General features: G+C 46.4%; 100 protein-coding genes and 3 tRNA genes. 36 read left to right on the top strand and 67 right to left on the bottom strand.

The window, feature by feature from the left end:
- Window positions 1-361 precede the first annotated feature (361 nt).
- From C9J01_RS21770 to C9J01_RS21730, 9 genes are all read right to left on the bottom strand, one after another.
- A tRNA-Ser gene (locus C9J01_RS21770) sits at window positions 362-452 on the bottom strand.
- A gap of 118 nt (window positions 453-570) precedes the next feature.
- Window positions 571-1,266, bottom strand: coding sequence for a DUF4336 domain-containing protein (locus C9J01_RS21765; protein WP_107300243.1), 696 nt, complete (start codon window positions 1,264-1,266; stop codon window positions 571-573).
- A gap of 121 nt (window positions 1,267-1,387) precedes the next feature.
- Window positions 1,388-2,032: an HAD family hydrolase gene (locus C9J01_RS21760; protein ID WP_107300242.1), complete on the bottom strand. Its 645-nt coding sequence runs from the start codon at window positions 2,030-2,032 to the stop codon at window positions 1,388-1,390.
- Between the two features lie 48 nt (window positions 2,033-2,080).
- Window positions 2,081-2,470 carry a VOC family protein gene (locus C9J01_RS21755; protein ID WP_107300241.1) on the bottom strand — a complete coding sequence of 130 codons (390 nt, stop codon included), beginning with the start codon at window positions 2,468-2,470 and terminating at the stop codon, window positions 2,081-2,083.
- Window positions 2,471-2,498: 28 nt separating this feature from the next.
- On the bottom strand, window positions 2,499-3,092 hold the full coding sequence (locus tag C9J01_RS21750; protein ID WP_107300240.1) for a DUF1349 domain-containing protein: 594 nt from the start codon (window positions 3,090-3,092) through the stop codon (window positions 2,499-2,501).
- On the bottom strand, window positions 3,089-3,859 hold the full coding sequence (locus tag C9J01_RS21745) for a DeoR/GlpR family DNA-binding transcription regulator (RefSeq protein ID WP_107300239.1): 771 nt from the start codon (window positions 3,857-3,859) through the stop codon (window positions 3,089-3,091). Before C9J01_RS21745 ends, C9J01_RS21750 begins: the two co-directional genes overlap by 4 nt.
- Before the next feature lie 261 nt (window positions 3,860-4,120).
- Window positions 4,121-4,369 (bottom strand): Rho-binding antiterminator, encoded by a 249-nt coding sequence (locus C9J01_RS21740; RefSeq protein ID WP_107300238.1) that lies wholly within the window; start codon window positions 4,367-4,369, stop codon window positions 4,121-4,123.
- A 31-nt stretch (window positions 4,370-4,400) separates the two neighbouring features.
- Window positions 4,401-4,871: a DM13 domain-containing protein gene (locus C9J01_RS21735; protein WP_107300237.1), complete on the bottom strand. Its 471-nt coding sequence runs from the start codon at window positions 4,869-4,871 to the stop codon at window positions 4,401-4,403.
- Between the two features lie 93 nt (window positions 4,872-4,964).
- Window positions 4,965-5,858: a LysR family transcriptional regulator gene (locus tag C9J01_RS21730; RefSeq protein ID WP_107300236.1), complete on the bottom strand. Its 894-nt coding sequence runs from the start codon at window positions 5,856-5,858 to the stop codon at window positions 4,965-4,967.
- Between the two features lie 217 nt (window positions 5,859-6,075).
- Between C9J01_RS21730 and tyrS the strand changes: the two genes are divergently transcribed.
- On the top strand, window positions 6,076-7,266 hold the full coding sequence (gene tyrS / locus C9J01_RS21725; protein ID WP_107300235.1) for a tyrosine--tRNA ligase: 1,191 nt from the start codon (window positions 6,076-6,078) through the stop codon (window positions 7,264-7,266).
- Between the two features lie 42 nt (window positions 7,267-7,308).
- Here the strand turns inward: tyrS and C9J01_RS21720 are convergent, their stop codons facing one another.
- Window positions 7,309-8,004, bottom strand: a complete 696-nt coding sequence (locus tag C9J01_RS21720) for an aspartate/glutamate racemase family protein (protein ID WP_107300234.1) — start codon at window positions 8,002-8,004, stop codon at window positions 7,309-7,311.
- A 110-nt stretch (window positions 8,005-8,114) separates the two neighbouring features.
- Between C9J01_RS21720 and C9J01_RS21715 the strand changes: the two genes are divergently transcribed.
- The gene (locus tag C9J01_RS21715; RefSeq protein ID WP_107300233.1) at window positions 8,115-8,573 is read left to right on the top strand and encodes a GNAT family N-acetyltransferase; all 459 of its coding nucleotides are present in this window, start codon (window positions 8,115-8,117) and stop codon (window positions 8,571-8,573) included.
- Here C9J01_RS21715 and C9J01_RS21710 read toward each other — a convergent pair.
- Complete coding sequence (locus tag C9J01_RS21710; protein ID WP_237157039.1) at window positions 8,561-8,968, bottom strand: DoxX family protein; 408 nt, start codon at window positions 8,966-8,968, stop codon at window positions 8,561-8,563. The two genes, C9J01_RS21715 and C9J01_RS21710, sit on opposite strands and share 13 nt — an antisense overlap.
- A gap of 66 nt (window positions 8,969-9,034) precedes the next feature.
- Here C9J01_RS21710 and C9J01_RS21705 point away from each other — a divergent pair, with 66 nt between their 5' ends.
- Both C9J01_RS21705 and C9J01_RS21700 read left to right on the top strand, forming a co-directional pair.
- Window positions 9,035-9,931 (top strand): LysR family transcriptional regulator, encoded by an 897-nt coding sequence (locus C9J01_RS21705; RefSeq protein WP_107300232.1) that lies wholly within the window; start codon window positions 9,035-9,037, stop codon window positions 9,929-9,931.
- Between the two features lie 62 nt (window positions 9,932-9,993).
- Window positions 9,994-10,338 carry a DUF6559 family protein gene (locus tag C9J01_RS21700; protein WP_107300231.1) on the top strand — a complete coding sequence of 115 codons (345 nt, stop codon included), beginning with the start codon at window positions 9,994-9,996 and terminating at the stop codon, window positions 10,336-10,338.
- A 163-nt stretch (window positions 10,339-10,501) separates the two neighbouring features.
- On the opposite strand, the gene C9J01_RS21695 is transcribed toward C9J01_RS21700, so the two are convergent.
- On the bottom strand, window positions 10,502-11,092 hold the full coding sequence (locus C9J01_RS21695) for a porin family protein (RefSeq protein ID WP_158264585.1): 591 nt from the start codon (window positions 11,090-11,092) through the stop codon (window positions 10,502-10,504).
- Between the two features lie 291 nt (window positions 11,093-11,383).
- On the opposite strand from C9J01_RS21695, the gene C9J01_RS21690 reads away from it, so the two are divergent.
- The 4 genes from C9J01_RS21690 (at window position 11,384) to melB (ending at window position 16,003) form a co-directional block, all read left to right on the top strand.
- Window positions 11,384-12,010 (top strand): cyclase family protein, encoded by a 627-nt coding sequence (locus C9J01_RS21690; protein WP_237157038.1) that lies wholly within the window; start codon window positions 11,384-11,386, stop codon window positions 12,008-12,010.
- Window positions 12,010-12,804 (top strand): ferredoxin reductase domain-containing protein, encoded by a 795-nt coding sequence (locus C9J01_RS21685; protein WP_107300229.1) that lies wholly within the window; start codon window positions 12,010-12,012, stop codon window positions 12,802-12,804. The genes C9J01_RS21690 and C9J01_RS21685 overlap by 1 nt, the downstream gene beginning before the upstream one ends.
- Window positions 12,805-13,064: 260 nt before the next feature.
- A complete protein-coding gene (gene melA, locus C9J01_RS21680; protein ID WP_107300228.1) occupies window positions 13,065-14,411 on the top strand; it encodes an alpha-glucosidase/alpha-galactosidase in 1,347 nt (448 codons plus the stop codon).
- A 167-nt stretch (window positions 14,412-14,578) separates the two neighbouring features.
- Window positions 14,579-16,003, top strand: coding sequence for a melibiose:sodium transporter MelB (melB, locus tag C9J01_RS21675; protein ID WP_201797858.1), 1,425 nt, complete (start codon window positions 14,579-14,581; stop codon window positions 16,001-16,003).
- A gap of 68 nt (window positions 16,004-16,071) precedes the next feature.
- Here melB and C9J01_RS21670 read toward each other — a convergent pair whose 3' ends face one another.
- From C9J01_RS21670 to C9J01_RS21660, 3 genes are all read right to left on the bottom strand, one after another.
- Window positions 16,072-16,323: an HPr family phosphocarrier protein gene (locus C9J01_RS21670; protein ID WP_107300227.1), complete on the bottom strand. Its 252-nt coding sequence runs from the start codon at window positions 16,321-16,323 to the stop codon at window positions 16,072-16,074.
- A gap of 152 nt (window positions 16,324-16,475) precedes the next feature.
- Window positions 16,476-17,864: an ATP-dependent RNA helicase DbpA gene (gene dbpA, locus C9J01_RS21665; RefSeq protein ID WP_107300226.1), complete on the bottom strand. Its 1,389-nt coding sequence runs from the start codon at window positions 17,862-17,864 to the stop codon at window positions 16,476-16,478.
- A 122-nt stretch (window positions 17,865-17,986) separates the two neighbouring features.
- Window positions 17,987-18,466: a hypothetical protein gene (locus tag C9J01_RS21660; RefSeq protein ID WP_237157037.1), complete on the bottom strand. Its 480-nt coding sequence runs from the start codon at window positions 18,464-18,466 to the stop codon at window positions 17,987-17,989.
- Window positions 18,467-19,027: 561 nt separating this feature from the next.
- Between C9J01_RS21660 and C9J01_RS21655 the strand changes: the two genes are divergently transcribed.
- Window positions 19,028-19,510: a ferritin family protein gene (locus C9J01_RS21655; RefSeq protein WP_107300225.1), complete on the top strand. Its 483-nt coding sequence runs from the start codon at window positions 19,028-19,030 to the stop codon at window positions 19,508-19,510.
- A 97-nt stretch (window positions 19,511-19,607) separates the two neighbouring features.
- On the opposite strand, the gene C9J01_RS21650 is transcribed toward C9J01_RS21655, so the two are convergent.
- Window positions 19,608-20,021, bottom strand: a complete 414-nt coding sequence (locus C9J01_RS21650; protein WP_107300224.1) for an OsmC family protein — start codon at window positions 20,019-20,021, stop codon at window positions 19,608-19,610.
- 106 nt (window positions 20,022-20,127) lie between these two features.
- Between C9J01_RS21650 and C9J01_RS21645 the strand changes: the two genes are divergently transcribed.
- Window positions 20,128-21,285 carry a DUF819 family protein gene (locus tag C9J01_RS21645; RefSeq protein ID WP_107300223.1) on the top strand — a complete coding sequence of 386 codons (1,158 nt, stop codon included), beginning with the start codon at window positions 20,128-20,130 and terminating at the stop codon, window positions 21,283-21,285.
- Window positions 21,286-21,548: 263 nt separating this feature from the next.
- Entirely contained in the window at window positions 21,549-22,379 is an 831-nt protein-coding gene (locus C9J01_RS21640; protein ID WP_146157107.1) for a hypothetical protein, read from the top strand.
- 344 nt (window positions 22,380-22,723) lie between these two features.
- Here the strand turns inward: C9J01_RS21640 and C9J01_RS21635 are convergent, their stop codons facing one another.
- The 3 genes from C9J01_RS21635 to C9J01_RS30070 all read right to left on the bottom strand — a co-directional run bounded on the left by C9J01_RS21635 (window position 22,724) and on the right by C9J01_RS30070 (window position 25,405).
- Window positions 22,724-23,473: an HNH endonuclease gene (locus C9J01_RS21635; protein WP_107300221.1), complete on the bottom strand. Its 750-nt coding sequence runs from the start codon at window positions 23,471-23,473 to the stop codon at window positions 22,724-22,726.
- Between the two features lie 470 nt (window positions 23,474-23,943).
- Complete coding sequence (locus C9J01_RS21630; protein ID WP_107300220.1) at window positions 23,944-24,633, bottom strand: zinc metallopeptidase; 690 nt, start codon at window positions 24,631-24,633, stop codon at window positions 23,944-23,946.
- Window positions 24,634-24,898: 265 nt separating this feature from the next.
- Window positions 24,899-25,405 (bottom strand): pilus assembly FimT family protein, encoded by a 507-nt coding sequence (locus C9J01_RS30070; protein ID WP_107300219.1) that lies wholly within the window; start codon window positions 25,403-25,405, stop codon window positions 24,899-24,901.
- A 309-nt stretch (window positions 25,406-25,714) separates the two neighbouring features.
- Between C9J01_RS30070 and C9J01_RS21620 the strand changes: the two genes are divergently transcribed.
- Window positions 25,715-27,058, top strand: coding sequence for an amidohydrolase family protein (locus C9J01_RS21620; RefSeq protein ID WP_107300218.1), 1,344 nt, complete (start codon window positions 25,715-25,717; stop codon window positions 27,056-27,058).
- 78 nt (window positions 27,059-27,136) lie between these two features.
- Here the strand turns inward: C9J01_RS21620 and C9J01_RS21615 are convergent, their stop codons facing one another.
- The 15 genes from C9J01_RS21615 to C9J01_RS21540 all read right to left on the bottom strand — a co-directional run bounded on the left by C9J01_RS21615 (window position 27,137) and on the right by C9J01_RS21540 (window position 41,839).
- Entirely contained in the window at window positions 27,137-28,345 is a 1,209-nt protein-coding gene (locus C9J01_RS21615; RefSeq protein WP_107300217.1) for a phosphoribosyltransferase family protein, read from the bottom strand.
- A 285-nt stretch (window positions 28,346-28,630) separates the two neighbouring features.
- Window positions 28,631-29,257, bottom strand: coding sequence for an urease accessory protein UreG (gene ureG, locus C9J01_RS21605; RefSeq protein WP_107300215.1), 627 nt, complete (start codon window positions 29,255-29,257; stop codon window positions 28,631-28,633).
- A 38-nt stretch (window positions 29,258-29,295) separates the two neighbouring features.
- Entirely contained in the window at window positions 29,296-30,009 is a 714-nt protein-coding gene (locus tag C9J01_RS21600) for an urease accessory protein UreF (protein WP_237157036.1), read from the bottom strand.
- A gap of 1 nt (window position 30,010) precedes the next feature.
- Window positions 30,011-30,583, bottom strand: a complete 573-nt coding sequence (locus C9J01_RS21595) for a HupE/UreJ family protein (RefSeq protein ID WP_107300214.1) — start codon at window positions 30,581-30,583, stop codon at window positions 30,011-30,013.
- A 33-nt stretch (window positions 30,584-30,616) separates the two neighbouring features.
- Complete coding sequence (ureE, locus tag C9J01_RS21590; protein ID WP_107300213.1) at window positions 30,617-31,066, bottom strand: urease accessory protein UreE; 450 nt, start codon at window positions 31,064-31,066, stop codon at window positions 30,617-30,619.
- A gap of 63 nt (window positions 31,067-31,129) precedes the next feature.
- A complete protein-coding gene (gene ureC, locus C9J01_RS21585) occupies window positions 31,130-32,833 on the bottom strand; it encodes an urease subunit alpha (protein ID WP_107300212.1) in 1,704 nt (567 codons plus the stop codon).
- Window positions 32,834-32,873: 40 nt separating this feature from the next.
- The gene (locus tag C9J01_RS21580; RefSeq protein ID WP_107300211.1) at window positions 32,874-33,212 is read right to left on the bottom strand and encodes an urease subunit beta; all 339 of its coding nucleotides are present in this window, start codon (window positions 33,210-33,212) and stop codon (window positions 32,874-32,876) included.
- A gap of 43 nt (window positions 33,213-33,255) precedes the next feature.
- Window positions 33,256-33,558: an urease subunit gamma gene (gene ureA, locus C9J01_RS21575; RefSeq protein WP_107300210.1), complete on the bottom strand. Its 303-nt coding sequence runs from the start codon at window positions 33,556-33,558 to the stop codon at window positions 33,256-33,258.
- Window positions 33,559-33,576: 18 nt separating this feature from the next.
- Window positions 33,577-34,470, bottom strand: a complete 894-nt coding sequence (locus C9J01_RS21570; RefSeq protein WP_107300209.1) for an urease accessory protein UreD — start codon at window positions 34,468-34,470, stop codon at window positions 33,577-33,579.
- The gene (gene urtE, locus C9J01_RS21565; protein ID WP_107300208.1) at window positions 34,467-35,162 is read right to left on the bottom strand and encodes an urea ABC transporter ATP-binding subunit UrtE; all 696 of its coding nucleotides are present in this window, start codon (window positions 35,160-35,162) and stop codon (window positions 34,467-34,469) included. Before urtE ends, C9J01_RS21570 begins: the two co-directional genes overlap by 4 nt.
- A gap of 1 nt (window position 35,163) precedes the next feature.
- Window positions 35,164-36,015, bottom strand: coding sequence for an urea ABC transporter ATP-binding protein UrtD (gene urtD / locus C9J01_RS21560; protein ID WP_107300207.1), 852 nt, complete (start codon window positions 36,013-36,015; stop codon window positions 35,164-35,166).
- Window positions 36,012-37,190: an urea ABC transporter permease subunit UrtC gene (gene urtC, locus C9J01_RS21555; RefSeq protein ID WP_107300206.1), complete on the bottom strand. Its 1,179-nt coding sequence runs from the start codon at window positions 37,188-37,190 to the stop codon at window positions 36,012-36,014. Before urtC ends, urtD begins: the two co-directional genes overlap by 4 nt.
- Window positions 37,191-37,200: 10 nt before the next feature.
- Window positions 37,201-38,826, bottom strand: a complete 1,626-nt coding sequence (urtB, locus tag C9J01_RS21550; protein WP_107300205.1) for an urea ABC transporter permease subunit UrtB — start codon at window positions 38,824-38,826, stop codon at window positions 37,201-37,203.
- A gap of 129 nt (window positions 38,827-38,955) precedes the next feature.
- The gene (gene urtA / locus C9J01_RS21545; protein ID WP_107300204.1) at window positions 38,956-40,239 is read right to left on the bottom strand and encodes an urea ABC transporter substrate-binding protein; all 1,284 of its coding nucleotides are present in this window, start codon (window positions 40,237-40,239) and stop codon (window positions 38,956-38,958) included.
- 439 nt (window positions 40,240-40,678) lie between these two features.
- A complete protein-coding gene (locus C9J01_RS21540; RefSeq protein ID WP_107300203.1) occupies window positions 40,679-41,839 on the bottom strand; it encodes a trans-sulfuration enzyme family protein in 1,161 nt (386 codons plus the stop codon).
- Between the two features lie 189 nt (window positions 41,840-42,028).
- Here C9J01_RS21540 and C9J01_RS21535 point away from each other — a divergent pair, with 189 nt between their 5' ends.
- The 3 genes from C9J01_RS21535 to C9J01_RS21525 all read left to right on the top strand — a co-directional run bounded on the left by C9J01_RS21535 (window position 42,029) and on the right by C9J01_RS21525 (window position 46,253).
- Window positions 42,029-42,880, top strand: a complete 852-nt coding sequence (locus C9J01_RS21535; RefSeq protein ID WP_107300202.1) for a LysR family transcriptional regulator — start codon at window positions 42,029-42,031, stop codon at window positions 42,878-42,880.
- A 167-nt stretch (window positions 42,881-43,047) separates the two neighbouring features.
- A complete protein-coding gene (locus C9J01_RS21530; RefSeq protein WP_158264584.1) occupies window positions 43,048-44,499 on the top strand; it encodes a DUF1254 domain-containing protein in 1,452 nt (483 codons plus the stop codon).
- Between the two features lie 71 nt (window positions 44,500-44,570).
- Entirely contained in the window at window positions 44,571-46,253 is a 1,683-nt protein-coding gene (locus tag C9J01_RS21525) for an alkaline phosphatase family protein (protein ID WP_107300200.1), read from the top strand.
- A gap of 58 nt (window positions 46,254-46,311) precedes the next feature.
- Here the strand turns inward: C9J01_RS21525 and C9J01_RS21520 are convergent, their stop codons facing one another.
- The 4 genes from C9J01_RS21520 to C9J01_RS21505 all read right to left on the bottom strand — a co-directional run bounded on the left by C9J01_RS21520 (window position 46,312) and on the right by C9J01_RS21505 (window position 49,132).
- A complete protein-coding gene (locus C9J01_RS21520; protein ID WP_419687541.1) occupies window positions 46,312-46,641 on the bottom strand; it encodes a PTS sugar transporter subunit IIB in 330 nt (109 codons plus the stop codon).
- Window positions 46,642-46,702: 61 nt separating this feature from the next.
- Complete coding sequence (locus C9J01_RS21515) at window positions 46,703-47,344, bottom strand: Crp/Fnr family transcriptional regulator (RefSeq protein WP_146157106.1); 642 nt, start codon at window positions 47,342-47,344, stop codon at window positions 46,703-46,705.
- 168 nt (window positions 47,345-47,512) lie between these two features.
- The gene (locus C9J01_RS21510) at window positions 47,513-48,217 is read right to left on the bottom strand and encodes a hypothetical protein (RefSeq protein ID WP_107300198.1); all 705 of its coding nucleotides are present in this window, start codon (window positions 48,215-48,217) and stop codon (window positions 47,513-47,515) included.
- Window positions 48,218-48,277: 60 nt separating this feature from the next.
- Window positions 48,278-49,132: a LysR family transcriptional regulator gene (locus C9J01_RS21505; protein ID WP_107300197.1), complete on the bottom strand. Its 855-nt coding sequence runs from the start codon at window positions 49,130-49,132 to the stop codon at window positions 48,278-48,280.
- A gap of 372 nt (window positions 49,133-49,504) precedes the next feature.
- Between C9J01_RS21505 and C9J01_RS21500 the strand changes: the two genes are divergently transcribed.
- The 3 genes from C9J01_RS21500 (at window position 49,505) to C9J01_RS21490 (ending at window position 52,552) form a co-directional block, all read left to right on the top strand.
- Entirely contained in the window at window positions 49,505-50,260 is a 756-nt protein-coding gene (locus C9J01_RS21500; protein ID WP_107300196.1) for a hypothetical protein, read from the top strand.
- Window positions 50,261-50,365: 105 nt separating this feature from the next.
- Window positions 50,366-51,496, top strand: coding sequence for an OmpP1/FadL family transporter (locus C9J01_RS21495; protein WP_107300195.1), 1,131 nt, complete (start codon window positions 50,366-50,368; stop codon window positions 51,494-51,496).
- Between the two features lie 264 nt (window positions 51,497-51,760).
- The gene (locus C9J01_RS21490) at window positions 51,761-52,552 is read left to right on the top strand and encodes an oligogalacturonate-specific porin KdgM family protein (RefSeq protein WP_107300194.1); all 792 of its coding nucleotides are present in this window, start codon (window positions 51,761-51,763) and stop codon (window positions 52,550-52,552) included.
- Between the two features lie 80 nt (window positions 52,553-52,632).
- On the opposite strand, the gene C9J01_RS21485 is transcribed toward C9J01_RS21490, so the two are convergent.
- Window positions 52,633-53,271: a hypothetical protein gene (locus C9J01_RS21485; protein WP_107300193.1), complete on the bottom strand. Its 639-nt coding sequence runs from the start codon at window positions 53,269-53,271 to the stop codon at window positions 52,633-52,635.
- 396 nt (window positions 53,272-53,667) lie between these two features.
- Between C9J01_RS21485 and C9J01_RS21480 the strand changes: the two genes are divergently transcribed.
- A complete protein-coding gene (locus C9J01_RS21480) occupies window positions 53,668-53,955 on the top strand; it encodes a hypothetical protein (RefSeq protein ID WP_107300192.1) in 288 nt (95 codons plus the stop codon).
- A gap of 61 nt (window positions 53,956-54,016) precedes the next feature.
- Here the strand turns inward: C9J01_RS21480 and C9J01_RS21475 are convergent, their stop codons facing one another.
- The 5 genes from C9J01_RS21475 to C9J01_RS21455 all read right to left on the bottom strand — a co-directional run bounded on the left by C9J01_RS21475 (window position 54,017) and on the right by C9J01_RS21455 (window position 57,632).
- Window positions 54,017-54,436, bottom strand: a complete 420-nt coding sequence (locus tag C9J01_RS21475) for a GNAT family N-acetyltransferase (protein WP_107300191.1) — start codon at window positions 54,434-54,436, stop codon at window positions 54,017-54,019.
- A gap of 56 nt (window positions 54,437-54,492) precedes the next feature.
- Complete coding sequence (locus tag C9J01_RS21470; protein ID WP_201797857.1) at window positions 54,493-55,098, bottom strand: glutathione S-transferase family protein; 606 nt, start codon at window positions 55,096-55,098, stop codon at window positions 54,493-54,495.
- A 122-nt stretch (window positions 55,099-55,220) separates the two neighbouring features.
- The gene (locus C9J01_RS21465; RefSeq protein ID WP_107300189.1) at window positions 55,221-56,168 is read right to left on the bottom strand and encodes a VirK/YbjX family protein; all 948 of its coding nucleotides are present in this window, start codon (window positions 56,166-56,168) and stop codon (window positions 55,221-55,223) included.
- A gap of 145 nt (window positions 56,169-56,313) precedes the next feature.
- Entirely contained in the window at window positions 56,314-57,327 is a 1,014-nt protein-coding gene (locus C9J01_RS21460) for a Gfo/Idh/MocA family protein (protein ID WP_107300188.1), read from the bottom strand.
- Entirely contained in the window at window positions 57,327-57,632 is a 306-nt protein-coding gene (locus tag C9J01_RS21455) for a putative quinol monooxygenase (RefSeq protein ID WP_107300187.1), read from the bottom strand. Before C9J01_RS21455 ends, C9J01_RS21460 begins: the two co-directional genes overlap by 1 nt.
- Before the next feature lie 102 nt (window positions 57,633-57,734).
- Between C9J01_RS21455 and C9J01_RS21450 the strand changes: the two genes are divergently transcribed.
- The 4 genes from C9J01_RS21450 (at window position 57,735) to C9J01_RS21435 (ending at window position 63,179) form a co-directional block, all read left to right on the top strand.
- Window positions 57,735-58,613, top strand: coding sequence for a LysR substrate-binding domain-containing protein (locus tag C9J01_RS21450; protein ID WP_107300186.1), 879 nt, complete (start codon window positions 57,735-57,737; stop codon window positions 58,611-58,613).
- A gap of 158 nt (window positions 58,614-58,771) precedes the next feature.
- The gene (locus tag C9J01_RS21445) at window positions 58,772-59,551 is read left to right on the top strand and encodes a GGDEF domain-containing protein (protein ID WP_107300185.1); all 780 of its coding nucleotides are present in this window, start codon (window positions 58,772-58,774) and stop codon (window positions 59,549-59,551) included.
- 362 nt (window positions 59,552-59,913) lie between these two features.
- Window positions 59,914-61,866 carry a DUF1800 family protein gene (locus tag C9J01_RS21440; RefSeq protein WP_107300184.1) on the top strand — a complete coding sequence of 651 codons (1,953 nt, stop codon included), beginning with the start codon at window positions 59,914-59,916 and terminating at the stop codon, window positions 61,864-61,866.
- A 5-nt stretch (window positions 61,867-61,871) separates the two neighbouring features.
- Window positions 61,872-63,179, top strand: coding sequence for a DUF1501 domain-containing protein (locus C9J01_RS21435; RefSeq protein ID WP_158264583.1), 1,308 nt, complete (start codon window positions 61,872-61,874; stop codon window positions 63,177-63,179).
- Between the two features lie 88 nt (window positions 63,180-63,267).
- Here the strand turns inward: C9J01_RS21435 and C9J01_RS21430 are convergent, their stop codons facing one another.
- The 15 genes from C9J01_RS21430 to C9J01_RS21360 all read right to left on the bottom strand — a co-directional run bounded on the left by C9J01_RS21430 (window position 63,268) and on the right by C9J01_RS21360 (window position 82,571).
- On the bottom strand, window positions 63,268-64,425 hold the full coding sequence (locus C9J01_RS21430) for a YibE/F family protein (protein WP_107300182.1): 1,158 nt from the start codon (window positions 64,423-64,425) through the stop codon (window positions 63,268-63,270).
- 62 nt (window positions 64,426-64,487) lie between these two features.
- On the bottom strand, window positions 64,488-66,686 hold the full coding sequence (locus C9J01_RS21425) for a bifunctional metallophosphatase/5'-nucleotidase (RefSeq protein WP_107300181.1): 2,199 nt from the start codon (window positions 66,684-66,686) through the stop codon (window positions 64,488-64,490).
- Window positions 66,687-67,448: 762 nt separating this feature from the next.
- Window positions 67,449-68,204: an SDR family NAD(P)-dependent oxidoreductase gene (locus C9J01_RS21420; protein ID WP_107300180.1), complete on the bottom strand. Its 756-nt coding sequence runs from the start codon at window positions 68,202-68,204 to the stop codon at window positions 67,449-67,451.
- 214 nt (window positions 68,205-68,418) lie between these two features.
- Window positions 68,419-69,990, bottom strand: a complete 1,572-nt coding sequence (locus C9J01_RS21415) for an Lcl domain-containing protein (protein WP_237157035.1) — start codon at window positions 69,988-69,990, stop codon at window positions 68,419-68,421.
- Between the two features lie 74 nt (window positions 69,991-70,064).
- Window positions 70,065-70,754 (bottom strand): response regulator, encoded by a 690-nt coding sequence (locus tag C9J01_RS21410; protein ID WP_107300179.1) that lies wholly within the window; start codon window positions 70,752-70,754, stop codon window positions 70,065-70,067.
- A 19-nt stretch (window positions 70,755-70,773) separates the two neighbouring features.
- The gene (locus C9J01_RS21405) at window positions 70,774-72,231 is read right to left on the bottom strand and encodes an ATP-binding protein (protein WP_107300178.1); all 1,458 of its coding nucleotides are present in this window, start codon (window positions 72,229-72,231) and stop codon (window positions 70,774-70,776) included.
- 137 nt (window positions 72,232-72,368) lie between these two features.
- Window positions 72,369-74,576: a bifunctional metallophosphatase/5'-nucleotidase gene (locus C9J01_RS21400; protein ID WP_107300177.1), complete on the bottom strand. Its 2,208-nt coding sequence runs from the start codon at window positions 74,574-74,576 to the stop codon at window positions 72,369-72,371.
- A 295-nt stretch (window positions 74,577-74,871) separates the two neighbouring features.
- Window positions 74,872-75,846 carry a helix-turn-helix domain-containing protein gene (locus tag C9J01_RS21395; RefSeq protein ID WP_107300176.1) on the bottom strand — a complete coding sequence of 325 codons (975 nt, stop codon included), beginning with the start codon at window positions 75,844-75,846 and terminating at the stop codon, window positions 74,872-74,874.
- Window positions 75,847-76,024: 178 nt separating this feature from the next.
- A complete protein-coding gene (gene napC / locus C9J01_RS21390) occupies window positions 76,025-76,621 on the bottom strand; it encodes a cytochrome c-type protein NapC (RefSeq protein ID WP_107300175.1) in 597 nt (198 codons plus the stop codon).
- Window positions 76,622-76,629: 8 nt separating this feature from the next.
- A complete protein-coding gene (locus C9J01_RS21385; protein ID WP_107300174.1) occupies window positions 76,630-77,064 on the bottom strand; it encodes a nitrate reductase cytochrome c-type subunit in 435 nt (144 codons plus the stop codon).
- Window positions 77,054-77,911: a quinol dehydrogenase ferredoxin subunit NapH gene (gene napH / locus C9J01_RS21380; protein ID WP_107300173.1), complete on the bottom strand. Its 858-nt coding sequence runs from the start codon at window positions 77,909-77,911 to the stop codon at window positions 77,054-77,056. The genes C9J01_RS21385 and napH overlap by 11 nt, the downstream gene beginning before the upstream one ends.
- A complete protein-coding gene (gene napG, locus C9J01_RS21375) occupies window positions 77,911-78,678 on the bottom strand; it encodes a ferredoxin-type protein NapG (protein WP_107300172.1) in 768 nt (255 codons plus the stop codon). Before napG ends, napH begins: the two co-directional genes overlap by 1 nt.
- Window positions 78,679-78,695: 17 nt before the next feature.
- On the bottom strand, window positions 78,696-81,182 hold the full coding sequence (gene napA, locus C9J01_RS21370) for a nitrate reductase catalytic subunit NapA (RefSeq protein ID WP_107300171.1): 2,487 nt from the start codon (window positions 81,180-81,182) through the stop codon (window positions 78,696-78,698).
- Window position 81,183: 1 nt separating this feature from the next.
- Window positions 81,184-81,444, bottom strand: a complete 261-nt coding sequence (locus C9J01_RS21365) for a chaperone NapD (protein WP_107300246.1) — start codon at window positions 81,442-81,444, stop codon at window positions 81,184-81,186.
- A gap of 290 nt (window positions 81,445-81,734) precedes the next feature.
- Complete coding sequence (locus C9J01_RS21360) at window positions 81,735-82,571, bottom strand: alpha/beta hydrolase (RefSeq protein ID WP_107300170.1); 837 nt, start codon at window positions 82,569-82,571, stop codon at window positions 81,735-81,737.
- 241 nt (window positions 82,572-82,812) lie between these two features.
- Between C9J01_RS21360 and C9J01_RS29680 the strand changes: the two genes are divergently transcribed.
- The 3 genes from C9J01_RS29680 to C9J01_RS21350 all read left to right on the top strand — a co-directional run bounded on the left by C9J01_RS29680 (window position 82,813) and on the right by C9J01_RS21350 (window position 84,862).
- A complete protein-coding gene (locus C9J01_RS29680; RefSeq protein ID WP_158264582.1) occupies window positions 82,813-82,962 on the top strand; it encodes a hypothetical protein in 150 nt (49 codons plus the stop codon).
- A gap of 108 nt (window positions 82,963-83,070) precedes the next feature.
- Window positions 83,071-83,760 (top strand): VIT1/CCC1 transporter family protein, encoded by a 690-nt coding sequence (locus C9J01_RS21355; RefSeq protein WP_107300169.1) that lies wholly within the window; start codon window positions 83,071-83,073, stop codon window positions 83,758-83,760.
- A gap of 256 nt (window positions 83,761-84,016) precedes the next feature.
- Window positions 84,017-84,862 carry an endonuclease/exonuclease/phosphatase family protein gene (locus C9J01_RS21350; protein WP_158264581.1) on the top strand — a complete coding sequence of 282 codons (846 nt, stop codon included), beginning with the start codon at window positions 84,017-84,019 and terminating at the stop codon, window positions 84,860-84,862.
- A 39-nt stretch (window positions 84,863-84,901) separates the two neighbouring features.
- On the opposite strand, the gene C9J01_RS21345 is transcribed toward C9J01_RS21350, so the two are convergent.
- The gene (locus tag C9J01_RS21345) at window positions 84,902-88,222 is read right to left on the bottom strand and encodes a mechanosensitive ion channel domain-containing protein (protein ID WP_237157034.1); all 3,321 of its coding nucleotides are present in this window, start codon (window positions 88,220-88,222) and stop codon (window positions 84,902-84,904) included.
- 246 nt (window positions 88,223-88,468) lie between these two features.
- On the opposite strand from C9J01_RS21345, the gene C9J01_RS21340 reads away from it, so the two are divergent.
- Window positions 88,469-88,978, top strand: coding sequence for a hypothetical protein (locus C9J01_RS21340; RefSeq protein WP_107300167.1), 510 nt, complete (start codon window positions 88,469-88,471; stop codon window positions 88,976-88,978).
- Between the two features lie 279 nt (window positions 88,979-89,257).
- Here C9J01_RS21340 and C9J01_RS21335 read toward each other — a convergent pair whose 3' ends face one another.
- Complete coding sequence (locus tag C9J01_RS21335) at window positions 89,258-89,992, bottom strand: glutathione peroxidase (RefSeq protein ID WP_107300166.1); 735 nt, start codon at window positions 89,990-89,992, stop codon at window positions 89,258-89,260.
- Window positions 89,993-90,299: 307 nt separating this feature from the next.
- On the bottom strand, window positions 90,300-90,524 hold the full coding sequence (locus tag C9J01_RS29935) for a DUF1090 family protein (protein ID WP_107300165.1): 225 nt from the start codon (window positions 90,522-90,524) through the stop codon (window positions 90,300-90,302).
- 218 nt (window positions 90,525-90,742) lie between these two features.
- On the opposite strand from C9J01_RS29935, the gene C9J01_RS21325 reads away from it, so the two are divergent.
- Window positions 90,743-91,525, top strand: a complete 783-nt coding sequence (locus tag C9J01_RS21325) for a nitroreductase family protein (RefSeq protein ID WP_107300164.1) — start codon at window positions 90,743-90,745, stop codon at window positions 91,523-91,525.
- A gap of 85 nt (window positions 91,526-91,610) precedes the next feature.
- On the opposite strand, the gene C9J01_RS21320 is transcribed toward C9J01_RS21325, so the two are convergent.
- Entirely contained in the window at window positions 91,611-92,750 is a 1,140-nt protein-coding gene (locus C9J01_RS21320; RefSeq protein WP_237157033.1) for a conjugal transfer protein TraF, read from the bottom strand.
- Between the two features lie 586 nt (window positions 92,751-93,336).
- Here C9J01_RS21320 and C9J01_RS21315 point away from each other — a divergent pair.
- The 4 genes from C9J01_RS21315 (at window position 93,337) to C9J01_RS21300 (ending at window position 97,163) form a co-directional block, all read left to right on the top strand.
- Window positions 93,337-93,987: a Qnr family pentapeptide repeat protein gene (locus C9J01_RS21315; RefSeq protein ID WP_107300162.1), complete on the top strand. Its 651-nt coding sequence runs from the start codon at window positions 93,337-93,339 to the stop codon at window positions 93,985-93,987.
- Between the two features lie 100 nt (window positions 93,988-94,087).
- Window positions 94,088-95,164 carry an NAD(P)-dependent alcohol dehydrogenase gene (locus C9J01_RS21310; protein WP_107300161.1) on the top strand — a complete coding sequence of 359 codons (1,077 nt, stop codon included), beginning with the start codon at window positions 94,088-94,090 and terminating at the stop codon, window positions 95,162-95,164.
- 276 nt (window positions 95,165-95,440) lie between these two features.
- On the top strand, window positions 95,441-95,683 hold the full coding sequence (locus C9J01_RS21305; RefSeq protein WP_107300160.1) for an HP1242/YdcH family protein: 243 nt from the start codon (window positions 95,441-95,443) through the stop codon (window positions 95,681-95,683).
- Between the two features lie 550 nt (window positions 95,684-96,233).
- Window positions 96,234-97,163 carry a universal stress protein gene (locus C9J01_RS21300; protein ID WP_107300159.1) on the top strand — a complete coding sequence of 310 codons (930 nt, stop codon included), beginning with the start codon at window positions 96,234-96,236 and terminating at the stop codon, window positions 97,161-97,163.
- A 95-nt stretch (window positions 97,164-97,258) separates the two neighbouring features.
- Here C9J01_RS21300 and C9J01_RS21295 read toward each other — a convergent pair whose 3' ends face one another.
- Window positions 97,259-98,515 (bottom strand): adenylosuccinate synthase, encoded by a 1,257-nt coding sequence (locus C9J01_RS21295; protein ID WP_107300158.1) that lies wholly within the window; start codon window positions 98,513-98,515, stop codon window positions 97,259-97,261.
- A gap of 161 nt (window positions 98,516-98,676) precedes the next feature.
- On the opposite strand from C9J01_RS21295, the gene C9J01_RS21290 reads away from it, so the two are divergent.
- The gene (locus C9J01_RS21290) at window positions 98,677-99,585 is read left to right on the top strand and encodes a LysR family transcriptional regulator (RefSeq protein ID WP_107300157.1); all 909 of its coding nucleotides are present in this window, start codon (window positions 98,677-98,679) and stop codon (window positions 99,583-99,585) included.
- 179 nt (window positions 99,586-99,764) lie between these two features.
- On the top strand, window positions 99,765-100,019 hold the full coding sequence (locus C9J01_RS21285) for a hypothetical protein (RefSeq protein ID WP_107300156.1): 255 nt from the start codon (window positions 99,765-99,767) through the stop codon (window positions 100,017-100,019).
- A gap of 67 nt (window positions 100,020-100,086) precedes the next feature.
- On the opposite strand, the gene C9J01_RS21280 is transcribed toward C9J01_RS21285, so the two are convergent.
- The 3 genes from C9J01_RS21280 to C9J01_RS21270 form a co-directional block, all read right to left on the bottom strand.
- A tRNA-Asp gene (locus C9J01_RS21280) sits at window positions 100,087-100,163 on the bottom strand.
- 42 nt (window positions 100,164-100,205) lie between these two features.
- Window positions 100,206-100,296 (bottom strand) — tRNA-Ser (locus C9J01_RS21275).
- A gap of 103 nt (window positions 100,297-100,399) precedes the next feature.
- Complete coding sequence (locus C9J01_RS21270; RefSeq protein ID WP_107300155.1) at window positions 100,400-100,975, bottom strand: dioxygenase family protein; 576 nt, start codon at window positions 100,973-100,975, stop codon at window positions 100,400-100,402.
- Between the two features lie 119 nt (window positions 100,976-101,094).
- Here C9J01_RS21270 and C9J01_RS29540 point away from each other — a divergent pair, with 119 nt between their 5' ends.
- On the top strand, window positions 101,095-101,457 hold the full coding sequence (locus C9J01_RS29540; RefSeq protein WP_146157105.1) for a hypothetical protein: 363 nt from the start codon (window positions 101,095-101,097) through the stop codon (window positions 101,455-101,457).
- 116 nt (window positions 101,458-101,573) lie between these two features.
- On the top strand, window positions 101,574-102,743 hold the full coding sequence (locus tag C9J01_RS21265) for an iron-containing alcohol dehydrogenase (RefSeq protein ID WP_201797856.1): 1,170 nt from the start codon (window positions 101,574-101,576) through the stop codon (window positions 102,741-102,743).
- Window positions 102,744-102,882: the final 139 nt, after the last annotated feature.

Here is a 102,882-nt window from a genome sequence, read left to right as displayed (position 1 = left end):
GGGAATCGATAGATTCTTGAACTGCAGCAAGCTTAAACTCATCAGAAAAACTTCGTCGACTTACAACTTTCATATGAACACCTCTTATTCCTGATAAAGAGGTGTCTACTTTTAGGGAGTCACATCAGGTCCTGGGTCCTGGGTCCTGGGTCCTGCAAGCAGCATTCACTTATAGCTGCAATAAATCAAGCTTCTGCTTTTCGCTTTTCGCTTTTCGCTTTTCGCTTTTCCTAGAGCCTAGGGCCTGCTCTTCCGAGGACCTACTCTTCCAAGGCCCCCGTTCCCTATTTTCCTAGGGCCAAGCGTTTTGCCGAAGGCTAAAACGCGAAAAGCCGCTGATAAATCAGCGGCTTTTCTAATATGGCGGAGAGATAGGGATTTGAACCCTAGATACGCTATTAACGTATGCCGGTTTTCAAGACCGGTGCTTTCAACCACTCAGCCATCTCTCCGTAAGTGCGGTGGATAATACGGACTTCTAGGATGGCTGTAAAGAAGAAAAACTTTACTTATTGCCTAAGCGGTCACTATCACGCCATTACGGCGAAAATCGGCGCCTATGTCTTCTTTTCAACCAGAAAAGCGTGACATTAATGAAGAAAAGACTGATTTTGCGTCGTCTTCAATAATGTTACCGTGCGCTACGATGATTTTGTCGAATTGCCATTGCTCAACACTTTGGAGAAAACGGTTGAAAGCCGCTTTGTCTTTGATGGTAAAACTCATCTTGAGAAGCGGATGGATACAACGGCCTTTGAAGCCAATAGGTTCAAATACGAATTTGGACATAGCACCTGCAAAGCCTGACTTATTTGGGTTTTCAGGGTAGTTTTGCACCAAATCAGTCACAATCAGCGACGATGAGCGAGAGTGGAAGAATATGGTTTCGTTTAATGAAGGAACCGAAGGCATGGTTTGCCATTCAAGATCATCCTGCCAAACATTCTCCATACCGCGCTGAAGGATATGGTAGTTGGAAAGCGGCACTTTACGTGGAATTCCTGCACTGACGTAAACTTCCGCATCGGGATAAACATCAATCCAGTCTTGCAGCCATTTGCTATGGTGGTTATTGGGGGCAACCAAGTAACGAACAGAACCGAGAGTATTTATCTCTTGTTGTAACGAAGTAGAGATAGCCGTTGGTGAATGTACCCAAAGTTGACCGTCTTGAAGCCGAACAATGGTCATCCTCAAACCCAACTTAGTACCCAACATCTTCATTGAGTCTTCATGAACCCAGATTTCGTCGCCTATCTGTCGCATGCCTTCCCCGCTAGTTAGTTGTTTATATTCAACTTATCTATCTACTAACTATAGTGCCAGAGGGCGCAGCAAAGGCATGCTTTTGAGATCACAGAATCGCCAATCTACATTAACAAATAGATCAGATATAAGGTTTCACTTCTAATAGTGACTCAACAATCGATGTTGCACGAGGTACCACATCTTCCGCTGGGACTAACAAATCCGGAATCATAATCGCCTGGCAACCGGCATCAAGACCCGAGCGCATACCATTGTTCGAATCTTCCAACACCAAGCAATTGGCTGGCGCAATATCTAGTTGGTTGCTCGCCATCAGGTAGCAGTCCGGGGCTGGCTTTCCGTTTTCTACACCTTCGGCGGTTACCATGACATCGAACTGGGAGATGTAGTCGCTACCCGCGAAGTGATGTTCGACCTTATCTCGAGGGGAAGAAGTGACAAGCGCACATTTCAACCCTTTTTGTTTTATCTCAGCAAACAGTTCGTCAAAACCAAGCTTATAGGGAATACCTTTGTCTTGCTCGGCCTTGAACATCGCATTCCTGACTTGGCAGAAGCGCTCTAAATCAATGTCATCACCAAACATTTTTGCCACCCGGCGCTCACACTCGACATCCTGCACCCCGATAAATGACTGGTAGTCAGCATCGGTTATCACCAAGTCTTGCTCTTCGGCGGCATATTGCCAGCAGGCCTTGTACAACCCTTCGGTGTCAAAGATCAGGCCATCCATATCAAACAATACCGCTTTTACTTCTTTCATATCCTTCCTCAAAGTTGTTGTGTGCAGGGAGTTGTCAGCGCTAGGTCATCACATCGTAATTTCCAATCGGTTTCCTTCAGGGTCAAGCACTACGCTCTCGTAGTAGCCATCGCCGGTACGCCGTGGATCATCAACAACGTTATAACCATCTTTGGCTAAACGCGCGGTTAATGCATCGACCTCTTGCTCGGAGCCAACCGACATTGCTAGGTGTATCAACCCAGTAAACTGTGCCATTGGATCATCGGCTGTCATGGGAATGGCATCATTGTGCATGATTTCCAACCGCGCCCCTTTGTCAAAACTCAAGAAATAAGAAGAGAACCCTTTCTTGACATTGACGTACTTCGCATTGGATACCGCATTAAAGTAGGTTTGGTAAAAAGTGCGCATGGCTTCAAGATCACGCACCCACATAGCAACATGTTCAATTTTCATGATATTTCCTCAACGTCATTAACTGGCACTATTCACCGTTGCGAAAGTCGGCAACCGGCTGGTTTGATATACTCATTTGTTCAACTGACACCTTGCAGCCAGCCTGCCTAGGTGCCTGAGCGGCCACACCCACTTGCAACTGCGGAGACCAAGGCAAGCCAAACTTACGGACAAACCGCCACTGTTTACCATCCAGGCTGTAATGCAGTCCGATCATATTGCCCTTGCGGGTAATTCGCAGGTAAGCCTCTGGGCTTTGAAGAACTTCGTTATTGGTATCATCAGACCACCCGTCGGTGACAACCGACACAATCGATATCCCGCCATCCGCACACTTTTCTATGCAGATTTTTGCCCAGCATTCGGCGCTTTCCCGAACCATCAATGCACCAGCATCGAACAATCCAACCAATTGGCAATCCAATTTGGCCTGGAATGTGAAATCACCAGATAAGCGAGTGAAATAAAAGCTTGCAGAATCTGCAATGGTAGACTCGAAAGAACGGATACAATCCGTTTCTCCCTGAGGCTCAATCAATAACTGATCTGAGGTTTGCTCAACGCGCTTTGGCGGGTTATACCATTCAAAGCGCTCAAATAGGGCTTGTTGAGAGTGCGTCATACGTTGATTACCTCGATATCTAGCGCTGCAAAACCGATGACTTGCTCAGGCGTTGCATCAGTCACCACCACATCAAGTCGGTCAGCGGCAACGACTTTGTATGGAGAGCGCTTATTGAGCTTTTGCTGACTCGCCAATACAACAACCCGACGGGACTGGTTGGCCATGGCGAACTTGACCTCAGCTTCAGCCATGTCATCGGCGGTAAGTCCGAATTCACTGTCTAGTCCACACACGCCGAGCACAGCCATATCAGCAGAGATGTTTTCTATCGCTCGCACAGTCATAGCGCCGGTTGCGATGGCACCTGATGGATGGATACGTCCACCCAGCAAAATGGTCTCGATATTTCTCTCGAGCAAAACGGTTGCAACAACAGGTGACGGGGTTATCACTGTAATTGGGCTGTTGACCGGAATGGCATTTGCCATTTTCAATATCGAGGTCCCGCCATCTAGGAACAAGGTGTCGACACTTTCGATTAAAGACTGCAATGAAGATTGGCACCCCGCCAGCCAGGTATCGGCATCTTTTACCCTATCAATGAAAGGCCTCGCGGGAACTGATCCTGCAATGGCTCCCCCTTTTACCCTTTTAAGCGCGCCCTGCTGCTCAAGTGCAATCAAATCGCGTCTGATGGTATCAAGGGAAACCCCTAACTCTTCAGCAGCCTCTTTGGCGATAAGGGTCTTTCCTTGCTGAATTTGCTCCAAGAGCCAATTCTGCCGGGTCACCGGGTTGTTCAAATCAAGGGATGAATCTGCCATAAGCTAATCTCATAACGGTGCGATAGCCTGCATTTTAAACTGCAAAAACCTGCAGATCAATGCAATAAAACGCAAAAACACTTACGAAAAATTATCTTCACTGACCATGGACGTCTAAGTAATGCATTTTTTTGCAAAAAAAACAAACCAACAAAGATATGGAGTGAGTAGCTGATTTATGAAAGCTTGTAATTAGGAAAGGAAGCATCCCAACCGTTAAATTGTCAGGATGCGTCTGAGGAGAAAATATAAAGATTTGAATCAATCAAAAGCGATTTTTCTGAAATGAGGGTTATCGATCTGAACTTCCAGCATTGATATCTCTTCAAGCACTACCAGCTGTGTCGTAACGTCTTCTGTTTTTATCTCAATACATTCCTGTTTGTCTTCGTTCCATTTTGTATCTAATGCGGTGCCGAGCACTTCTTCTCCCGACCTCATGGTCAACTTGATGGGATAACGATACATACAAGCAAGTTCGACATAGTCGGTTTGATGGCAGGTAACCATTTGCGTTCCTTTTCTACTTTGCCTATTAGGCTCACTGGTATTGGGCAGACGTAATGAACTGACCAAATGTTTCACACCAAACAATCACGGTATTGTACTGGGCAATATCAACACTTTCGTCCAACGGCAACATGAATTGATTAAAGGTTTTGATATCACCGACTTTGACCATTGTTGATTTCAGGCGGTTGAAGTCATCTTCTGTTTCAACAAACTCGGGCGATAGATATAGCTTGTAATCTGGCCCGGGCGCTAACTCACCCATAAAGCTGATACTGTCTGTTGCCAAGGCGACCTTGCCCTCTCCCCAATGGAGAAAATCACTGTCTTGACGTTCTTTATCAAAGGTACCAGTAAATTGTGCTTTTGCCTCAACCGACTGGATAGTGGATACCGAAGGTGCCTCCGGCGCAATCAAAATGGGGAGCGCATAAATACCCAACGCAAAACCGATCCCAACCGCTATGATATGCGTTGCCAATAAACCGAAAATTCGCTTCATCCCTGCCTCCTTGCAGCAGCTAACTAAGTGTAATCACATACAATTGAACTATAGCAAAAACAGCAAGGTAGCTATGACTTTGCAAGCAACATTCTACAATCGAGTCTTCGAAGCTAGAGCCTTCTCTAAAAGGCGTAGCATTGCCTGTCGAACAGGCCCCTCGGTATGACGGCGGGTTTGGATCACATCTACGGTGGTTAACCAACCGTCCGGCTCGAAGGCCAGATCCAATACAACGAGTTTTCCCTGCTCAACGAAAGGCGCGGCCAGTCGTTCGGGGACTATCACCCAGCCCAAGCCTTGAGCAGCTAACTCCAATAGCAATTGGTGGTTACTCGCGTACCAAGCTTGAGTGCTAATAGCATAGGAGAACCACAACTCTTTACCACTGGAAGAGCGCTGTACAACCTGCCGGTAATTGCGCAGGTCGCCATCTTTGAGGGCCGTTTTATGGGCCAATGGATGGTCAGGCGATGCTAGGGTCAAAAACCGGTTATAACCAACCGTGGCAAACTCGGTATCTTCCAACATTTTTCCGTCAGAATAGACAACACCAACATGTGCCCGACCTTCACTGACCATGGTTTTGATGTCAAAAGTGGAGGCAGAGATAAGTTCAATATTGGTCATCGGAAACTGCTCACCCAATGTGACAAGTTGCGCTAGTAAAGCAGGTTCGAGAACGCTCTCTTCTATTGCCACCACGAGCTCATGCTCTTGATCAGCATCGAGCGCCATGACTTTTTGGTCCAAGCGCTGTTGCTGCAGCAATATGGCTCGGGCAATCGGCAACAATGCCTCTCCCTGTGAAGTGAGCCTCGGGATATTACTGGAGCGGTCAAACAAGGTTTGATTTAACGCGATTTCGAGGTTCGATACCGATTGGCTAACCCCAGATTGCGCCCGTTTATATTTTCTTGCTGCTGCCGAAAAAGAACCACACTCACAAACGGCGACAAACATTTTCAATTGTTCAAAGCTGTACATTAATAATTGGCCACTTCCTACGTTACCTATTCACCCAGCAAGGCTATCACTATTCGTGATAGCTGCTAACTTTCACCCAAAAAGAACTTTGCTACTCTGCTACCAAAAGAGGTACTGAATACTAGTTTATTCAGGAGTCCCTTACCAACGTAAATAGAATCAGAGTATCAGGATAAATGATAGAAAAGCTCTGAACTTAACACCTGCCGGAGCTACTATGAATATTGACCAAGCGCTTGCTCTCATCCACCGAGGAACAGAGCAAATTACCCCTGAATCAGCACTGATTGAAAAATTACAAAAGAGCCGCCCTTTAGTGGTGAAACTCGGTGCAGATCCTACGGCGCCCGATATCCACTTGGGGCATACTGTTATTTTGAACAAGCTAAGGCAGTTTCAAGACTTGGGCCACAAGGTTGTCTTCTTGATCGGCGACTTTACCGGCAAAATTGGCGATCCAAGTGGTAAGAACACCACCCGCCCACCACTGACGACAGAGCAGGTCCTTGCCAATGCTGAAACCTACCAACAGCAGGTGTTCAAAATCCTTGATCCGAACAAAACCGAGATCGTATTCAATTCACACTGGCTGTCCAAACTTGGTGCAGAAGGCATGCTCAAACTTAGCGCCAGTCAGACTGTCGCCCGAATGCTGGAACGTGAAGATTTCAAAAAGCGCTTTGCCCAGCAGCAACCCATAGGTATCCATGAGTTTATCTACCCGCTCCTTCAGGGATACGATTCAGTGGAATTGAAAGCTGACATCGAACTAGGCGGAACGGACCAGACCTTTAATCTGTTGATGGGCCGAGAACTGCAAAAGCAGTACAACATGGAGCAGCAAGTGGTCATCACCATGCCTTTGCTCGTTGGCCTAGACGGGGTAAAGAAAATGTCCAAATCGGCAGCCAACTACATCGGTATTAGCGAATCGCCGCAGGAAATGTTCGGTAAGCTGATGTCTATATCCGATGACTTGATGTGGAACTACTTTGAATTGCTCTCATTCCGCCATATGGATGAAATCAAACAATTTAAGCGAGATATCGAAACCGGACGTAACCCGAAAGAAGTCAAAGTACTGCTGGCAAAAGAGATCGTCACACGCTTCCACTCCGAGTCAACAGCAGATAAAGCTGAAACCCAGTTCAACCAACGCTTTGCCGCCAAAATATTACCTGACGACCTACAAGCGATAGAAGTTAAGCAGGGCTTGAGTATCAGCCAGTTGCTCAAACAGGCAGGGTTAACCTCGTCAACCTCAGAGGCAATGCGTTTAATCAAGCAAGGAGCTGTAAAGGTAGATGGCGTCAAAATTAAAGACCCAGCCCTAATGCCTTTGCTAGGCGAAGAGGTGTATCAGGTTGGGAAGCGTCGTGCGGCCAAAATACGAGTCATCCCGCAATAGTGCTATATTTCTATAACAAGGCCACCTTCCGGTGGCCTCGATTTATTCTGATAATGCGAGCTTTACTGCCGCTTCCGCATGGATTTTTGTAGTGTCATACAAAGGTACATCGGTATCTTGAGATGAGATTAACAAAGCAATTTCGGTGCAACCTAAAATTACCGCTTCGGCCCCTTGCTCAGACAAGGCTTCAGTGATCCGGACATATTCCGCACGGGAGTCACCTTTAATCACCCCCTTACACAGTTCATCGTAAATGACCTTGTGAATGATTTCCCTGTCTGGCAAGTCAGGGACGACCACCTCTATACCGAATTGCTCGGTTAACCGGTTGATATAAAAGTCTTGCTCCATGGTAAAACGTGTTCCCAGCAATCCGACTTTCTTAATACCATCAGCTTGTAATTCATTTGCCGTAGCATCAGCTATATGGAGCAACGGAATAGACATCACTTGCTCGATATCTTTTGCGACTTTATGCATGGTGTTTGTACAGATCAGCAAGAAATCTGCACCTGCAGCCTCGACGGATTTTGCAGCCACAGACAGAATTTCAGCTGTCGCAGCCCAGTCACCGGCATGCTGGAGCTTCTCGATTTCGTCGAAGTTTACACTGTAAAGCGCCACCTTCGCCGAATGTAAGCCCCCTCGTTCATGCTTAACCCCTTCGTTAATTGCCTTGTAATAGCTGGCTGTCGACTCCCAGCTCATTCCCCCCAGCAGCCCAATCGTTTTCATGGCGTGTCTTTCCGTAATATTTTGCCAAACATATATCCACTATTAGCATTGTTAGATAGCGAAAAACAAGCAATTATAAGACAACCAATACAGACACAAGGAAAGTGCGAGTGATACAACCAGCAAGGTTTCGGGATATCTCAGACATTATTGCCCTTACCGGGCGAGCTATCAGGTCCTGTATTGACGAGCCTGCAGATGTCCAAGATGGGCTTATCGCCAGTTGTGCCGACAGTGTGATGTGGTGGCGGCAGCATCCAGACTATTCAATACATTATGTTTACCGTGTCGATGACGCAGTAGTCGGAACCATTTTGGTCAAAGAGTACTGGAACTTATCCAATTTATTCGTTGACCCTGCATACCATCACCAGGGTATCGCCCGTAAGCTGATCTTAAAAGCCCTTGATGATTGTAAACAGCTCTCCCCCAAGCAAGCGATTCACCTTAACGCCTCAAAGTATGCTGTAAACTTCTACCAAAAAATGGGGTTTGTCCCTAATGGTGAGCCAAGGGACTTACCCGGCGGTTGTTTTCCATTTATCTACAAGTTTCCTCAAACTCCATAAAGTACTAGCGCAACCGACAATCCAAAGGTCACCATCGCAGGCACACCATCCCGCCAGGTATCAAACCATAGGTGGCAGGCAATGGCCCCCATTGAGACAGTAGTTAGCAGCGCTGCCCCAATCAGGGCTGTTGTCGTTGCTGTCGACGCTCCCACCAGCATCGGAGTAATGATCATAATCGCAGATACGAATTCCAATACACCGACTGCGAACATCCAGTGTCGGTTGAGACCATACTTCACGAAGAAAGCTAGCTGGGTAGTAAAAATCATCTTCTGCCAACCTAATATTTTGATCGAACTTGCAAACAAGAAGAAAGCGGCAAGAAGAGAAGTGATGATAGTCTGAGTAATGGTCATGATATCTGCCTCAAAATGTAAACTTGGGACAATCATAAACATTCCAATAGCACTGGATATACAGTTAAAATTGATTACCAAACATTCCAGACTGGAATAGATATGGACAAGCTAGACTGTATTCGCACCTTTACCAGAGTCGTACAACTCGGCAGCTTTACCGCTGTCGCCAATAACCACAACATCACCCAGGGCAGCGTAAGCAAAAAAGTGGCCTGGCTAGAGCAACACCTTTCGATATCACTGCTTCATCGAACCAGTCGCCAATTATCATTAACTGACGCGGGTGAGGCCTATTACCAGCATGCCCTTCGACTGTTGGAAGATCATGATAACTTCGAGGCTAAATTAAAAGGTGAACAACTAAAAGCAAAAGGAAGGCTGGCCTTATCCATGCCAACATCGCTTGGTTTGCACCTCCTTGCCAAACCCATTGCTGACTTCATGGCATTGCACCCAGACGTTGATATCGACCTATCTCTCAATGACCAGCATATTGATCTCTATCGCGACAACGTCGATATCGCTTTTCGCGCTTCTTTCCTTAAGGATTCAGGACTCAAGGCAAAACAGTTGATTGACAACACTATGGTCTACTGTGCCTCGCCAGATTACATAAATCGTAAAGGCTTGCCACGACACGCTAGTGAACTCACGAAACACCACTGCCTAACTTACTCGCTGGCCCACCCTTCAAATGTTTGGAACTTCATCAACCGAGATGGCAAGTCAGAAAAAGTGTCCTTGAGTGAGCATTTTCGCAGCGACAACCCAGAAATGCTGTTGAAAATGGCCACTTTAGGGCAGGGAATCACCTTTTTGCCTCAATGGATGGTTTCCCCTTATGAAAAGACAGGCGAGTTAGTTGAAGTGCTAACCGATTACCAACAGCAGACTATCCCTCTTTATGCCGTATATAAAGCCAGCCAGTCTCAACCTTTTCGCATCAGGGCATTCATCGACTTTATTACAGATGCAATGAAAGCAGAAGGTTGCTGAAACCAGTTGCCAAAGCTTATTGAACACTGTATTAATAGTCTTTTGCACCTCGGAGGTTAACGATGTTCACCATTTGCCAGTTTTTCAAGCGGAGAGCAATTCGACAATACATAAAGACACTCAGCCCAGCGTTGTTGACATCCTATGGTCCCAGAGAAACCTATACCGATGGGCAAATCAATGCCGTGCTCAACGCATCAGGCCTTAGCCTCCGCTATGCGCAATATGCTCACGCTCTTTTTGGCAATCAACACCCAACCCTGCACCAAGAGTTGGCCAATGGCTTATTTGAGGGCAATACCTTCAACGCACTAGATATCATTGCTATTGCCAAGCCCTCTGGTTGGAAAGGAGGGGCCAATACCGACAACCTTTCAAATCATTATGGGCAAAACAGCAGATACTAAGAAGGTAATAATTATATTAATTGGCAATGGGTTATTTTATAGCTGCAAAATACAGAAAGCCTACTGCCTGCCTTAATAGGCACCTAACATATAAAAGCCCAATAATTAATACATACCTATTATTAGATAAAATTAATTTTGGGCATTCACAATAAATAACGCTTTAATGCCACCAGTCTCTTGGCAGGTGATATACCAAATTAAGGTTTATAGTATCACCTTTAAAATTTGCCCCAGAAATCCCAAAGCTATCATCAAATGCTCTAGCCCACTCTACAGAGAGTTCCAGTGCATTACCTTTACTAATACCTATACCGACACCATAAAGAAAATCAGTTTCACTCTCTGATTCAGAGGCAAGCTTTCCTTTTGTGCGACCAACACCAGCAAGTAGATAAGGCTTAATGTACCTATCTATTGGTAGTATTGCTCTTCCCAGAATATTAAAATGATTCTCTGCTTCTATTGATACTCCCAAAATTTCATCGTCTGAGATATTGCCATAACCTCGAAACTCAACGGCAAAATTACTATTAAACTGATAGCCAATAATGACCCCTAAAAGCTCACTATCAAAGGAAGTACTACCAACACCATCGACATCGACTTCGACATCAATAAAAGAGGCGCCGATACCTAAATACATATGCGGTTCTACCTTATCAAAATGCCTAATTCCAAAATCTGCACTGGCACTGAAAGATATGAGCAATAGAACAAATAGAGCGCTGATTTTTTGATAAATCATCTTCATTTTCTTATCATCCTTGTTATTGGTATGCATATATATTTATATTGGTTAGAACCCCTTTTTGCCAATTTACGGATCAGAAAAAATCATTACTTCACATTTCTAAAGAAGGCACATTCCTGCTTTAGCATATTCACCGTTGTTATGATGACATCCTTTGATAATAGGAAGATGAACTGAGCACTCCCACCGTGTCCTTATATTGATATTTTTAGTCTTTATGTTTGTAATGGGCATCCAATCATATCCCTACAATGGCTTCCGACATTAACAACAGCTAACAGGAGCCTTGATATGCCTTTCCAAACTAAAATGACAACAGAGTCAGCGGCATCAATTACTTCGAACTCCACACGCCTGCCTATCAGCTTGGTGGTTGACGAAAATCACCCAGCCTACCAGTGGGCCAAGAAACAATCAGACTCAGTCAATGCTTTTGGCCACATAGGTACCCATATTGACTGCTACACCAAAGTACCGCAGTACAGCCATTACACCACCGGTACCATTGTGGTCGACTGCACCCAGACCATGCCCAGCATTGATACTATCGAGAAGCTTGATATTGCTGGAAAGTCTCTGGTGCTATTTACCGCAAACCTTGAGAAAAACAGCTACGGCACACCGGAGTATGGCAAAGCGGATACTACACTCGATAGCGATGTGCTCGATGCGATCCTCGACAAACGACCAGCATTCATTGTCATTGATAGCTACGGGATAGGAGCACACGGTGATGAGCACATCAGCTTCGACAAGCGTTGTGAGGATAATGACTGCTTTGTGATTGAGAACGTGGTGTTGAACCAGCAGACGGCAAGCAATCTCACCCAGCTTGATATTCAGTTTGACGTAACAGGTGCCTCAACGGGTAAACGCTGCGAAGTCACAGCCGTCCTGAGCAATATGGAGCAGCAATAATGGCAGTAACACTTAAGCAATCACTATTGGCGAAAACAACCACGCCCTTTAGGCTGGTTGGCATGGAATGGCTCAACGCCCAGACCATGAGCTTAAAGCTGCAACCCGAGCAGCCTTATCCTTATCGAGCTGGGCAATACTTAACTTTGCCGCTTCCAAGCAGCCAGAAAACGATGCCGTTTTCAATCGCCAGCCGGCCTAGCAAAGAAAGGTTGGATCAAAACAGCGATCATATCGAAATACAGGTTGGTGGTGTTATGCCCGATTCGGAACTGGCCGTTGATATCAGGCAATTTCGCACCCAGTGGCTAAACCAGCAGCCCTTGTATCTCGGCCAAGCTGCCGGAGAGGCTTATTTCCGCGATACTGGCAACTCCGTCATCATCGTTGCCGGTGGGTCGGGATTTAGCTATGCCAAAAGCATCGTCTATGAAGCCTTGTCACTGCCAATAGCGGTCGATATCACCTTGTACTGGGGTGCAAAAACCATTGCCGACTTGTATGAACACAACACAATGGTAGCGCTTGCCAACCAGCATCCGCATTTTCACTATGTGGCTGTTGTTGAGAAGCTTCCCCAAGGTAACTCATGTAGCGGTAATGCAGTCGAGTTGCACCAAGGTCAGTTGCTAGATATCTTTTTTGCCAACCAAGACTTGCAGGCCCATCAAGATATTTATATCTGTGGGCGTTACCAGATGGTCCAATCGGCTTATCGGAAAATGGTGGAAACCAATCCTGAATTAGCCAGCCGCATTTACTCAGATGCACTTCCACCCGTTCACAAAAGATAAAAACAGAACCTACTAACAAAGAGGTAAGGTATTACCTTGCCTCTTCTGTTGTCTCTAGCAACTCCCCTCATAAAACACCTTACTCTGACTTTCTTTCACCACCCTAATTCAATTTTTCGCTCATACGAACCATAAGCAGAAATGTGAGGCCAAGACAAAAATCTTAGGAAACGGGACATAATTGCCCACTATAGGGAAGATAGCAGCGGGCTTTTCGATGAATATGGACCCATCAAAACCAAGCACACAAAGGAACAGCCATGCATCACCCAAAAATTACCTTCATCGGGGCCGGTTCGACTATTTTCGTCAAGAACATCCTTGGCGATGTTTTCCATAAACCTGCACTAAAAGGGGCTGACGTTGCCTTGATGGATATCGACCCTGTCCGCCTTGAAGAGTCTCAGATTGTTGTCAGCAAATTGATGGAATCTGCTGGTGCAACGGGTAACATCCATTGCTATACCGATCAGAAAGAAGCATTGAAAGGGGCTGATTTTGTTGTCGTCGCCTTCCAGATCGGTGGCTATGAGCCTTGCACGGTTATCGACTTCGACGTGTGTAAGAAGCACGGCCTAGAGCAGACTATCGCTGATACTTTGGGCCCTGGCGGTATCATGCGCTCACTGCGTACGATTCCCCACCTGTGGCAGATCTGTGAAGACATGACAGATGTCTGCCCACAGGCCACTATGTTGAACTACGTCAACCCAATGGCAATGAACACCTGGGCGATGTACGAAAAGTATCCACACATCAAGCAAGTTGGCTTGTGCCACTCGGTGCAGGGCACTGCTGAGGAACTCGCCCGCGATTTGGACATCGATTATAGCGACCTTCGCTATACCTGTGCTGGTATCAACCACATGGCTTACTACCTGACGCTGGAGAAGAAAACCGAAAGCGGTGAGTACGCCAGCATCTACCCTGACCTGCTAGAAGCTTACGAAATGGGACAAGCACCAAAACCGAACATCCACGGTAACCCTCGCTGCGAAAATATTGTCCGTTACGAAATGTTCAAGAAACTGGGTTACTTCGTTACCGAGTCTTCTGAGCACTTCGCCGAGTACACCCCATACTTCATCAAGCCAAACCGTTCGGATTTGATTGAGCGCTACAAAGTGCCGTTGGACGAATATCCAAAACGCTGCGTTGAGCAGATTGCCAACTGGAAAAAAGACTTGGAAGCCTTCAAGCAAGCAGAGCGTATTGAACAAAAAGAGTCCCATGAGTACGCCAGTACCATCATGAACGCTATCTGGACCAATACCCCAAGCGTGATTTACGGCAACGTGAAGAACGAAGGGCTGATTGACAACCTGCCACAGGGTTGCTGTGTCGAAGTTGCTTGCCTTGTTGATGCCAATGGTATCCAACCTACTGCTGTAGGTAAATTACCTAATCACCTAGCAGCCTTAATGCAGACTAACATCAACGTCCAGACGCTACTGACAGAAGCAATCCTGACCGAGAACCGCGATCGCATTTACCATGCCGCCATGCTAGACCCTCACACTGCGGCAGTGCTTGGCATTGAGGAAATCTACGCCTTGGTTGATGAACTAATTGAAGCACAGCAAGACTGGTTACCAAACTGGATCTAATCCAAGTCTTTGCAGCCCTAACTCACAAGCCTCTAGAGGCGAGATAACAAGAAGCAAACGCATGCCAAGTGGCAATAAACCACTTGGCATAGACCCTACGTGAAACAAACAATAATTGCCTTTCCTACAAAAAGCAGTAAAACAGGGAAAAGGAAAAAGGAGCTTTTATGAGCGTCTCAATGAACACCAAGTTAAGCTACGGCTTTGGTGCGTTCGGCAAGGACTTTGCCATCACCATCGTCTATATGTACCTGATGTTTTACTACACCGATGTCGCCGGGATCTCTGCCGGTATTGTCGGTACCATCTTCCTCGTCGCCAGGATCTGGGATGCAGTGAATGACCCCATCATGGGCTGGATAGTCAACAACACCCGCAGCCGCTGGGGAAAATTCAAGCCATGGATCCTCATCGGTACTATCGCCAACTCTGTTGTGCTTTACTTGCTATTTAACGCCCACTATTTTGAAGGCCCTTGGCTTATCGCCTACGCAGCGGTCACTTACATTTTATGGGGCATGACTTATACCTTAATGGATATCCCATTCTGGTCGCTGGTACCTACCCTAACGCTGGATAAACGTGAACGCGAAGAACTGGTTCCCTACCCTCGCTTTTTTGCTAGCTTAGCCTGGGTGGTCACCGCTGCCATTGCTATGCCATTTATCAACTATGTCGGTGGCGAAGACAAAGGCTACGGCTTCCAAATCTTTACCATCTTGCTTATTGCCTGCTTTGCGGTATCAACCTATATCACGCTGCGCAATGTTAAAGAACGCTACTCTACCGCCCAGCTTGACGACCAACCGGTACAAGAGAGGATCTCCCTCAAAGAAATGGTTGGCCTTATCTACAAAAACAGCCAGCTGAGCAGTGTGTTGTGCATGGCGCTAGCCTATAACCTGGCCACCAATATCATTACAGCCTTTGCCGTCTACTACTTTACCTATGTCGTGGGTAACGAAGCACTATTCCCTTACTACATGGCCTATGCAGGTATCGCAAACCTAATCACCCTGGTGTTATTCCCGAAACTTGCCGGTATGTTCTCACGCCGCGTGCTATGGGCCTGTGCTTCCGGATTCCCAATCCTCGGTAGCCTGGTGCTGATTTATGTCGGTATGTACGACCCACAGAGCATCATTTTGATTTCAACTGCCGGTGTATTGCTACAAATCGGTACGGCACTATTCTGGGTACTTAACGTAATCATGGTTGCCGACACCGTTGACTATGGAGAATACAAACTGGGTGTTCGCTGCGAGAGTATTGCCTACTCGGTACAAACCTTGGTGGTAAAAGCAGGTTCAGCCTTTGCGGCCTTCTTCATCGGTATCGCACTGACCGCAGTCGACTATGTACCCAATGTCGAGCAGAATGCTGATACTGTGTTTGGCATGCAGTGCATCATGATCGGCTTGCCTAGCTTCTTCTTTGCCATTGCCCTGTACATCTACTTCCGTTATTACAAACTAAACGGCAAGTTGCTCAACGATGTCCAGCACAAGCTAATGCAGAAATATGGCGATGAAGAGCCAGAAGCTAGCGATACGCTGACACCGGAACCACAATTGGCACAAGAAAGTCGCTAGCTCATTCGCCTTAGCCAAAAAAACAAAGCCCGCTGTATGCGGGCTTTCGCTTCTTTGCGCCTAGCTTATTAGCCAGTCACGTTCTCGATGAAGGTTGCTAATTCATCGACAGCTTGCTGGTTCGACGATTGCACAATCACTTCTGTTCCCTGGACCAGCGCCAGAGTCTGTAGCTTGAATAGGTTTTTGGCTGTTGCCGCTTTTCCGTTGGAAACGACTTCAATGTCTTCGGCATATTTCTTCGCGGCTTTGACGAACTTGGCGGCAGGCCGAGTATGAAGGCCGTTCTCTGCGGTAATAAGCGCTTTTTTCTGGTACATAATCAAACTCCTTGGGTATCTGTTTGATTTTGTAACGCTTATAGCCTGTGATTTCTGGGATATCCGCTAAAGATAAACACAAAAAAGCCATGATGATTCCCAAAATGGGATCTAATCATGGCTCTATCATGCAATAGCGGAAAATGGATGATTTATCGTTTGATAGCACGCACGCGGAACGAGCGGCCCTTCATCTTGCCATTTTCAAGCTTCTTGAGGGCAACACGTGCCACATCGCTCTTCACAGCTACATAGGCAACCATATCGAAGACATTGATCTTACCGACCTGATCGCCTCGAATGCCTTTGTCACCCGTCAGCGCCCCCAAAATATCCCCTGGGCGAACTTTCTGTTTTTTACCACCCATGATCTGGAGCGTGGTCATTGCAGGGCGGAAGGTTGGTTGGTTTAGCAAAGACTCAGATGGCAATTCAGCACCCACGATATCTCGCTCGAGGTAATCCTCCAACAGCGCAACCTTGTAGTGCTCTTTGTCACTGAAGAACGAACAAGCAACCCCTTTGCTTCCCGCACGGCCGGTACGGCCAATTCGGTGAACGTGTACTTCTGTATCACGTGCTAGGTGGTAGTTGATAACACAATCCAACGCTTCGATATCTAGGCCACGTGCCGCGACATCGGTAGCGACCAGTACCGAAGTACTCTTGTTGGCAAAACGAACCAAAGTCTGGTCTCGTTCACGCTGCTCAAGGTCACCGTGCAGTGCCATCGCACTGAAACCATACATATCTAGGTCATCAGCAACTTCCTGGGCTTCGCGCTTGGTATTACAGAACACCACTGAAGACTCTGGCTTGTGCAGAGAAAGCAGCAGGCGAAGCGCCGTCATACGGTCTTCATTGCTCTCTACATGGTAAAAATGCTGATCGATAGTGCTTTCATCATGGGTAGACTCAACCTTTACCATTACTGGCTTGTGCATGATTTCGCGTGCGATCGATTCAATTTGCTTAGGGTAAGTCGCACTGAAAAGTAGTGTCTGGCGGTCAACTGGTGCCGCATCAACAATAGCATCAAGCGCGTCTTGGAAACCCATTTCCAGCATGCGGTCAGCTTCATCCAATACCAGCAAATTCAGTTCATCAAGAGACAGGAAGCCTTTGCGCAAATGCTCTTCTACACGACCTGGCGTACCTACGATAATATGGGCGCCATGCTCCAGGGAGCCGATCTGAGGACCAAATGGCATACCGCCGCAAAGAGTCAGGACCTTGATGTTGTGAATGGATCGCGCCAGCTTACGGATCTCTTTCGCTACCTGATCGGCCAACTCACGGGTCGGACACAAAACCAGCGACTGGATGCGGAAACACCTTACATTAAGGTGCTCGAGTAGGCCCAAACCAAACGCTGCCGTTTTACCTGAGCCTGTTTTGCCCTGGGCAATTACATCTTTACCTGCCAGAACATGCGGTAGGCTCTGACTTTGGATAGGGGTCATAGATTCATAGCCAAGGGTAGCCAAGTTGGCTTCCAGCTCAGGTTTCAGGTTCAGGGTAGAAAACGCGTTGTTGCTCACGGGCAAAGTCCTGTCATTAAAAAACACTGGCAACACTGGCGAAAATCACTGTCTGTCTCACCCCGTTACCGCAAGGGATGCGACACTAACAGCCTTGCAGTAAAAAAGATAGACTTCAGCTATTAAACTCGTTTCTTTTTCGCCATTCTGACCCCATCACGGATATTCAGACCCAGTAAGGTTGCATTCGCTGCACCGGCAATCAATTCAAGTCCCTGCAACCGCCAATACCAAACATCAAACTGACCGGCTGCCGACCATTGTGCCAGCACAACCGCAGCAGGCAGCAAAATTAGAGCTCCGTTAGCAGCCGCTAGCTTCATTCTTAGCTGCTTGGTCGCCAATGCCCCTTTCGCTTTGCCAGGATATAGTTTCGCCGCAGAGATCCCCGTAGCCATCATCGCAGGGATAAGCCCCCCCACCCCATAAAGGATGGCTTGTTTCACTGCCGCGATATGAACACTGTCGCCAATTAAATCAACGACCACACTGGTGGTAAAAAAAGTCACAATCAGCAAAAAGGCCAAACCACCAGCAAGACGGTGAACCCATGCCAGTGTCTGTCGGTTTGCAGGTTTTGTCATTTGCGCTTGGGTATTCATCTTGGCTTCCTGAGTCACTATGTGTGTTGTAGCTAACCTTACAAAACAACAATTGCAATTGCAATTGTTGTACCTGCAATTATCTTGACCTCATGCTCAAAAAGGTACTGGAGGAGCAACCCAAAGCGCGCGACATCGAACCATTCCACTTTTCGAGCAAGAAAAACAAATAGGCAAGTTCGATACAAAGCACACATATAATATTTTTATTTATCACTCAGACATATCAAAGCAACAAAAGTCATTTTAATAAAAGAAAAATCATCAAATATCTTTTCGCTTTATATTTTTACAAATAACAAACCCTGAACTTGTTATATTTACAATTCATAGGGTCAAACAGTGTCAATAAATTAAATTGTAATCATCAGAAATAAATTTGGTTTACACCTTGTTAAAAACGACAGTTTTAGTGGTTTATCGGCTATATTTATGGACAATAACTTTGAAATAATGATCACTCAAAATAGCTTTAGCCTCCTTGTTTATCCTAAACAAAGCAGCGTATTATTTTATGTAAATGAACGATGCTATATAAAAACCATGTAAAGAGGCCAAACTATGAACCAAGAATTTAATGCCAATGAAATCTTCATCATGGCAGAACAAATAGAAATCGAGGCTTACAAATTTTATCTGAAAGCTGCAGAAGAAACACCAAAAGATGAAGATAAAGCATTTTTGAAAAAACTGGCTAGCTTTGAGGTTGAACATCAAAACCTATTTTCAGAAATGCGAGAGAAACTCTCTGTTCAAGAAAAAACCGAACTGACATTCGACCCTAACAACGAAGCTGAAGACTACTGTCGTTCATTTGCCAGAATGCAAAACATCGTCAAGAAAAATGTTGATTTTACCAATATGAAAGAGATTCTTCTCAATGCCATTATGATCGAGAAGGACACCATAGTGTTTTACTCTGGCATGAAGAAATTCGTTTCAGAAGCTTTTGGCAAAGGTCGCATTGATGAGTTGATCCATGAAGAACTGCGCCACATTGATATCCTCACTAAGCAATATGACTCCATCACTGCCACTGCATAATGCTAGGTAGTTAAAGGAAATTTAAAAGCAATGGTTGCAGCTTCAACTATTGCTTTTGCTGTCGTTGAGGGGGGATGTATCTACAACCGCACCTTCCTTATAGCACCTTGTATTCCCAACTCAACTCAGCACCAGATCGGGCGATCATGATAGACACTGAACAATGCGTTTCAAACGTCATCTCGATGGCTTTCTCTATCGCTTTATCCGTTAAACCACTGCCCGACATTTCAAATTCAAAGTGCAGTTTGGTAAACACCTTCGGTGGAGTCGGCGCTTGCTCGGCACTAACAACAACACGGCAACTATCAAGCGGCTGACGCTGTTTGGCCATAATGCTGGTTACGTCAATCGATGCACAACTCGCCGCCGCACTCAACATCAACTCCATTGGTGTTTGCGCGCTATCGGTCCCACCAAATTGGGTTGGGGCATCGGTAATTACTGCATGGCCCTGCTCCACAGTGCTAACAAAACACTTTCCGTGTACCCAACGAGTTTCAATCTTCATTTGTATATTTCCCTATTGAATTAACAGTGATATAAATAAATTAAATTTTGTCTTACAAATACCAATTATCGTCAATTAATTCAACACTCTATATCAAAGGAAGATCATGATCACAGAAGGATTCGATTTTATTGCCGTGATGTTCGGCTTATGCGGTTTACTCGTCTGGTTAGAGCAGAGATACCCCAGCCAGTTGTTCAAATGGTTCCCCAGTATTGTCCTTGTTATGTTCGGCTCAATGGCCCTTTACACCTTTGGCATGTGGGAGATGACCCCCGAGGTGAAAACGGCTCGGGCAACCGTGCGAGACAATGCCATTCCGGCCATGCTATTTCTCATGTCACTCAGCTTTAACCTTAGCGTGATTCGCAAACTCGGGGCGCGTTTAATTATTCTTTTCCTCGCCTCAACCGCCAGTATCATGGCTGGCTTTATAGTAGTGCATAGCTTAATGGGCGGCTTCTTGAGTGATGAAACCCCACTTACTTTCGGTGTCATGTCAGCCGGCTGGACCGGTGGTACCCAGAACTTCGTGGCAGTTAAAGAGGCGCTATCAGTCACTGACTCAGCCATGGCCTACACCCTGCTTATGGGAGCACTATGTTATACCGTCTGGTTGATCATGATAGTGGCACTAAAGCCAATGAAGGAGCGCTTCAACGGGGTATTAAAAGCAAATGACAACGGGCTGGATGAAATCCTATCGAAGCTCGGCTCACTAGAGAAGAAAGAAAAACCCGACCTGCAGGCTATCCTGCTCATGCTCGGTGTTGCTTTGGTTATCTCTTCTATTAGCCGTCACCTCGGCCAAGCAATTGCCTCTATGGGGCTTTTGAACCCAATGATTTGGGCAATAATTATTTCCTCATTGCTGGGTATCCTTGCCGCACCGACCGCGCTCGGCAAAATGGCCGGAGCCAATGAAGTTTCCGGGGTTATGCTATATGTCGTTGTAGCTCTGATCGGGGCTGAAGTTAACTTGAGCGCCATTGGCCAAGCGCCGATGTATATCATGTCCGGCTTTATGATCCTGGCCGTACACGGTGTTTTGATGCTCATAATCGGTCGGATGATGAAGATGAACCTGCACCTGATTGGGTTGGCCTCTATTGCCAATATCGGCAGCGCTCCTTCTGCCGCCGTCGTCGCCGCCGCTTATGATAAAAACCTGGTACCTGTTGCGGTAATCATGGCACTGATTGGCTCAATGATAGGTTCATTTGTCGGCTTAACAGTTAGTGAAGTCATTGTGTTGATGAGCTAGTCACTCAACTATCCACCAGGGGCCTGAAGTATGCGTATTTCAGGCCCTTTCTTACGTCTGTAGGGCAGATGAGTACATGAAAAGGGCTAGTTACCTTAACTCAATTTTGGACAGAATCTTCTTAGAGTAAAAGTTCGAAATCAGCTAGATAGCATCCTTGAGCCAATATTACTTAGATACAGATCCATTTATCGAACAAATTATAGGCATCGCTATGCATATGTATTAATATTGTCAGAAATGTCGACTGATGGGCTAAATTTATGGAAAAAACAACACTAGCATTGATGCTAATTGCGGTCTTAACTTCATGCACTACCTCACCTCAACACAAGATTTCCGACAGTTCTACTATCGCTGAATTGGCTGAATACACATGGCATAGTACCGAAGCTGGTTTAATTTCATTATACCGCTTGAAGTCACCAATCATCGATAGTGATTATGCGCGAGAGTTCAACATGTACTGGTGTGTAAATAGTGATGAATACAACCGTGAGCATATAAGATATATTTTTTCTAAACGATGTAATCAACGTAATGGCATAGTAAAAAGATCGGACATCAATTGGTGCGTAAGTGAAAACGAAGATATACCGTTATTTGGTTACAAAGTTGGTAATGGAAGACTACACGAACCAGAAGCAAATTGTGGCCCACGATCTGGTGGTTTCACCGATATTGGATTAATAACTTATGAACCGCCATCTAAAGCAAATGCCGAAAATTGGAAAAAATTTACGAAAGCTAAAGGTTACCGCACAGACGAAGAACTTAAAACTCAAAGGGAAATTACTCAAGCAAAAAATGACGCCATGTTTAAAAAGGTAGAAAGAAATGGCCAAGTCATACTTGAGTCCTCAGGGCAACGCGTTTGCCGTGAAGATAAAGGTTATTTTTATAGTGGTATTATTCAAGACGTAAACAGACCTAAAAGTGAAATCTTAGTATATTTAGATAACGTAACTGTTGGGAAAAACACCACTATTGTACCTTCCGGTTTCACACCGCATGCCCGTTGGTCATCTGCATATGAATGGCAACTTTGTATTCTAAAATGGGACGGTTATAAAATCACGTCATCCATGAACTAATGATAAATTTCCAAATAACTAAGTGAGCATTTCTACCCACATTCAGATAAACAGCAATCTTTGTTATTGATGTAGATTGATATAACTTCTTATACGGACGCCTAGGCATTACTGGTTAGTATAATTTCTGACTTGAGATATAAAGGGGCGTCCAAGTTTGTCTCTTGGAGATACGACTGAATGACTAGGTGAGCACGTGTTCTGGCGGGACGTTTAACTAACAAAGGGGGAACTCTGTGTTACGAAGTATCAACTGTGAAGGTTCTGGACATAACGGTCTAAATTACTTGAACTAAGTCACTTCTACCCTTAAACGAAAAGACAGTTTTCCCCCTCCACCTAGCCTAAATACCACTGCTCAACTCGATGTGTTTTCTCAGTTGCGAAATAGTTAGCGGTGGTTGGGTTCTATGGATCATCGCATGACAGTTTGGGCACACTGGTACAAGGTCATTAATTGGATCGACAATATATTCTTTTTGAATATCTGCAAGAGGAACTAGATGGTGAACGTGTATAAAACCCTCCCCTATATCCCCATATATTTCCTTAAAGTCGAAGTCACATACTTTGCAGGTTGAGCCATGGTAAGCTATGCAAGCGGCTCTTGCTTTTGCATTTCGTTCAAAAGAGTTTACGAATATCGTCTTTGACACACCTTCCAAATATTCATTCGGTTCTATAACTTCTTCAGGTAAAGTATCTTTAATTACGGAGTCAGTGGCATACCAACAACCAGCAATATGTGTAAGACTTTTTTTAGTTAACGTTTTCTCAAACCCTTTAATTTTTGCTGGCCCAATACCAGCCTTATCTCGGTTTGAGTTGGAGTAGATTAACGGGAAAGTCATCAATTGATAACCTTCTTCTTCAATTAGCCTTATATGCTCTCTTGACTGATCGTATCCAAGAGCTTTTTTACCACGAGTATCAATACTCCAATCTTCACTTAAGATTAGCGTTGTATTCCCATCTGTATATCGATCCCACGCACCAAAAATGATGATTTTTTGTTCATCATTTATGAAAGACCAACTCCATGTCCAGTTTTTGCATGTCGCTCCGTGCGATAGGATAAATTTCTTTCTACTCATCGATAGTTTCCAACACCAGTAACACTTAAGCTTTGCAAACTACTCAACTCTAGCAAAGAAAACTCAACTATTCCTCACGAAATAATAGATGTCCATCAACTCCAGTGAAAACCAATTATCTAGGTTCGATGATAATTAGGAAAAATATGGCAAATTGCTATCCTTACTAATTTGATCCCAAAGTACACTGACTTGAAATTGGACAAATCTGAGTTAGATATTTTAGTAATTTAAAAGATTACGGATAATAGGAAGCATGGAAAAGTAACGCTTGAGCTCAAGGGCGGCACAAAAAGTTGTGTCGAGCGCTACGAGGCTTTTGGGTGTTCCCTAGAGCGAATGGTTAGTACGTCGCGACCTATATCAGGAAACTGTAGCTAATCCGATGGACAGGCTGACTCAGGCGCCGAGTTGATACCGCTCCAGCTCAATGACATAGCACTCGCTAAACCTCAGGCATCAAGTAGCCTTTACCGACGGAGCACCGCGATCCATCGCCCCAAATTTAACAAGCTTGTCAGCGAGGCGGCGACATAGGTCAGCGCCGCCGCCTTGAGAATTTTCTCTGCATGCTCCAGATCACCATCGTACAGGTAGCCGCCTCTCTGCAGGATCGGCAGAGCCTTGCCATAGCTAGCATCGAACTCAACCGGAAGAGTCACCAGATGCACCAGAGTACTTAGTGCCATTGAAACAATACCAATCATTATCGTTATCGCTCCCGCTTGCGGCAGGCGGGTTAGCATTAGAACTAGCGGAGCAGCCAATAGCATCATTCCGGCAATACGCTCGCCGACCATGGCAGTCTTAACGAGTTTCTGCCGCGCCAGAAACAAGGACTCTCCACGTGAATCCTGAATGGCATGCCCCACTTCATGGGCGGCCACAGTCACTGCCGTCAGCGAATAGCCTGAATAGTTTTCCGGCGTCAGACGTACAGCCTTGGCGACCGGATCATAGTGATCACCGGCAGAGGTTTCCTCTACCTCGACGTTACTCAAACCGAAGCTATCCAAAAGATGGCGAGCAAGTTCACTACCACTACCCTGCTTGAGATAGCGATCAGCCGGCTGACTGTACTTTTCCATCACATGCTTGACCCACAGGCTAGGCAGGAAGACGCATATCGCGATTATGAGTAATATGACTATCCAGAACATTTAAATCAGTATGCCATGAGCAATTGTTTAACTACTAAATATTATACGCATAGAAATGAGCAGCAGATGCTTGCCGACAATAGGCTGGACTCGAAGATGGACAAAATGAGTTAGTATACTTACCCTAACTCATCAGATCTAAGCAAAAAGGAGGCTTTCAGTTTCGATCTCGGTACTCCGACTGTGTATCAGATTCATGACACGCTGACATGTCCAGCGGTTAATCCCACCATGCTATCTAATAGCTAACTTGGGAAAAACATCATCAGCAGCCGTCATATATTTTTGTGATTTCATGATCTAGCAAGTTACCTGTAATATCCCCATCTTCATTATTATGTGGCCTTGGCAACTTAATGAACAGGTAACATCCATGCTTGGAAAGCTTACTTAAGTCTTCACTCGACTTGATGTCATCCCTAAGTGAGACAAATAGGCTGTTATCTGTAACAGAAAGCAGGCTATAACCACTAACGTCCATCGCCTTTTCCACATCTTCTTTCTTCAGGTTCATATGACCAAAAATGACATACAAGTCGGTTCCAGGGATCTGCGTTCTTTCCAAGGTATATTCCATACCATGCATTATGGCCTTGGATCTTACCATTTCATCAGCCGCCCTGAATGCGGCAACAAAGCCGTCAAGTGCCGCTATGCGGGAGTCTGACGATATATTTAAAAAGCGCGGAACTGCAGTGACTGCAATAATGCCCAGAACGACGATCACAATGATCATCTCGATTAATGTAAAACCACGCGAAAGATGCCTCATAAATAATCCCTATAAAAAAACAGTCAACGATATGCTACTATATGCATTGTTATTGCGCCGCTGAATTATATGGGTTGCTTATGATTTTGCCAGATGGCATCCACCTGTTTAATGTATGCCTTTGTAGAATATTAACATTTTGAAACAAGTGTAAGTTTAGCTAGGCATTTTGCTGCTGTTAGTGCGTTCTAAAGAGACTTATTAAATGACTTATAGCTCTGACAACTTATAGTAAAAGCACTATTTTTCATTCTCTTATGGCACAACTCTTGCTCTATTGATGTTTTCGCCCAAATTGAGAACACAATAATGAGAAAATATAAAAAAACCACAATCGCTGCGTTGCTATGTGCACCAATGATGGTAAACAGCGCACCTTTATTGATCAAAGACGCCTCTCTGATTATTTCGATGGAATCGACCGATAAAGACCTGACGGGAAGGCTCTATGAAAAAGATATTCTGGTTGAGGATGGCCAAATCAAAGCCATTGGCAAAAATTTAGTCGCTGACAATGCAACAGTTGTTAATGCCAGTGGAAAAATAGTGATGCCGGGGCTTATCGATGTTCATAACCATTTGTGGCAATCGACCATCAGAGGGTGCGGTATCGACAAAAATGTGAAAGATTGGCTACCTCCTTGTGTTTTTCCTATCTCGTTTAATTACCAACAAGCCTATGATGCCGTGACTTTGAGTACCTTAGATCTCATTAATACCGGTGTCACAACGGTTGTTGATTGGTCACATGCCTACAATGCCAAGTTTGTTGAAGGTAATGTACAGGCATTGCAGGACTCGGGGATGCGTTATGTGTATACCTACAATTTGAATCCGCTCAATAATGCCCACGCAAAAGTGACTAAAGCGCAGGTAGACAAGGATACTCTCGGTACATTCCATCTGGCTTCACACCCTGCTGGCTACATGCAAGATACTGTGCAGAATGCCGTTGATATGGCAAAGGAAATGGAAACCACACTGAACTTCCATTATGCGGAAAACAAAAAAGATCGATTAGATGAGCAGACTGCAACATTGATAAACACCAATGCAACGGATGTACGCTTGGTTCTGAACCATGTGGTTGATGTCAATGATGAAGAAATAGACATGATGGCAAAAACCGGGGCCAAGGTCAGTTACAATGCCTTGAGTAATATGCGTTTGGCCTCAGGGGTCGCCCCAGTTGAGAAAATGTACAAGGCCGGTATCGATATCGGTATGGGATTGGATGGTGGAACATCCGATAACTCAAATTACTTTGCCTTGATGAAAGCAGCCATCGGCCTACAGCGCGCATATCATCAAGACCCATCGGTGTTCCCGACAGTAGAAGATGTATTGTATCTATCAACAATGGGTGGCGCTAAAGTGATAGGAATGGAAGAGAAGATTGGCTCGCTGGCTGTAGGGAAACGGGCTGATTTAATCATCCTTAACCCTGCAACTACCAATATGGGCGTCAACCATGATGAACTGGCTCAGATTGCTTTCAATGCAGAACCGGTCAATGTCGAGTATGTAGTGGTTGAAGGCAACATACTCAAAGATAAAGGCCAATTACCAATCAGTGAGAAGGACTTCCATGCCCTATTGGAGCGTAACGAAAAAACGGTCCAGTTGCTGAAAAAAGGTAATACCAACAGTTAAATTTAGCAGTTATTGCTATCGCAAAAAGCGGCTCAGTTATTGAACCGCTTTTTGCCTTTGAGGTCAGAGATAAAACGATTACAGCTCGGACAATTGATCAGAGAACCAAATTTTACGCTGGAAGCGAGGGTTCTTCGATGACATGTCAATCTTGTAAGGGTTAGTCTCTTCAGATCGCTGTGGTAAGTTCAGGATCTTGCACAACTCTTGAGCCAAAAATTTCTCAATTTTCAGTACAACCATTTTCTTGCGCAAGCGGCCTTGCTCATCACGGTTCAGGATAGTTGGCATTGTGTTCAGCGTCAGAATCTCACCCAGAGCAGGGTCAGACATACGCTCACGGCCCTCGGTACTTGCGTAGAAGTGTGAGACGGTGAATACCATGCGCTCAGGCTTTAACTGTTGAAGGAACTGACAAGATTTAACGACTGTGGAGCCAGTACGTACCATATCGTCAAATAGCACAATACTCGGGTTGTCCAGACCTTCGAAGGTATCTTCACTTTCTGCGTGCAGAGTGATTTCTACCTTGCGTTCAGCAGTACGCTCTTTGTCCAACATGATGAACTTAGCCTTGGTCAAACCAAGTGTGTTGTACATCTCTTTTACGAAGTCGCGAGCACCTTTGTCTGGAGCACAAAGAACAAGCCCCTCACCTTCAGGTCCGTAACTCAAGATATTTGAGTTCAACAAGTAGTGTGCGTAAATCTTATAAGGAATGAGATTGAAGAAACGGCCACCGAACACTTCGCTAAACATCTTCTGTACCGAAACAGAATGGTTATGCACCGTCACGACATCATCAACACCAGCCAGCTTGAGCATCTGTGCGTAGAGCTTAGAGGTAAAAGGTTGGCCATCAAACTTCTTGATGTCGGACACATCTCGCTCTGTGCTGGTATCACCCAAGTCAGCGCGAGGGCCGCGATCCTGGGCTGAGAAAAATAGATCGGGCTCAACCAATACCACGCGACTTGCACCATTTTCTTTAGCGGCTCGTGCGATGATGAGGTTGTGCATAGCCAATTCCTGTCGGCTTGTAACCAAATTACCGGTACTTACAATAACAACAGTCTTGCCGTCTAAGCTATTGCCGATATTCTCCATATCGTTTTCATCCGAGATAAAGCGGGGGCAAAACTCGGAGTTCATGAAGTGCTTCATGCTGATTACATCGGAGATATCTTCATCCTGACCCATTGCATATGCAACATCGATCGCAAAAGGGTTGTCTGAGGAGTTACTGACAATCACTACATCATCTGATTGTACATTCTGGCTGCTCATGGCATTCCTTATCAGTAAGAAAGAGAGTTGGTTGCGTGTATTCTATTACAGAATGAACAAAACGACAGAGCTAACCGCCATTTTGAACAAAAGGCTGCAAAGATTGGCGGCCAATGCATTGAAACCAAGCGATGAATCAACAACTAAAGCAAAAAATAGTTATGACATCACGGTATAAGAGAGCAGATTAATAGATTGGGTCGAGTAAAATCAGAAGTGATTAGAAAGGATGGCAAATAGCAAAGGTGGCTAATATCTGTAAGCCACCCTTGCAAAAGGCTCAGCTTAATCCGCCTTTGGCGTCAGCATCCCCTCGGTAATAATGAAATCAATAATGGTATCCAGCCCTTTGCTCTCTTTAAGGTTGGTAAAGACATAAGGGCGGGTTGGTCGCATCCGTTTGGTATCTTGCTCCATCACCTCAAGGGAAGCGCCAACATATGGGGCAAGGTCAATCTTATTGATCACCAACAGATCCGAGCGAGTAATGCCGGGGCCACCTTTGCGCGGGATCTTTTCACCTTCGGCGACATCAATGACATAAATGGTGAGATCAGCTAATTCTGGGCTGAACGTCGCACTCAAGTTATCACCACCGCTTTCGACAAAGACCACATCCAAGTTCTGGTGGCGTTTTGCCAACTCTTCAACCGCCGCCAAGTTCATAGAGGCATCTTCACGAATTGCGGTATGCGGGCACCCGCCGGTTTCAACACCAATGATCCGGTCCGGATCAAGCGCCTCTGCACGGGTCAGGATCTTGGCATCTTCCTGGGTGTAGATATCGTTAGTTACCACTGCGATGTTCAACTTATCGCGAATCGCTTTACACAACACCTCAAGTAACGCAGTTTTACCAGACCCTACAGGGCCACCAATTCCGACTCGAAGCGGCTGCTTATATGTTTCCATAACAATCCTTATTTTCTAATACTCTCTAGCCCTTCGGCTTAAGAACGGAACAAACGGGTATATTGTGTTTCATGCAAGCTGCTGGCTAAGGACACCACAGGGGTAAAACTCCCCAACATGGCCTCATCAATCTGGGCTGAGATTGCCTCCATTTCAGGGAATAAATGAGTCAGCTCTACCAATGCCCGCTGTCCATCTGTTTGGCCCAAGGGCACAAGCTTCACTCCCGCCATCACCAAGTTTTCGGCCCAGCTCCAAAGGTAACCCTGCTTCATCGCTTGCGGGCTTATTCCCCACAGGTAGCCAGCAACACACAGTCCGACTAGCTGGTTAGGGTCAGCGTTGCTAGCTAGATACTCGTCCACGGGGATATCCAGTTGCTTGAGCAAAACATTGAGCGCTTTGCCCCGCTGGGTCTCTTCGGCCCGAAGTTCTTTGGTCTCACGGCTTGAACAAAGCAAGTTACTCAATTCTTCAATCCTAGGCAGATCGCGAGCTTCAATGGCTTGATAAAACCTATCAATCAACGGCAGCTCGAGTGTTGCCACGCTATAACGCAGCTGGTTCTCCAGCCAAAGGACCATGGTTGCCCTGTCTTTAATCCAGCCAGCCTCAACAGCCCATTCCAGCCCTTGCGAATAGGTGAAGCCACCGATAGGCAATGAGGGGCTGATTAGTTGAAACAAACGGTAGGTTGCAAACTGGCTATCACCTGAGCCTACTTCGTTGACCCCCATCGCCTCGGTCGCCATATCAAGCCACCAGCAAATAAACTAGGCTGGCAGAAGCGACACCTGCAGAGATCCAGCGGCTGGAAGCAAAAGCGGCGAGCCTATTGCCCAGCAGCATCAGTGCTGATGCTGAAATCGCCATCGCAACCGCAAACATAGAGACATTGCCTGTTGCCTCAACGCCATGTGCGTAACCATGGCAGAAGATAAGGGCAACACAGACGGCCACCGCAATGCTTTTTACCTGCTTACTGGCCGTAAACACCTGCCAAAGGGCTGCGCTGACCACCAATAACGAAGCCGCAATCGCTCCTTCAATACCGCTTAATTCGCCAAAACTTAACCCTGCCGCCACGCCACCTACCATGGCAACTAGCGCAGCAGCCAATAAGCTTAATTGGGTGGTCGTTTTCTTAACCGTGAAGAAAGCTAATGCGCCAAATGCGAGCAGCATAATCAGGTGGTCGACACCTGTGATCGGGTGGACAAGGCCGCTAAAAAATGAAGAGTGCTCATGGCCAGGGTGAGCATGTGCGAAAGTAGGAAGAGTCATCCCCACAACAGCGATAAGAGAGAAAATTTTAGATGATTTCATTGTCATATCCTTGTACAAAAAAAAGCTTTCTTTCTAGTGATGATGGTGCCCGCCAGAGCGCCCGCCGTAAGCCCCGCCTTCTGGTTCAATCGGTGCATTTTCAACAGTTACCTGAGCACCCAGCCCAACCACCATCTCGTCCAAAACATGATCGTGTTGGTAACGCACCCAGTCTGCTTCTACCTGAAGCGGGACATGGCGGTTACCCAAGTGGTAGGCAACGCGCATCAGCAAGTGGCGATCATCACAATAGACTGTCGATACCTGCTCGCTAGCGGCCTTGATCTCAACAACCTCGCCACAACGGCTTTTGAGTTGCTCGCCCCCACGAAGTATGTGGCCCCTTGGCAAAAATAAGCCCGCATCACGGCCGTCATCCAATACCACCTTCAACCGGCTTTTGATCCGGCTGTCTATTGGCAAGCTCAAATACGCATCGGGCTGCGATGTTGCCTTCTCAGTCACTTCAACCAACTCAATCATTTACATTTCCTTTGCTTTTATTAAATCGCTTTTATTAAACAGCTTTTATTTGAACCACATGAATCAAAACAAAAAGTAGCGCTGGGCCATTGGCAGTACCTCTGCCGGTTCACACACCAAAAGTTCGCCATCAGCACGAACCTGATAGGTCTGGGAATCCACTTCAATACGGGGCTGCCAATCATTGAGCTTCATATCGGCCTTGCTGATAGTTCGGCAGTCTTTGGCAACGCCAATCTGACTACCTAGCTGGAGTTGCTCAGCAACGCCTGCCTCTTTGGCAGTCGCCGAGACAAATAACATCGAGGTATTCATGGCAGCTTTTCCGTAACTGCCAAACATCGCACGATAGTGGACCGGTTGCGGGGTAGGAATAGAGGCATTTGGATCCCCCATCGGGGCCATGGCTATCATGCCGCCTTTGACAACAACACTTGGCTTCACTCCAAAGAAGGCCGGCTTCCACAACACCAAATCTGCCAGCTTACCCACTTCAATTGAGCCTATTTCATGCCCCATCCCGTGGGTGATAGCAGGATTAATGGTGTACTTGGCAACATAACGCTTTAGGCGAAAGTTATCGCTGAAGCTGGAATCTTCAGCCAAACTGCCGCGCTGGACCTTCATCTTATGGGCTGTTTGCCATGTTCGGGTTATCACTTCACCTACTCGCCCCATGGCCTGAGAGTCCGATGCGATCATCGAGAACGCGCCTAAATCGTGCAGAATATCCTCTGCGGCAATGGTTTCCCGCCGGATACGGGACTCGGCAAAAGCAACATCTTCAGCAATAGCCGGTGAAAGGTGATGGCACACCATCAACATATCTAGGTGCTCATCAACCGTATTCACCGTATAAGGGCGGGTCGGATTGGTCGATGACGGCAAGACATTTGATTCCCCGGCAGCACGGATAATATCTGGGGCGTGACCGCCACCCGCTCCCTCTGTGTGATACGTGTGGATCACCCTATCGCCAATCGCTGCCAAGGTAGACTCAACAAAGCCTGACTCATTGAGGGTGTCGGTATGAATAGCGACCTGCACATCCATCTCATCGGCAACCGACAAACAGGTATCAATCGATGCTGGCGTCGTGCCCCAGTCTTCATGAAGCTTGAGACCTACCGCTCCGGCGGCAACCTGTTCGCGCAATGCTTCAGGCTGACTGGCATTACCCTTGCCCAACAAGCCAAAGTTCATAGGGAAACCATCCAAGGCTTGAAGCATCTGCGCCATATTCCAGGGCCCCGGTGTACAGGTGGTCGCATTGGTACCAGTTGCTGGGCCTGTTCCGCCACCAATCATGGTGGTGACCCCAGAAGCCAATGCTTCTTCTATTTGCTGCGGACAAATAAAATGAATATGGGAGTCGATACCCCCTGCGGTTAAAATGGCACCTTCGCCTGCCAGCACTTCAGTGCCGGGACCAATAATGATATCTACCCCTGGCTGAATATCTGGATTCCCAGCTTTACCAATGCCAGATATCCGACCATTTTTCACCGCCACATCGGCTTTCACGATGCCCCAGTAATCAAGCACGATGGCATTAGTGATCACCAAATCGGGGGTTTCAGCACTTGGGCGCTGGCTCTGCCCCATTCCATCACGGATCACCTTGCCCCCACCGAATTTCACCTCATCCCCATAAACAGTGAAGTCTTTTTCGACCTCCAGCCACAACTCGGTATCGGCAAGACGCACCCGATCCCCCACCGTTGGGCCAAACATCTCGGCATAGGCCTGACGTGAAATGTTTGCCATAACTCTTCCTTGTATAATTCTTAGAGACAATGCCGACAGGCTAGACTTGGCCCATCACTTTTCCTTGGAACCCATAAACTTCGCGCTTGCCCGCATACTCAACCAACTCCACCGTACGTGATTGTCCAGGTTCAAAGCGCGTTGCCGTACCTGCGGGGATGTTCAGGCGAAAGCCTTTGCAGGCTTGCCGATCAAACTTAAGGGCATCGTTAACTTCAAAGAAATGATAATGTGAACCAATCTGAATCGGCCTATCACCGAGATTCTCAACCGCAACAGTAATCGTTTCCCTACCCGCATTTAGCTCAATGTCTCCGGTTGCTGTTTCTATTTGTCCGGGTACAAAAGCGGAGGTATTAAACGCGCTACTCCCTGCCATTTTTGCTCCTTGTTAATCTGGGTATTTCTAGTAAAAAGGACCGCTACACAATCGGCTCGTGTACCGTCACCAGCTTGGTGCCATCGGGAAAGGTCGCCTCAACCTGTACGTCCGGGATCATCGCTGCCACCCCTTCCATTACATCTTCAACCGACAATAGGGTACGGCCATAGTCCATCAACTCAGCCACCGTTTTTCCTTCCCGTGCCCCTTCCAAGATGGCACTACTGATAAAAGCAATGGATTCGGGGTAATTAAGTTTTAACCCTCTCTCCTTGCGCTGCTTGGCCAGCATACCGGCACAAAAAATCAGTAGCTTGTCCTTCTCTCTTGGCGTCAACTCCATGTCTTTCTCCCGCTTTTACTAAGTGGCCCAGATTCGAGGTGGGCTAGGCAGAACCCCGGTCATCTCAGACCTTGCTTGCTGCCAAACCTTGGTGAAGCAAGACAAAATATTTTCGCTCCAATGCCCCAAAGCCCTGACAACAACCAGCCCCTCGAGTTGAGTAGCCGCCACTATCAACTTATCGCGACCTAATTCGTCCTGAATATCAGATAGCAAAGCCTGTACCAACTGATAGAAGTCCTGCCCCATTTCGGTTAAGTACAGGGTCCCCATCATGGGGAAATTCTGCATCCCCATATTAATCAACACCTTATCACCACCAGACATGTTCAAACCTTCTGTTAGCACTCGGCGTTCATCAAGGTAAACCTCTGTTTTTCCGACGAGTTTTCCACTGTCGAAGCACTCATTTAGTGCAGGCCGACCAAAACAGTGCAGCTCCCAGCCCACAAATTGTGCACCGCGTTCAAGGTGAATCACGGTATTGAGTTGGGCATGGGCATCAGGAAAGAAGATATTCTCTTGAGGTAGCCATTCCAGCCTGCCACCCGCTTCAACGGTTAGGTGCTGGGCCTGCTTAGCAAAACGGCTTTCTGAGCGATAAAACTTTGTGGCTCCGGGCGTTGTTACCAATACCTTGGCTCCCGCGCCGACATTGACGCGGATATCAAGGGTATCGCCACCTGCGACGCCTCCGGGCGGATGAAGCAGATAGCTATGGCATATCTCACCTTCCGGATACAGCGCCTGCTGTACCGTAAGCGGGCCCTTCTGCTCCCGATGCTTGAGTACCGTTTTGTCGCCCCTGTCGCGGTAGCACAAGCTCAGCTCAGCCAACCACCCATGGCGGGTATGCTGGGCAATTTGGTGGGCTGTCGGTTGGGAGAAAACAGGTGAAATAATCGCCGTCATACTGTCAGGTACTCCTTGACCAAATTGTCATTGAGATCGGACATTTGTCCGCTGGCAACATGACGTCCCCGATCAAGAATGCAGAATTGATCGCCTACTCGGCGGGCAAACGGCAACTTCTGCTCGACTATCAAAACGGTGAGTCCCATTTTTTCGTTCAGCATTCGGATAATATCGCCTATCTCCTGCACGATATTTGGCTGGATCCCTTCTGTCGGCTCATCCAAGATTAATAGCTTTGGATTAACCACCAACGCACGACCGATCGCCAGTTGCTGCTGCTGCCCACCCGATAAATCGCCTCCTCGGCGGTGGAGCATCTCCTTAAGGACAGGAAACAAATCAAAAATGAAATCAGGGATTTTGCGGTCACCCCGGTCACGGATCGGCAGGCCGATTTCCAAGTTCTCCTGCACCGTCAGCATTGGGAAAATCTGCCTTCCCTGCGGTACATAGCCTATTCCCCTGCGCGGTCTGGATTCCGCCGGTTCGGCGAGTACCGATTGACCATTGAAAGTAATATCACCACTTTTAGCGCTCACTAACCCCATAATGCATTGGAGTAAGGTGGTTTTACCCACGCCGTTTCGGCCCATCAAGACAGTACATTTACCCTCGGGGATCTGCATATCTACATCCCACAATGTATGGCTCTCGCCGTAGTACTGGTTGAGTGATTTGATTTCTAACATGCTATTCCCCCAGATAAACCCGCTTCACTTCAGGATGGTTTTGTACTTGATCCATCGTACCTTCAGCCAACACATGGCCCTGGTGAAGCACTGTCACCTCACTGGCAATCGAGCGAACAAAGTCCATATCATGCTCAACCACAACTACCGAATGCTTGCCCGCCAACGAATTGAGCAACTCTGAGGTTTTATCCATTTCCTGATGGGTCATTCCCGCCACTGGTTCATCAACAAGCAGTAACTTGGGGTTTTGCATTAGCAGCATCCCAATCTCCAGCCATTGTTTTTGACCGTGGGATAAGTTGCCAGCCAGCAGCGCGGCATTGTCAGCCAAGTTGATCAGTTCCAGTACCGACTCAAGCTTGTCCTGCTGCTCGCCGGTCAATTTAGCCCTAAATGTTGCCCATACGGTCCGCACACCAGACATCGCCAGTTCAAGGTTCTGCCAAACACTCAGGCACTCAATCACAGTGGGCTTTTGAAACTTCCGCCCTACGCCGGCATTGGCGATCTGCGACTCATTCATTGTCAGCAGGTTGATGTTGGAACCCAGCCAGACCTGCCCGGAATCGGGCTTAGTCTTTCCGGTGATAATATCCATCATGGTGGTTTTACCGGCTCCGTTAGGGCCGATAATGCAGCGCAGCTCCCCCTCACGAATGTACAAGTTGAGGTCGTTAATCGCCTTGAACCCATCAAAGCTTTTATTCACCCCTTCTACATAGAGCAAGATGTTATGCTTGGTATCAATTAAGGGGTGTTCTTCGGGGATCAGGAACGAAAAGACCTCATCGCGCTTCGTCATTTCATGGGCAAAGGTCTGTAGTTTTTTTGCCGTTTCCAATACAGTCATGACGTCACCTCACTGCCATTGCACTCTTGCTCGGTTTTCGATGATTTTGCAGAATCTCCTGCCTTTTGTCTGAAACTCAACCGGCTAATGCCGTCGGAAACAAACCCAATCACCCCTTTCGGGAAATACATGGTGGAAAGTACAAACAAACCGCCGAGGGCAAACAGCCACACTTCCGGAAATTCGACCGTAAACCAACTTTTGGCATAATTGATAATCAAGGCACCAACAATGGCCCCGAACAGCGTTGCCCGTCCGCCAAGTGCCACCCAAACCACGACCTCGATAGAATTGAGCGGCGCGAACTCACCAGGGTTGATAATTCCCACTTGCGGTACATACAAAGCCCCGGCGATCCCAGCTATTACTGCAGACAACACAAAGACCCATAACTTGATGCCGTCGACGTCATAGCCCATGAAACGAGTGCGCGATTCAGTATCTCGGATAGCCATCGCGACACGCCCCAACCGGCTGCTAACCACCGTGCGGCACACGATATAGCTAACCGCCAGTGCCAAGCCGGTACAGACAAACAATGCGATTTTGGTTGTATCCTGCTGCAGGCTGTAACCGAGGATGTCCTTGAAGTCCGTCAGGCCGTTGTTACCGCCGAATCCCATTTCATTGCGGAAGAACGCCAGCATAAGGGCGTAGGTCAGAGCCTGGGTCATGATCGACAAATACACCCCAGAAACCCTTGAGCGAAAAGCCAGATAGCCAAAAATGTATGCCAATAGGCCAGGAACCAGCACCACCATCAGACAAGCAAGCCAGAATTGATCAAAGCCGTACCAGAACCACGGTAGCTCCGACCAATTGAGGAACACCATAAAGTCCGGCAAAACAGGGTCACCATACACACCACGGTCACCGATTTGGCGCATCAGGTACATCCCCATGGCGTAGCCACCCAAGGCAAAAAAGGCGCCATGCCCAAGGCTGAGGATGCCAAGATATCCCCACACCAGATCTACCGCGAGGGCGAGCATGGCGTAGCTGAGGTATTTACCCATCAGTGAAATCGTAAAGGTTTCGATATGAAGCGGGTGGCCAGACGGCAATAGTAGGTTGGCCATCGGCACCAGAATAACGGCAGCGAGCAGAAGTGTGAGGACGACTTTACCGCCCCGATCCCGCCCCAAAGCCGAGAGAATAATAGATTTAGACTGCATCAAGCGCTCCTTAGCTCTCTGCCGCACGGCCACGTTGTGGGAATAACCCGCGGGGACGCTTCTGAATAAACAGGATGATAAATACCAGCATCAAAATTTTTGCCAGCACTGCCCCGGCCCAAGGTTCCAATAGCTTGTTGAAAAGCCCCAGCCCCAAGCCGGCGACCAAGGTGCCCCAGAGGTTGCCTACCCCGCCAAACACCACCACCATAAAGGAGTCGATGATGTAGGCTTGGCCCATATTCGGCCCCACATTAGTAAGCTGTGACAATGCCACTCCGGCAACACCCGCGACGCCCGATCCTAGACCAAATGTCAGGGCATCGACGCGTTCGGAGCGGATCCCCATTGCCCTGGCCATCGCCCTATTTTGCGAGACCGCCCGGACTTGCAAGCCAAGAGGGGTTTTCTTCAACACCATCACCATGGCGATAAACACCAAGGCGCAAAAAAGAATGATGTAAAGGCGGTTATAGGTCAGAGATAGCATGGGGTTTAGCTCCCAGGCTCCTGCCATCCAGTCCGGCGTACTCACAGAGCGGTTGAGGGGAGAGAAGATAGATCGTACTGCTTGCTGAAGGATCAAACTGATCCCGAATGTCGCCAATAAGGTTTCCAGCGGTCGGCCATAGAGGTGCCTGATCACACTGCGTTCAATGGCAATACCTACCAACCCAGAGATAATGAAAGCCATTGGAATAGACAGGATTAACGCCACACCAATCTGTTGAGGGAATAGTTGCTGCATCACATAGGTGGTGTAGGCACCAATCATGATCAGCTCACCGTGGGCCATATTGATAACCCCCATCACCCCAAAGGTAATGGCAAGACCGATACCGGCAAGTACCAGCACCGACCCAAGGCTAAGGCCGAAGAAAACCGTTTCCACGCCGGAGTAAAAACGCTGGCTCTGGTGGTACTTATCCAGCCCTTTCTCGACAGCGGCCGAAAGCTCTGGATCAAGCGATTGAGGCTGCAACTTGTTCAGGGTTTGCAGCACAATAGCTTGCTTGTATTCAGACAGTGTCTCTACCGCCGCTATTCGTGACTGGGTTGACTCGCTGCTATCCATCGCCTCACTGACTGACAGCGCGAGTTGCAGCCTGTCTTGAACTTGGGGATCTTGCTCAACACTCAATTGGGCCGTGATCCTTTCAATGATCTCATCATCGGTTTGTCCAAGTAGACCGTTTGCAGCCTGCAGACGGACACTAGGATCAGCCGAGTTCAATCCAAGTGATGCCAACTGCATCCTAATCATGCTGCGCAGCCTGTTATTGACCCGCACTTTGCCAAAGTCCCGCGAGCGTGAAACCGTCAGTTGCTCGGCATCCCAAATGCTATCGGCCTGTTTGCCGTTTCTTCCGGCAATAATATAAAGCTTCTGATAAGCTTCACTTTTCTTGTCTTTGTAATAAAACAAATCCCCTTCCAACCACGCACGCAGAATAGGCTTCGCCTTTTCTGTTGGCTGATTGGCCACTAGCCACTCAATGGCTATTTCCTTGTCTTTATTATTTTTCCCAAGCAGCACCCGATCAAAATCATCCGTTGAACTGACCGAAGCAAATGCCATGGGAGTACATAACAAGAAGACCATGAGTGCTTTAACGAGCTTCATTAAAGGTGTCATTTCTTGTGTCCTTACTGGCAATTAACGACTTCCAAGGTGGGCAAAAACCCACAGAACATAGCGCTTCAGCCATAAACTGAAGCGCTATCAATAAAGGAAAGGGCAAATGCCCTTAATCTTTATGAGGGGTTAATTCGAGCCTGAACACTTTTTGGTTTCGGTGTTAAAGGCTCCACAAGAGAATGGCTTAGACCAGCTAGAATAGAGCTTGGCAGATTCCGGAAGATACTTAGACCATGCATCACCGGCCACCAGGCCTGTTGTCTCCCACACCACATCAAACTGACCATCATCTTGGATCTCACCAATCAGCACGGGTTTGGTGATATGGTGGTTTGGCAGCATGGTCGAGTAACCACCAGATAGGTTCGGAACAGCAATACCGATTAGGGCATCTTGTACCGCTTCCGAATCAGTCGTACCGGCGTTCTTGACTGCCTGTACCCACATATTGAAGCCGATATAGTGTGCTTCCATCGGGTCATTGGTCACCCGATCTTCACTTTTGATAAACGACTGCCAACCATCAATGAACTCTTCATTCTGCTCGGTATCAACACTCATGAAGTAGTTCCAGGCCGCAAGGTGGCCGACCAATGGCGAGGTATCCATACCGGATAGTTCTTCTTCGCCCACGGAGAACGCAACAACAGGGATGTCTTCAGAGGAGACGCCTTGGGCACCTAACTCTTTGTAAAATGGAACGTTAGCGTCACCGTTGATAGTTGAAACTACCGCTGTTTTCTTACCAGCAGAGCCAAACTTCTTGATATCGGAAACAATCGACTGCCAGTCAGAGTGGCCAAACGGGGTGTAACTAATCATGATGTCTTCTTCAGCGACACCTTTGGCTTTCAGATATGACTCAAGGATTTTGTTGGTGGTACGCGGGTAGACATAATCGGTGCCAGCCAGAACCCAGCGCTCGACATCCAACTCGTCCATCAGGTATTCAACGGCAGGGATAGCCTGCTGGTTAGGAGCGGCACCGGTATAGAAGACATTTTTGGATGATTCCTCACCCTCATATTGCACTGGGTAGAACAAGATACTATTGAGTTCTTCAAACACCGGCAGCATTGATTTACGGGAGACCGACGTCCAACCACCAAACACTACATCGACTTTTTCCTTTTCGATAAGTTCTCGGGCTTTTTCAGCAAAAAGTGGCCAGTTCGAGGCAGGATCCACGACCACCGCTTCCAGTTTCTTGCCTAACAGGCCCCCTTTTTTATTCTGCTCATCAACCAGCATCAAGACGGTATCTTTCAGCGTGGTCTCACTGATCGCCATTGTGCCCGACAGCGAATGAAGAACCCCAACCTTGATCGTCTCTTCAGCAGATACTGCCGCTGAGAGTAGAGATAAACTCAGACCAAGTGTTGCTAGATTCAGTTTGGACATCGTGGACATACTTAACATCTCCGTTTGTAATAAACATTCAGTTAATGTCCAATCAAAAACGATGCCAAAATAAACAGCCCTGCCCCAATGCACGTAAGATGTTGATTATATTAATTTAAACTCTCAACCAAAAATCTGATACACACTTTACTTACTATTCCTTAAGCGCATATTGGTGCAATAAAACCACACTTGCCCCAAAACAGTGATTCATCTTTTGGAACTGTTTCAAATCGGGGCAAATAAGACAATTTATTGGCCTTTTCGATGCATTTAAGAGCAAAAGACCACAATGTAATAATTACCCATCATTTTTGTATTGATTTATCGACAAAAGATAAATTGAACCGCTGCTATTTATGAACAATTAATAAAAAGCCCCACCCGTATTACTGTAAAAGCAGTTACGGTTGGGGCTTTAAAGCTGGCAGTTTTACCTTACGCTCGGTTATACCACGTGACTGTTCAACGCCTGTTCGAGATCCGCGATTAAATCATCAGCATCCTCGATGCCGACTGACAAACGTAGGGTCTGATAGTAGATACCCATTTTTTCCCGCTCGGCTTCCGGTACTCCTGCGTGAGACATCGTAGCAGCATGGTTAATCATGCTTTCTACCCCACCCAGTGATTCCGCCAACATGAAAAACTGCAGCTTGCCGACAAACTGTTTCACTGCCTCTTCATCGCCTTTCAAACGGACAGACACCACTGCCCCGCCAGTACGCATCTGTTTTAGGCATAACGCGTGCTGAGGGTGAGTTTCGAGGCCAGGGTAGTAAACCTGCTCAATCGTCGGCTGTTGCTCGAGCCACTGCGCAACCTTGAGGGCATTACTGCATTGCCTTTCCATCCGGATGTCCAAGGTTTTCAAGCCCCGCAACGCCAAGTAGGAATCAAACGGTGAGGCAATCGCTCCGACAGTGGTTTTGCAGCGATCCAGTTGCTGTGCCAGAGTGTTATCAGCAGCGATCAACGCCCCGCCAATCAGATCTGAGTGCCCGCCAATATATTTACTGGTAGAGAGCATCACGATATCTGCCCCTAGCGCGAGTGGCTGTTGGTTCCACGCGGTAGAGAAGGTATTGTCGACAATCGAAACCAGTTCACATTGCTTGGCCAATTGGCAAACCGCTTCGATATCTACCAGCTCAAGCAATGGGTTGGTTGGGGTTTCAATCCAGATAAATTGGGTATTGGATTGTATACAGGCTTCAACCGCTGCCAGATCATTAAGATCGACATAGCTAAACGACATACCAGAAGTACGGCTGCGTAGCGTCTCAAACAAACGATGGGTACCGCCGTAGACACTCGACATCACTATCGCATGGGAATCCGCAGGAAAAAGCTCAAGAGCCAGTGCTGTCGCCGCCATTCCCGATGCCGTCGCAGTGGCATAAACACCGCCTTCTAGCTCGGCCAAAGCACTTTCATAAGCACTTCGCGTTGGGTTATCGCAGCGGGAGTAGTTAAAGTCGCCGAACTCGCCAATATTAGGCTGGACAAACGTACTGGCAGTCGTAATTTGGGGGAAAATCGGGTTGGTTTGCTGGACAGTCTGGTCACCGCTGTGGATGACCTGGGTTGCAAACTTTTTGCTCTTCATCAGAATTCCTTGTCTCACCTTGAGGTAACTGGGCATAAAAGGTCAGTATAACAAGGCGTTGCTGATGTCTCGTTGAATCAACACCTTCCAGCAAGCCCTATACTCATCGCACTCTTGCATAACAACCATTCTGCAATATCCACGCTAATGTTACTATATGCTTGTTTTTCAAAAGCAAGAGTATGAGTTATGGATTTGAATCTGGTACGTACCTTTATCTCTGTCTACCAGAATAAATCATACACCCGCGCATCGGAGAGCCTGGGGGTAAGCCAGCCTGCTGTCAGCATGGCTATCCGCCGGCTTGAAGAGCAAGTGGGCGAGCCGCTGTTTGTCAAGAATGGTCGGAGTATCGCCCCTACAAGGCGTGCTGTCGCACTCGCAGAAAAGCTTCAGCAGGGTATGGAGATCATCGACAACGCGCTTTCAGTTCCCGATGAGCATATCGTCTATTGCATCGAAGCGCTTTCTCATTATTTCGAAGAAGTCAGCGACATCTCGATTAAAGTGCCTCCTTTAGATCAAACCACGCTTTTTGACCAACTCCGCTCACAGCAAGTTGACTTGGTCATTGATACCACGACTCATAGAGAAAGTGCCTTTGAAATCGAGCTGATCCACCGCGAACCAATTAAGGTCATTTGCCGATCTGACCACCCAAGAATTACCGGTGATACTTTGTCTAAGGAGCAGTTTTACCAAGAAGGGCATATCATCTACAAAGCGACCCGGGAAGGAAGGCAATTTCTCGAGCTATTTGCCCAGGAACCACTATCACCTCGGATAGAACGTAAAGATGTATCGAACCAGGCAGCGATGGCATTATCGGTCGCTGACACCTATCACTTAGGATTGGTGTTTGGTTCATTTGCCGACAAATGGGCATCTCGTCTTGGTTTAAAAGTGCTCCCTATGCCGATTGATTGTCTCGATGTGCCGATCCATATGATTTATCACCGAAGGGCTGTGAAAGATCCCAACCATATCGCTTTACGTGACAACATAAAGCATCAAATCAAAACACTTATTCACAAGCAGTAGAACCTCAAACCCCCTCATCACAGCTTATGCATTGATCATTAATGCATAAGCTTCGTTGATGTATTATATAACCCCCACCTCATGGTTCACCACGCTATTTAACGGTGTAATACAACCAACAACAAAACTGTATTTCTTCATATACCTAGACGGGTGGTGGAATGACAATGAACAAACTAATGAAAAAGACGGTTGCTATTGCTTTGGCTGCAAGCTTTACCCTAAGCGGCTGTTCTCAAGCAACTATGGCTAACTCACAAACATCTACGCCAGAACCACAAGCTGCGAGTAGCTTCACAGACCGTGAACAAGCAGAATACAACTATGCCTATGCGCTTGGCGTACAGGCTGCCGTTTACGGCTGGGCACCGGTAATGATGGATGTTGCGCTTGAGCTACAAACCTCTGTAGACGCACCGATCAGCAACGGCCAGGCACCATTGAACGAACTGGGGCCAATTACACGCCTGTGGGATTACCGTGACCGCTCTTACACGACACCAAACAACGATACGCTATACCTACAGATGTGGGGCGACCTTGAAGAGCAGCCAATTGTACTTACCGTGCCAGAAGTCACAGACAACCGTTACTGGATGGCGCAAATCATCGATATGTACACAGAAGCGGTTGTTGACTTAAGCAACGCAACGGTTGGCAACGATGGCGGCGACTTCATTCTGGCGAAAAAAGGTTATGAAGGCGAACTCCCTGAAGGCCTACCGGTTTACTACTCTGACACCCGCTATATCTGGATGGCAGGTCGCCTTGGTGTAGAAAACCTTGCTGATGAAGCAGCTGCACGCGAAGTTCAGAAGCAGTTCCGCCTAACCAAGCTTTCAGACTACCCGAACACACAACCTCAACCAGAGCCTAAAGAATCTGCAGGTGCGCCGACGGTTAACTTCCCAGCAGGTCTTGAATGGTTTGACCGCCTGGACAAAGTGCTGGCTGAAAACCCGCTAGAGAAAGACAAAGAGCTGGTTGATACTTTCGCCTACATCGGTATTGGTAACGGTGGTACTGAAAACCTAAGCGAAGCACGTAAAGCGGCACTGCAAGCAGCCTTTGCTGATGGCTTTGCCATTGTTCGTGATGCAGCTGTAAATACTGGCGTACCAGTAAATGGCTGGAACTGGGAATACGATGCAGGCCGCTACGGCACTGATTACCTGCTTCGCGCAGCGGTAAACATGAACTCGATTGGCCTTAACTCGCCAGAGCGTGCCATGTACCCGAAACGCTACGTTGATAGCAATGGTGAAATGCTAAATGGTGAAAATGGTTACACCATCACCTTCCCAGCAGACATGGCAATTAACAGCCACTTGGGCGGCTTCTGGTCTGTAACCATGTACGATGCGCAAGACCGCTTCATGGTTGAAAACAAAATCGACCGCTACAAAATTGGCACTGTAACAGAAGACCTAATTTACAACGAAGATGGTTCACTGACCGTATACATCGGCCACGACAAACCAACTGATGCGAAGCACCTGGCTAACTGGCTACCAGCACCAAACGATGACTTCATGCTTCAGATTCGCATGTATGAGCCAAAACAAGAAGTAGTAGACGGTGAGTTTGTTCTGCCTGAAATGTTCAAGGTAGAGAAATAATATTCCCCTCTCCTCGCGAATATAAAAAACCTGCCAACTGGCAGGTTTTTTTTAAGGACAATAACGAAGATATGAAAAAGACAATTACTGCACTTACTCTACTTACAGCCTTTTCCGCCTTTGCAGAAACAGCTACCCCAAACCTTGTGCTGCAAATAACCGTAGATGGCCTGCGTGGTGATCTACTTGAACGCTATGCCCACAACTTCTCCGATAACGGGTTTAACTATCTTCTCAAGCAAGGTACCGTATACAAAAACGCCCATTACCAACACGCCAATACCGAAACCATTGTTGGGCACGCGTCATTAGCAACCGGCACAACACCCGCGGTTCACGGTATGGTCGGAAACGTTTGGTTTGACAGGGCTGACGGACGCTTGGTGTACAACATCGAAGATAGCGAATACAGCATCTTGACGGAAAATGCGGATGTCGACAAAGATACCGAAGTGGACCAAACCATGGCTCTGGCGCAAAGCAGCGGCAGAACCCCGAACAACTTTCTCGTCAGTACCTTCAGCGATGAGTTAACCCTTGCTACCAACGGACTATCCAAGGTCTTCAGTGTATCTGTCAAAGACCGCGGCGCAGTCTCAATGGCGGGCAAAACTGGCAAGGCATTTTGGTTTTCTAAATCCGCAGGCACATTCGTTACCAGCGATTATTACTATGACAGTTACCCAGATTGGGTAACAAAGTGGAATGAGGGTGAACATGTCAGCGCCTTTTCAGGCAAAAGCTGGGATCGAGTGTTGCCGATCGACTCTTATACCTTGCCTGACAGCAATAGTGAGCAAAAAACTAGCCTAGCAACATTCAAACGCAGCTTCCCATACCCGTATGGCCCAGCGAGCTATCCATACTTTAATACGATGCTAACACTTGGCCCTGCAGGCGATGCATTGACGGCAAACTTTGCATCTGAGTTGCTTTCTCAAGAGCGCCTTGGCAAAGGTGATGCCACCGACTACCTGTCAATTAGCTTCTCCTCAAATGACTATGTTATCCATATCAATGGCCCATCAAGCCATGAGACGGAAGACAACCTCATTCGCCTGGATCAATTACTTGCAGACTTGTTCCAGCATGTCGATAAGCATGTTGGTCTAGACAAAACCCTTATTGTGTTATCTTCAGATCATGGCGTACCAGAGGTCTCACCCTACTCGCAGCAACTAGGGCTTAGACAAGTTGGTTATGTCAGTGCAGATGATCTGTTTGCTGAAGACTTGGATAAAAAATTGAATGACGAGTTTAACGCTTCTCGCGAGCAACTAATCAGCCAGTACTTCCACCCTTACATCTATCTTGATCACGACTTTATTAAGAAAAACAAACTTGATATCGCCAAGGTACAACGCTTCATCGCCCAGCAACTTGATAGCAATGACAAAGTTTATCGTGCTATTACTGCTGTTGATATCACCGAAAATAGCCTGGCATCAGACTATATCGCTAAGCGAGTCATTAACAACTTCAACCCAACCCGCTCCGGCGACATTCATATTACTTTTGAGCCAAGGAGCTATATTAACAGCGACGATGGCTTAGTGATTGCCTCCATGCACGGCTCACCATGGCGTTATGATACCCATGTACCGATCATTTTTGCTGGCATGAACATTAAGCCACGCAATGTATACCGTGAAGTGACGCCTTATGATGTTGCACCGACCCTTTCGGCACTGCTGTCTATTCCGTTCCCTTCAGGTTCGACAGGAAATGTGCTGGAAGAAGTATTTGTAGATTAATTTAAATGCTTACTACAGGAGAGCCATGCTCTCCTGTTTCATTCATAACGCTATTGAATTAACTAGATTTATCCAGAAGACGCGACTCGATAATCTGGGAATACATATTTGCCTTCAGGCCAAAGATAATTTGGATATGTTCGTTATCCAAAACCACCACCCCATGTGCTCCTAGGGTCGTTAACCTTTTTTTATCAACAACAGATGTCGACTTTAATCGTAACCTTAGTCGTGTCGCACAGGCTCCTGTTTCACAAATGTTCTCCATACTGCCTATAGCTTGAATAATTTCATCAACTTCATGCTCAGTATTAGGGTTAATTGAAGTCAAGGCTTTCAATAACTGTTTTAGCTTTGTTTTCACTTTTAAAATATATGCATTTTTCATGTTTTGTTTAATCCGAAAAAACCCAGCATTTGCTGGGTTACATTTGAGGTAAATAAATAGCCTACGCTACTTTCTGAACACTATTTACAAAGCGGTAGCCTTCCTGAATTTTGATAATCTCTCCATTATCAATAAACCGCTTTATCTCTCGCCCCACTGTATTTCTTGAAACGCAAAGTAGGGACGCTAAAGTGATAATGTTAACAGGAATTAACCCATCAGGTGTCGCTTCACTGATCACATGCAACGCTTTTTTGATTTTACCTTTGGCATCTTTTTCTCCCCTTAGGTTGAAAAGAGCCAACGTAGCTCGCTGCTTCTTAGCTAGAGAAATTGACAGCATTCTTAAGAAGCTTGGGGATTTCCCCATCAGTAGTTCTGCAGCAGTATAAGGCAATTGAATAACGCAACAATCAATGACAGCCTTAACTTCCGTCAAGATCCCCCCGCCGACAAGGAAAGAAACCTCATTAACGATGATACCAGGGGTAATCAAGTTGTACTGTATACTTCCGCTGTCCTCACAGGTAGGAGAAAAACTTAAAGTTCCAGAAATTGGTATGGTGATAAAGTTAGCTCGCTCATCCTGATAATAAAGAAAATCTCCTTTTTTCAATTTCTTAACCGTTCCCATTTCGAGAAGGTGTGTTGCTAACTCATCATCGATACCATATTTACTTTTCAATATTTCAATGATATTCATGATGTCGTTCGCCAATACTTGGAGCAAGATTAAAATTCCGAGAAAATTTTAATCATTAGAACGACGTAGATATATAACACTGAGGTTATACGAACTATAAGTATACCTTATGCGATAGCACACCTATAGGTAATTAAATGTCACCAGCAGGTATTCAATAACTATTCATTAGAATTGATATGTGAAAGAGCCACCAAGTTTATTATTGGTACCAAAGTCATCTTCGGACAAAATACCGAACATGTTGAATGAAGCCTTATCGTTCAACTTATAGCTCAATCCAGCACCGCCCCAATAACTGGAATAGCCGCCAGAGCCAGCGCCTACTCCCATCAAACCAATCATGCTCCATTTCGTCCCTTCAAAAGGGCGTACACCGAACATACCGATATAGCCTGCATGGTTTTGACTGCGCATCATGACATATTCATCACTGCCATCATCAGCAGGCTGAGCCAGTTCACCATCATTATAGCTATAGCCAGCCGTTGGGAATACCATCCAACCAGCAGGTTCGATACCAAAATAGCTCAAGGGAACATAGGTACCGACACTGTAATTATTCTTATGACCACCATCGTCATAATCAGTGCGACTGAAATTAAAGTTAATAATCCCGATATCAAATAGCCAAGAACCGCCTAAACGCCATTCACCTTCTTCATTCACTCGTGCATTGATCATCCGGGCTTCATCCAACCCTAATGATCCAGAAACCGAGGCAACATCTGAGTAACCAACCCCAAGTTTTGTCACAATCCTCGTCGGGTCTTCATGGTGTTTTTCATCAGCATTTACCCCTTTTACGCTTGTTAAAGACAGTGCTCCTGAGATAATCACAGGAACAATAAGGCGCTTATTAGTAAGTTGCATGGTATTGATTCTTAAATATAAATTTTCAGGTACTAATTTTCATTATCTGATAATTAGTAATTAAAGCGGCTGAACGCTACGACTGATTCGATGACGGATCTCATTGCGAATCATTTTATGATGAGGATCCAGTGCATAGCGCTGATGGTAAATCATCTGCAATGGAACAGGCTCGGCGGCAATAGGCAAAGGCAAAACCTGCAGGCGAAGTATATCCGCCCATTCTTTGGCAACGGCAGCATTCACAATACCCAAGCAATTACTGCGCGAAACACTCATTAAGAGACTAGCAACACTGCTTACTTCGAGTTTGTCTTTAAATGTACCTACAGGCTCTTTAGCGAAAGATTCCAAGATTTGACGCTTTTCGGAGCAAAGCTGTAAAACAACATGCTCCTCACTGTAGAACAGCTCCTTTGTGAGAGTATTTTCGCATACCCTCGGGTGGGCTTGGCGACATACCACAACCATTGGTTGCGATATAAGCTCTTCAACAATGAAATTGCTATCAAGATGCGCAACAGTATCTAGCAGTAATTCTATTTTGTTTGCTTGAAGGTCTTCGAGCATCTGTTTCTGAACCCGAGGCTGTTGCCGCATTATCAAATACTCAATATCACTGAATAAATGAAAATAGGCTTCGTTGACATAAGCACAAACTTCACGCTTTTGCGCCAATACGCCATCGATTGAATCTACGGCTAAACCAAGGTGCCTGATTAGCCGTGTGGCATATGGGGTTGGCGAAGGTCGGCGGCCTTCGTTTACAAACAATAAGGTATTGAGACTGCTTTCAAAACGGCGTATTGCCTGGCTGACAGCCGGTTGAGATAAATTCAACTCGCGCGCTGCAAGGGTATAGGAAGAGTGACGGTATACTGCAACAAACACCCGTACAAGATTCAAATCAATCATATCTCTTACCTAACAATATCTCTTACCTAACAACAGCTAGATCATTCAATAATGGAACTGAAAAATAAACGCCAAATAGTGCTAGCACTTAAGCTACAAATATTGCTTACATCATAATTGAAAATGACCAACACCAATGCACTGTGAGTGCACAGCAATCTTTTATTACATTAAATTTAATTATAAAACATTCATTCATCTATAAACCCAAAAACCATAATAATTTAAATAATATTTTTCCAATTATATCTATTTAAAAAATCACACATTATTACAAACCTACTAAATAGCCTGCACTTACAGTGCAACTCTATTTTTTCCTAAATGGTACTTTTACCTCACTTCATTGTTGTACCTATTTAGAAAAATATTATGAATAAAATACTTATTTCTGCAGCCGTGCTAACTGCAGTCAGCTTTACTGCACACTCCGATGACGAGATTCAAGATATGTCTGATCCACTTGCGGTATTTACCCAAGTTGGTGCAGGCTATACCGATAAAGGTTTGAACATCAAACTCGGTCAAACCTATGACACCGGCAACCCTACCACGGCTGGCATGAATGTACTCGAGTTCAAAGGTGCACTGGGCGACAGCCTTGGCTGGGATAGCGGTGCCAATGACAGTATCGATAGCATCCGTTTCCGTAATTTCGGTGTTGATTTAACCAACGGTCGCGGTAACCAGCTTGATGTTACTTACGACTTCAACACCGAATCCGGTAACATTTCCTACAGCTTTATTCAGGCGCTTCCAGCTCTTGGCCCTGTCCAGCTATTCCCGCTTGCTGGTGCAGGCGCGGCATTTGGCAACAACAGTGTCTTTACTGAAACCAGTGGCTACTCAGTACCGGGTACCTTTGCGGTTATCGGTACCTACGGTAAGTTCACTATTAACGATAAGATCTGGCTTAACTACAACCCAATGTGGATGACCACCTTATCTGGCTCTGATACCTACAAAGACAACGCATACGGTGAAGGTAACTCAAATGTTTTCGCCCATGAGTTTGCAGCTTCTTACCAGTTCAATCCGCGCTTCAACGTACGCTACTTTGCCAACTGGACAGAATACACCGACTTCAAAGATGGCGACCACCGGATAGAGTTCAACTACCAAATCTAATCAATATTCAAACGCTGCCCAAGGGTGGCGTTTTAGCTATTGGCTATCTCAATTTTCCATTTGATGCAAATAACACAAGCTATCTATATAACTTCGAGCTTTATTATGAAAAAACAGGCTTTAGCTTTAATTCTTACATCCGTATTTTCTTCCAGCGTCATGGCCGGCGGTATATTACTTCATGAAGTTGCCACCTTTGATAGTGTCTCTTCTGCAGGTGTTGCCAATTCAACAAATCGAAACGATGCTAGTGCAGCGATCACCAGCCCAGCGGGTTTGACAGCCATTGAAGATTCAAGCTTCTCTGTAGGCCTGCAATATATCGATGCCTACTCCGAGCACAATGGTACCGGCTTTATGGGGAGAGACCTCCATGCATCGGGTGAAAATAAAGCTCTAGCCCCTAGCCTAGCCTATGCCAAACGCGTTAATGATAGTTGGGTATTAGGCGCATCATTACATGCCGACGGTGGACTTGGCATGGACTATACCAACGGCTTGTCTGGCCTAAATTTATTCGACGCTATGTCGCAGGAGGCAGTTAACGTGCACCTTGCAGCGGGTTACCAGGTCAATAGCCGCTTGTCCCTTGGTGGAGCTTTGGTTGTACAGCACCTTATGACGTCACTGGACGCATCTATTGGTGACATCACCATAGAGGGCGAAGCAAACTCAACCGCTGCCAGTTTTATCCTTTCCGGTATGTTTGATATCTCAGACAGCACTTATATTGCAGCCAACTACAAGCACCGCGTGGACCACCGTGGAGATAAAATCGACGTCACGGCAGGAAGCATGAAGACAACGGTGGCCAATGACATCATTTGGCCGGCTCGATTAGATCTCGGCCTTCACCACCAAATCAATGACAAGCTCGCTATCAAAGCGATGACAGGTGTAGAGTTCTGGTCTGATTTTGACCAAGACGGCGATCTAAAAGATGTTTACAGCTTAGGTACGGCTCTGAGCTATAACCAGAACAACTGGGAATACCAAGCAGGTGTGCGTTACGACTCAACCCTGCAGAAAAGCTCGGCGGTATCACCTGAGCTTGCCGTCGGTAAAAACTGGGCAGTGGGCATTGGTGCTGAAAAGACCCGCTCCAACGGTCACCGAATCGGCCTAGCCTATCAATACCGAGATCTCGGTGAGCATGATGTTAGCTATGACAATGGCTTTACCGGAAGAGTTGACGACCAAAGGCTGCATATCCTCAGCCTAAGCTATGCATACTAAGCAGAGCTTATTCCTAAAGGCTAGTTCGCCTTAATCTCCTTGCTGCAAAAAAAAGTACTAAACCGAGGCTCCTGCCTCGGTTTTTATATTAAACCTACGTTTATTTCAATTATTTCAAACGCCATTCAATTACATTAAAAAAACCTTTTTCCCTATTCTGTCCCCGCTGATGAACACGACCGTTCACCAAGTTCATCAAACTGTTAATGGATAACAAAACCTGACGATGGATTGTATTTCTCTAATACAAAATAGGTTTTAATAATGAAAAAGTTAGTTTTAGCTGCAGTTGTTTCTTCTCTTTTCTCTGCCACTGCAATGGCAACCACCAGCTACAACATTGAGCATGGCAACGATGACGAGAGCAAATTCTCTATCTATCATGATATCGGCTTGGGTTTCAGTGGTGGTGTTGAATTCGTCACTGAAGGCAATTTAAAGCGCCACAAAGAATCCAACATGCGCATCGACTACAACTTCGATATCACTGATGCATGGTATATCCAACCACAATTTGAACTAACCGTGCCTTCAGGTTCTCGTAGCCGCTCAAATGGCCAATTCACTACCCCTGACGGTGACAAAGTTAACGCCAGCCAGCGTATTAGCAACACGGCTAAGTTTGGCCTGAAAACCGGTTACCAGTTTGATAACGGGCTATACACAGCAGCTCGTTACCGTTATGAGATGGCTGAGCGTAAGCTTAACTTCAAAAACACAGCTCATAACCTTGACATCAAGGAAGATAACAACATCCACCGTATGGATTTAACCGTCGGTTATGTCGTTGCCGATATGATGGATCTATCCGCAAACTACATCTACAAGCGGGGAGATTCTAAATTCGATGCAAATTACACATCAGACATTAAAGATAAAGCTAACGGAAAACTGGAAGGCAACCAAAGTGAAGTGGAGTTGAAAGCTAAGTTTATCGGCTTTGACAGCATTCACCCATACGCCATGTACACTTACAAGGGCGATGCCGAAATCAAAGGATTGGGTAAGAAGGCCGTCGATAACGTGTTCTCTGTAGGTGTAAATTTTAACTTCTAAGTTACACCTACCAAGCACTTGCCTAAGCAAAGAGGCAGCCATTGGCTGCCTCTTGTTTTTTCGCAATAACTAATCATTCATCACGCCTCTTTATACCCAGCCCACTCCCGCCATTCAGGGATATCTCGTGGGTTACCAAAAGCACGGACAAAACGGGGAAAAGACTGGGGAACGGCGATATCAAACCTGTCTTGAAACACCGAATTAAGCTTCCAGTGGGTCGAGTACCCCTCTTGCATCAAATCAAATGCCTTATGGGCATTCTTCCAAAAAGTCGGGTTCGCCTGCCCTTTGAGGCTCATCCACGGATAAGAGACTTTGGTTTCCTGAGCGCCATATACAGTGTTACCCAGCATATGTAGTAGTTTAGACAAAGTGTCAGCCCCAAAATCCTTAATGGAAAGTGCTTTAATTGCCTCTATATCATCGCCAACCTTATTGGCTACACGGTTTACGAGAAAGTCCAAATCAAGCTGTGAGCACATGTCAAAGCTAATATCGTCAATCCGCTCCAATATCGCTTCTCTATACTGGTCCTTGGAAAATTGCTTATTACGAATTGCCCGGCGATAAGCAATGGCATTACCATTTTTATCCGTCACATGACGTTGAAGTTCAGGGTATTCATCTAGTGCGCTTGGATTACTCGACAAAATAGCCAGCAACTTATCTTGCTCGACCATGATCTGCCCTAGCTGCTGTTTTGCTTTGTTATCCATCGTTCTGCCCCAGGCTTTTTAAACTGACCATACTGTATTTTTAAAGCTTACCTTGGAAATAGGTTTTATGTCAAACCTATTTCCAGTCATTTCTATCGCGTTAGATATAAGGTGAAATACCTAATATCTAATTCTTCGAAAGGCATAGCACGACTAACTCAATGATAGATAAAGTAATACGGATACAGTGCTTATTTATGGCAAAAGAATGCGGTTAAACCTATAGAAAATTATGGCCAAACCTACTGGTTTTCCGTGCTAGTTGCTTGGTAAAATCCCTGCTAGGCCTAAGGTCAAAGGAAGCGTTAAGAACAATAAAAAAACACCACCCTAACAATGGCGCAACCTTGAATTTTTATTTAAATCATTAGCAGCAATGCCAAGGACAAACGAGCAATGAACAAATGCCAATCCATTTTCAACATTGTTGATAAAATAAAAAAATCACACTGGAAAAATGACACCTCCAATGCGATTGCCAATGATGTCGAAAAGCTGATCATCGACCTTGAACCCTACAAGGACGAGGACAAGACAATTTCACACCTGAGCTTCCTGCTGAAAGATTTGCTCGAAGTCTTGTCTATCGATTATATCTCTGCTGAAGATCAGCGTTCCGCCTCCATTTTACTTATTGACGAGATCACTGCGGCCAGCAACTGCTGCTGCGTTGAGCATGCATGATTTGGGAATGGCTCGAAGGAAACCGTATATAATCAGCTCAGTTATCTGAGCTGATTATGATTTAGCACTGGCAGGCAAAATGATGGCTGGAAATCACAAAGTCTTCCTTCAGGTAGAACTTGTGCGCGCCATATCGGTGAACGCCTGAATCGAGGTGAATTTGCTCTATCTGGTTGATATGGGCGTAATCCTTGAACCACTCTATCAAGTATTTCCCGGCTCCCGATGAGCGTTGAGCTTCATCAGTGACCAGGTCATCAATGTACAGATAATTCCCCCACCCCAGTTTATGGCCGGTAACAAAACCCGCCACACATAAAATGGTATCGTCATCTTGGACATAAACCAGTTGATAACCGTTTTTGCGCTGTTGGTTTATAAGGCCAATCAATTGCTCCAGTTCATACTTTGGCCGGAGTTGCTGCATGATCGGCGCAATTTCAACTACTTCTTCATTCGTTGTTGCTAGAATGACTTCCATGCTTCCCCACATCTAATCCACTAAAGCTAAAAACAGCGTGCTATTTTACTTACCGATTATGACAACATACCGACATAACGGGGATGTTGGGCTATTTTTTCTATCCATGCTTGTATGTGAGGGTATTGCTGTATGAAAAATCCACCTTCATGAGCCACATGGGTATAAGCATACAAAGCAATATCAGCAATACTCAGGCTCTCTCCAACTAGATAAGGAGAGTTAGATAGTTGCTTCTCCATGACTTTCAGTGCCTTATGCCCACCTGTTTGAAGCGAGTCATATTCCGCCTTTCGCTCTTCTGGTAAGCCCTGATACTTTTGGATAAACCTAGCAACAGCGATGAAAGGTTCGTGGCTATATTGCTCAAAGAACAACCACTCCATCACCTTGGCTTTCTGGTATTTATCTTGCGGTAGAAGTGGGGTATCTTCGGCAAAAAACGTCAATATAGCATTTGATTCAGCCAAGAAGCGGCCATCTTCCAACTGCACTGTTGGAATTTTTCCGTTCGGGTTGATTTGCAAAAAGGCAGGCGTTTGGGATTCACCTGCAAGAATATCAACATGCTGCCATTCGTGATGAGTCCCTAACAGTGAGAGCAACAATTTTACTTTGTAGCAGTTACCTGATTGGATATCACCATATACCCGTAGTGCCATAGCCATCTCCTTTTGGCGATTTATTAAACAACTACGTTAATAAAATCCATACCTTGTCACAACCCACAGCATTACAAAACAGAGACAATGTCTGATAGGGTTTGCGACAAGAATATATAGCACTACAAATTAACGGTAGTTTTCATCAACGCCTGAATATTCGCTTCTACATCACTGCGAATTTCATCCAACCATTGGTAACGTTTGGTATATAAACGGCGCTTGGTTTTCTTCAAGCTAGAAGGGTCTTTTCTAGGTGGTTGCAGCGGCAGTTGATAGAAATAAGTACTCTCTTTACTTGCACCGTATTCTTGCCACAAATCGTCGTAATCAAAAGTCACCGCTTTGCGCTTTGATCCCACATAACGCAATGCTTGATAAATGTGTCCTTTGTTGGACACCCCCCTCACCTCATCCATCCCTAGCACATTGGCAACTATCAGCACCAATTCAGCCATCAAAGCTTTGGTACGTAAACCATGCAGCGAACGAGTTAGAGTTTTGATCACCTGGTTTCTGTCGGCTACCTCTTCTTTTGGTCCTTGCAAAGCCCCGACATAAAGAGTCTTCTTATCACCTGTTGCAATATGGCAGGTCAGTGAATAGATATTGCGGTTATTTTCGTCAACCAGATACAGTCCAAGTGCCCCCTCACGGCTCATTCCTTGACAAAGCTGCACTTTGTAACCCACTTCCTGGTTATCGGTGAACTCAAGAATAGTAACACCGCTTGTAGAAAGTACCCGCTGTGTCTGGCTACCAAAGGTGTCTTTGATAAACAAGTAATGCTCTCGGATACGAGCAATCTTCTCTTTCCGAGTCCAATTAACACACAGATAGGGTTTAAGCGGCTTTTCGAAAATCTTCGGGTTTTTCTTCAACACAGGTGCAAGTTCAGGATGAGCAAAGACTTCTGACATCGCTTGTACTGCATCGGCATTTAATACCCCCCACAAGCAAAAGCGCGCATTTTTCTTAATCTTTCTAAAGCCCCGGCTGTTCGGATAAACCGTATTAGCTAGTTTAGGAAGACGACGCAAATAATCAAAGTGAGAGGTAGGAGAAGGCACAGTTTAACCACACAAGAAAACAAAATTACAAACAGTGTACAATTGAAGAGTTTAGTTTTCTGTCGAGATGATTGGTTACAATGTATGGAATTGTACGCCAGAACGAATACATCATCCTATAAGTCATTCCGGGCAATAAGAAACATCACGCAGTAACCGCAGCTTCCCAATCTGTCAGTAACTTCATGATCTGTCTTGAATCTTCAGGCCTTGCTGCTGGTCGCCCTAAGTGAGCATCGTTGTTGCCAAGAGCGTTAAGCACAGATTTGACCTGATATAAAAAGCCATCACCCTCGGCTTCCACATCAATCACTTCTGGTGTTTGCTCATATTGGGTAACCGTTAATTGGTTTTTAGCCTCAGGCAGCCAAGGATTACTTGTTATCTGTAAACTGCCAGTAGAGCCCAAAATGGTGAACTCAGCATGCAAGCCATAATCTTCAGCAGTATGGAGTTGCGCCATAAGGCCGTTGCCAAATTGGAAGTTGGCTTGTGCTTCGCAGATGTTGCCATCTTGACCACGGCGTCCCATCGCTGACAAAGTGTAACTCTCCAAAGCTTCACATCCACAGCATTGCTCGATGATAAGATGTAGGAGTGACACCGGGTAGCACCCCAGATTATAAAGTGCCCCTTTACTGTCAGGATTAACAAATTGCGAAATAGCGGCGGTATATTGGCCTTGAATTGATCGAAGTTCGCCGATTTTCCCTGACTTAATCACCTCAAGGATTTTGGCTGTAAATGGGTGGTTCAGGTACATCAACCCTTCGGCAAAAAAGACCTGATTTTGTGCAACTGCAGCGAGGGCGGCATCCGTTTTTTCCATATCCACCGACAGTGACTTTTCGCATAAAATTGCCTTGCCGGCCTGAGCAGCCTTAATCACGTACTCATGATGAAGGTGATTAGGTAGTGCAATGTAGACAATATCCACCTCGGGATCGGCAATTAATGCATCATAGCTTTCATGTTGAACTGGAATGTCATACTGCTGTGCCAATGCATCTCGCGGTTCAGGACTACGACCTGCCACAGCATAAATCTTGCTCTGGCCATCTTGGCGAATTGCAGCAGCCATGACACCTGAGATAAAGCTAGTACCGAGAATACCCCACTGCTTAACCTCCCGATTCACTTTGTGATTAACCTGACTCATTACTCCGCTCCTACTTCCATCAAATGGGCTTCAAATGCTTGCTCTAACAGGGTATAGCCTAGGGCGATAAAATCTTGGGTGTGCTTGGCTTGAAAATGGGCATCAAAAGCTGCCTGATCGTTATAACGCTCCCAGAAAATAAAACGGCAAGGATCTTTTGAGTCCTGCATGGCCACCGCCATAGAGCAGCCAGGCTCACTATTCATATCTCGGCAAAACTGCGCAACGGCGACTTTTGCCTCTTCTAGCGAAATCCCTTCGTTTACTCTTAGCGCTGCTGTAATAAATAACCCTTGTTCAAACATCTTATCAACCCGTTAATACTCAATACGGCATCAATTTAATTGACATCTATAACTTGATAAACAACGATCCATTCCGCTATTTATCAACTTATAGTTTGTAATATGGATAAACTAAAAAGCATGCAGGTCTTTGTCGACGTAGTGGAGCGAGGAAGTCTAGCTAAAGCCGCCGCCCACTTTAATGTTACCTCTACCATGGTCGGTAAGCACATCAAGACGTTAGAGCAGAGCCTGGGAACCAAGCTACTGAACCGGACGACACGCAGGCAGTCACTCACCGAAGCGGGTGAAGTTTATTTCCATGAATGCCAACGGATCCTCAGTGATATCAAAGAAGCTGAAGAGAACTTGCAGACCTTAACTAACACCCCAATGGGTACGATTAAGATCAATGCGCCTGTTACCTACGGCAACACCGTCATTGCTCCGCTGCTCGCTCAGTTCATTGAACAGCACCCTCATATCAACGTTGAGCTGATCCTCGATAATAACCGTATCGACCCACTGCACGACCGATACGATCTCGTCTTTCGTATTGGCGAATTAGATGACTCTAGCCTGGTCGCAAGAAAGGTTGGCGAATACCAGTTGATTTTCTGTGCTTCCCTCACCTATCTGGATCGCTTCGGGACACCTCAAGATTTTACAGAGCTAAGCCATCATCAATGTTTGGGGTTTCACTATGGAGATATCCTGCCCCAGCAGCGAGAACAAGAGGCGCATTATTTCAGTCGCCAGCAATCAAGACTCAGCAGCAACAGCGGCGACGTACTCAAGGCTGCAGCTTTGCGCCATGCAGGGATCATTTTGCAGCCCGGTATCCTGCTGGAAAAAGAGCTAGAACTCGGGCTACTCAAGGAATGCCTTGTACCTTGTCGCCCGGCTTCAAAACCGATTCACATGTTGTACAAAGGGAAATCACAACCACTAAAAGTCAGAACTTTCATCGACTTCTTTCTTGGGCACTCATCCAATATATAAAGACAATCAGTGATCCCATTAACGCCTTGGGAAAGCCATCTATCTTTAGTGCGAGCCTTTGTGTCATTTTTTTGACACGAATCATGCAAAACAGATACTTATAGAGTATAAATGCACTATAGGGCATATTAACTGTATGAAGGAAAAGGTGGTTTTCAATGGTTAAGGCCGTATCGACAGTCATCTGCACAGGGTTGGTATTTCTGATGCTCGTCATGAAAATTGATGAGTCATTTTTCTTTTCCAAAGCTGAATTTGCAATCGAGTACTTGATCTTACTTTCCATCATTTCCATCTCTGTGTGTGCTTACCCAGTTTTCAAAAAAGAAAAAAAAGCGCTGATCGGAATGATGTTTATCGGTATCGAAAATATCTATCACATGATCGAACAAATTACCCCATTAGATAAAATTGTTGATGCTATTCCTTCCCCCATCGCTCTCTTTCTTGATGACGGGTGTATCTTGATTGGTATTGGCTTGCTAGCACTCGCCATAAAAAAGATCATCACAAAATACGAATGTAGCCAGAGTATTGATGACCTGACGGGTGTGTTCAATAGAAAGGCGCTTGGAAGCATTTCACTCAAGAAATTTGATCTGATATTTTTTGATCTGGATAACTTTAAAAAACTCAATGATGAACACGGCCATAAATTTGGTGACAGTGTACTTGTTCTATTTAGCCAAGGGTTGAAACAACATACCCAACGAAACGAAATGATTATCCGATTTGGTGGCGATGAATTCATTGCAATCCTCCTACCATATAGAGCTAAGCCTTACCTAGCTGAAATTAAGACGACTTTATCTGCTCTCAATATTTCTTACAGCTACGGTATTGCCCCAAATAGTGATAGGCGAAACTTACGCGAAGCTATAAACTGCTCCGACGAAGAGTTGTATCGAATGAAACATCTTAAACACCCTCAAACTTAAATACGCTTCAGCTCAGCATTCATAGTAGAGTGATTGCCAAATAACCATCAGAGCGTCAAATAAATAGCACCCAGTTAGTTGTTAAGCCGCTTTGATTCAAGTAAATAAAATATATTTATATCAATTTCAAACCATCCTTGGCTTAGGTTCACAAATTCTTAAAACGAAATATTTTGAATGGGAATATCCTGCCCGATTTTATATACAAACTGTATTTGTTTGCTACCATTCATTTATCTATTTCAAACAAATATCAAGGAAGGGTAATAAAAGGAATTACTATAAACCAGACACTTAATTATCAAATATATTTTAATTCAAACAAATCATTAAATCAGTCAATTAACTTTGGAGTGAACTCGATGTTTTTCAAAAACCTCTGTTTTTTGAAAAAAGCTATCGTAATACTACTCTCTCAAATTATTGCCACCTATGCATACGCTGTTGATTTGATTGACAATGGTAGCGTTCAAAAAGCCGTTAATTACACCTACTTTCCATACACCGTTGAAGTTACTGTTTTAAATAGTAACACTCCAGTAGAAACCTTTGAGTGCCAAATTACTAAACGTAGTCACAACCGAGCAGCACAATGGCCTTACCGTATTGGCCAGTGTGTAAATACGAACAGTACTGAGGTTGTGGTTGGCCAACTACAAACAGATGGTACGATTGTTCCCATCAAATCCAAAACAGACAATGTGCTTTGGGCAGCATCCTCGGATTACAGCCTAAGTTTCGAGCGTATAGACACACCATTGGTATTGGATTTCCACAATGCCTCGCGTTTGCTTGAACGAGGCACCTTCGGCCCAACACTGACAGACATCAACGCCACAGTTGGCCTCACTCCCGAGCAATGGGTCGAAGCACAACTTGCAATATCTCCGTCTTACCATCTGGAAGAATACCTCCGAATCCAAGAAATTCGTGCGAGTGAAAACGGCAGTAGCCAAGAGCACCGCAACTATCGGAGTAACGCCTGGTGGGGAATCGCCCTCAACAGTGAAGACCAACTCCGCCAACGAGTCGCCTTCGCACTCAGTCAGTTAGTCGTTGTATCGCAAAATGACGCGGGCCTATCTGGTGATGACAGGGCCAAAGGCCTCGCCATTTACTACGATATCCTCGTCGAACATGCCTTTGGCAATTACAAAGACTTGATCCGCGATGTTACCTACTCGCCTGCAATGGGACGCTTTCTAACCATGGCTGGTAACTTACCGCCTGATCCAGAAAATAACCAATATCCCGATGAAAACTACGCCCGAGAGTTATTGCAGCTGTTCTCGCTGGGCGAATGGAAGGTCAACTACAAAGGCGTGATAAGAAAAGACAAGGAAACCCAGCAACCTATTCCTGCCTATACCGAAGAAGATGTTTTGGAGTTAGCAAGATTGTTCACTGGTTGGGATGAAGACAATGGCTTACTCAGCCCTATGGTCGTCACCGCCAGTAATCATGATTCAGAGCCAAAGCGTATTCTAGGCCGTAGTTTCCCAGGTAATGAGACAGCTAAAGAAGAGCTGGAAAGATTACTCGATATCCTCGTTAGCAGGCGTGAAACCGCAGTATTTGTCAGTACTCACCTTATAAAACAACTTGTTACCTCAAACCCTGACAAACACTATGTTGAGCGCGTTGCCCGTACTTTCAACCAAACTCAGGGCGATTTAGCCGCTGTGGTAACCGCAATACTCACCGATCCCCAGCCCTATGAGTCAAACCCAATCACCGTTTCCAAAGCGCGTGAGCCTATTATCACCATGACAGCACTCTACCGTGCGTTTGGTAGCCAGATGGGTGACAGCTATCCGCACCATCGTGATACTTCACTGGGCTATGGTTATGATGCGCAATACTCACCAGAGGGCCATCGCTTTTCACAAGGGCCACTGTCAGCTCCGTCAGTGTTCAATTTTTTCCCAGCCAACTTTGCGCCTAGCGGCCCGCTGGAAGACAACGGATTAATTGGCCCAGAGTTCGCCCTATACACTTCAGCCGAAATCCCCCATTTGTCCAATCTGGTATTCCGCAAGCTTAAAGACGACAACACTCTGACTGGGGATGTCGCAGGTTTAGCAGATAACCGTTTGTTCCTTGATTACTCAACCTTTACCGGTCTGTGGACCACTGACGACAAAGCCAACTTCCTCGCTTTGCTGGCCGATACCCTATTTGATGGCTCGCTCAGCCCCCAACTTGAGCAACGACTCGGTGACGTCTACGACGATATGCCAAAGGGTAACCATGACAACATGTACAAGGTGTTCTGGATGGCTGCCATGTCCCCCGAATTCCAGATTCAGGAGTAATGATGATGAAATTATCGAGACGTCGATTTTTGCAACACAGCGCCCTGATGACCGGGGCGACGGCTATGCCGGTAGCATTTTCCCTCTCTAACAAAGCGTATGCGGCTGAAGATTACAAAGCCTTGGTATGTGTCTTCCTGCGAGGAGGAAATGACTCCTTCAATATGATGATGGCGGGCGATGATGACCTTTATGGCAAATATGCAGCAAGGCGTCCTAACATCGCTATTGATAAAGCTAGCTTGTTGATGACAGGCAAAACCGACAGCAACGGAGTACCGATTGGCCTTCACCCCAATATGCCGGGCGTTCAGTCATTGTTCCAAGATGGCCTTGCTGCTGGGTTAATCAATATAGGTACGCTAGTTGGCCCTGCTGGCTCCGGCGCCCCCTATCCAACAGGGCTGTTTAACCATTCAAAGCAGCAGTACGCATGGGAAAGTGCATGGCATTCAAGTGCCTATGCTGCCTATGGCTGGGGTGGTTTGCTGATGGACATCTTAGCTCAGGGAGGGGCAATACCTGAACTACTCTCACTCGGTGGAAACAGTTGGCTAAGCGGTGTAAATGTCAGTGATCTACGTACTAATACCCAAGGTTCGGTATCGGCGGTAAACGCCTTTAATGCATCAGGGACTTTGGAGAGAGAATATAGCGAAATGGTAGAGGAGGTGTACATGTCGCCCTTCCACCAGCAGTACACTAGGCAGCATAGTGACTTCCTTGCTCCTTACAATAACTTCCGTTCGCTTATAGACTCAACGGAACTCGATCCGGCCATAAGCCGAAATAGTTCTATTGGCTCGCAGCTATCAGCGGTTAAACGCATTATTGATGCATCGGTTGCTTCCGGAAGCGTAGGGAGGCAGGTCTTTATCGTTAACCAAGGTGGCTACGATACCCACAAGAATCAGGTACCGCGTCACCAATCCTTGTACAGCCAACTCGATACCGCTCTGACCGAATTCACTATGGCATTAGGTGCACTACAGCCCAATGTCACCAGCTTTACCATGTCGGACTTTGGTCGCACCATGCACAACAATGCCAATGATGGCACCGATCATGGTTGGGGCAGTAACCAACTAGTCATCGGTGGTAGTGTATCAAGCGGCTGCTATGGCGCTTATCCCGACTTTAGTGTCGGAAGTCCAGACGATAATGGCAGGGGGCGCCTGATCCCAACTCAAGCCCACGAGCAGATGGCTGCCACTCTGTCCAGTTGGTTTGGCGTCGGCCAATCAGGCATAGAAGCCATTTTCCCAACCGCTTCGGCCAACTTCGCCACCATGGACTTAGGCTTTATGGTGTAAATGCTGACCGAGTTAAACTAAAAAGCCACGATGCACTGGGAACGCATCGTGGCTTTTTTAATTTGGGCTTTTGGTTTGGACCACCGGATTACTCAGTGACAGCTTCGGCAGTCTCAACCGCTTTTTTAGCATCACGTTGATAAACAACACTGGCAATCACGACCGTTAGCGGCACAGTCATAATAAGCCCGATACTGCCAGCAAGACCGTGGATCATTGCCAGCGACAAAGCAGGGATATTCATGAACTGCATTACCGGCATCTGGAAGCCCCATACCATCATAATGGTGGTCAGTGCGCTTCCCACGAAAGCCAACACCAAGGTATTGGTCATGGTCCCGAGGATATCGCGGCCGATACGGATGGTCGCCAATAGGCGTTCTTTCTCTGATTGCTCCGGCGACATTTCCCGCAGCTCATGGTAAGACGAGGCCATAGAAATCGCTACATCCATCACCGCGCCAAGTGCCGACACCATAATCGCTACAAACAGCAACCAACGAACTTGCACTTGGGCTTCACCGCCGAGATACAGGATATCTTCCCCCTTCTCAAGGTATAGGCCGTTAAGTTGTGCCATCTCACCAAAGAACTGGGCCATTAAGCCTGCCATCACCACGCCAGCCAGTGTACCCAGCATGGAGACTAGCGACTTCTTGTTCCAGCCTGCAACCAGCAGGAAGTTGACCACAATTTTCACTGCCATCAAGCCGATGGTAATAAGAATTGGATTCCAGCCAGCAAACAAAGCAGGCACTAATACACCAATCAGCAGGGCACCGGTGAAGTACAAAGAAATGACTGAATTCACCCCTTGCAAACCGGCAAACAGCACGGTCAACACCACAATGATACCAACCATCCAATACACTGCCGAAGAACGGTCATGGTTGTAAGGCCAGTAAATCGTGCGGTCGCCCTGCTCTCTCACCAAAAGGATAAACCTGTCACCCTCTGCCACATAGACATTATGTAATCGGCTAAGTTGGTTTTCGACTTCGACCTGCTTGCCGGCATCAATGCCTTCCAGCAATTCCACCAGCAACCGTTGACGTCCTGTCTTAACTGAAGGCACTAAAGGATCAGACTGAGTACTCTCAGCTAAAACATCGATCACACTCGCGCGGACAAATTCCTGGTTACTGTAAGCCTTGGGCCGGAATGATTCACTTACAGTTGGTGAATACCACAGAATGGCGGTTGAAATCATAAAGACGACAAAAGGAAATAGTAATCGTTTTAACATCGTAATATTCCAAAACAAGAAGGCGCCGAAGCGCCTTCTTTATCTTATTTCAATAAATTCAATTAAGGTTGGTTTCTGAAATTACAACCTTCGTGCAACTCTTCTTGCGTGGCATTTTCATCGAAGTTATCATTTTCAAACCAAGTTGAATCATCGTTAACATTCACCGCCACACTGATTGACTTTGAGCGACTTTGATCACGAACTACACAGATTTGCTGATTCTTCAGTTTTTGCCAAAGCTCTTTGCCTTCTCCTGCACGAGTTTCTAGCATTTCACCTTTGCGTGAAATGACCCCTTGCTCATTCGGTTGACCATATTGCTTGATGTACCAGTTGCTGCTCTCAAAAACTTTGCTTGCTAGCGTATAGTTTTCAGCAACATACTCAGTTAACATATCTCGAATTGCATATGTACCTACATCAACTGAGTCCCAAATCACATCACTTTCTTCAACCCAGCCATTATTCAATAACGGATCACCCAAACGATAGTCATTGACGGCCACAACGTACTTCTTACCTTCTTCCAGAGGCATACCATCAATCAAAAGATCTTGAATTCGGTTGCCTTTAGGCTCACTCAAATCAACTGCAAAGCTAATTTTACCGCCAAAGATATCGTAATAGAAAGATGCAATTTCAGGGTTAAAAGAGACCGTGATATCACCCTTTTGATACTGATTGAAGTACGCATAAGACGATTCCATGTACTCTTTCAGATTTTTACCTGTCATGTAGACAGCAACCACGCGGTTGTCATACATGTAAAGGTTAGAGCTATCTTTTTTAAGATAATCATCACCATTAAAGAGATTTGAACCATCTGAGAATAGAGCTGCTGCAGATACATCTACTTCAACATCAGCATATTTCTCTACATTCATGATCTGAATCTGGTTAATCAAGTTGGTCAGCGGCATATCCGCAAGCTTTGCGTTGTGAATAGTCGTGTACAGACGCAAATCCTGACCGTCGTAATGACGTTCTTCAGATACCGCCTCATCGGCGCCACCACGAGTTGAGTAAGTGAAATTACCTTGGACTTCACCAATTTTCTCATTAGCTACTCGGCGAGATTTCTCATGAACCCACTCCATCTCATCCTGAAGATCAACATCTTCCTCAACCACATCAACTTTACGGTTGGATAGCGTAGTATCTGTAATTTGCCATTGACCATTGTGATCTTTTTCAAGCTCGATCTCAGCGGTCGCCAAGCCCCAGCCCCATTTGCCTGGCTCGATGACTTTTACTTTTTCATGGCGAGTTTCTGCGTTATAAACACCAGACAAGTCTTTATCTTCTTGCTGGTTTTCACCTTCGACAGAGATATCTTGCATCCCCTCAGTGAAGTCGCCATCAATATAAGCTTGCTCAATAAACTCTGCGTGCTCGTGACCCATGAAGATCACATCGAACTTATCGGCCATCTTGGTCGCGATTTCATTCACACCACGGGTGTGTGACTCATTTCGGCCATGGTGTAGCGCACCAATCACTACATCTGGCTGATAGTGAGCAATCACTTGATCAACGGTCTCTTCCAAAGAAGTAAACTCATCTTTGAAATCTAGATTTTTAAAGTTGTCTGGGTTGGATGCATTCCAAACTGGTACGTTGGCAGGTGTTAGACCGATAACCGCAACTTTGGCGCCGTTGTAATCAAAGATCTGGTAACCACGTAAGAATGGGATTTCTTGGCCATTGCTGTTACAGCCTGCTGAATTTGTATCCCAAATAATGTTGGATGAGATCACCGCACCGTTGAAGCCTTCAATGCTACGCTCAAGGAAAGCACGCTCGAAATCGAATTCGTGGTTGCCCGGAACCCATACGTCGTATTCCATGAAGTTCATGCTTTCAACAACAGGGTGGACCGGTTCACTATTAAACAGCTCTGCAGAGTTACCTTGAACCGTATCACCTAGCTCAATCAACAAGAAGTTGCTGTTCTTGGCTCGTTCTTCATTAACCAAAGTAGTAATTTTGGTAAAACCTGCATTACGGTCATGGGCATCAAGAGCGTAATCCCAAGCGTAAATACGGCCGTGCATATCACCAGTTGCACCAATAGAAATAGTTTGGCGATTTAGTTGGTCGTTATCGCCTTTAACGATAACCGGTTCGGTTGGTAGATAGGTTTTACACTCTGAGATCCCAGGTGTGTAATCATTATCACTGCTACTGCTATTACATCCAGCTAGGGCGGTAACAATCGCTGCACTCAGCGCTGCTACTTTAATAGTACTCTTAGTCATGTTTAGGCAATCAAAAAAATAAAAAAAGAAAATGGGAACGCGGGCAAATATACGCCCAAGGAATAGAATAAAAACTCAAAATGCAGCCAAAACATTTCCAAATGTAAATTCGGTAAGTTCAATAAATGAATCGTTAATTGTAAACCTTTGCATGCTGCGCAAACGTTAAACATCAACAACAGCACAACACCCAGACGTTCAAAAAACAAACAAGCAAACGTTTGCCAGAGTGATCTTGACCTCAAAAACTCAAAGGCAAATGAACCACCAAAAACATTCAATAGTGACAAAGATCACAATAATTGATCATTTCACCATATGGTATTCACTGTATTCGTTAATAGAGTGGTGACTTACAAAATGAAAAAACATGATCATTTTCTAGCCATAAAGTGGGAGTCTCCCTCAAATAACCTCCTCCTACTCGTCAAAATGCAACCGTTATCACACCAATTGTAAAGCTGTGTAAGGACAGCAGGACAGCAGGACAGCAGGACAGCAGGACAGCAGGACAGCAGGACAGCAGGACAGCAGGACAGCAGGACAGCAGGACAGCAGGACAGCAGGACAGCAGGACAGCAGGACAGCAGGACAGCAGGACAAGCTAGCAACGCCCTTTACGTATAGCAATAGTCAATTGCCAAAAATGAACGCTTCTGCTGCGACCCACTGACATAAAAAAACGGTAGGTACTTTGCAGTACCTACCGTCTGTATTGGTTCTCTCAACAAAGCTAATAACTAGCTTTGTTCAGGCATAGGATTAGATACCTAGCGCCTGACCACCACCGATTTGTAGCGTTTCAGCAGTGATGAATGAAGCATCTTTGCTTACTAAGAAAGAAATAGCAGAAGCCACTTCTTCTGGCTGGCCTAGGCGACCCAGCATGATGCTGTTAGCCCAAGAAGCAAATACTTCAGGCTTAGTTTCTTTAATCTGTGCGTGGAACGGCGTATCGATAGTACCTGGAGATACCGCGTTCACACGGATGTTTGCTGGTGCTAGTTCTTTTGCAAGAGCACGAGTTAGCGTGTGAACTGCAGCTTTAGATGTACCGTAGATACCTGCACCTGGGCCACCTGCGTTCCAAGCAGCGTTAGATGTGAAGTTGATGATTGACGCGTTGTCAGACTTCTTCAGGAACGGGATTGCCGCACGAGAAACAAAGAATGCACTGTCTAGGTTAAGTGCCATTACTTTGCGGAAGAACTCAGTTTCCATGCCTTCGATTGGGCTGCGACCACCAAGGCCACCAGCGTTGTTAACAACAACATCGATCTTACCGTATTTTTCACCGATAGCATTGATGTTTTCAGTTACAGCATTCTCATCAGTTACGTCAAAACCACGGTATTCCGCTTCGATGCCAGCTTCTGCTAGCTCAGCCACACAGCTTGCGCCTTTAGTGTCTTCGATACCGTTAAGAATCACAGTGTAGCCATCTTGACCAAGACGCTTAGCAACTTGGAAACCGATACCACCTGTAGCACCAGAGATAAATGCAACTTTGTTAGACATATCAATGTTCTCTTTAAGTTAGTTAATGGCTATGCCGAAAGCTCTGAGGAAAAGTACGCTTCGACATCTAGCAATCAATAATATTGTATTACAATAACACCTTTCATTAAGAATTCAAACCTCATGAAAGGATCAAAAGTGATCTTCGTCTGGTTTAGATACAAAAAAGCCTTGGTGCTACCACCAAGGCTCTGTGTTATCACTCGTTTATTCTTTATTTACCCAGTCTTTTGGGCAGTTCATCGCGTGTAAGGTAGCCATCATTATTCGTGTCTAGACGGTCAAAATCACGCTTTAAAGGTCCACGCGCTTCATCACGGGAGAGTTTACCGTCGTTGTTTGTATCCATTTGAGTAAATGGATCGTGGCCTTGTCGATCACCCTCATTACTACGCTTTGTTTTACCCTTTTCTTGTTGATTACCAGGTTTATGTGCATCCATTGACGTATCAGAGCTATCAAGCGTGTATTGTTTGGTTGCGCGCTCTGTTGACTCTGGCTGCACTTCAAATACTGTATTGCTGTCAGTAACACATCGAACACTGTTGCTATAGCGAATAGCATCGCCTTGCGGCCCGTGTCCTTCAGGATAGTCAACACCATTGTAAACTTTCGGATCACTGCGCTGAGCACCTGCACCATGCACATCAATCCATTCGCCATTCATATAACCCAGTGAACGCCCGAAAGCCATATAAGCGGCATGCTGCCCATTTTTTAGGTTAAGGTGGGTCGTGCTACTCCAATAGTTTGGATAGTCCTGCTTGCCGCCCTCATTAACAAATGGCGTCACCTCGAACACACTGTCAATAGCAGCACTATTACTGGTATCCGGTGACTTGCTGTAATCAACTATCGACTGTAGCTCTTTGATATTTGGCAACCTCCAATCACTGTTACCCGCTAGTTCAAGGTTTTCACAGTACTCAAGTGCAGTTGGCCAATCCATACCAGAACCGCTGTCAGCCTGTTGCCAAGTCAGTCCTGTAGCTTTATCTGTCACCGTCCCATTGTTGTTATCTGAAAAATCATTAATGCCATAATCGGTGTTACCGCGAACAACCATGACATAGAAGGTTTTCTCCCCACCATGTGGAGACTCCATACCATAGCCTTTAATACGACCATCGATGAAATTCACACCAAATACGGTCTCATCTTCATTCATCGTAGTTGATACATATTTGGTGCTACTCACATATTGAGAGTCGATCAGACGCTCGCCAGCGCTTAGATCGCCAGACTCGAATCCGAAATACTCATGATCAATGAATGGACGGATAGAGTAAGTACCAGCACCATTTAAACCGCTCGGATCCTCACCATCGAACATCATCAATGAATAAAGCTCTTTGATGGTTGGCACACGCCAATCACTGTGGCCTGCCAATTCCAAGTTTGAGGCATAGGCGAAGGCTTCATCATAAGTCATCTTATCTGCTGCGGTTATTTTCCCATCACCATTGGTATCCGTGGTTTGCGCCCACATAAGGCCGGTATTGTTATCTGTTACCGTACCGTCATTATTACGGCTATAACTTGGAGCATTACCCTGATACTGGGCATCCTGACCGAATCCAGTTTTTCCTTCTTCGGTAGGACATTCACCTAATACACTCTGTGCATCGGTACAAAATGACTGGTTGGTATCGACAATGCTGTAGCTGTATTGCGGTGACTGGTTGGCCGCTGCGACTGTGGAGAAAGCAGTCATGCCAGTGATTGCAATGGCAGCAGTTAATTTCGAAATGCGGAAAAAAGCGTTTTTAAACTCAGTCTTATTCATGGTTACCCCAATCAAGCTTTAATGTGTTGATGGGGTAACTATGCGCTGTAATTGTGTGCGAAATATGGAGCAATCTAGGAGATTTCATCAATTTCAAACCGGTAACCGACCCCGTAGACCGATTTGATCCAGTCGCTCTCACTGTCTATCGCTAAGATCTTCTTTCGCAGGTTTTTGATATGGCTATCAATAGTACGATCCGTCACCACCCGATCATCATCATAAATCTTATCCATCAATTGATTGCGGCTGAACACCTGGCCAGTATGCTGGAAGAAAAACGCCAATAAATGAAATTCTGCAGGTGTAAGGCTCAGTACTTTGTCATGTACCCAAGCTTTCATTTGGGCTTCATCAATCCTCAGCACCGATGTCAATGCCTGATGCTGCGTAGACTGAAGTTGCTTAGCCTGAACTCTTCGTAATATATTCTTTACCCTCACCACCAACTCTCTAGGACTATATGGTTTGCACACATAGTCGTCTGCCCCCAGTTCTAGCCCTAACAAGCGGTCTATTTCATCAACCTTGGCCGTTGCCATGATGACAGGCACTTCACTGAAGGTACGCAATTCACGGTAGATATCTAAACCATCGCGATTGGGTAGCATTAGATCCAAGATCACCAATTCGGGGGAATGCTGTTTAATCCAGTCAATCACTCTGCCGCCGTCTTCGATGATATGACTCTCGTAGCCACTGTGGGACAGGTACTCCCCCAGTACGTTGGCTAATGCCGCTTCATCTTCAACAATCAAAATCACTATGCGAACTCCTCTACCTTCATCCTTGTCTCGGGAAGGTCACTATCATCTTAACCCCGCCCCACTCTGAGTGGGCTGCATATATCTGCCCATGATGAGCTTCAATAATACTTTTGCAAATCGCCAGCCCCAATCCAGACCCGCCATGTTCCCGGTTACGGGATTGATCCACCCGATATAGTCGTTCAAACAGCCTAGGGAGCGCTTCATCCGTTACCCCAGGAGCACTATCTTCAATAACGAGCACGACCTGATGCTCATGCAACTCAAGAGATACCCAAATATGGCCACCTGCATCGGTATAGCGGTAACTGTTCTCCAGCAGATTTGAAACAACCTGCTCTATTTTTTCTCGCTCCCCATCTACCATCATAGGCTTACACACCTCCTTGGGTTGGTGAAGAACGATCTGTTTTTGTTTTAACCTAGCCTCATAGCGCTCTAAGCAAGGGATGAGCAAATCACAGAGCTCGAGGGGCTCTGCAACGATAGCGTGACTACCTGCCATATCAACTATTGAAAGTACTCGTAACTCTTCTACCAATTTTGTCAAATTGAGTACCTGATGGTGTAAAGATTCGATATATCGAGGTTCTGGTTGACGAATACCGTCAATTAACGCCTCCAGTTCACTTCTTAACACCGCCAGAGGGGTACGTAGTTCATGAGAAATATCCGACAACCATTGCTCCCTCATCTGCTCTTGTTGCTTGAGGTTGACGACAAGGTGATTGAAAGCATGGATCACATCGGTGACCTCATCATTGCCCCGGAAGTGGATGTAATGATCCAGATCACCTTGTTGGACCGATTCAGCTCCTCGGTGAAGCGCTTTAAGTGGTTTGAGAAGATACCCTACTAATCCACTGGCAAAAACTAAACTGACAACCAAAGTCGCCAATGTAATGAAAATAATATTGCGGGTTTGCGAGTGCAGAAAACTTTCAGCCAACGCGCTCGACAGGGATAGGCTCTGTATGACGGTTATCCAGCCAACCTGCTCCCCCTTGTAGTTCACCGCTACTTTCTCTATCCGAAAATCATTAGGAAGCGAGCGTAAGTTTTCAGGCGCTCCCAATAAAGGTTCGTTGGCAAGTGAAACAAGATTAACTCGCATCCCTAGGGGGATAAACACAGACGAAGGCTTATCCAATGGCACAGCAGGTTTAGCGCTATCAGCCACTCGATTTGGGCCTGTATGCCCTCTACCTCTCGGGGGCGGAATTTCCCCCAGTTGTTGCAGCATAGATGCAAAAACATGGGGCGACTCAACCAACCGAGTCCAACCGTATTGTTCTGAATAATAAGCGGAAAGTTTTTCGGCTAAAAGCTCAACTTTCAGGATCTCTTCCTGGTTAATAAAACGCTGAAAGCCTTCTTTGAAGCTTGAGTTAATCAACAAACCCATGCCAATGGCGACTAATACACTGCTGATAAATAAACATAGAAAGAGTTTTCGAAACAAAGAAACCCGCATTGGCATTACCAAGTTAAAGTGACTCAATAAGCCTACAGGATAAAATGGGAGAAAATATGGAGAGCGGCCAAATAGCACACAAATAAAAACAAAAAAGGCGCCGGAGCGCCTTTTCTCATGTTAATCCAATCAGTCTGTTACTTCGGCTGGTTGCTGTACGCACAACCTTCATACAGGGCTTCTTGAGTCGCCTCTGCAGAATAGTTAGGGTTCGCAAACCAAGTGCTTTCATCGGCAAGGTTCACTGACACGTTGATAGAATCACGTGCACCTGGGCCCGAGCGCATTACACAAATCTCTTTGTTTTGTAGCTTTTGCCACAACTCAGCACCCGCACCTTCACGCAGCGTAAGGATGTCACCTTGCTCGGTAACGTCACCGGCAGCATTCGATGGGCCGTATTGCTTGATGTACCAGTTCACATTCTCGAATTTGCTACGGTCCAGCACACCTTCATTCTCAACATACTCGGTGATCATGTCACGTACGGCATATACAGGTTCGTTCGAAGAATCCCAGATCACCTGCTCGCCAGTGATCCACTCTTGGCCAAGCAGGGTACCCAGACGGTAATCGTTGATAGCTAGTACATAATCAGCTTGTGGGTTGAAATCTCCACCACGGATTTCGGCAATATCAATACGCTCACCAACCGCTTTGCTCAGATCAACGGTGTATTGAATTGAACCATCGAAGATATCGTAGTTGTAAGCAGGGATAGCTGGGTCGAAAGACACAGTAATGTCGTCCTGCTGGTAAGTATTGAAGTAACCGTAAGACCACTCCATGTACTCTTTCAGCTGCTCACCCTTGATGCTGACAGCAACCAATTGGTTGTCGTACATGTATAGGTTGGCACTGTCTTTCTTGCGGTATTCCTGACCATCGAACAGGTTAGAGCCGTCAGAGAACAACGCTGCCGCAGAAACATCAACTTTGATGCTATTGCCTTCAGCGTCAGAACCTTTCTGCTCGATGTTCATGATTTGGATCTGGTTGATCAAATCGGTGATCGGCATGTCCGCCAACTTGCCGGTATGGATAGAGCTGTAAAGGCGTAGGCCTTCACTGTTAAGTACCTGCTCTTCCAAAACGGCCTCATCGGCAAAGCCACCATTGGAGTTGGTAAAGTTACCTTTCACCTTACCGATCATGATATTGGCATCTTCAACCGAGGCATCATGGATATGCTGCATCTGCTCTTGCAGGTGCTTGTCTTCCTGTACGTTCTCTACCTTGCGGTTAGAAAGCGTCGTATCGACAATCTGCCATTTACCTTGCGTATCTTTCTCTAGCTCGATTTCAGCCTTGGCCAGTGCCCAGCCCCAGTTGCCCGGCTCAATGATCTTCACTTTTTCATGGCGGTTCTGGGCGTTGTACACACCAGATTTCGCCTTGTCTTCCTGCTCGCTGTTACCAGCAACAGAAATCTCTGGCATTTCAGCAGTAAAGTCAGCGCCTTTCTCTACTTGTTCGATGAAGCGGGCATGTTCGTGACCCATGAAGATAACATCGAACTTATCAGCCAGCTTAGAGGCAATCTCGTGTACACCGCGGCCATGTTCTTTACGTCCATGGTGAAGGGCACCAATGACGACATCCGGCTGGTATTGGTCGATAACCGTATTGACTGTCTCGGTAACAGATTCCAGCTCGTCTTTGAAATCCAGGTTACGGAAGTTCTCTGGGTTAGACGCGTTCCACACCTTTACATAGGATGGAGTCAAACCGATTACCGCCACTTTGGCACCGTTGTAATCGAAAATCTGGTAGCCACGCAGGAATGGGGTTTCTTCCTCATTCGCTTTACAATCAACCGAGTTCTTATCCCAAATCACGTTGGAAGAGATCACCGAACCGTTGAAGTTCTCAAGGCTACGCTCAAGGAAAGCGCGCTCAAAATCAAACTCGTGGTTACCTGGCACCCAAAGGTCATAATTTAGGGTGTTCATGGTTTCAACCACTGGGTGAACCGGATCATTGTTGAACAGTTCTGCCGAGTTGCCCTGAACGGTATCGCCCAGATCAATCAGTAAGAAATTGTCGTTATTGGCGCGCTCGTCACGCAGCAAGGTAGCAATTTTCGAGAAGCCGGCATTTCTATCGACGCCGTCTAGCGCGTAGTCAAAAGCAAAGATACGGCCATGCATATCACCGGTCGCACCAATGGTGATCGTCTGGCTTGTTAGTTCGTTATTCTCGCCTTTTACGATTACCGAAGGAGTAGGTTCGAAGGTTTTACACTCGGCGATGGTAATAGGTGTAGAGTCATTCGCAAAGCTTCCAGCAGAAGCCATCAGGATTGCGGCACTGAGTGTCGCAAGCTTAAAGGTTTTATTTTTCATCTCACAGAGCCTAATGTCAGGGTAAAAACATTAGCAATATAAGGAGATAAAATAGAATAAATACGTAAAAATCACTCAATCTGTTGCGAAATGTAAATTCCGTAAGTTGGATAAATGCCGCGTTAAATGTAAACCGTTGCATGCTGCAACAAGGTTAAAGCTCAACAATTGGCCAACACAAAGCTGGATATTTTTGAAACAAGCAATCCTTTGCTTGCCTCTTGTTTCCTAAGCTAATTAGCATGCCAAAGATGCTACGGAATTGTATTCTCCACCATCGTGTCGAATCACTAAATCACGATAATATCTTCCGTCGATACGCCGGGGCGGTATATCCCGTCCATTTTCGAAAGGCACGGTTGAAGTTGCTGAGATCATCGTACCCTACCCGCCAGGCGACCTCGTGGGTACTTACGCCCTCTTGGCCCAATAACTGTATCGCGTGGTCACGCCTTGAGTTATCCCGGAGTTCACGGAAGGTTAGTCCCTGCTGGCCCAGATTACGTTGCAGGGTTCTTGGTGTCATACCCAACAAGGTTGAGAACCACTTGATATTGAACCAAGGCAGCGGTGCATAGGTATCGATGAGTTTGCTTACCGAGTGGTGCCAATTGGCATCTCTGGTTTGCTCCGTTATGGGGTGGAATCCATCGGGAAGCGGGACCGTAAATGCACCAAACGTTTGTCCAAACACAAGCTTCGTCTTGGTGAACGTCTGAGGTAGTTTGTCTAAATTGGTATCGGGTGACATTAGCTTGGCTTGTTCCGGCTGCCAATAGCCTTCAATGAACCGGCGACAATAGTTAATCATTGCAAGGGTTCTAAACCATTCAGCCTGCTCAAACCCCGGGGTCGAGTCACGGAAGGCACTGCGATGGCACAGCCACCACTTGCCATCAATCATCTCTGTCCAGACAATTACATGGTTATTGAGCTTGGGCATTTCTAAGACCAATAACTGGAGTCCCTCGGAGAGGCTGCCACATTGCTCTATCTTGCTGTCTAACTCTGGCGAAAGCTGCTTGACGGAAATAAACCGACCAATTTCAATTCCAACCAGATAACCATAGCGTCTCTCTAATCCGAACAAAAACAACATAATATCTTTGGTCGGTAGCCAATGCTTTTTATCCATCATTTCAACCGGTAGTTCACACTCCTTGGCAACCGCCTTCCAATCAAAGCCTTTTCTTTCACAGTACTCTATGAAAGGCCAGATGTTCATGGTGGAAGTCAGAAGGATATCAGTCGTCGAAGAAGTTGATTTCATATCGGTTTGCCAAAACTCACTAGCGGTTTACTAACACATCATATGAAATTTCAGTGTACTGCATGGCAGCAAGATTGTTTCAACTTGTTATCCTTTTCTGTAATAGAGAATGAGCAGAACAAAAAAATCCCCAGCAGATAGCTCCACCGGGGATTGGTTTTATCGCAATCACACGTCGTTAGATTGCACTTTCTATCTTATGACCTTTAGGTAGTTGGTGGGCGATACCCTTGTGGCAATCAATACAGGTATTGCCGTCTTCGATAGCACGGCTATGGATACCTGCAGCGACCGATTTCTGAGTGCTGAAGTCCATGTATTCAAAGTTATGGCAATTACGACACTCTTGGGAATCATTGGCTTTCATGCGCTCCCATTCTCGGGAGGCCATCTCAAACCGGTGATCCTCGAACTTCTGAGGGGTATCGACAAGTCCCAGCGCTTTGGCATATAGCTCTTTCGAGGCTTGGATCTTACGCACCATTTTCGGTGCCCACTCTTTGGGTACATGACAATCCGGACACGTCGCCCTGACGCCACTGCTGTTGTTGTAGTGAACGGTCCCAACATACTCTTGGTAAACGTTGTTCTCCATTTCATGACAACCAATACAGAAGCTTTCCGTGTTGCTGTACTCCATTGCAGTGTTAAACCCGCCCCACAGGATGACACCTGCAACCACACCCACGGTCAGGACTGTGCCAATCGCAAAGTGGCTGGGCTTTCTGAACCACTGCCAAAAACGCCGGATAATCCCAGGTCGTTGACTCTCCATAGCCCCTCCTATTGGCCGAATTTACCAGCCGGTTTAAAGGTGTTTTCCACCAGCGGCGCGGCATCGGCCTGCGATACATGGCACTGCAAACAGAAATAACGGCGAGGGGCGACATCACTCAGGATCTTGTTGTTACTATCCATGTAGTGCGTTGGACTCACCCTTGGCGCGCCAGTCCTGCGGTACTTATCGACATCATGGCATTGTAAACAGCCATTGTTACTCGGATTGATCTGCACCATTTCCGTTGAGTGCGGGATCAAAGGAGGTTGATGAACAAATTCCAAGGCCAGCTTATCTTGCATTTTTGGCACCGGCTTGATGGGCGCAACAGCATTGGTCTCCCCTATTTCCTGTGCGCCACGTAACGAGGTAACCTCTGCAAATGCTGCTAGGCTCACGACAGCCGCCAGCAGCGCAGACACAACATACTTACCCTTCATTTTTATTGGCTCCAATTCTTATTTTAAATTCCAACACTTCCTCGGAACAGACATCAATACAGCGCCCACAACTGATACAGTCTTGGCTCATCACCTTGCGATCCCCACCTTTGAGTGGCTGCCTCAGCACTTCCGGTTCGGGGCACACGTTGAAGCAATCCATGCACTTATTGCAGGCTTCGCGGTTAGTCGCGGTGATACGTACCAGGCTCTTACGGCCAATCACCCCATAGGTCGCTCCAAGCGGGCATAAATGACCGCACCAGCCATGCTCAACCAATACCAGATCCAGCAAGAACACCAGTAAGATCAGTACCCAACCCGCGCCCATACCAAACACCAAGCCTCGGTGCAGTGCCGCAACTGGGTCAATCCAGCTCCACAACACGGTGCCCGACACTGCACTGCCAATTAACAGTACTGGCAACAGCCAGTATCGCAGGCTAGACGACCAGCGGTAACTAAGCTTGATCCCAAGCTTTCTCCTCAGCCAAGCGGCCAAGTCCGTCACCATATTGAGCGGGCATACCCAGGCACAGAACACCCGAGGGGCCAGCAGAGCATAGAAACCCGCCACAATGGCTCCGCCAAGCAATGCAGCCAACTCAGGCCAGTGACCTGCGGCAATGGTTTGCAGCAAAATCAATGGGTCGGTCAGTGGCACGGTGTCAAACAAGGTACTTGCCGACAGGTTGCCACGCAGTACACCCAGTGTCGGGCCGATCATAAACAAGGCGATGATCAATAGCTGACAGCTGCGGCGCAGCAGCAAGAAGCGGTGAGCTTTCCACCAGCCCAGCGAGGCAGTCGCTGCCTTGCCGGCATCTTTTGCCAAATGCTTAGCCATTACTGACCTCCTCCACTGTTACCCGGCTTGTGAGCAGGTAAAGTCAGATCTTCTGGGACCAAACTTTCCCCTTTCTTGGCCTTCTCTTCCCAACCCAAGCGATAGTGGTGACCAAGCTCGCCTTTGGCCAAGGCCGTTGGCACAACCTTAATCGCCGCTTCGTCCAGCACACAGGCTTGCTCGCATTTACCGCATCCGGTACAGACATCGGAATGCACCGTCGGGATAAACTTGGCATGGTAGCCGGTACGTTGGTTGCGGATTGGCTCAAGGGTGATCGCCTCATCAATCAGCGGGCAGACCCGGTGGCATACATCACAACGTAAGCCCAACCAGTTGAGGCAGGTTTCATGGTCAATCAATACCGCCGTGCCCATCCGGGCATCATCGATATCAGTCAGGCCATGATCCAGCGCACCACTCGGGCAGGCTTCCACACAGGGAATGTCTTCACACATCTCACACGGTATCGTCCGGGCGGTAAAATACGGTGTCCCCGAAGCCACTGGCGACAACAAACTTGCCAGCTTCAAGGTATCGTAAGGACACGCCTGAACACATAACCCACAGCGCAAGCAAGCCTGCAAAAACTCAGGCTCAGGTAACGCACCCGGTGGCCTTATCGGCACACCGCTGCTGTCAGCCTTACTCTGTTTGCTCTGTAGTCCAAGTACGGTCGCTGCCGCTCCTACACCCACAGCCGTTCGCGCGGCATCCCGAAGGAAACGGCGGCGGCTTTCCGATGATTTGAGAGGTGAACGCTTCATCAGTCTGTTTCCAATAGTTAGGCTTTAACCACCTTCACTGCACATTTCTTGAAGTCCGTTTCTTTCGAAATGGGATCGGTTGCATCAAGCGTGAGTTTGTTGGTCAGTTGCCCGGCATCAAAGAAAGGCATATACACCAAGCCTTGCGGTACCCGGTTACGCCCGCGAGTTTCCACATGGGTGAGTACCTCACCACGGCGGGAAACAATTTTTACTGCATCGCCCCGGCGCAGCCCGCGCGCTCTGGCATCGAGCGGGTGCATGTAGAGCACTGCATCAGGGAATGAGCGGTATAGCTCAGGCACACGACGGGTCATCGAACCGGTATGCCAATGTTCCAGCACCCGCCCAGTTGATAGCCACAGGTCATACTCGTTATCCGGAGACTCTGCTGGCGGCTCATATGGCAGGGCAAAAATCACCGCTTTCTTATCCGGCTTGCCGTAGAAAGCGAACTCTTCACCCTTCTTCACATAAGGGTCATACCCCTCGGAGTAGCGCCAGACCGTCTCCTTGCCATCCACCACAGGCCAACGCAGGCCTCGGGATTGGTGGTACATATCAAACGGAGCCAAATCATGGGCATGGCCTCGACCGAAGTAGGCATACTCTTCGAACAAGCCTTTTTGGACATAGAAGCCAAAATCGCGGGACTCATCATTGAGTTGGTCAGCCGCAATTTCATCCAAGCTGTACTTATCGGCCTTACCGTTTTTGAACAGCACTTCAAATAAAGTTTTGCCTTTGAGCTCTGGCTTCTTGGCAATCAACTCCTGCGGCCAGACTTCCTCAACCTTGAAGCGCTTGGAGAACTCCATCAGCTGCCACAAGTCAGATTTCGCTTCACCCGGCGCACTGATCTGCTGGTGCCAGAATTGAGTACGGCGCTCGGCATTACCGTAGGCCCCTTCTTTTTCAACCCACATCGCTGTCGGCAAAATCAAGTCCGATGCCATTGCGGTTACGGTTGGGTAAGGATCAGAAGTAACAATGAAGTTAGCCGGATCGCGGTAGCCTGGTAGACGTTCCTCGTTGATATTCGGACCTGCCTGCATGTTGTTGTTACACATCACCCAGTAGGCATTGAGTTTGCGGTCTTTGAGCATCCGGTCTTGCAAAATCGCGTGGTAACCCGGCTTTGGTGGAATCGTGCCTTCTGGGATATTCCAATGGGTTTCGCACATTTCGCGGTGTTTCGGATTCATCACCACCATATCGGCTGGCAAACGGTGGGCAAAGGTCCCCACTTCACGAGCTGTACCACAGGCAGATGGCTGTCCGGTCAGCGAGAACGGGCCACAACCTGGCTTGGAGATCTTGCCGGTCAACAGATGGATGTTGTAAATCAGGTTATTGGCCCACACACCTCGGGTGTGCTGGTTGAAGCCCATGGTCCAGTAAGACACTACCTTGGTTTCTGGGTTGGCGTACATTTCAGCCAACTCGTTGAGCTGGTCAACCGGCACCCCTGTTAATTCAGAGGTATATTCGGCGGTATAGGTTGAGACGAACTTGGCGTAGTCTTCGAAACTCATTGGTGTCGAATCACCACTACCCGGGTTTTTAGCTGCTTTTTCCAATGGGTGGGTGGGACGCAGACCGTAGCCAATATCTGTCACACCCTTACGGATGTTGACGTGCTTGTCCATGAAGTCCTTGTTGACCTTATCATTAGAGATAATGTAGTGGGCAACAAAGTTAAGGATGGCCAGATCGGTCTGTGGCTTGAAGATGATTGGGTTATCAGCCAATTCATAACTGCGGTGGGTAAAAGTCGACAGCACTGCGACTTTTACCTTATCGGATGACAGGCGGCGGTCGGTCAGGCGTGTCCACAAGATTGGGTGCATCTCAGCCATATTAGATCCCCAAAGCACGAAAGCATCGGCATGTTCGAGATCGTCATAGCTACCCATAGGCTCATCCATACCGAAGGTACGGCCAAACCCAACGACCGCAGACGCCATACAGTGGCGGGCGTTCGGGTCAATATTGTTGGAGCGGAAACCCGCTTTGTACAATTTCGCAGCGGCATAGCCTTCCCAGACTGTCCACTGACCAGAACCGAACATGCCAACGGCAGAAGGACCTTTGTCTTTCAGTGCCTGCTTGAACTTGTCGGCCATCACATCGAAAGCTTCATCCCAACTAACTGGGGTGAATTCCCCTTCCTTGTGATACTTACCGTCTCTCTTACGCAATAACGGTTGGGTCAGGCGATCTTCCCCATACATGATCTTAGGCAAGAAGTAGCCTTTGATACAGTTGAGGCCCTTATTGACCGGCGCATCAGGGTCCCCCTGCGATGCTACCACACGACCATTTTTGGTCCCCACCAGCACACTACAGCCTGTCCCACAGAAGCGGCATGGGGCTTTATCCCACTTCACTTCCTGTTCGCCTTCTGCGGCATTGGCCACCGACACAGGTATGGTTAACCCTGCGGCACTGGCGGCAGCAATGGCTGCATTGGCCTTTAAGAAACTACGTCTAGTAACTGTCATGTTACGCTTCCTTTAGCTCAGATTGTTCTTCCATTTGGTGGTAAACCAGTGTGGTATCGAGTACCCCGGGCAACTGCTTGATATGGTCAAAGTGACCAACGATGTCGTTTTTTTGCTCGCCCTCAAGCACGACAACCAATTTCCCTGATTCACCAAAAATCGGCACTTCAGCCCCCGGTAAGCTCTCTATGGTCTTTTTTATTGATTCAAGCTGCTCAGCTACGACGTAAACAATCAAGCTGCAGACATGGAACTCACTCACAACAAAGCCCCCCTTCAGGCACGCCACCGAATCCTTCCCAAATCAATAAGTGCAACAAAATACACTTAAAGATTTAGTGGTTATTGACTAATTTATGCCTAATTTGAATAGGTTGGATACCCATAAAGGGGTATTGGAAGGGTTGGTTGTTTTAGATCAAAAAAACGGCAATACCGAGCTCACATTAATGTAAATCAGGAAGTTACCAGACTCTGATAAGAGGCTGTGGAATGAGATTAAAAAGGAGTTAATACCAATAGCCAATAGCCAATAGCCAATAGCCAATAGCATCATAGTGTTCTAAACCATTTGGCTAAATATGCTGCCAGTTGATCCGCTTCTTTCTCTAACGGCATGGCATGGCCCATAGGGCTGAAGAACACGGGGGCGACCCCGTAATATTTTGCGGAGGCCTCAACCAAAGAGGCAGGAACCAGCTTGTCTTCTTTCGCGCCGATCACCGTAACGGGCAGACTCAGTTGGACATTATCTTCAATTGAGTGGGATTCAATGAACAGCCGAAGATCTTCGGCTTTCAACTCTGACATCAACATAGCTAGTTGCTGTTGGTTGGGCTTACTGGCAAACAACGCGTCAATCATAACGTGCTGGTAATAAGGGTTGAGCAATGACATTTTTGGCATCGCCATGACCTGACCGAGTACCATCGCCAGCGCTGGGTTTTCGAGTAACATGGCTTGGTTCAGGGCACTAAAACCTTGAGGAGGAACCGATGCCATCAAGGCCATACCGGCTAACTTAGGCTTAACCTCTTTTCGTTGACAGACATGCTGGGCAATCAAACCTCCGAGAGAATACCCAACGACGACTATGGGTTTGTTCTCTTGTTGATAGACATAATCAACAAATGCTGCCACATCATTAACATGATCTTGAAAAGGGTCCGAGGAGTGTTTTGCCTGATGGTTACCATGACCACGAAGAGTAAGGGAATAAGAAGAGAAGCCGCTATTAGCAATCACTGGCATTAACTGGTGAGTGAATAACCGACCGCTACTCAATATACCGTGGATAAATACCACCGCAGGAAAGCGCGATGCTTGCTGGCTTTTTAAATAGTAGTACTCAAATACTTTATCTGAATATCTCACCGCCTGACTTTGCATTTATCTCTCCACCTGATTTTTTAATCATTGTAAAGTGGCTGAAAATTTAGTTATTGAACTAAAGTAACAAAAATCATAAATAAAACATCAGTAAAAATTCATTACAAGCATATATATACGTACTAAATATTTCAAAGTAAAACATAGCACCTATCACCCAAGCCGCTGAATATAAATGAATTATTAGAGAAATCATTAAGCTTAAATAATGTCATAATAAAATTGATTTATTTTTGTCATATTGAATTTTTATTCTCTGCCACCGAAAAAAAAATATAACCTTCTTGACCGCTTCGCAACCGGTGAGGCCAGCGACAACTTCCTGATTGATGTTGAGCAGGGCACCCTGACCGACCTCAAGGCAGTGACTGACCGCGAAAGCTTGCAGTAATTTCCAGTTGTTCGAAATATAACTCAATCACCAAGGGCAGGTCTTCCTGCCCTTTTTAGTTCACCTATGCTTATGTAAACCAACTGGACATTTGCATGGGAAAACAGAATGAGCCATGAGGAGAATCACCGTTCAAACAGGGTTGGCTGGCTGCGCGCTGCTGTCTTGGGAGCCAACGATGGCATAGTCTCAACCTCTAGTTTAATCATTGGCGTTACGGCAGCCAGTGCAAACCAACACAACATTTTACTTGCAGGCCTTGCCGGTTTGGTTGCCGGAGCAATGTCTATGGCTGCAGGGGAGTATGTCTCAGTCAGCTCACAACTAGATACGATTAAAGCCGACCTCGCTATCGAGAAACAAGCATTGGAGCAAGATTACGAAGACGAGATCGATGAACTCGCCCAAATCTATGAGCAAAGAGGGCTCGATCCCCACTTGGCCCGGCAAGTTGCAGAAAAGCTCATGGACCATGATGCCCTTGGTGCCCATGCCCGAGATGAGATAGGGCTATCTGATACCCAAGGTGCGAACCCTTTGCAAGCGGCCATGTTTTCAGCAGCGACATTTACAATCGGTGCCACTCTCCCTTTGTTGGTCGCGTGGATTGTTCCATTACCTCACCTGATCACTATGGTTGCCGTTTTCTCGTTGCTATTTTTGGCTGCTCTAGGCGCCATTGCTGCCCGAACCGGTGGAGCTTCAATGGTGATAGGAGCTATACGTGTCACTTTTTGGGGGGCTTTAGCCATGCTGCTAACCGCAATAGTCGGCCAAATATTCGGGGTTGTCGCCTGAAAGATATCACCTGCTTTTGCGAGAGAACCATCATTAACTCCTGCAATACGCCCCCTATTACATTCAAGCTGTTTTTCATCCCTCATTACCATCAAGGTTAATCGCTTTTCAGTGCAATCACGGTAAAAGTAAACTTTTCAGCTATGAAGTTCGCCATATTATGATTAGCCCACCAGTGCGCTATTTACTCCTGCTTTGGGGGATTATCGCTTCAGATATAGTCATTGCTGATGTACCACACAGTAGGTCAAACTCATTGACTTTGACTACATGGAATCTCAGCTGGTTGGCAGTAGATGAAACGAACAGGCATAGCCAATCTACCGCTCCCCCCAGAACGTCCCGCGACTATCTGGCAATGGCCGCTATCATCAAAACCATTTCACCCGATGTGCTTGCCTTTCAGGAGGTTGCTGATCATCAAGCCATCGGAAAAGTAATACCACTCAACAATTACCAGATTGAGTTCTCGAGCCGGAAAGACAAAGGCAATAATGACATTTGGCCGCAGTTTGTCGGTTTTGCAATAAGAAATGGAATCCAATACGTACGCCACCCTGACCTACATCAACTCGATGTGTGGGATAACCAGTACCTGCGTTACGGTGTCGATATTTCATTATTTCAACAAGGACAACCGGCATTAAGACTATTGGTTGTCCACCTTAAAAGCGGCTGTTACAGCAACCGCCACCGCAACAAAAACTGTCCGGTCTTGGCTGAGCAATTTGAAGTTCTTGATGGCTGGATCAGTGAGCGGCAAGCCCATCAACAGCCTTTCATTATCTTGGGGGATTTCAACCGCCGGTTGGCAGAGAAAGGTGATACGCTCTGGCAACATCTGACTTCTGGAAAACTGCAGGTTCCGAGACTAAGCACCCAAGGCAGACAAAGCCAGTGCCGCTCTCAGGCCTACAACAAACGCAAAAAACAATGGGAAGTCAGGCAATATCCGAGCTTTATCGATCACTTTATTATCGATGGCCGGATACCAAAAAATGACTCCCAACACTCCTATTCAGAATATCGCTACAGCGACCAACAATTAAAGCACTACCGCCTCAGTGATCATTGTCCGCAGTCGATTACGCTGCAGTATTAGGGCTGGTTATCATGAGCTAAATCCTTGTTGCAACAGACTCTAATCGCCCGGAGGGTTGTCTTTTTCCTGCTTCACATCGCGCACATGGATATCCATTTGCGGGAAGGCTATCTCAATACCGTTCTCCTTGAACAAACTATCAATGCTCTTGTTGATCAGATGGATCGTCGAAAGGCGATGGTCAATCGCCGTGATATAAACCCGCAACTCAAAATCAAGGCTGCTGGCTCCAAAGGCTAAAAAGAAAACTGATGGCGGTGGATCTTTAAGTACCAACGGGTGCTCATTGGCCACCTGATACAGTAATTTTTCCACTTTATCGATATCCGACCCGTAGGCGACACCAATAGGGATCACGATACGGGTTATCGGATCGGTCAGCGACCAGTTGATCAGCTTTTCAGTGATAAAGGCTTTATTGGGGACAACGATTTCTTTGTTATCCCAATCGATGATTGTCGTCGCGCGGGTTTTGATTTTGCTGACAGTGCCCGACAAATCATTGATCGTCACAATGTCACCAATACGGATTGGCCGCTCAAACAAAATAATCAAACCCGAAATAAAGTTGGCGAAGATTTCCTGTAAACCAAACCCCAACCCGACCCCGAATGCAGCCACCAGCCACTGTAAACTCGACCACTGGAAACCAATTAACGAACAAGCGCTGAAGACCCCAACCAGCATCAGCAAGTAACGCAGTACCGTGGTTGCTGCATATCCGGTACCGGGAGATAAATCGAGTCGACGCAGCACCAATAGCTCCAATATCCCCGGCAAGTTCTTCACTGCAATAAAGGTCACTAATAAAGTGATTAAGGCATAAATAAGCGCTTGCAGGGTGATATCTACCATCACTATTCCGGTTTCACCCATTTCACTGACTTGCCAAACCACGACTTGCCCAAGCCAACTGGTCATCTCAAGGGCACTCGACCATAGGGTCAGCATGGCAATCACAAAGCCTATCAATGATAGTCCCCGTAGCAACTTCAATGACTGCTCGCTGACCTGCTCAGCATCCAAGTTACTTTCTTCTACTTCTGGCATGACTTCACGCAGTTCAGCCAGTTCAGGAGGTTCATCAGCTTGCTCTTGCTGCTGGGCAATGAGCTCTTCACGCCTTTCGAGTAGCCGCTGGTAGTTGAGTTGGCGATGCTCCAGCTTGAGCCAGCGCTCCCCCATTTGGTACACCAGCAAGACGCCAAGCATCAGGAACAAAGTGAGTTGCTGGTAGTTCAACAATACCCAGGAAGCGAGATAAAGCCCCAGCACCGACATCAGCATAATGGCAAGGAATGAGCCAATCACCAGACCTCGGGTAAGCATCAGAGGAAACCCTTGGTGCAGCGGTGACGGCAGCACCATCGGCAAGCGCTCGCGCTTAAACAGGAAGGCATAGATGTAGGTCATACAGCCTACGAGCAACAGGAATAGAACCCGGGAAGCCTCTGCTTCCTTCTCACCAGATACCAATTCAGAGCAATATAAAGCCAACAGAATAACAATCAAAGGCCAGCGCAACCGGCGGCTTTCGCGGTGCAGATAACGACAAATTTCCGATGGCCAGTTAAGGTGCAGATCTAACACACCATCCTTGGCCGTCAAACCATGGATCAGCTCGAGGACAAATAACCCCCAAGCACTGGCCGTGATCAAAGATGGCAGATCACCCGAAGTCGGTAACGGCCATAACCAATAGATACCAAGCGCCGTTAGGCCATACCACAGCGGCCAGATAACTGCCCTAAACAGGGCCAAAGCGAACAAGTACAGGGTGTAGCGAAATTTATCTTTGAGCGGATGACCAAACAGCCCTTTATATTCAGTGCGACGCTGTTCAGTAATGCGGGTGAGTTTAACCCTAATCAATACAAACAATAAGGTGTATGCCGCGATGGAAAACGCTAGCGTCATCTGTTGCTGCTGGGTAGTTCGCTCAAACATCACTTTGAGTGGCGTGTGAGCCCCAAACCAGACATCCATCTCAAAGCGGGTTAGGTTTTTCCACAATGGTAAGTTACTGCGTATCCACAACTGCTGCTCTCGAAGGAAAGACCGCGCAGAGGTCACCTCGTCTTTGTACTGGATAGTCGCCGCTTGTAGGCGGCTTAATTCGGTGATCAGCTTGTCATATTCCTGGCTAAGACGAGCCAAAAGTTCCTTATGTAATTCTTCTTGTCGTTGGGTAAGGGGAGCTTGCTCTACCCCCTCACCTTGGTGGTTAAATTGAGTTTGTTTTTTTGATTGCTGATCGAGCACCGCGTCTGAGCGCAGTTGGCTGATCTCGTATTTTCTGATGTGGGCATTGGCTATTTGATCGGGAATCACGTTCACTGACACCCTCGTGGGTAACCGCTGCAATTGCGCCCGGATAGAAGCCCCAAAGGCTGTGCTCTCCCTGAGCCAATCCAGATTATTTCGAATCAATACCTGCTCGTCAGTGAGGTTCTGCCTTTCAGCTTGAATACGGTGGATCTCTATGCGGGCATCATCGATGTCGAGCAGGACCTGCTCGAGTTCTTTGGCATACTCGAGTAGCTTAGCGACATGCTGTTGCTGAGGTGATATTTCTTGGCTAGGCTTGATGCCTTCCTCAATGCCAAGCTCACTATTGAGCTGTTCAACCTCGACAATCAAGGCTTTCGCAGAGCCTTGTTCGATGGCTGTTAGGCGGTTTTGTAGTTGGACTTGCAGCGGCGTTGCCAAATCAATTTTCTTTGCCAATAACTCTTGTTCTAACTGCAACAACTCACTTCGTTCATCCAACGTTTGCTGCTCGAGCAGTTTTTTGTCTTTTTCCAACTGAAGAGTTTTTGACGTCGCCGTTGCCAGCCAGGTTTGAACTTTATCCTTGCTATCACTGACCGTTAACGAGGCTTGTTCTATTTGGCTATTGAGACTAGCAATATCCTTAGGGAGCGTAATTCGGGAATCATTGAGCTTCTTGCGCTCATCGCCATTTGCCTTTAAAGCCGCCTGCCACTCATTGAGTGAAGCGCTCAACCGGGCTAAGGCTTGGGATAGGTCATCGTAGGATTGCAGTTGTTCTGTTTGGAAGACGGGTAATTTACCCGCTTCTTTGATCTTCTTGTTGAGCAGTGTTCGCTGTTCGGGAAACTGGGTAATAAGGGTACGTAGTTTATCTTGGTCTTCAGTTAAAGCTGATTGGCTTTTCAAACTCTGCGCCAAGCTTTGATACTGCCCAAGCAGTTTTTCATCCTTAGGGTTCTCGTTGTTCAAGCGCTCGATTTCACTATCGACGAAGTCGATATTCGGCAGTGTCTCCGCTTCTACCCGTATAGCCAGTAATAATGTTAGCCCCAGAAAAATAAAGAGCCGTCTAACCAAGCATCCCACTCACGCAACCTCCAAGCACACAGCTAATGTTAAAGTGTAGTCCGCAGCACTACTTAGGGGTTACCAACAATAATAATTTTTTGAGAGATAAGTGATAACAGCATTAATTTTCATTGAACATAACGTTCAATAATATTGATTATCTGCCACGATAAACACACAATTTTTTGTGATTCAAATCACAGAATACACATGGCAACTACAGACATAATCCATCTCGAGAAATAGAGATTTAAGATCAATATAATGAAGATTTTAGCAATACCTGGAAAAATGCCTGCGACACAAACTTGGCTTGAAAAAATAATAGCGACTACACCGTGGTCAAACGAAAATATTGATGTACATCGATATAATGCTTGGGATCTCGAGCAAGACTTTAATGTAGAGACAGAAATAGAACACCTTCCATCAGGGCACTACGATGTGGTTATCACTAAATCAATTGGTACATTAATTACACTAAAATCTCAGCAAAAAATCAGTTGGGATAGACTTGTATTTATTGGTATTGCGTGGAGTATATACTCAAATATTGAAAAAGAGTTATTACCGGCTTTAAATAACCACGGATTACCCGTTCTTATTATTCAAGAGAGTCATGACCCTTTTGGTTCATACCAAGAAATAAATCATGTCCTTTTGAACATGGAACACATTACTTGTAAAGAAGTCACTGGCGAACGCCACCAGTACTCAAATATACCTCTCATTGGAAAAATAATTAATGATTGGGCTAACCCTAGCTTAGGGTAAAGTAAGTCAATCAGCCTAAAACGAAAAACGAGTAAAATGTGTATTCCAAGTCAAATATGACTTAGACGTATTATCTATAATGATGATACGCCTTTTTTTCATTAAAACATAAAAAAGACGGACCATAAAGGTCCGCCAAATGACAAGAACAGGAATATTCTAACTAGAACGATTAGCTTTAGCTATAAACATAATACAATTTAGATATTTATTATAAATAGATAAAAATGAAAATTAGAATTTCAAATTATCACTTATGCTTTATATTAAAATCATACGCTATTTACCGGACAAGAAAGCATCAAGTTCTTCACTACCGCCAATATGTTCACCGCCGATAAATACCTGAGGTACTGTACTGCGCCCTGAAATAGCACGTAAGCTAACAATTGTTGCGTCTTTTCCTAAAACCACTTCTTCATACTGAAGGCCTCTATCAATCAAGCTTTGTTTGGCTTTTGCACAGAAAGGGCAGCCCGGTTTGGTGATTACAGTGATTGATTGCTGTAACTTATGCTCAGGAGCAACAAAGTTCAGCATAGTATCGGCATCAGACACCTTGAATGGGTCACCCGGTTCATCGTTTTCAATGAACATCTTCTCAACAATACCGTTTTTAACCAACATGCTGTAACGCCAAGAGCGATCACCAAAACCTAAATCGTTTTTGGCAACTAACATACCCATACCATTGGTAAACTCACCGTTACCGTCCGGAATGAAAGTGATATTTTCAGCTTCTTGATCTGCCTTCCAGGCATTCATTACAAAAGTATCATTGACCGATACACATAAAATATTGTCAATTCCATTTTCTTTAAATACCGACGCCAGTTCATTATAACGAGGTAAATGCGAACTTGAGCAAGTTGGTGTAAATGCACCTGGTAATGAGAAAACAATGACAGTTTTATTTGAGAACAACTCTGTCGTAGTAATATCTACCCATTGATCACCTTGCCGTGTATGGAAAGTAACCTGAGGGACTGCTTGACCTTCTCTAGATTCAAACATAACTTACTCCTTATAAAAAATAAGTAATAACTTCAAATGGAATTTATTATTTTATTCCTTGCTGATAAGGTCAGTATGCGCTTTTGATTAGTAAGGTCAAGCGGATTATAACAATCTACTCAATTTAGAAAACCAATGAATAAATATCTATGAATATTCAGAGAGTTCTTGGCTTATATTCTCTAGCTTAGTTTTCTTTTTCTTTAATTTTTCCTGATATTTTATAACCTTATCTGAATTTCCACTCTGTCGTGCCCTTTCAATTTTATCATTCAGTTCAGAAATTTTGTGTTCTGTTTCTTGCTTATTATGTTGTAACTTTGCTTTTAGCTGTTAATCTGGCGGCTTTCAACGCTTTTTTCAAACCATCAACCTTATATTGATTATTTGCTTGTTTTGCTTTTTCTATTTGGTACTCCAATTCACAAAACTTCCTTTCACAACCTGTTAAGCCGCTACAATCTATAGACGCCATACTATTAAATGAAATCGTCAGTGCAATAAACATTGCAGGCTTGATATATATTCTCATGGCTCACCTTTTTTTCTCAATATCAACTTTTTAATCACATAAACGAAAGATACTGTAAAGGTGTTAGTGGCATTTATTCGCTCAAGGTCTAAATAAACCTCAACCTTGAATACGAATGAGTAAAGCCCCTTACAAAAATGGCATTTTTACATTAAATTATTCGTGCCTAGTATCATCAGGCTTGGACTATTTTCTCCATCACGAAGTAAGGACGCACCGTGGACATTCTCTCTCATCTTCAATCCCACCGCTCTATTCGCCAATATACCGATCAACCAGTAAGCGACGATGTACTCTCTGAAATTCTACAAGCGGGGATAAGGGCTTCATCTTCCGGCAACATGCAGTCATATTCCATCATTGTGACCAAAGACAAGGCCCGCCGAGAGTCGTTGTTCGAACCGCATATGCAGCAGAATATGGTAATTGATGCCCCGGTATTGCTCACCTTTTGTGCCGATTTCAGACGGATGAAGAAATGGCTGGCGCTCAACGACGCCAAACCCAATTTTGATAACTTCATGAGTTTCATGATTGCCGCTATCGATGCGACATTAGTGTCGCAAAATGTCGCTATTGCCGCTGAAGCTAAGGGATTGGGGCTTTGCTATATGGGTTCAACGCTGGCGAACTGCGACAAAATTGGCGAGATCCTAGAGCTCCCACCAGGTGTCGTACCCGTGGTCGGCTACTCACTGGGGTACGCAGATGAAGCGCCAGAAACCAGAGATCGCCTCCCATTAGATGGTTTGGTTCACAGCGAAACCTACCACGACCATACTGATGAAGAGATTCAAGCTATCTACCACCAGCGTGAGACTGACGGCTGGAACCGGTATATGTCATACCCAGAGCTAAAAGAAAAAATCGAAGTATCCGATGTTCAGAACCTAGCGCAGATCTATACCAGCCTGAAATATACCCGTGAATCCCATATTGGTTTTTCGGAAACCGTCCTTCACTACCTAGAGAAACAAGGTTTCATGAATCACTCAAAATAATTAAGCCGATGACCTAAGAAATGCATAAAAAAGACGCTTGTTATTAATGTAACAAGCGCCTTTTCTGATTTTTCGAGAAATACTATCAGAAGTGGAACACTAACTGGGCTGAGGCACCGTAGTTGTCTTCATCACCATACAATGCGGCAATGTCCAAACCGAACTTGCCAAATGGCTTCAAGCCAATACCAGCAGTAATTAAGTCATCAGCGTAATCAGTCATGCTATGGATGTAACCCAAGCGCAGCTGAGCAAAACGCCAGGCGTCGGCTTCAAGGCCGATACGGGCAAACTGGGTTTTGTAAGACTTTTCTTTGAACGGCTGGTTGCTGTTTAGATCCACATCTGCGGCAACTGTAAAACGTGGGTGGTTATAGGCAACAGCTGCTGTGTATTGTGCCTTCACTTCGTAAGTTGCCTGGACACCATTGCTTATGTTGGTTTTCAATGACTGTGAGAACAGGTTCTGGGCGCTCAAACCCAACATAACATTACGGCTTAGGGCGTAGGCTGCACCCAAGTCTGCATTGAATGCTGATTTATCGACATAATCAGAACTGAAATCAAAGTCATCATCATCGAAGGTGTCGATGTTATCTTGATAGTTATAAGCCAAAAGTTGTTGGAATTTCGGCGAAATACCAAGGCTGAGGTCGCGATCTAGAAAAATGAACTCTTTGGCAAAAGTAAAACCAATGTCAACGGTTCCCCCGACAACCCCTTGGGCATTGGAGTTCTTGATCTCATTATTATTTAGATCGTTCTCATCGATATCTGTGGTTAATATTGCCGTCGCATGACTCGATACAAAGAAGTTGGTGCTGACAACACGGTTTGGAATCGCAATGACCATACCAACATTGGCATCAGCATCAATGCGTTCGTTATCAAGATCTAGCAAGGCTGCACGCCATTGTGCTTCAAGCACTTTATTACCAGGGTTTACGGCAAGCAGATCATTCAAATCCTGAAAGTCATCTACCCGATCATGCAGATCATCACCATCAAAAACTCGCGCACCAACTACAGGAAGGATCATACCAAAACGATCATGGGTTTTATTCTGGGTCGCGAGAGCCGGGTTATGGAAGCTCGCGCTCAGGTAGTTGGCCGATGCAACCCCAACACCACCCATCCCCACACTCCGTGTATCTGAAAGCGTGTTTGAAGCCGCTGCTGAGAGCGACAAAAAGGCCATTGCTATCCCTGCAGCTGCTCTTTTCATTGTCACCATGTTAATCCCTGACTATTATTTTTTTTTTCTTTTGAATATTGTGCAATTAAAACATGACGAGGGATGCTGGGGCTAGTCACAATTTTGTTTCAAGTTGATAAACAGTGATGGGAGTAGCATATCCACAAAGCCATACGTACTCTTTTGATCTATAAGGCTACAACTCAATAGCTTAACGAAGAGCTGCCAATTCCTCCAGGCGCACAAGCCATCTCCACATATGCCACCGAATCAAACTATTCAACAGGTCCCATCCAACGCCGTCGATATTGGTTACGCAAACAGGCGCACTATTGCTATTCGTTGAAGCGAGCACTATTTGGCTTACGGTGAAAAAACACCGTATAAACAAAGCCCTCAAATTCGCGCTAATACCCAATAGGTTAAACCATTTCCCGATTCCGATACGGGCGTTAAACAAAATGTAGAAAACCGCTCAGAAAGCCCATCTAACCCTTTATTTTCGCCATATTGGCGACATCAAAAAAACTAGTTGCAAACAGTTTTTTTCTCTGGCTTTTCAACCGGTTTTACCTGTAATCTGCCCTCATCAAAACGACAAATAACGGCATTTCCAATGAAAGACCAAACCTATCTCGACCACGATTTTTCAGAGCAAAACTTTGAATACAGCAAGTTCGAAAACTGTACTTTCATCCGCTGTAATTTCAGCAGAACTAATTTGAACGAGGCCGAGTTTATCAATTGCCAATTTATCGAGCGCGGGGATGTCGAAGGTTGCCGTTTCGAATTTGCCAAACTCAAAGAAGCCAGCTTTAAAGACTGTGATCTCAGTATGGCCAACTTCCGCGGCGCCCAGTGTTTTGCAATCGAGTTTCGGGCCTGTAACTTGAAAGGGGCCAACTTCTCCCAAGCCAGTTTCGCCAACTACCTGACCGCAAATAACTACTTTTGCTCAGCCTATATCTCGGCCAGTAACCTTGCCTATGCCAATCTAGAAAACCAAAAGCTGGAGCAATGCGAGTTATTCGAAAACCGCTGGATAGGGGCTAATCTACTCGGCGCCTCACTCAAGGGGTCAGATCTCAGCCGTGGGGAGTTCTCCGCCGACAGTTGGGGACAATTTGATATCGAAGAGTGCAATCTCTGCCACGTTGATCTAAACGGGCTTGATCCTAGGCGCGTCAGCCTAAAAGGCGTCATGATCTGTGATTGGCAGCAAGAGCAATTGCTTGAGCCTCTTGGGTTAATTATTACTGCAGGTTAAACCCCTACCGGGTGTGCCAGCAACTCCTACACTTAACCCAGTACGCTATCCGAAAGTATTAGGTAGCAACTGGGTACAGGCCCAACATAGGAGAGACAAAATGGCCGATCAAATCCCCGCTCAAATCAAGTCTATGGCAGCAATGCAAGCCAAAGAGCACGTCCAAGCTTATGAATATCCCCCTAAGCCACTAGCAAAGTTAGACGCTGATGTTCGCGTCACCTACACAGGTGTCTGTGCAACCGACCAGCATATGATTGACAATGACTGGGGACTATCGAGATTTCCTCTCGTTCCTGGCCATGAAGTGGTTGGCCATGTCATTGCTGTTGGCTCTGGCGTCACGGAACTGAAAGTCGGTGATGTCGTCGGACTGGGTGCACAATGCCAGGCTTGCGGAGAATGCGAAAATTGCCTTGATGGTATAGATAACCTTTGCCCCGAGCGTAAGTTTACCTATTTCGAAAATACCGTTGACGAGACCGGTGAACACATCCATCACGGCGGTTTCTCTTCCTATCTGCGAACTGACTCCCGATATCTGTTTAAAATCCCTGATGGCTATGGGGAGCAATATGTAGGCCCCTTGATGTGTGGCGGCCTGACTGTCGCTGCGCCCCTATATGAATACGCTGGCAACAGTTGGGATCTCAAAGGCAAGCGTGTGGGTATTGTCGGGATTGGTGGATTAGGCCATATGGCCATTCAATTTGCCGCCAAGATGGGAGCCGATACCTATGCAATATCCCGTGGTACGAGTAAAAAGGCGTTTTGCGAACAACTTGGTGCAACAGGGTTTATTGATTCTTCTGATCCTGATTCCATGGCTGCGAATGCGGGTAAACTTCATTATCTGCTATTTTGTGTGTCAGGAGGCAATATCGATTTAAACAACTATGTGGGCCTCATGCGCCCTTACGGTACGCTTCACTTTGTTGGCGTTCCAGACCAAGTCGATAACTTCACACTTATGCCCTTTATGTTTGGCCGATTGACGCTTTCCTCCTCACCAATAGGCTCAAGCCAACAAATGCGCGCAATGCTCGACTTTGCTGCAGCCAATGATATCAAGCCAATAATAGAAGAGTTCACCCATTCCACTGCCAATGACGCGATTCAGAAATTGCGAGACGGCACGATACGTTTCCGGGCCGTACTCAAGAACGACTTGATTTGATCCCTAGCGGCTCTGAAAAATCGAGGGGTTAACCTGCTAAGGAATACTCAATACCCCTCTTTTTACTTCACACAACTTAAGGACCTGACATCTTTGTTTGCCTGACTGCCAAGGGAAATTGGTGACAAAAGGTGATCAAGGTATTGGTTCAAAAAGTAAAATCACACTTTCTTCTATTTTATGTAAGGAAGTCAGGTCGATACTGCCAAAGCTGCTATCCTATTAGGTGCAATTAGCCCGAGTTTAACTATTTTTTAGGTTGGTTTAGGAGGTTGTATGTTAGGAGAAGATCACTCACTGCTCAGTGAGTTCCCAGAGTTTAAAGATGTAATATTCAGCTTATCCGCAAACAATGAGGTGTTTGCCAAAGACGCCTTGAAATACGATTCCTTAGATAAAGAAATTCGCGAGTTAGAGTTAAGTGGCTCACCCATCGATGATGTTGCAATGCACGAACTCAAACATCAAAGAGCCGAACTCAAAGATTCGCTGCACCAGCGCTTAGTGAATGGTAATTAAACCGAGATATTCCTTATAGTTACGGGGGCCAAATTCCGGCCCTCTAATAATTTCTATATTTTCACATCCCCCTATCACTTCTATCTCACCACCTCAAAAAGCTCATAATTATTCTGCCCAAATTAATACGTGAAATAAGGTTGACTCTGGAACCATCCCAGACACCAAAATAAGCATCAAAGGCCAAGGCCTAGTTTTCAATATCATTAATCAAAAGGGTAATATTCATGAATGCTAAATCTATCGCTATTACTGTTGCTATTATTGCTGCCGTCATCTTTGTTATTTTCTAAGTAGGCAGCCACATTTAACAGAACCCCAGTAGTGTTTCTCTCCGACTCTACTGGGTGCTCCGATAAAAAGGTCATCGAAGCATCCAACTCAGAGTTATCCACCTCTCATCATCACGATACAATTTGAACCAGCGCCCAAAACCAGTCTCATAATTGCGCATTTCTGTTACCAAACATGAACCGGTCAGGTAATCGCTAACCAGCCGTTATAAACTAAAGTAAAAGCCACAACTTTTTTGCGTGTTTAAGGAGGACATATGAAACTCAATCGACTATTGGTTACCATTGCTCCTGAGCAACCGCTCAATGATTCCTTCCATCAGGCTTTCGCCTTTGCCAATCGCTGTTCTGCCCAAGTTACCCTGCTCACTGTAGTTGAAGAATTGTGCGAACTTAAAGAGGTCGCTAAACATTCCAATACGGCCGTCAATATCATTGACGAAGCAGAGAAGTATTACCACAAACAGCTTAACCACTATGTCGAAGTGCTGAATGCTGAGTACCCGAATATCACATTCAATACCCTTGTCAGAATCGGCATCCCGCATATCGAAATCATCAAAGAGGCCAAATCATCACAGGCCAGCATGGTGATCATTGACTCGACAAGGGACGACAAGAAGCTAGCCTGCCAACGCGGCCGCAACACCTTAAACATCATCCGCAAATCAGAAGTACCGATTTGGTCGATCAGCTCCTACTCCAAGCCTATCGAACAAGTGGTCGCCGCCATTGATCTCAGCAACATCGAATACCAAGACTTTAATTCCAAGCTGATTGCGCTGGCATTGGAATATTGCGAAATCACCGGTGCTGACTTAACACTGTGTCACGCATGGCGTCTTGACTCGGAAGGCTACCTGAGAAAATGGAGCGGCTACGACGATAATGACATCGCGCAACTGTCTGAGAAGATGAGGAACGAGCGTATTGAGCGCTTGAAATCGTTGCTAGAACCACACCAAGACAGCATGGTAAATACCAAGATAGAAATTGTCGAAGGGGAAGCGCGTCAAGTGCTGCCACTGTATGCGTCAGCCAAAGGGGTAGATGTGGTCATTCTAGGGTCGCTATCGCGCACCGGTATCGCAGGCTTCCTGATGGGCAATACTGCCGAGTCGATGGTCAACCAGCTCAGCTGCTCGGTATTGACCCTCAAGCCAGACTCGTTCGAATCACCGGTATGACCCCAGAACTGTCCCCTAGTTAACAATAAATAGCAAAAAGCCAGTACCGAGAGTACTGGCTTTTCTGTATCTGATTAAGGCGTTTCAGAGTTGAATTAGCGCATGATCATCTGTTCACGGCCAGGGCCAACTGAAACCATTTTCACCGGTACACCCATTAGCTCTTCGATACGTAGCACGTAAGCTTGAGCGGCTTTTGGCAACTCTTCGAACTTGCGGCAACCAGTAATATCTTCGCTCCAGCCTTCCATCTGCTCGTATACAGGCGCTAGAGAAGCAGTCTGTGGCCAAATTGGGTTCTCGCTGTGGTCACCATCGTAAGCAACACAGATTTTAAGATCGCTCAAGCCACTTAGGCAGTCGACTTTTGTCAGGGCAATTTCTGTAGCGGCCTGTAGTTCAACACCATTCTTGGTTGCTACGGCATCGAAGTAACCCATGTCGCGTGGACGGCCCGTTGTTGCACCGAACTCACCCGCGGCTTCACGGAAAGCATCTTGCTCTTCCATCGCTGTGATCAGCGTACCGGTACCTACTGATGAGCTAAATGCTTTGGCAACCGCAATTACGCGCTCTGGGCGAAGGGCTGGCAAGCCACTACCGATACCAGCATACATAGAGACAACGTTAGACGATGTTGTCCATGGGTATTCACCGTAAGTCAGGTCACGCCCCGCACCAAGCTGGGCTTCGAAAAGCAGGTTCTGATCGTCTGCTTGTAGTGCTTTTAGCGGCAAAGTCACGTTGCAGATAGCATCGCGCCAAGGTTCAGAGACTTCTAGCAACCATTCGGTCATCTCTTGCGCGGTCTGGCTGAATTCGAAAGTCGGGTAAAGCGCTTTTAGCTGAGGTAGTTTCCAGTCCATCCAGAACTGAATACGCTCACACAAAACTTCAGGCTGCTTCAACCAGCCAACCAAGATGCCTTTCTTCATCACGCGGTCACCGTAAGCAGGTGCTATGCCCTGACGGGTTGAACCGTAGGCTGCATCACCCAAACGAACTTCTTCTAGGGTATCTTCAAGAGCGTGGAGTGGAAGACACAAAGTAGCACGGTCAGAAATGCAAAGGTTAACGTTAACCCCAGCAGCTTTCACTTCGGCTAGTTCAGTAGATAGAGGCTCAGGGCTTATAACCATACCAGGGCCTAGCACCGCAAGGCAGTCAGGGTTAAATACGCCGCTTGGTAGCTGGTGCAACTTGAAGGTTCCCAAGTCATTAACCACAGTGTGGCCGGCATTATTACCACCTTGGAAACGAATACTTGCAGAGGCTTGCTCAGCAAGGAAATCAACGATTCGGCCCTTGCCTTCATCACCCCAGTTAGCACCAACAACAACGATAGACGACATAATTAACTCTCCCAAACAAAGATGCGATTATGCTAAGGCGACCAAGCTAATAAGAAAAATTAATAATCGTTATAACTCCAATAAGGATCTCATATGGGATTTTGTGACAAAGGGCGTAGAATAGAGCAATTCGGCGTTAGCAGTTCAACAGGCGTGTCTTTATGCTAGATCTCAATTGGCTTAATACCTTTGTTACTTTGTCTCGATTGGAACATTTCGGGAAAACAGCGTCAGAGCTGCACATGACCCAGCCTAATGTCAGCTTACACATCAAGCAGTTAGAGCAAGCAACCCGGGTAAAGTTAGTCGAACGCAACCCTTTTCGCCTCACTCAAGCCGGTGAACGCCTATTGCAAAGCGCCCAGTCTACCCTGCAAGAGCTGCAGGTGTGCCAATCTGATCTCAATGCCATCAACGATTTGTCGCAAGGTACCCTTTCTATTGCCGCCAGTGACATTATCTCCCGGCTATTGCTAATCAAACCCTTCCAATCATTCAAACAAGAGTTTCCCGGTATCGACCTTTCCCTCTTCAACACCACCTCGACCCAGGCAGCCGAACTGGTCAAGAGTGCCAAAGCCGATTTGGGGTTTGTAATTGCACAAAAGGAGAGTCAGCCGCTGCACTTTACCGAACTGCGCCAAATACGTTGGTGTGCTTTCGGAAATGGCTTGAGTGAGTGGCAGCAGCAGGCCAAAGAAGGAAAGATCACGCCATCAGGCGAAGAACCGACATTGATCCTGCTAGGCCACGATACCCGTACCCGCGATCTGATTGATCTTGCCTTGCCAAGCTTGCACCTGCCCAAATATCGAGTGATGGAAGTTGGTAGTGTCGATGCCCAAATCGACTGGGCCGAAGCAGGATTTGGTATTGCCATCGTGCCTGCCTTTTCGCTACACCCTAAGCTAAACCTTAAAAGTACCATTACTCCATTGCCCGACTTCCCGACTACCAGCCTGGGTTACATCGTACGCCAAAACCAAGTATTATCCCGTGCCATCAAACAGTTGCTACATTGGGTCAGCGAAGAAATTGCCAACTCGCAACATGGCAACCCTACCAAATAAACACTTCTTTCATTCATCGTGCTGGCACAGCTAGATCTAGCTCAGCACGATTATTAGCCTATCGGTAAAAGTGATTTAACCAATCGGCCCATTATCATAATGATTAAAGCGATACATAATCTCCGCCATCGAAACACAGCAATTTTCTGCTGAATGTTAGGTTACACAGGTAGAAGATAATGAATCGTTTTTTTATATCGGCAGCACTTTTGGCTTTTTCTACAACAGCCCTTGCCGACTTAACTGTCAGCCGTAGTGATGTGGCTTCTTGGACTCAAGTTTCATACCAAGAAGAGCATGCAGTGAACGCAGCGCAAACCAGCCACAAAGTTGAAACTGCAGCAAAACCAATGAAAGTTAAGCAATTAGCTATTCCAACGACCTTAAAAGGCGCCCGTAATGGACAGGGCAAATTCTCAAGCCATAGCATTTAGCGTTGTGGTTGGGTGTTGGGTGTAGATACAAAAAAGGCCCAGTCTTTCGACTGAGCCTTCAGTGTAGTGGCGGAGCGGACGGGACTCGAACCCGCGACCCCCGGCGTGACAGGCCGGTATTCTAACCAACTGAACTACCGCTCCAATTCTTTGCCAAGCTCGGTAACTAACCCAACTTGTAGAATGTGGCGGAGAGATAGGGATTTGAACCCTAGATACGCTATTAACGTATGCCGGTTTTCAAGACCGGTGCTTTCAACCACTCAGCCATCTCTCCGTAAGTGCGGCGTATATTATCGGGCACTCTGAGTGTTGTAAATACCCCAAACAACCGACTGCTCACAATACCAGCGATAATCTAATAATTGAGAGTTAAACGATCAAACCGAAAGAATAAAATCGAATTTTCCAGCCTTATTCCCTTCGTTCCCGACAGGATCAAACTGAAGATGCTGACGCTCCCGCCCTCCCCACCATTCATTGCCGGTTTGCCCTTTGAGATATAACTGCGTCGTCAAAAGTTCTTGGTTGCCACGCCAAAGTTTTACATGGATATGCGGAGGACGCCCGGTATATGGCACTGGAAAAAGGGTCCGAAATCGGTATTGGCCGTTACTATCAGTCTCTACCGCGCCAAAGCCTGCAAAGTGGCGGTCAAAGTTCTGATTATTGGGTTGCTGAGGGTGATCATAAACCCCATTGCCATCGCATTGCCAAATTTCCACTTTAACCCCTGTTAGAGGCTCCCCCTTTATATCCTTCACCCGACCAGTCAACTCTATGGGATCGCCGGCTATACCTTGCTCCTGCAAAATTAAATTCGCCCTAATCGGAATCGGTACAACTGGATAAAAAGGGCCCTCAGCCTGCGAAGGGGTTGCCACCAACGGTGCCCGCGCCCATAGGGGCTTAGCCAATAATACCGACCATAGTGCTAGAAAGTGCCGCCTCTTCATTCCTATTCTCCCTTTGGTGACGTCACTTATATTGTGGCAGCCACAAGGGAAATTGCTGATAAGATCCCTGTGCATTAACCGCCAACCTGTGCCACGATGTTAAAAAAGCAGGAGTAAAAATGACCCTTTCCCAAGCAAAGTTAGTGATCCCCGCGCACATGCTGCCAGGTGGAGTCGCGCCAAACGCCAACGACTTCGGCTTTGCCCATGTCGAAAAACAGCGCCTTGAGAATCGAGATACCCAACCCTTGACCGAGTATTCTTTCCGCTCACCGTTACCCCACATCGACAAAGCGAACTTGGCGACGGTATTTGACAATGCTGCAGAACATTTTCTCTGGCATCTTGCCAAAGGCACGCCATACCAAATTACCAAGTCATTCAGTAACGGAAGCCAAACCACCAAGAGCTACCTCTATAAAAACAATAGATTCACGTCAAAGGCCTCTCCTTTGGCCGAGCTATTAGCCAATAGCCAATAGCCAATAGCCAATAGCCAATAGCCAATAGCCAATTTTGATCCAACTATGAAGCTCATCCCATAAAACATGACAAGTTGTGACTATAATTCAAACAAGTGTTTAAAAGGATGTTTACTATGTTGCTCTACAAAACCGTGGTTGGAATCAATAAACAGCTCAACAAAATCATTACGATTCCATTCCCCGAATTAGAAATGGGTGCGAATTGCATCACCAAAGCCGGTGAGCTTATGGCCTCAAAAGGCGCTCAGAAAGTTCTCATTGTCACCGATGCTATGATCCACTCACTCGGGCTCACTACTGCTTTATGCGATTCCCTAACCGCTCAAGGGATTGAGTTCGTCATCTATGACGAAGTAAAACCAAACCCTACCATTGCCAATATCGCTGTGGGTGCTGATGTTTACAAAGAACAACAGTGCAACGCCATAATCGCCATTGGGGGTGGTTCGCCAATAGATTGCGCCAAAGCCATTGGCGCAAAAATTGTGCGGGATAAGCCTGTAAGGCGATTGGCTGGAAAGCTAAAAGTCAGGAAGAAGCTCCCCCCTTTCATGGCTATTCCGACAACAGCAGGCACTGGTTCAGAAGCAACCGTCGCAGCGGTTGTTTCAGATCCCAGCGCACGTGAGAAATTTGCTATTGTCGATCCGGCCATATTGCCGGATCTGGCCCTGATCGATCCCACTCTCATGGTCGGCCTACCCAAGCCAATTACCGCAGCAACCGGTATGGATGCCCTGACCCACGCTATAGAGTCTTTTATCGGTACCTACCACACACCACTCACTGATAAGTATTCGACCCAAGCTACCGAGAAGATCTTCAAATATCTCACTACAGCCTTTGAAGACGGAAATGATCTGGAAGCTAGGGAGCAAATGGCAATTGCCTCCTATGAGGCAGGCTGCGCTTTCACAAGGGCTTATGTTGGTTATGTCCACGCCTTCGCCCACCAGTTAGGTGGCATGTACAATATTCCTCATGGACTAGCGAATGCCATACTGCTGCCTGAAGTACTGAAGCTTCTCAAGCCTTATTGTGAAAAGCGGCTTCAACTGCTTGCAGAAGTCATAGGACTAGATACAGCAGAAGCATTCATTCAAGCGGTAGGTGACTTGAACAAGAAGCTGGCTATCCCAACCTCATTCCCAGAGCTAAACGCCGGTGAAATCCCGTTGATCACCCAGCGTGCCCTTGCTGAAGCCCATGGCACCTACCCGGTACCTGGCTACCTCACCCAACAGCAAGGTGAAGCGTTGTTACGGCGTTTTTTGAAGGGATAGGATATCGGTGCTGGGTGCTGGGTGCTGGGTGCTGGGTGCTGGGTGCTGGGTGCTGGGTGCTGGGTTGATATGACCCCCGTAAAGTAGACACGGGGGTTAGTTTCCAAGTTCGTACATCATGGGACTCAGTCCACCATTA

The organism is Photobacterium rosenbergii (assembly GCF_003026455.1).
Lineage (GTDB): Bacteria > Pseudomonadota > Gammaproteobacteria > Enterobacterales > Vibrionaceae > Photobacterium > Photobacterium rosenbergii.
The sequence above is the reverse complement of the archived record's forward strand: the minus strand, read 5'-3'. Positions and strand labels throughout refer to the sequence as shown.

Coding starts and splice junctions, on each gene's coding strand:
- C9J01_RS21765 (WP_107300243.1), bottom strand. CDS start 1,266: ATGCGACAGATAGGCGACGAAATCTGGGTTCATGAAGACTCAATGAAG.
- C9J01_RS21760 (WP_107300242.1), bottom strand. CDS start 2,032: ATGAAAGAAGTAAAAGCGGTATTGTTTGATATGGATGGCCTGATCTTT.
- C9J01_RS21755 (WP_107300241.1), bottom strand. CDS start 2,470: ATGAAAATTGAACATGTTGCTATGTGGGTGCGTGATCTTGAAGCCATG.
- C9J01_RS21750 (WP_107300240.1), bottom strand. CDS start 3,092: ATGACGCACTCTCAACAAGCCCTATTTGAGCGCTTTGAATGGTATAAC.
- C9J01_RS21745 (WP_107300239.1), bottom strand. CDS start 3,859: ATGGCAGATTCATCCCTTGATTTGAACAACCCGGTGACCCGGCAGAAT.
- C9J01_RS21740 (WP_107300238.1), bottom strand. CDS start 4,369: ATGGTTACCTGCCATCAAACCGACTATGTCGAACTTGCTTGTATGTAT.
- C9J01_RS21735 (WP_107300237.1), bottom strand. CDS start 4,871: ATGAAGCGAATTTTCGGTTTATTGGCAACGCATATCATAGCGGTTGGG.
- C9J01_RS21730 (WP_107300236.1), bottom strand. CDS start 5,858: ATGTACAGCTTTGAACAATTGAAAATGTTTGTCGCCGTTTGTGAGTGT.
- tyrS (WP_107300235.1), top strand. CDS start 6,076: ATGAATATTGACCAAGCGCTTGCTCTCATCCACCGAGGAACAGAGCAA.
- C9J01_RS21720 (WP_107300234.1), bottom strand. CDS start 8,004: ATGAAAACGATTGGGCTGCTGGGGGGAATGAGCTGGGAGTCGACAGCC.
- C9J01_RS21710 (WP_237157039.1), bottom strand. CDS start 8,968: ATGATTGTCCCAAGTTTACATTTTGAGGCAGATATCATGACCATTACT.
- C9J01_RS21705 (WP_107300232.1), top strand. CDS start 9,035: ATGGACAAGCTAGACTGTATTCGCACCTTTACCAGAGTCGTACAACTC.
- C9J01_RS21700 (WP_107300231.1), top strand. CDS start 9,994: ATGTTCACCATTTGCCAGTTTTTCAAGCGGAGAGCAATTCGACAATAC.
- C9J01_RS21695 (WP_158264585.1), bottom strand. CDS start 11,092: ATGAAGATGATTTATCAAAAAATCAGCGCTCTATTTGTTCTATTGCTC.
- C9J01_RS21690 (WP_237157038.1), top strand. CDS start 11,384: ATGCCTTTCCAAACTAAAATGACAACAGAGTCAGCGGCATCAATTACT.
- C9J01_RS21685 (WP_107300229.1), top strand. CDS start 12,010: ATGGCAGTAACACTTAAGCAATCACTATTGGCGAAAACAACCACGCCC.
- melA (WP_107300228.1), top strand. CDS start 13,065: ATGCATCACCCAAAAATTACCTTCATCGGGGCCGGTTCGACTATTTTC.
- melB (WP_201797858.1), top strand. CDS start 14,579: ATGAGCGTCTCAATGAACACCAAGTTAAGCTACGGCTTTGGTGCGTTC.
- C9J01_RS21670 (WP_107300227.1), bottom strand. CDS start 16,323: ATGTACCAGAAAAAAGCGCTTATTACCGCAGAGAACGGCCTTCATACT.
- C9J01_RS21660 (WP_237157037.1), bottom strand. CDS start 18,466: ATGAATACCCAAGCGCAAATGACAAAACCTGCAAACCGACAGACACTG.
- C9J01_RS21655 (WP_107300225.1), top strand. CDS start 19,028: ATGAACCAAGAATTTAATGCCAATGAAATCTTCATCATGGCAGAACAA.
- C9J01_RS21650 (WP_107300224.1), bottom strand. CDS start 20,021: ATGAAGATTGAAACTCGTTGGGTACACGGAAAGTGTTTTGTTAGCACT.
- C9J01_RS21645 (WP_107300223.1), top strand. CDS start 20,128: ATGATCACAGAAGGATTCGATTTTATTGCCGTGATGTTCGGCTTATGC.
- C9J01_RS21640 (WP_146157107.1), top strand. CDS start 21,549: ATGGAAAAAACAACACTAGCATTGATGCTAATTGCGGTCTTAACTTCA.
- C9J01_RS21635 (WP_107300221.1), bottom strand. CDS start 23,473: ATGAGTAGAAAGAAATTTATCCTATCGCACGGAGCGACATGCAAAAAC.
- C9J01_RS21630 (WP_107300220.1), bottom strand. CDS start 24,633: ATGTTCTGGATAGTCATATTACTCATAATCGCGATATGCGTCTTCCTG.
- C9J01_RS30070 (WP_107300219.1), bottom strand. CDS start 25,405: ATGAGGCATCTTTCGCGTGGTTTTACATTAATCGAGATGATCATTGTG.
- C9J01_RS21620 (WP_107300218.1), top strand. CDS start 25,715: ATGAGAAAATATAAAAAAACCACAATCGCTGCGTTGCTATGTGCACCA.
- C9J01_RS21615 (WP_107300217.1), bottom strand. CDS start 28,345: ATGAGCAGCCAGAATGTACAATCAGATGATGTAGTGATTGTCAGTAAC.
- ureG (WP_107300215.1), bottom strand. CDS start 29,257: ATGGAAACATATAAGCAGCCGCTTCGAGTCGGAATTGGTGGCCCTGTA.
- C9J01_RS21600 (WP_237157036.1), bottom strand. CDS start 30,009: ATGGCGACCGAGGCGATGGGGGTCAACGAAGTAGGCTCAGGTGATAGC.
- C9J01_RS21595 (WP_107300214.1), bottom strand. CDS start 30,583: ATGAAATCATCTAAAATTTTCTCTCTTATCGCTGTTGTGGGGATGACT.
- ureE (WP_107300213.1), bottom strand. CDS start 31,066: ATGATTGAGTTGGTTGAAGTGACTGAGAAGGCAACATCGCAGCCCGAT.
- ureC (WP_107300212.1), bottom strand. CDS start 32,833: ATGGCAAACATTTCACGTCAGGCCTATGCCGAGATGTTTGGCCCAACG.
- C9J01_RS21580 (WP_107300211.1), bottom strand. CDS start 33,212: ATGGCAGGGAGTAGCGCGTTTAATACCTCCGCTTTTGTACCCGGACAA.
- ureA (WP_107300210.1), bottom strand. CDS start 33,558: ATGGAGTTGACGCCAAGAGAGAAGGACAAGCTACTGATTTTTTGTGCC.
- C9J01_RS21570 (WP_107300209.1), bottom strand. CDS start 34,470: ATGACGGCGATTATTTCACCTGTTTTCTCCCAACCGACAGCCCACCAA.
- urtE (WP_107300208.1), bottom strand. CDS start 35,162: ATGTTAGAAATCAAATCACTCAACCAGTACTACGGCGAGAGCCATACA.
- urtD (WP_107300207.1), bottom strand. CDS start 36,015: ATGACTGTATTGGAAACGGCAAAAAAACTACAGACCTTTGCCCATGAA.
- urtC (WP_107300206.1), bottom strand. CDS start 37,190: ATGCAGTCTAAATCTATTATTCTCTCGGCTTTGGGGCGGGATCGGGGC.
- urtB (WP_107300205.1), bottom strand. CDS start 38,826: ATGACACCTTTAATGAAGCTCGTTAAAGCACTCATGGTCTTCTTGTTA.
- urtA (WP_107300204.1), bottom strand. CDS start 40,239: ATGTCCACGATGTCCAAACTGAATCTAGCAACACTTGGTCTGAGTTTA.
- C9J01_RS21540 (WP_107300203.1), bottom strand. CDS start 41,839: ATGAAGAGCAAAAAGTTTGCAACCCAGGTCATCCACAGCGGTGACCAG.
- C9J01_RS21535 (WP_107300202.1), top strand. CDS start 42,029: ATGGATTTGAATCTGGTACGTACCTTTATCTCTGTCTACCAGAATAAA.
- C9J01_RS21530 (WP_158264584.1), top strand. CDS start 43,048: ATGAACAAACTAATGAAAAAGACGGTTGCTATTGCTTTGGCTGCAAGC.
- C9J01_RS21525 (WP_107300200.1), top strand. CDS start 44,571: ATGAAAAAGACAATTACTGCACTTACTCTACTTACAGCCTTTTCCGCC.
- C9J01_RS21520 (WP_419687541.1), bottom strand. CDS start 46,641: ATGAAAAATGCATATATTTTAAAAGTGAAAACAAAGCTAAAACAGTTA.
- C9J01_RS21515 (WP_146157106.1), bottom strand. CDS start 47,344: ATGAATATCATTGAAATATTGAAAAGTAAATATGGTATCGATGATGAG.
- C9J01_RS21510 (WP_107300198.1), bottom strand. CDS start 48,217: ATGCAACTTACTAATAAGCGCCTTATTGTTCCTGTGATTATCTCAGGA.
- C9J01_RS21505 (WP_107300197.1), bottom strand. CDS start 49,132: ATGATTGATTTGAATCTTGTACGGGTGTTTGTTGCAGTATACCGTCAC.
- C9J01_RS21500 (WP_107300196.1), top strand. CDS start 49,505: ATGAATAAAATACTTATTTCTGCAGCCGTGCTAACTGCAGTCAGCTTT.
- C9J01_RS21495 (WP_107300195.1), top strand. CDS start 50,366: ATGAAAAAACAGGCTTTAGCTTTAATTCTTACATCCGTATTTTCTTCC.
- C9J01_RS21490 (WP_107300194.1), top strand. CDS start 51,761: ATGAAAAAGTTAGTTTTAGCTGCAGTTGTTTCTTCTCTTTTCTCTGCC.
- C9J01_RS21485 (WP_107300193.1), bottom strand. CDS start 53,271: ATGGATAACAAAGCAAAACAGCAGCTAGGGCAGATCATGGTCGAGCAA.
- C9J01_RS21480 (WP_107300192.1), top strand. CDS start 53,668: ATGAACAAATGCCAATCCATTTTCAACATTGTTGATAAAATAAAAAAA.
- C9J01_RS21475 (WP_107300191.1), bottom strand. CDS start 54,436: ATGGAAGTCATTCTAGCAACAACGAATGAAGAAGTAGTTGAAATTGCG.
- C9J01_RS21470 (WP_201797857.1), bottom strand. CDS start 55,098: ATGGCACTACGGGTATATGGTGATATCCAATCAGGTAACTGCTACAAA.
- C9J01_RS21460 (WP_107300188.1), bottom strand. CDS start 57,327: ATGAGTCAGGTTAATCACAAAGTGAATCGGGAGGTTAAGCAGTGGGGT.
- C9J01_RS21455 (WP_107300187.1), bottom strand. CDS start 57,632: ATGTTTGAACAAGGGTTATTTATTACAGCAGCGCTAAGAGTAAACGAA.
- C9J01_RS21450 (WP_107300186.1), top strand. CDS start 57,735: ATGGATAAACTAAAAAGCATGCAGGTCTTTGTCGACGTAGTGGAGCGA.
- C9J01_RS21445 (WP_107300185.1), top strand. CDS start 58,772: ATGGTTAAGGCCGTATCGACAGTCATCTGCACAGGGTTGGTATTTCTG.
- C9J01_RS21440 (WP_107300184.1), top strand. CDS start 59,914: ATGTTTTTCAAAAACCTCTGTTTTTTGAAAAAAGCTATCGTAATACTA.
- C9J01_RS21435 (WP_158264583.1), top strand. CDS start 61,872: ATGAAATTATCGAGACGTCGATTTTTGCAACACAGCGCCCTGATGACC.
- C9J01_RS21430 (WP_107300182.1), bottom strand. CDS start 64,425: ATGTTAAAACGATTACTATTTCCTTTTGTCGTCTTTATGATTTCAACC.
- C9J01_RS21425 (WP_107300181.1), bottom strand. CDS start 66,686: ATGACTAAGAGTACTATTAAAGTAGCAGCGCTGAGTGCAGCGATTGTT.
- C9J01_RS21420 (WP_107300180.1), bottom strand. CDS start 68,204: ATGTCTAACAAAGTTGCATTTATCTCTGGTGCTACAGGTGGTATCGGT.
- C9J01_RS21415 (WP_237157035.1), bottom strand. CDS start 69,990: ATGAATAAGACTGAGTTTAAAAACGCTTTTTTCCGCATTTCGAAATTA.
- C9J01_RS21405 (WP_107300178.1), bottom strand. CDS start 72,231: ATGCGGGTTTCTTTGTTTCGAAAACTCTTTCTATGTTTATTTATCAGC.
- C9J01_RS21400 (WP_107300177.1), bottom strand. CDS start 74,576: ATGAAAAATAAAACCTTTAAGCTTGCGACACTCAGTGCCGCAATCCTG.
- C9J01_RS21395 (WP_107300176.1), bottom strand. CDS start 75,846: ATGAAATCAACTTCTTCGACGACTGATATCCTTCTGACTTCCACCATG.
- napC (WP_107300175.1), bottom strand. CDS start 76,621: ATGGAGAGTCAACGACCTGGGATTATCCGGCGTTTTTGGCAGTGGTTC.
- C9J01_RS21385 (WP_107300174.1), bottom strand. CDS start 77,064: ATGAAGGGTAAGTATGTTGTGTCTGCGCTGCTGGCGGCTGTCGTGAGC.
- napH (WP_107300173.1), bottom strand. CDS start 77,911: ATGGCTAAGCATTTGGCAAAAGATGCCGGCAAGGCAGCGACTGCCTCG.
- napG (WP_107300172.1), bottom strand. CDS start 78,678: ATGAAGCGTTCACCTCTCAAATCATCGGAAAGCCGCCGCCGTTTCCTT.
- napA (WP_107300171.1), bottom strand. CDS start 81,182: ATGACAGTTACTAGACGTAGTTTCTTAAAGGCCAATGCAGCCATTGCT.
- C9J01_RS21360 (WP_107300170.1), bottom strand. CDS start 82,571: ATGCAAAGTCAGGCGGTGAGATATTCAGATAAAGTATTTGAGTACTAC.
- C9J01_RS21355 (WP_107300169.1), top strand. CDS start 83,071: ATGAGCCATGAGGAGAATCACCGTTCAAACAGGGTTGGCTGGCTGCGC.
- C9J01_RS21340 (WP_107300167.1), top strand. CDS start 88,469: ATGAAGATTTTAGCAATACCTGGAAAAATGCCTGCGACACAAACTTGG.
- C9J01_RS21335 (WP_107300166.1), bottom strand. CDS start 89,992: ATGTTTGAATCTAGAGAAGGTCAAGCAGTCCCTCAGGTTACTTTCCAT.
- C9J01_RS29935 (WP_107300165.1), bottom strand. CDS start 90,524: ATGAGAATATATATCAAGCCTGCAATGTTTATTGCACTGACGATTTCA.
- C9J01_RS21320 (WP_237157033.1), bottom strand. CDS start 92,750: ATGAAAAGAGCAGCTGCAGGGATAGCAATGGCCTTTTTGTCGCTCTCA.
- C9J01_RS21315 (WP_107300162.1), top strand. CDS start 93,337: ATGAAAGACCAAACCTATCTCGACCACGATTTTTCAGAGCAAAACTTT.
- C9J01_RS21310 (WP_107300161.1), top strand. CDS start 94,088: ATGGCCGATCAAATCCCCGCTCAAATCAAGTCTATGGCAGCAATGCAA.
- C9J01_RS21305 (WP_107300160.1), top strand. CDS start 95,441: ATGTTAGGAGAAGATCACTCACTGCTCAGTGAGTTCCCAGAGTTTAAA.
- C9J01_RS21300 (WP_107300159.1), top strand. CDS start 96,234: ATGAAACTCAATCGACTATTGGTTACCATTGCTCCTGAGCAACCGCTC.
- C9J01_RS21295 (WP_107300158.1), bottom strand. CDS start 98,515: ATGTCGTCTATCGTTGTTGTTGGTGCTAACTGGGGTGATGAAGGCAAG.
- C9J01_RS21290 (WP_107300157.1), top strand. CDS start 98,677: ATGCTAGATCTCAATTGGCTTAATACCTTTGTTACTTTGTCTCGATTG.
- C9J01_RS21285 (WP_107300156.1), top strand. CDS start 99,765: ATGAATCGTTTTTTTATATCGGCAGCACTTTTGGCTTTTTCTACAACA.
- C9J01_RS21270 (WP_107300155.1), bottom strand. CDS start 100,975: ATGAAGAGGCGGCACTTTCTAGCACTATGGTCGGTATTATTGGCTAAG.
- C9J01_RS29540 (WP_146157105.1), top strand. CDS start 101,095: ATGACCCTTTCCCAAGCAAAGTTAGTGATCCCCGCGCACATGCTGCCA.
- C9J01_RS21265 (WP_201797856.1), top strand. CDS start 101,574: ATGTTGCTCTACAAAACCGTGGTTGGAATCAATAAACAGCTCAACAAA.